The following is a 113,446-nucleotide window of genomic DNA, read 5'->3' as shown; positions in this document are numbered from 1 at the left end:
GAATTCACGTACGAAGGTGGCCCTCTTGCAGTATTGCAGGACAACTATAAGGACATCATGGACAACATCGATTCGAAAATCGAATACGAGACCACACGAATCGAAAAGTTGGAACGCAACATGAAGCTGAAGTATGCTCGACTGGACGCCTTACTCGGCCAGTACGAACTGCAACAAGGCCAGCTTGAAAGCTCGCTGGCTCAGCTCGAGTAGCAAAGACAGGAGGAAGACTGAATGGCCAACCCTGCACGGGCCTATCTTGCAACCCAGGTCGAAACGACCACGCAAGGCGAACTCTTGATCATGCTCTATGACGCCGCGATCAAGTTCCTCAAACGCGCCAAGCTTGAAATTGACAACAAGGATTTCGCCAAAAAAGGAATATATATTTCCAAGGCCATGGCGATTATTCATGAGCTGTCGGAAAGTCTGAATAAGGAAAAAGGTGGAGAAATAACGCCTCGCCTTGCTCAACTCTACATGTTCTGCACCTCGCAGCTCCTCAAGGCGAACATTCGCCTGGACAAAAAAATGATTGATGATGTCATCAAGATCCTAGACGGAATTCGTTCCGCCTATGTCCAGATTGTGCCTACGGAAGAAGGAAAGGCAGCTCCTGGTGATTCGCGGCAAATCTCGGCAAAAGGGACGGAGCCAATGGCTCCTTCTGTCCCGGTAGCCCCTCCGATTATGCCCCAATCGGCTTCCCCCGCTCAGCCGTCGGCACCACAGAAAACTCAGACTCAGCCGAAGCCAACAACTGGAGAACAACCAACACCGCCCCAAAACGAAGAACCAGCCAAACTCCGATCAGCTTTCAACGCTGCCAAATTCAGGGCTGCCAACGCATACAGCAATAACAACGGTTAATCAAAATCGGCCCTCTGGGGCCGATTTTCTTTTGGGTTCCAAGCACCTGCCATATTTACAAGCCCCACTGCATATGGCACCTTTCCACCATGTCTGATTCACGGATTCGAGTCCTCCATGTTGTCAAATCCCTGAACCTTGGCGGTACGGAAAAAGTTATGCGACTGCTCGTTGCAAACCTGGACCGCCAGCGGTTCAATCCTGTAGTATATGCCGCAGGAAATGGGGAAGTTGGCACACAACTCAGGGCACAGGGAATTACAACCCACATAGGTGGGGATATCCTGAAGCTCCTGCATTCATTTCAGCCGCATATTGTCCATATTCATCGCGCTGGCTGGCCCGAACCAGGACAGTTGACCCCCATGAAACTGGCAAAAATACCCGTTGTGGTCGAGACAAATGTTTTTGGGCATCATGACCCCAGCCCCGCAGCGCTTATTCTTGACAGGACTCTTTTTGTTTCGAAGTTTTGCCTTGATCGTTTTGCCCACGTCCATGGTATCAATGCCTGTCCTCCTCGATATTCATTTCTTTACAACCCGGTTGATACCGATTTTCTGGCCAAACATGCTCTCAAGAACAAAGATTTTTCTCTCCCTATCGCAGGAAGAATATCCCGAGCAGATCCGGGGAAATGGTCTTCGCTCGCACTGGAAATCCTTCCTCGCCTGGTTCAAGATATTCCCAACTTCCAGTACCATATTATAGGCGGAATTCCCGAAGCATACGATTATGTAAATACGCATAGGCTTGATCAGAATGTTGTCTTCCATGATCCGGTTCATACAGATGCAGAAGTCGCTGACTTCATGAATGAACTTTCATTGCTGGCCCATGCCAATGATACTGGAGAATCCTTTGGCCTCGTCATAGCTGAGGCCATGGCTTGTGGATTACCTGTGGTCACACATCCCTGTGAAGGACTTAAGGACAATGCACAGCTTGAACTGGTTGAACATGGTGTCACCGGACTGGTTGCACGAACTCTCGAGGACTATGTTGGAGCCGTCAAATATCTGCTGACTCACCCGGAAGAAGCGAAACGCATGGGACAGAACGGACAATCGAAAGCAGCGCAGCTCTATCGAATGCAGGACATTGCCGCACAGCTTGAAACCATTTACACAGAACTCCTGACTCTCAAAGGAATCACATCATGAGCATCAGCTTGATACAAGAATATACACATTCGGTCCTGACCTTCGACTTCAAGAAACCAGAGGCGATTCACAATGAAAAGCTATCGAAGAAACAAGACGAAATGGAGACCTTTATCCAAAGGACCGTCAATCTTCACGCAAAAAGTGGCGCATGCACTCTTATCCTGTTTGGACTTGGTTCCGGTTCCCACGCCTTGGCTCTTGCAGAGGCTCTCCCCCAAGAAATGAATCTTATTGTTTGTGAAACGGGGTTGACCACTGCTCGGGATTTCCTGAAGAATAATCCAGAATGGCATTCAAGCACGCGGAAGGCTGTTGCATGCGACACCTCCCCCTGGGCTCTCCTCTATTTACTTTTTACGATTGGTATAACTACAAAAAACGCTCATACAGCCCTGAACCCGGATCTTGACGAAAAGACGAAAAACAAATTTCAATCACTCCAACGTCTTTTTATCAGCGCCCGACCACATCAGGCGATCAACAGTTCCTACCTGAGCCATGTCGCTGTGCAGGCTCCAGACCTGAGTGTTGGAGTAATTCTCCACCCGGAGGAGCCGGATTTAGAGACTTTTTTCGCACAATTCCCGGATTGGATTAAAGAAATAGTGGTCATTTGGGACAGTCACGAAGTACCAGCAAAAGAATTTCGATGCGAGGCTAACATCAGACACTTTGCCCATCCCCTGGAGGATTTTGCAGATCAACGTAACCTGATGCTGGAAAAATGTGACGGTGAATGGATTCTTTACCTGGACGGCGATGAAATGTTCAGTGAAGACACTTGGGCACTTTTCACTGCCCTTCTGCTCATTAAACGCCTGGAAGCATGCTACTTTCCCCGCATGACATTGTACCCGGACTCAGAGAACAGCAAGATCGGATTCGGGTTATGGCCGGACCTGCAATTACGCCTTTTCAAAAATCTCCCGGGGATCACATTTGATCGCCCTGTGCATGAGCGTCTCCATGGCATAACAGGACGAACGGCCCTGGCTGTTGACGCGCCTATTGTACATTTCAGCCGCCTTCGAAAAGGGACCAAAGAATTGACTGCAAAGCTGGAACGCTTTGACAAAGCCGGTGGCGACCGTATACATCACATCCTCAATAATGAATACCCAAGCCTGAAACGCTCTCACTTCGCTGAAGCCTCTTTCATTGCAGGGACTCTCCAAGTCATGCTGCTTGAAGAGAATCCCGTATAGCATTTGACCATATTTGCACCAAACTTGATTCTTCCGTACAAAATAGCTACGAGCACACGATACTGACCGCAACGTCTTTCGAGGAATGACGATGGAAATAATTTGCCCTGAATGCCAATTTGGCAGAGAAGTTGACGAAACGAAGATTCCGGCACGTTCTGCTATGGCGACATGCCCCAAGTGCCGGACCAAATTTCAATTTCGGGACATCCCTGAGGATGATTTCGTCATTGAAGAACAGGAGGAGACTTCTACTCTCCCTACCACCCCTCCCGCGCAAACGACACATGAAGAGATTCCATCGGATCAAGCCGAGACAGTCTCTCCAACACCGAAAAACTCGGATAAAAAGCGTAAAATGGAAGAAGAGTCCGACCTTCCTTCCCTCACAGCCCCAGGCGAAAAAACAGAGGAAGGACTGTGGGAGAAGCTTGACAGTATGCGCCCCCCAGAGACCTCGCGGGAACAAAATCACACAGAAGAACCGCGCGAAAAATCATATCAACAAAAAAATCAAGAGCCTGTTCCCGGATGGACAGGTGAATTCAATGAAGATTTCCCAGATCCGATGCAGGAATCATTGAAATCTGAAGAGGAAGAACACAACTCCATTTTGGTCCCGCCTCCTTTTGAGCAATTGGATCGCTATGGTTTTTTTCCTGGCTTGTTCCTGACCATCAAACTGATTCTGACATCTCCAAAACTCTTTTTTTCAGTCATGCCGGTCGGCGGAGGGCTTTCCAAACCTCTGGCTTTTGCCATCTTACTCCCAATGATTCAGGAATTATTCCAATTTCTTTGGGGACTTGGAGGACTTTCTCCACTCACGGGAAACAATAATTCATTGACCAATGAAGTGTCATCAACAGCAATGCTTACTATCCTGCTTCTCATGCCTGCTGTCGTTACTGCCGGTCAATTTCTCATGGCCGGATTATACCATCTTCTCTTGAAGCTGACCCAAGAGGATCGGCAAGGTTTCGAAGGGACATTCCGCGTCTTGGCCTACTCCAACACACCGGTTATTCTGGGGCTTTTCCCTATGCCGACCATGAATATCCAGTTAGGGTGGATGTGTATCACCGTCATCCTGCGTCTTGCCCTGACGGTTGTGGGGCTTAAACAGGTACACAGTTCATCCTACTCGAAAATCATTCCTATTACCCTTATTCCTATCCTACTAGCCATGATTGCTGGCTTTTATTCAGCAAACAGTTCCGGACTGTTAATTTAGGGAGCATAGGTATGGGATGGTTCAGGGATAAGGTCGAGAGCTTTCGCGCACAGCGTCAACTGGCACGTCAGATACAGCCCCGGAACTTCAAGAAAATGGCACATGAAATTCGTGAACTCGCAGTCCTTGCCTCGCAACTCAGCCCGCGAGGCAAGGACATTCAAACTCTGATCCGAAACATACTCAATGAAATGGATCGCCTGAGCGACTTGGCAGACAGGCCTGAATTTCGCAAGCTTTCAACCGGGAAAAAAATACTCCTGCGCCAGGGATTGCTTGAATCCAAAGAACAACTTCTCGAATCCATTGAGTCTGCGCCCTCCCCCACCGAAAGACTTCAGTAGCTCTGCGGCACATATATTGCTTTTCATGTTCATTCTCTTCGGAGTGTCAGTACAGTGGCGCACTCCTCGGAATCATTGCAACATCAATCCGGTGGACGTTATGAAAAAGATACTACTTCTAGGCCTGTTATCTATACTCGCAGCATGTGGACACATCGATGCTTCCCTTTCGGAACCACCAACCATATACCACGATGTGCCTGTCAGGAAATCGTCACTTCAGGTTTCTATCCACCCAAAGGGGAAAGAGTACCGACCACTCACAGCCTATATTCCACCTTTTATCATCCAACAGCCAAACAGTGACTATAGACACCTCGCAAATACCTTTGCCGAAATTTTTCATTATGCCTGGACTGAAGAACGTCTATTCCCCACTCAAGAGCTGCGGCACGACACTCTGAACAAAGGAATGCAAGAAGCTCTGGCACAAGCGCGTTTTCGAGGAGCCGACCTGCTTGTTCTCGGGTATGTCCCTTATTTCTATGCGGGGCACACTTTGGATGATACAGCCATAACCATCGCCATAAAAATATACTCGACCGAGAGTGGGGAACTCCTCTGGGACATGATACAGTCAGGAAGAATCGCCAAACGAGAAACCGAAGACTACATAGTTTTCCAGCAGGCATACCGCATGTCAGAAGGTCCGTTCAATAAAATCATACGTGCCATAGCAAAAGACATGGCACTGCCGCTCAAAGGCTGGTTGCCCACTCCTGATTCCAACTATCCGTTTGCTGCCAATGTTCAGGAAGTCAAAGCCAATCTGACGGCAGAACCTCTTGCTCCTGCCCCACTGAAAACTTCTACAGATCAGCAAAAAATAGAAACGGACCTCCCTCCCGAGACCACTGCCAAACAGCCCTCGGCCAAAGAAGTTCCCTCCCAGCGCCCCCAGGTAAAAGGTGTGAATCTGGACATCCATTTCAAATTCGACAACGCAATTATTGATCAGGAATCATATACTCTGCTCGATTCAGTAGGCCAAGCCATGACATCTCCGGAACTGACAGGTAAATCAATTATCATTGCAGGACATACTGATGCCACTGGTTCAGAACTGTACAACCTGAATCTTTCCAAAAAACGTGCCCAGGCAGTCAAAGAATATCTTGTCTCAAAATGGAATATAGCACCGGAAACCATGCAAGCTGTGGGCTATGGTCAATCACGTCCCTTGACCACAGGAAAAACTGCTGCCGATTTGAAAAAGAATCGACGCGTTGAGATTAGACTGGCAGAATAATCTCCATTCACCTTGACTTTTTGATAACTACTACTATCGTTTGCTGAAGAAAAAGAATGAGGACCTTTTACGGGTCCTCATTTCGTCTTTTCACCTGCACTTTTGTATGCTACCTGAAACCTTCACTTCATAAGAGAGGTTTAAACCACATGATAGGCATTTCCAAACTTTACTGCGGTGCTGTCGAGCCTTCAGACGCTCTTCGTTACAACCGCGAATCAGGCCAACTGCCTTCCCATCTTCTGCAGTTCGCCAAAGACAAAAAACCGGTCGTTGTCTGGAACATGACCCAACGCTGCAACCTCAAGTGTGTTCATTGTTACGCACATGCGGTCGATCCAAGCAGCCAAAAAGACCCGATTTCGAACGAGAAAGCAAAAGAAATCATTGATGATCTTGCGCAATTTGGCGCACCCGTCATGCTTTTCTCCGGTGGCGAACCCCTAGTTCGTGAAGACCTGGTAGACTTGGCCAAATACGCGACCTCCAAAGGTATGCGCGCCGTCATTTCCACCAATGGCACGCTCATTACCAAAGCCAAGGCCAGAGAACTCAAAGAGGTCGGCCTTTCCTACGTCGGAATTTCTTTGGATGGGGCCGAAGAGGTCCATGACAAATTCCGTGGAGTCAAAGGCTCATACAAACAGGCCCTCAAGGGCGTGGAAAACTGTATGGCCGAGGGGCTCAAAGTCGGTTTGCGTTTCACCATAAACAAGCGCAATGCCGTTGAAGTTCCTCACCTCTTTAATCTGATTGAAACGATGGAAATCCCGCGCATCTGTTTCTACCATCTCGTCTACTCCGGCCGAGGTTCCGATCTTATGAAAGAGGATCTGAACCACCAGGAAACCCGTGAAGTCGTTGATGTGATCATGGACCGTACACGCGCACTGTTTGACAAAGGCATTCCCAAAGAAGTCCTGACTGTTGATAACCATGCTGACGGTCCTCACGTTTATCACAGATTGCTCAAGGAAGATCCCAAACGCGCTGCAGAAGTCCTCGAACTGCTCAAAATGAACGAGGGCAACTCCTCCGGGCGTGGCATCGGTTGCATTTCCTGGGATGGCAAGGTCCATGCTGACCAGTTCATGCGGCACATCACTTTCGGTAATGTACTAGAGCGTCCGTTCTCCGAAATCTGGACTGACCCCAAAATCGAACTTCTCCAGAAGCTCAAAGATAAACGACCACATGTCGGCGGACGATGTGCAACATGTCGCTTCCTGAACATTTGTGGCGGTAATTTCCGTGCTCGCGCAGAAGCTGTCTACGACGACTTCTGGGCGCAGGACCCTGCCTGTTATCTTACAGACGAAGAGATCAGCGGCGAAAAGCTGTAAAAGAAATGCACGGCGGCCGAGGAGCTTCACCTGAAGCTTCCCGGCCGCCTTTCCACTCTTTTGGTCCATGCCGCCAGGTATGACGAACTCCTCGTCGCTGCCCCTGAGCGGCCTTTTTTGTGCCGGAATGAAAAATCATGCACTTGATTGGCGAGATTCGCAAAAACAGGTACAGATGACTTCACAGTAAATCTCTTGAATGGAGCAACCATGATTCCTACTGATTTTTTCCGTGGTCGCAGACTTCGCAACAGCCTGACCCTGCGTCAGCTTGTCCGCGAAAATGAGATCACCGCCAATGATTTGATCATGCCTTACTTTGTTGCCGAAACAGATGACGTTTCTTTCATGAAAGAAATATCATCTATGCCCGGTCAATATCAGTTGTCACTCGAACAGCTGAAGAAGAAAGTCGGAGAAGCCGTAGAAAACGGCTTAAAATCCTGCATTCTTTTTGGCATACCAGCAGAAAAGGATGCAGTGGGTTCACAAGCATACGACGATGCCGGGATTGTTCAAAAAGCCATCCGTATGCTCAAGGATACCTGGCCGGAACTTGTCGTCTGTGCAGATACGTGCCTGTGTGAGTATACATCTCATGGCCATTGCGGCATTGTCAAAAATGACTATGTCGTTAATGATCCCACATTGAATCTTCTGGCCAAAACGGCTGTGGCCCAGGCTCGGGCCGGGGCAGACATCGTCGCTCCATCCGACATGATGGATGGCCGTGTGGCAGCAATACGTGCCGCTCTGGATGATGCTGGCTTTATCAATACCCCAATCATGTCTTACGCGGTGAAATATGCATCATCCTTCTATGGACCTTTTCGCGAAGCAGCTGAATCCTCACCCCAGTTCGGCGACCGCAAGACATATCAGATGGACCCGCCCAATAGCAGAGAAGCCATGCGTGAAGCCGTAGCAGACCTTGAAGAAGGCGCGGATATTCTCATGGTCAAACCCGGTATGCCGTACCTGGATATCCTCAGGCAGGTCCGTGACAACTTTGACACCCCAGTCGCGGCCTATCAGGTCAGTGGTGAATATTCCATGATCAAGGCCGCAGCCCAAAATGGTTGGATCGATGAAGAAGGCGTGGTTATGGAAGCTCTTGTTGCTTTCAAACGCGCTGGAGCCGATCTTATTCTTACCTATTTTACCGAAGACGTCTTGAAGACGCTGAAAAGATAATCATGAGTGAACACAAAGGACATCCTGGCGACGGTCATTCCGGTGGCTGCCCTCCAGAGGGACATCCCGGAGGCCATCCCGGTAGTCATCCACATGGTAAGACGCACCCTGGCGCAGAATCCGCACCCAAACGATTTCTGGACGACGGAACAACTCCCATATGCAGACTTGTTGCCTGGGAAGTCACCCGGTCCTGCAATCTGGCCTGCAAACACTGCCGGGCCGAGGCGCACCCGGAACCATACGACGGGGAGCTTTCCACCAAGGAAGCAAAAGCATTGATCGATACATTTCCAGATGTAGGCAACCCGATCATCATCTTCACCGGCGGCGAACCCATGATGCGTCATGATGTATACGAGCTGATCGAGTATGCCAAAACCAAGGGACTGCGCTGTGTCATGGCTCCCAATGGAACATTGATCACACCGGAGACTGCCCAAAAAATGAAAGCCGCCGGGATTGAACGATGCTCGATCTCAATCGACGCCCCTGAAGCAGTGCAACACGATGAATTTCGGGGTGAACTTGGCGCATTTGATGCTTCCATGCGCGGAATTCAATATTTGAAGGACGCAGGTATCGAGTTTCAGATCAACACGACTGTAACCAAAAACAATCTGCATCTCTTCAAAAATATCTTCAATTTATGCGAAGATCTCGGTGCTTCCGCTTGGCATATATTCCTCCTGGTTCCCACAGGAAGAGCGGTCGAACTCGGAACCGAGGTCATTACTGCGGGACAATATGAAGAAGTCCTCAACTGGTTCTATGATTTTCGCAAGACCACCAACATGCAACTCAAAGCAACATGTGCACCGCATTATCACCGGATTCTCCGGCAAAGGGCCAAGGAAGACGGAACCCCCGTGGACTTTCAGAATTTCGGGCTGGACGCGGTTAGCCGAGGCTGTCTCGGCGGCGTCGGTTTTTGCTTCATTTCACACAGAGGCCAGGTACAACCTTGTGGGTATCTGGAACTGGACTGTGGAAATGTCCGGGAAACGCCTTTCCCGGACATCTGGAAACAATCCCAGCAATTCAAGAACTTACGCAACCCCGATGTGTATGATGGAAAATGCGGTTACTGTGAATATGAAAAAGTCTGTGGCGGGTGCCGCGCTCGTGCGCAAACCATGAAAGGACACTACCTTAAAGAAGAGCCTCTCTGTTCCTATACACCGAAAAAAAAGCCAAAGAAGTAATATGGATAATTACGATAAGCAGATACTCGACATCATCCAGTCCCATTTTCCCCTTGCTTCTCGCCCCTATGAAGAGGTGGGGAAACAGGTTGGACTATCTGAGGAAGATGTCCTGAAACGAGTCAGAGATTTAAAAGAGGCAGGCATTATTCGACGCATGGGAGCCAATTTCACGTCCAAAACATTGGGCTGGCAATCGACCTTGTGCGCAGCTTCGGTTCCTCAGGAAAAAATTGAAGAGTTCATTGCTGAGGTCAACCAACATGATGGCGTGACGCACAACTACTTGCGCGAAAACGAATTCAACATCTGGTTCGCCCTCATCGCACCGAATATGGACGCGGTCGAATCCATCCTTAATGGCATCACCGAAAAAACCGGAGTCAAGATTCTGAATCTCCCCGCAGACAAGATGTTCAAGGTTAAAGTTGACTTCAAAATGAACAAGTAAGCACACTTTCGAAGATATATGGAGAAACTCGTCAAGGCACTCCTGCTTGGAACAGCAGCCGGAATTATTGATGTCATTCCTATGGCAATCCAGGGACTCTCATGGCAAACGACTATCTCGACCATGGTACACTGGCAGGCACTGGGTATCATCATAACATTTGCGCGATTACCAATGAACAGTTGGCTTTCAGGCATAACCCTCGCTCTGCTGACAGGTGCCCCTTTGGCGATTTTGACAACGGAACATGATCCTACGGCCTGGATTATACTCTTACTCTCATCCATTGTCCTCGGCAGTGTTCTGGGCCTTATGGCCGAAAAGCTCATAGGCACCAAGCGAAATTAAGAATAATAGGAAGACCCCGCATCTCTTTTTGATGGCGGGGTCTTTTCTCATGCATCTGGGTATTAGAGACACATCCGCTCTATATCTTTGGAAATAACAAGGCTCTTAAAAAAGTCACACGCGCCCTCCTTTCCAAAGAGTTCGTCGGTATTCGACTTATAACAAGCCAACTCTTGCTTACCGAAGCGGTCTCGGATACATACTTTCCAGCAATCAATTCTCTTAATCGGAGTTTCAAGCATGATACTTTCTCCTTCCATGCTCTCCTCGGACTTCGCTAATATGGAATCCGAGTTGAAGGCCTTGGAAAAGGCAGGACTCGAATGGGTCCATCTCGACATCATGGACGGTATGTTCGTCCCTAACATCACTTTCGGGCCACCCATCATCAAAGCCATGCGGGCCAAGTCGAATCTCTTCTTCGACTGTCACCTCATGGTCAATGATCCTGGCCGGTATGTCGAAAGTTTTACCGAAGCGGGAGCCGATCTCATCTGCGTCCATGCGGAAGCGTGTACCCACCTAGAGCGTGTATGCACCCAAATAGCTGAAACCGGTGCCAAACCGGCTGTCGCACTCAATCCACATACCTCTCTTGAAAGTATCCGCTACCTGCTTCCACAACTTTACATGGTTCTGATCATGTCTGTGAATCCCGGATTTGGAGGGCAAAAGTTCATTCCTTTCTGCCTGGACAAGGTCAAGGAACTCAAAGGAATGATCACAGAAGCTGGAGCCGACACTCTTATCCAGATCGATGGTGGAGTAACGGCTGAAAATGCCAGAGAGTTAACGGAAGCAGGCGTCGATGTCCTGGTTTCCGGCTCTGCATTTTTCGGTCATCCTCCTTATGCCGAGCGTCTCAAGACTTTTCAGAACGCCTGCAAGTAGCAACGAACACCAGATAACTTTTCAGAGGGCTGATCCTTCAGCCCTCTTTTTTTGAGGAATACCATGGCCGTAGTCAGCCTGCGCGATATCTCCATTAATTTCACCGGCACTCTCCTGCTGGATAGCGTTTCCATGCAGATCGAACCAGGGGAAAGAGCCTGCTTACTGGGCCGCAATGGTGAAGGAAAATCAACTCTCCTCGGCATCATAGACGGTTCAGTCTCTCCTGATGGCGGCAGCGTGGACTATGCACGAGGTGCTCGTGTGGCTCTTTTACCTCAGGAAGTTCCTCATGACCTCGGCGGAACAGTTTATGATGTCACAGCCCAAGGCCTGGGAGAAATTGGCAAAAATTTAAGCACCTATCACTCTGCCGCTCGCTCGCTTTCTTTGGAAAAGGGCGATCACGAAGCCCTCTTGACTCAAATGGAAAAGGCACAACACGCACTGGAAGAATCAGGAGGATGGCCGCACCACCAGACCATCGAAACTGTCCTCTCCCATCTGAAACTTGACGGTGAAGAAATTTTTGATTCCCTTTCCGGCGGAACCAAAAGGCGCACCTTACTCGCTCGGGCACTTGTCAGTAACCCAGACTTGTTGATCCTTGATGAACCCACCAATCATCTTGATATCGAATCAATTACTTGGCTCGAAGATTTTCTGCTTAGACAAAATGCAGCCCTTCTCTTCGTGACCCATGACCGGGCCTTTCTGAAACGTATAGCCACGCGTATTATCGAGTTGGACCGAAGCCGCCTCTTCAATTGGGATTGTGACTACGCAACCTACCTCAAACGTAAAGAGGCCGACCTTGAAGCCGAGGCAAAGCAAAATCATAATTTCGATCGCAAACTGGCGGAAGAGGAAACATGGATTCGACAAGGTATCAAAGCTCGTCGGACTCGAAACATGGGACGAGTCAGAGACCTGATCAAAATGCGAGAGGAGCACACAGCCCGTCGAGAGAGAACCGGATCAGTCAAAATGGTCATTCAGGATGCGGAGCGAACAGGAAAACTGGTTGTAGAAGCCAGTCATATTTGCTTCGGATATGAAGATAAAATACTGATAGATAATTTTTCCGCCTCAATCATGCGTGGTGACAAAGTCGGCCTGATCGGACCGAATGGAGTTGGGAAAACGACACTGCTCAATATTCTTCTCGGGTCCATAACTCCTCATTCCGGTTCCATCAGACAGGGAGTCAATCTCCAGATCAGCTATTTCGATCAACTTCGCGAACAGCTGGATGAGACAAAATCCGCACGGCACAATATTGCAGACGGCAACGATTTTGTGGATATCAATGGGCATCGACGACATGTCATGAGTCACCTCAAGGATTTCCTTTTCACCCCAGACCGAGCAAAAGTCCCCGTCTCTGTCCTTTCAGGGGGCGAACGAAACAGGCTCCTGCTGGCTCGCCTTTTTACCAGACCATCTAATGTTCTTGTCATGGATGAACCGACCAACGACCTAGACGTTGAGACTCTCGATTTGCTTGAGGAGCTTCTCATGGATTATCCGGGCACTCTTCTCCTCGTCAGCCATGACAGGGCTTTTCTCAATAATGTGGTCACGTCGACCATTGCTTTCGAGGGAAATGGACATGCCGCAGAATATGTCGGGGGGTATGATGATTGGCTCCGGCAACGCCCAGACAAGCCGTCTCCATCTTCTCGAACATGCAAGCCTCTGATGGAAGAAAGAAAAGAGCCAGACCAAAGACCCAAAAAACTCAGTTACAAAGAAAAATATGAGTTGGAGAAAAAACGGGATCAACTCAAGAAAATGCCCGCAAGGATTGAATCACTGGAGCAGGATATTCAGTCGATTCAAGACAAAATGTCTTCCCCGGACTATTTTAAACATTCGTCTGAAGAAATGGCGACAGATCAAGGTCGCCTTGAAGAGCTTGAAAGAGAATTGGAAACTGCTTACAGCACATGGGAAGACCTTGAAGAAGCCCTTGCAACCACCTCATTGGATTAAACCAACACAACAGGAACACCACAATGAGCGAATTCACTGTAAGAATGGTGGAACCAGACGACCTGACAGCATGTCACACTATTGAATCCCAATCTTTCCCTCCCTGTGAGGCAGCATTGACAACCTCACTGGAAGCACGAATCACCACCTATCCTGAAGGTTTTTTCGTTGCTGAATGTGCCGGAAAGGTTATCGGACAGATCAATAGTGGTTCCACCAGCAAGGATGATATTTCAGACGAAGAATTCAAGCAGCTAATCGGGCATGATCCCGAGGGCTGCAATATCGTCATCTTTTCCCTTTCGGTTTTACCGAAGTACAGAAAACGCGGCATAGGGAGCCTTCTGCTCGCCAGTTTTATTGCCCAGGCCAAGGAGCTTGGAAAATCCAAAGTACTCCTCTTATGCAAAGAGGCGCTCATTGCATATTATGTACGCCATGGTTTCAAGGATGCAGGGCTCTCCGCTTCCACCCATGGCGGAGTCAAGTGGCATGAAATGACCATGACACTTTAACCTCCCGTTTTTGCAATAATACATTGTGTCATTGGGTCTGGTAGGACGTGCTTATTTTCTTGAAAAGCCAGTGCCTGCACTGAATTATCACAGACTCAACAAAAGTCCCCGGCTCGCAGCCTGCGAACCGGGGACTTTTCATTCAAATCAGAAAGGGTCAACTCAACCAGTCATCGCCTTCTTCAATCGGAGCAAATCCCCGTCGGATGGTGTTTTCACACACCAGGCGAGGATCAAGAAACTGAAGCAGGTAATCCGGCCCACCGGACTTCGAACCGACACCAGACATTTTAAATCCACCAAAGGCATGGCGTTCGACCATGGCACCGACTGACGGTTTATTCAGGTAAAGATTCCCAACACGGAATTCATTGGCTGCCCGCTCCAAATGTGCCGGACTCCGAGTGTAGATGGCTCCAGTCAAAGCAAACCGCGTTGAATTGGCAATATCCAAAGCCTCATCCATATCCCCGGCACGCATGACAGCCAGAATGGGACCAAAAACTTCTTCTTGAGCAATTCGATGATCTTTGGCGATCTTTTCAACAATAGTCAGTGGCACATAGCATCCTCCTGTGGCCCTGAGATCTGCTGATGCCTCCAATTTGACGAGCAACTGCCCTTCCTCTTCAGCTATCTTGACATAGCGCAACACATTTTCCTGAGCAGCTCTATCAACAACAGGTCCCATGTAGTTAGCAGGATTCTCAGCCGGACCAAGCTTGACGGATTTGGCGGCCTCTGTCAGGCGTTCGACAAAACGATCATAAATGGCATCAAGGACAATCACTCGTGAACATGCCGAACACTTTTGTCCCTGGAAGCCGAATGCGGAATAGAGTACTCCCAGAACCGCTTCATCAAGATCAGCATCATCATCAATAATAGTGGCATTCTTGCCGCCCATTTCCGCGATCACCTTTTTGCATTGTTGTTGCCCTGGTTGCACCTTGGCAGCACGCTCCTGTATTCGCAGCCCCACCTCCATGGAACCGGTGAATGCAATAACCGCAACATCCGGGTGATCCACCAGATGATCCCCCACTACAGCCCCCCGTCCCGGACAATAGTTGAAAACACCATCAGGCAAACCGGCGGCCTTCCACATTTTGACAAGCCCATGTCCGACACACGATGATATCCCTGCTGGTTTATAGACAACAGGACACCCCGACACAATCGCAGCGGAAACCATGCCCACGGATATGGCCAGAGGAAAATTCCAGGGCGCGATGACGGCAGCGACTCCCTTGCCCTGATAAAAAAGATGACTCATTTCACCCGGAGCATGTCCCATTCGACGGGGTTTACCGAGTCGGATCATTTCACGGGCATAGTATTCCATGAAATCGATGGCTTCCCCAATGTCAGCCTGAGCCTGCTCCCATTGCTTCCCGACCTCGAGAATCTGTACAGCGCAAAGGTCATGTATATTATCCTTGAGATACTGGGCAGCCTTCAATAGGACCTCTGCACGCTCGGCAGGAGAAACATCACGCCATGTCAGATATGCCTTTGAAGCCGCTTCAACTGCATCATCAACTTCTCCAACTCCAGCCTGGCACACAGACCCGATAACTTCTTCCGGATTGGCCGGGTTGTAGGAATCGAGCATGTCTGAAGTCTCTACATCCTTCCCATTGATATAAAGTGGTATTTTTTTGCCAAGCGAACTCCGTAACCGGGCTATAGCCTCAGGGTAAGCTGCTCGCTCTTCTGCAATTGTGAAATCAACTATGGGATAATTCTGAAAACGCGCCAACCCTTCATTGGCTTCCGGAACGATGCATTTACCTTCAAGCTGGCGCCGCAGTGTGACCTCGGGATTTTCAAGCAGGCGATCCATGTCTGCTTCATCGGCAAAAGTCTGTTTCAAGAATGATTCATTTGCCGTATTTTCCAACAATCGACGGACAAGATATGCCATTCCGGGTAATAAATCACCATAGGGACAATAGAGACGCACTCGTTTGGCAACATTTTTCAAACCCTTGCGAACCGGTTCAGCCATGCCATAGAGCACTTGAAATTCGTATTTTTCCTCTGGAACGCCCATGGCTGTCGCCATCTCCAAAACGGCCGAAATAGTCCTGATATTATGGGATGCACAGGCAAAATGACAAATATCACTGTTTTCAAGAATCATCCGGGCGACGCGCTCATAAGCCATGTCTGACTCAGGTTTATGCGTCCAGACCGGCACTTCCCAACCGTTCTGCTTGGCCATGACGGTTTCGTAGTCCCAGTAAGCCCCTTTGACCAAACGAATGGAAGCGGGCAGGTTCTTTTCGCGCGACCAATTGAGCAGATCGCGTACATCGTTATCGACACTCTTGAGATACGCTTGAAAAACAATCCCGAGATGCGGATATTCCGGATACTTGGTGCGAAGTCGCTTGTACAATTCAACAGTGGCTTCCTTGTACTTGAGAGACTCCATGTCAATGCACATGAAACCGCCCATTTCCATAACCTTGCGATAAACAGGCTCGATACGCTCCAACATGCCCTCAGCCGTTCCTTCCATATCAACCGGTTTGGACTGAGAGTAAAAAGCGGAAGGCTTGACTGCGACATTCACTTTGGGAGCATGCCCCCAGTCAAGATCCCCAGAAGAAACTTCAAGGGGCTTCCACTTGTGCACTTCGCTTTGAATCGCTGTCAGCACTTCCAGATAACCATCCAGGTACGCTGCTGATTCCTTTTCACTCACCGTTGCTTCTCCAAGGAGATCAAGAACAAATGTAAAACCATCCTTACGAAGTTTCTTGATCCCTTTGACTGCTTCCTTGGAAACCTGACCGATTATGAACTGCCTCGCCATGGACTCAATATTGGATCGGATTGTCTTGTTCAGGACCTTGGCAACCAACCCACCACCGATTTTTGTTTTTGTCGCTCCCCACTTCAAGACATCCGGAATATTGGAATCCTCGGTTGCGAAATATTCTTCTATATGGCGAGAAAGCGATTCTGATGTGTTCAAGTATGGGAGGACATCAACAAATCTGAACATCTGGACCTTGAAATCTTCATTTTTCATAGCCCAATCCATCACCTTGCCGGTCCACCACCCCTTATTAAAAACAGAAGGAGATTCGCCGGAGATAGAATTAAAAAACTCCCTGCCCCGAGTAATTATTCTCGGATCCAGGGAGGAAAAATCAGTGGTCATCGGAGACTCCTTGAATTACAGTTTATTCGTTAGTTGATGGAAGCGGAATAACTCGTGACTCCTTGACCGTTGTCAAAACAATGGTGGAGTTGGTATCCCGTACAGCCATAATCGTGCCGAATTTAGCCAGTGTCGCTTGAAGAGCTTCAGTGTCCTGCACACGAACTTTGACAAGATAAGAGTCTCGTCCTGCCGTGTAATGGACTTCAAGGACTTCTGGAAATTCCGAAAGCCGTTGCCCGACCTCTGTCGCACCGACCCCTTCTTCCACACGGATTGAAGTGAAAGCGGTCAAGCCACTCCCGAGCCGTTTATGATCCACGATACATTCGTATCCCTTGATAATACCATGCCGACGCAGTTTGCGTACCCGCTCTAAAACGGCAGAAGGAGCTTTGCCTACCTTTCGAGCTATTTCAGCATTGGAAACCCTGCCGTCCTCCTGAAGTATATTCAGGATTTTTAGGTCTAAATCGTCAATCTTTCTATTATTCATAGTTAAAAGAAATATTATTCTTTTGTTTTGCTGTCAAGTCTATATTGAGCCATCGAAAAAAAAGATTCCACTCCGCTTTTCATTTTGACGCTCGTTCGGTATATTTAATGTCCAATTCAGAGAACATTCAAAATCATGGACCTCTCGTTGCAACAAAGCCCACTCCTTCCAGACCTTCCAGGTGCCAGATTCGAAAAGACAACTGACAACCGTGGATTAAAACTGAATCTCTATGGACTATTTGATGCGACAGGCACTGCTCATGTCTGGGAAAACATCATGGAGACAGCCAGGAAAACAACGCATCGATCAATAACAGCAGACTGCTCAGGCATAGTCAGCATGGATGGAGCAGGCATCGCTCTGCTACTCAAAATCAGGGAAGAAGCGATCTTGACAGGCAGGACATTCAACCTGCTGAACCTCAAGGACGAATATGTCAAACTCATCAATCTGACATGGGATTGTGGACTCCCACAGTGGGAACAAACGGAGAAAGAACGACGCGGATTTGTCCAGAGAGTGGGAGAAGCAGCCAATGCAATCCTTGCAGATATTCACGAAATGGTTGCTTTTGTCGGTGAATCTTCAATACTGCTAGGCAAGACTGCACTGCATCCGCAGAGAGTGCGCTGGAAAGACGTTGTCATTTCCTGCATCAATATTGGTGTGGACTCACTCTTCATTATTACTTTGATCGGTTTTTTAATGGGACTGATCATGTCCTTTCAGTCTGCTATCAGCCTACAGCAATTCGGAGGCGAAATATTTGTTCCGAACATGCTGGGGCTTGTCATGTTTCGAGAGATGGGGCCTCTCGTCACTTCCATTCTCCTTGCAGCCAGGTCCGGGTCCGCGTTTGCTGCGGAAATCGGAACCATGAAAATCAATGAGGAATTGGATGCCCTGACAACCATGGGCCTCTCCCCCATGCAATTCATGGTTCTTCCGAAGCTCATATCTGCGGTTGCCATGGTCCCGCTTATGACAATTTTTTTCAATCTCGCCAGCTTGGTAGGCGGCGCTCTGGTCATGCTCTCTCTCGGGTTCCCCCTGGTGACATTTTCATCACGTATCTTCGCAAATCTCGATTTTCTTGATTTCTGGGGCGGCATGCTCAAAGCGGTCGTCTTTGCAATGCTTGTCTCAGGAGTCGGATGCTTGCGAGGGTTGCAAACCCGAAGCGGGGCCAGTGCCGTTGGTCTATCCACGACCAGTGCAGTGGTTTCAGGAATAGTCCTTATAGCATTTGCAGACGGACTTTTCGCCGTTGCTTTCTACTACTTGGGATGGTGATCTGTTGAGCAACAAGCATACCCCCATCATCAGCGTCAAGAATCTCACCTGCGGATATGATGACACCGTCGTGCTGAAAGATATCAGCTTTGATATCATGCAAGGTGAAGTCTTCGTGATTCTGGGTGGCTCAGGCTGTGGGAAATCGACTTTGCTCAAAAACATGATTGGCCTTTACACCCCAATGAAAGGCCATGTTTTCTACGGAGAAAAAGATCTGGTCATTGCCAATGAAACAGACCGGGCAGACATCATTCGTCGTTTCGGAGTCATGTACCAAATGGGAGCCTTGTTCGGGTCCATGTCACTTCTTCAGAACGTCATGCTGCCTTTGGAAGAATTTACCTCCCTCCCTCATGAAGCGATGACGATGATAGCAAAATCGAAACTCGCCATGGTCAATTTGGAAAATGCATTCTACAAAATGCCGTCAGCCCTGAGCGGCGGCATGAAAAAACGCGCGGCCATAGCAAGAGCCATGGCTTTGGATCCCCAAATCCTTTTTCTGGATGAACCAGGAGCCGGGCTTGACCCGATCTCGTCAGCGGAACTGGATGAACTCATACTCAACCTGGCCCACACTCTCGGCATTACTTTTGTTATCGTCACCCATGAATTGGAATCAGTCTATAAAACGGCAGATAGGGTGATAATGCTCGACAAGGATCAAAAATCCATTGTGGCGCAAGGGGACCCTAAAGAACTACGAGACTCTTCGGAGACTCTTTTGGTCAAACGATTCTTTCATCGCATGCCTTCGCTTGGAAAAGCCACGGATGAAGCCAAATGCCTCCCGTTAAATGAAGGATAGAGAATGATACGAAAACAAGACTCTTTCAAACTTGGCGCTTTCATTATTGTCGGCACATGTCTGCTGGTAGCCATTGTCATCGTTCTGGGAGCTGGCAGATACTTTGAGACAAGCTATTCAGTGGAAAGTTACTTTAATGAGTCAGTCAACGGACTGGAAATAGGATCACCTGTCAAACTGAGAGGAGTGCGCATCGGCCGGGTTTCCGACATTGATTTCGTGACCAACATCTATCCACAGGCTAGCGAGCACGATATTCGATACGTGATGGTACGTTGCGATATCAACCCGGATTTATTCCGAGACATGAGCTTTGAAGAGTTCAAAAAATCCATACGCAAAGAAGAAAAGCAGGGCCTTCGAGTTCGTCCCACTTCCCTCGGATTGACGGGGCAGCTCTTCCTCAACTTCGTCTATGTGGACCCACTATCCAACCCTCCCCTCCAGGTATACTGGCAACCCAAAGAAGCCTATATTCCGGCAATTCCAAGTACCCTGAGTCGAATAGAAGGAGCAGTTACCACTATATCTAAGACACTGAAGGGGATTCGTCAGGAAGATATCACCAGTATTATCAGTGACGTCAAATCCATCGTCAATACTCTCGACCGTTTCATGCGCACCAAGGACGGCAAAAAAGCGGGCGACAGGATGCTGACAATTCTCGACCAGACACGTACCCTTCTTTCCAGAACAAATGAATTGCTGGCTTCCCCGGACGCAGATCATATCATCCCCCACGCGGCGAGCGCCATGGCCGGGGTGGATAGGATAATCAACGAATCTTCCGATGACTTGATAGCTGCGGGCGCAGAGGCGAACAAGGCCATGGCGAGCTTCAAACATGCTGCTGATGTCCTCGAAAGAACTCTCTCTGACCCACGTATGGACAAAGCTCTTTCCAACGCTGCCCCGACCCTGGAGAACATCACCATGGCATCGGCAGAACTTGGAGCTGCCGTCACCAAAATACATGCCTTGGTCAACAGACTCAATGGTGTCATGGCGGCAGAAGAGCCGAATATTCATGCAATCTTGCAGGATACTCGTGAAGTCATGCAAAACATCAAGGAGTTGAGTGGTGACGCAAAACGCTACCCTTCCGGTATATTCTTTGGTAAACCGCCAAGCAAATCCTCGCCAGAAAGCAAGTAGACAGGATTCAAGATTATGATGAAAAAATACACCACCCTCTTCTTTCTCATAGCGACCTTGAGCATGAGCGCCTGTGTCAAACTCGGCGGAGAACCGATCGAAAAACGCTATTACCGCATAACTCCGGCCCGTACAGAAACCCCACCTGAAGCGCAGTGCGGAAAAATATTGAAAATCCGTCGACTCTCAGTTTCCGATATCTACAATACTCGTGAATTGGTTTATCAGATGAGCGACGGACGTATTGAATCCGATTTCTACAACATGCTCTTTGTGGCACCTGGCAACATGTTGACCTCGGAACTCCGTAAATGGCTGGCGCAGAGTGGTCATTTTGCCAATGTGATAGAGCCTGGGAGTATGGTTATACCCGACCTGACCCTTGAAGGAGTCGTCAATTCCCTATACGGAGATTACTCAACCGAGCCCCCGAATGCGGTGATTGCCATGCAGTTTTTCCTGGTGGATGAATCAACACCCAACAATGAGATTGTCTTTTCATCAAGTTACAGGCAACGTATTCCGCTCGACAAGTCCGCCCCCGATGAATTGGTCCAGGGGATGACCAAAGGCATCCAGATCATTTTTACCGAACTTGAACTGGATCTGGCCAAAACCGTCCAAAACTGACAACCCAAGACCCTATGAAAAAGAAACAAAAACGCGACCTCTATGCCCCGGAAGAGTTCGATGAGGTGAACGATGCACCCAGTCGATCTCAGCTCAAACGGGATATGCATGAACTCCAGCAGCTGGGCGAAGACCTGGCCGCGCTGGGCGACCGTGTCGTCAAGGAATCCGACCTTCCCGGTGATGTTGAAAAGGCATTGCTGCTCATCAAGAAAATAACCAAACATGAAGCCCGCCGCAGGCATATGCAATATGTCGGCAAACTGATGAGAACATTCGACACCACACAAGTTCGTGAAATTGTCGAAGCTGCCAAGCAGGGGCACGATGTCAGGACCGCTGAATTTCATCGTATCGAAGTCATGCGAGACCGTCTCATCGGAGGAGATGACGATTTCTTGCAGGAGCTTTTCGACCAGCACCCAGAACAAGGACAAAGGATACGCCAGCTCGTCCTGAGCGCTCGCCGTGAGAAGCTCAAAGGCAAACCGCCCAAAGATGCGCGAGCCTTGTTCAAGCTGCTAAGACTCCTCCCTTCTTCTGAAGAAATATAGCCATCTTCCCTTGACGTTGGTGGTTCCGTATTTATCATCAGGTCAGAGCATGCATCAGTGCTGATCATTTTGAAAAAGGAGTGACTATGGTTATTCATGAATATGCCGGTATCGTTACCGAACTGGAGGACCACAAGTGTCCGCATTGCGGAACACTCATGTCCCCGTGGCTTCCTCCGCCGGAAACAGGATGGGATGTTATCCTGATCTGTGAAAGCAACAACTGTTCTTTCTATCTCGGCTCTGAAGAAGATATCGCACATAAACGCGAAGGCTCCCATCTTGGTTGCCGTTTCGCTCTTAATCCGCAAAATGGATACAAGCCGGTTAACGTGCTGGCTGTATGCCCACATTAAACACCAAGCCCATACGAGCGAACAAACCCCTGCACTCTGCGGGGGTTTGTCTTTTAATGAACAATCATCGTAAAATTCGATCAACTCCATGACAACAAATGATGCCCGGAATCATTTCCAAGACTTCCCAAGAATGATAGAACTCGCCAAACGACAACAACAGGGAGCATAGTGACGACATCACAAGGATCAGCCCGGGCCTTTCTCGCTCTTCTAGCCGGAGTAACCCTCTGGGCCAGCTCATTCGTGGCCTTGAAAATAGCTTTCAAGCATTTTGACCCAATGGTCGTGATTTTCGGAAGGATGTTCATCGCATCCCTCTGCTTTCTCACTGTTTTCAAATCCCTCAGACATATTGACTACCAGAAAGGAGACTGGAAACGCCTTTTGTTCATGGGAGTCTGCGAACCCGGATTCTATTTTGTTTTTGAAGCCATGGCCCTTTCACACACCGACGCTTCCCAGGCCGGAATGATTTGTGCGCTCCTCCCTCTCCTGGTTGCTGTCGCTGCCCGGTTTGTACTTGGAGAACGAATCTCACGCCGCACCCTCACCGGCTTTACTCTCGCAATTATAGGGGCATGCACCCTCTCCATGGCGGCCGAGACCACAAGCACAGCATCAAACCCCGCGTTGGGTAATTTCCTCGAGTTCATGGCCATGATTTGTGCGACTGGCTATATGATCACACTGAAGGGGTTAACCCCACGCTATAATCCCTGGTTCCTGACCATGATTCAAGCATTTATCGGATCGCTCTTCTACTTTCCGCTTCTGTTTATCCCCAGCACAACGCTCCCTACGGAGTTTGCAATCCCCGGTGTTCTCGCGATCTTCTATTTGGGTATTTTTGTCACTATCGCAGCTTATGGACTCTACAATTACGGTATGTCCAAAACCACGGCAAATCAGGCATCAGCCTTCATCAATCTCATCCCAGTCATCACACTCTTCTTCGGCTGGTTCTTCCTTGGTGAGAGACTCAATATGGTTCAGTACGCTGCCTCAGCTCTGGTCATAGCCGGTGTCTCTATCAGCCAGGGCCGACGAAGAAAAAGCTGAGAATTCCTTATTGTCAATTTACCGCCGCATCCCGTGATATGTACAAAGCAAGAGGCCGTCCCACTGGGACGGCCTCTTGCTTTGGCGGATACCTTCGCTTTAGACTGTGATGAATTCATTTCCTTGGGTCCACCCGGCTTCCTTGAGCAACCTTCGCACAGCAGACACTCCCGCATCACCGACATCAAGACTGTAATCGGTGACAAAAGTTGCGATATGTTCCTGAATGACCGCATCATCCATTTCTTGCGCATGAGCTTTTATATATGCTGCGGCCTTGTCTGGAAACTGGCTGGCTTCAAGAAGGCTTTGCCGAATCGCTTCATTCATGGCTCGCGCGGTTTCTTCTCCGAGCGACCGCCGGATAGCTATCGCTCCCAATGGGATAGGCAATCCAGTGTGCCGTTCCCACCACGCACCAAGGTCAAGAAGCTTGTTCAGCCCTTTATCACCAAATGTAAAACGCCCTTCATGAATGACGACACCGGCTTCGACCTCTCCCGCTGCTACCGCAGGCATCACTTCATCGAAGATCATTTCCCGGCACTCCACATTTATACCTGCATTGTGACAACACAAACCAAACAGCAAATGCGCAGTCGTTTTCCGGCCCGGAGTCGCAATGACCTTCCCATCCAATGAAGCAAGGTCACGCTCTCCCTTTGTGACGACAATTGGCCCGACTCCATATCCCATTGCTCCTCCGGCGCGAAGAAGAACATATTCATCCAAAATACCTGCTGCGGCGGCCACTGAGACCTTGATAACATCCAATTTTCCCGTAGCTGCCGAAGCATTCAACTCTTCCACATCAGCAAGAGTAATCTCGAGACCTCCGGGCCAAGCAACTGAACCGGACGCAAGACCATGAAAGATATATGTATCATTGGGACACGGCGAATATCCGAGAAGAAGCTTCTTTTTCATTACAACCACCTAATATTAAATACTAAAAAAACTACACTTGACAGGGTGTATGCCCATGGATAAAAAGAGTGACCACCCGGTCACATTTAACTGAACCCACTCCAAAGAGCAAGGGCACCAGCCATGAATCCTCAAAAGACATTTGAAAATCTACCCGATGAAAAACGCCAGCGGATTCTCTCGGAAGCGACCAGAGAATTTGCCGATCACGGCTATCATCAGGCCAGTATAAACACCATCGTCAATAAACTCGGGATTGCAAAAGGATCTCTCTTCAAATATTTCGGTAACAAGCAAGGACTTTTCGAATATCTTTTCGGCGACGCTATTTCACAGTTCAAGCAGCCTCTCAAAGCTATACGCGATACTGATTCCGGAGATTTCTTTCAAAGAATTGAAAAAAGTTTTCTGGCCAGTGGCGCATTCACCCAGTCTCATCCACATCTCTACCGCATCTATCTTAAAATGCTTTTCAATGAGAATTTTCCACTCAGGGAAAAATTTCTCACCGAAATAAGACGGGCACACGACAAATTCTTACGACAACTGGTTGAAGACGGTATAGCTTCAGGACAACTCCGAAAGGATCTGGATATCGATATTACTGTTTTCACCATCCATTCCATCTTTGACAGATTCCTTCAAAGCCACACAGTCCCAACTCTCGATCATGGAGTCGGACCAAGTGGACAATCATTGGAAGACCTTGCCCAAGCTATGACAGACCTTTTGAGACATGGCCTGACAGAGTCCCCCAACTAGGAGATATTTATGCAATTATTACAAAATGATTACTTCAAAAACCAAGATCTTGGCGATATTCACGCCAAGGTGTGCGCGGGTAAACGCCTGTCTTTTGAAGACGGGATGACACTTTTTGACTGTCCAGAACCCCTGGCCATCGGAGCCTTGGCCAATATGGTGCGCACACGCATGCACGGGGATAAGGCTTTCTATGTCATCAACCAGCATATTAATTACACCAATATTTGTATCAATGGATGTGTCTTTTGCGCCTATCAGCGAGAGGAGGGACAAAACGGCGCTTTTGTCCTGAACAAAGAAGAGGTTCTCGCCAAAATAGATTCGACTGCGCTCACTCCCCGCGAAATTCATATAGTAGGAGGATGCCATCCGAAACTGCCGTTAGCCTATTTTGAAGATATCTTGCAGGCAGTGAAAGAAAAAGCTCCGACAGCCATTCTGAAATGTTTTACAGCTGTTGAAATTGCCCACTTCGCAGAGTTGGAAGAAACTACGACAAAAGAGGTCTTGGCACGGCTTAAAGCGGCAGGCCTTGATATGCTTCCCGGCGGTGGAGCGGAAATTTTTGCTCCCGAGGTGCGAAAACAAATCTGCCCTCGTAAATCAACAGCCCAGGAGTGGCTTACCATCCACGAGGAAGCACACAAGCTCGGTATGAAAACGAACGGGACCATGCTCTTCGGGCATATCGAATCCCGTCAACACCGCATTGACCATCTTATGCAACTTCGCGAATCCCAGGACCGAGGCGGTGGCTATACCTGTTTTATCCCCCTGCCTTTTCTCACTGAAAACAGTCAACTTACCATCGAGCATCCGCTCACGGGCTTGGAAAAACTGCGCACAATAGCTATCAGCAGACTTATGCTCGATAACATCCCACACATCAAAGCCTACTGGGTCATGCTTGGCGTGAAGCAAGCCCAGGCTGCGCTCAAATTCGGAGCAGATGATTTTGACGGGACAGTCGTTGAAGAAAAAATCGGCCACGAAGCCGGTGCAACCAGTGAACAGGGGATGACTCGCTCGGAGTTGGAAGCCATGATTCGCGGATGTGGCTGTACTCCTGTCGAACGAGACGGCTTCTTTAATGAGGTATAAGCATGATTCTTGACTCACTCTATCAGAAAATACTCAATGGGAACCGCATCAATTTTGATGAAGCCACAACCCTCTACAAGGAGGCTGACTTCTTTGACCTAGGCTACCTTGCCAATGCGGTCCGATGGGCAAAACATCCGAACCCCATTGTAACTTATGTCGTGGACCGAAATATCAACTACTCCAATATTTGCGTCTGCTGTTGCAAATTCTGCGCATTTTACAAGGAACCTGATCAGGAAGGTGGGTACGTCCTGACCTTTGAAGAGATCGGCGAAAAAATTCAGGAAACGATCGACCTGGGTGGTACGCAGATTCTCATGCAAGGAGGCCATCATCCCGATATCCCTCTCTCATGGTATGAAGAGATGCTCCGATACATCAAAAAGCATTACACTGTGCACATACATGCATTTTCGCCACCCGAAGTCGTTTTTTGGAGTGAAAAAGAAAAAATCCCGATAGCCAAAGTTATTGAAAGGCTTCACAAGGCTGGATTAGATTCCATTCCAGGCGGCGGAGCGGAAATTCTTGTAGATGCTGTACGGGCTGAAGTGGCCCCGAACAAGTGCCCCGCAGACCAATGGCTAAGTGTTATGGAAGAAGCACACACCCAGGGCTTGCGTACAACAGCAACCATGATGTTCGGCCATGTCGAGACAGTTGAACAGCGCCTGCAACACCTCTTTGCCATCCGAGAGACTCAAGACCGCACATCCGGTTTTACAGCCTTTATCCCATGGACATTCCAACCGGACAATACAGAGCTTCCGAATTGCCGTAAGCTGACGAGTGTTGAGTATCTCAGAATGCTCGCAGTTAGCCGTATCGTTCTCGATAATATCGACAATATACAAGTCTCCTGGGTGACCATGGGACCCCAGATAGCCCAGCTTGCACTTTCTTTCGGGGGCAATGATTTTGGCTCCACCATGATAGAGGAAAATGTGGTCAAAGCGGCAGGGGTTTCCTTTCGTCTTACTCGGAAAGAGATACACGGGTTAGTCGAAGCCGCCGGTCTGACCGCACGACAACGAAGCATGGATTACACTCTTTTGGAGCAGAAATAATGACTATACAGTTGGGTAAAATAGGATATCTCAATGTCCTTCCGATATATCACCCGATCGAAAAGAATTTAATTGAGAACGACTTCAATATAGTCTCTGGCCCCCCATCCGCTTTGAATAAACTGATGGATGCAGGAAAGCTCGATCTTTCAGCCAATTCAAGTATCGAATATGCTCGACACTTTGAAAAATACTACCTTATTCCTCATATAGCCATCGGGAGTTGTGGCCCAGTGCAAAGTGTCCTTTTACTGAGTCGATACCCCAAAGAGGAACTTGAGGGAAAGACCATACTTGTCAGTTCCCAGACACACACTTCAGCGGCTCTTCTTCAGATTTTACTTTCGGAATTCTGGAAGATAAAAGTTAATTTTGTCTCCGGCGATGCAACAAAAGAGTTGGAGGAAGGGGAATTACCTGACGCAATCCTGGCAATTGGTGATGAAGCGCTGAACCTTCGCTATCATCCTGAGTATCAATCCCGTGTAGATCTCGGGGAAGAATGGAGAAACATGACAGGACTCCCCTTCATTTTCGGAGTGTGGATTGTCCGGCGCGAGAGTTACCATGCTTCACCGGAGAAGATCAGAATAGCTTGTGAAAAATTAATAGAAGGAAAAGATTGGGGAAACGAACACATTCACGATATGTGTGTTCTAGCAGCTGATGGCAGTTGCCTTAACGAAGAAGAAATGTGCTCATACTTTGATGGTCTTGTCTATGATCTGGGCAGTAAAGAAATACAGGGGCTTGAACTTTTTTACCAGCATCTCAAGAAGAACGACTTGATCTCAACCATCCCAGAGTTGGTTTTCATTCCTTAATACTATAAAAGCCACCCTCTCTTTTCGCAGGGGGTGGCTATTCAACAATCTTAAAGAGATTGCACAAAATCAACAAAAGTTTGCAGTGCTGGGAACATGTGTCTGTCTCTGTGGTAAATTAAATAGAATTTTCTTTTGCCGGCAAGTTGAGGCACATCAAGTTGTTTCATTGCCCCACTTTTAAGGTACTCTTCAGTTGCCAACCGGGATGTGACACTGACACCAACACCGCTCAAAGTATGAGCAATTGCTTCACATGTCCCTTCAACCCAACAGCGAACATTCAGACTCAATAACGACAGTCCTACAGTTTCGAGTGCAGACTCCAACACACGGCGTGTAGCAGAGCCTTTTTCACGCATAACCCATGGTAGGCTCGCTACATCTTCAATTGGTACTGAGCCATTTCCTTGAGGAAGCCACGAAGCATTGTTGGCGGCTACAACCACAATTTCATCACCCATGATTTCAAGAGCTTCAAGTCCCTCTTCTTCAGGCTTCTGCCCCACAAGACCGACAGGGTATTCTCCATTTGCGACACGTCTGATAATTTCTGAAGAATCACTTGTATGGACATGAAAACTGACTTGAGGATATTTCGCCGAAAATTTGGCTAAATATCCTGGCAAGATGTGATGCGAGGGAATAGTGCTGCACCCAATAGTCAGTTCACCAACAACCTTATCTCGCAACATTTCAATGGAAGCTTTAGCTTGATCAAGATTTTCAAAAACAGCTACAGCTCTTTCATACAACACATGTCCTGCTTGAGTAGGCAAAACTTTACGACCTAATCTATCAAAAAGCCTTACACCAAGCTCTTCCTCAAGATTCGCGACATGAGAGCTTATTGTCGGTTGCGAAAGGTACATGACCTCCCCAGCCTTAGAAAAATTTTGCAACTCATAGACTTTGCAAAAAGCATCAAGCTTGCGTACATCCATAGGAAACGATCCATTTCATTGATAATATCTATACTAAATTTGAAAAAAAGGGGCAGGCTTCATGCCTGCCCCTTTTTAATATTCGCTAATCTTCTTTAGATTCAGTCTTTTCCGCTTCAGGAGCGGTATCGACTGCTTTCTTGGTCAATTCGATAATGACCATAGGAGCGCAGTCGCCCTTACGGGGCTGAGAGAGTTTGATAATACGGGTATATCCACCTGTACCACCCTCAAAGCGAGGACCGATTACATCGAAAAGACGCTGCACCATCTGGTGACTTCCAAGAACCTTGTAAGCCTGACGGCGTGTATGAAGGTCATTGCGCAAGGCCAAAGTTATGAGCTTGTCAACAACTCGACGCAGTTCTTTAGCTTTAGCTTCAGTAGTGCGAATCTGTTCGTAGGTCAGGAGCGCACGGGCCATGTTTTTGAACATGGCAGTGCGGTGAGAATTCGACCGATTCAGTTTGCGACCGGACTTTCTATGCCTCATTTTTCTCTTTCCTCTTCATCCATTCCTGGTATTTCTTGTCAAAATCCTCAACGATCATACCAAACTTAAGAGTCATGCTGTCAAGGACTCGACGGATCTCATCGAGTGATTTCCTACCGAAGTTCTTGGTTTTGAGCATGCTCTGTTCAGTACGTTGAACCAGTTCACCAACAAGTTGAATATTGGCAGCCTTCAGACAATTGGTGGCACGAACGGAAAGTTCAAGTTCATCAATTGACTTGAAGAGGTTCGGGTTCAGATCAATGGCATCTTCCTCTTCCTCTGCAGCTTCAGAGGAAAGTTCATCAAAATTAATGAACACGGAAAGCTGATCTTTCAGGATTTTGGCGCTATATGCACAGGCATCCTCAGGAGAGACAGAACCGTCTGTCCACACTTCGAGGATCAATTTATCATAGTTTGTCATCTGACCGACACGAGCCTGTTCAACGGAGTATGCTACTTTTTTAACCGGAGAATAGCTCGCATCCAGAATGATGGAACCGATTTCATCGGCAAGGCCTTCATGCATATCAGCAGGGACATACCCTTTGCCCATACGCACCTCAAGCTCCATCTTCAGGGGACGGTTTTCTGTCAGGGTGGCGATAAGCTGGTCAGAATTCAGAACTTTGACATTCTGATTTTCCTGGATCATTCCGGCAGTGACCTGGCCCTTTTTATTCGCCTCGAGAAGGAGACGTTGGGGCTCATCTGTGGTCATAGCGATACGAACCTGCTTCAGGTTGAGCACCACCTCAGTCATGTCTTCCAAAACCCCAGGCATGGTCGTGAACTCGTGCTGCACGCCTTCTATGGAGGCGGCAACAATGGCACACCCCTGCATAGAGGACAGAAGGACCCTGCGCATGGCGTTGCCTATAGTAGTGGCATAGCCGCGCTCCAGGGGTTCACAGATGAACTTCCCGTAATTTTCGCCGGACTTTGGATCGCGAGCGAGCTTTTCGGGTTTAACCAGTTCACTCCAGTTGCGGGTGTTGATGAGTTTGTCGCCGTTCTCAATAAGCATGAAGTCCCCTATTTACTTGGAGTACAATTCGACAATGAGCTGCTCGTTGATCGGGAACTGAATGTCGTCCCTGCTCGGCATGGCCTTGACCGTGCCTTTGAAGTTAGCACCGTCGGACTCCAACCACTCGGGGCAGCCGCGGCGGGCGATGACTTCCTGAGCCTCGTTAATCACGGGGATCTTACGAGCTTCCTCACGGACCTCAATGACATCTTCAGGCTGGACCTGCATGGACGGAATGTTCACGCGACGTCCATTCATCTTAAAGATGCCATGACGCACCAACTGACGAGCCTGGTCACGGGAATTTGCATAACCGAGACGGAAGATGACGTTGTCCAATCGGCGTTCGAGGAGAATCAACAGGTTATGACCTGTAACTCCCTTCATGCCGTCAGCACGATGATAATAATCACGGAACTGGCCTTCAAGAATGCCATACATACGGCGAACTTTCTGTTTTTCACGCAACTGGATGGCGTAATCGCTCATCTTGTGGCGCATGCGGCCGGAGTGTCCCGGAGGGTATGGGCGCTTTTCGTATGCGCACTTATCAGTATAGCAGCGATCGCCCTTGAGGAACAACTTGGTTCCTTCGCGGCGGCACAGCTTGCATTTTGCTTGAGTATATCTTGCCACAGTGAATCTCCTTAATTAAACCCGGCGGCGTTTGGGCGGACGGCAACCATTATGCGGAATAGGTGTGATATCCCGGATAAACGTAACCTTGAAACCAGCGTTATTGATGGCGCGCATTGCAGCCTCACGTCCGGAGCCAGGGCCCTTGACGTAAATGCCGACAGTCCGCATACCGGAATCCTGCGCGCGTTTGGCGGCGGATTCGGCAGCCATCTGTGCCGCAAAAGGAGTGGACTTGCGGGAACCCTTGAAGTGAGCACCGGCAGAAGCCCAGCTAACAACATTGCCCTTGACATCTGTGAAGGTCACGATCGTGTTATTGAACGTGGCCTTGACGTGGGCGATGCCGACGGGGATGTTTTTCTTCTCTTTTTTCTTCCCAGCTCGACGAGGTCTAGCCATGCCATAATCTCCGTTGAATAAAAGTCTTATACAACGCATGTATACCAAAACGGTAACATGCGATAGTCGCTAAGCGAACTTATTTCTTCTTGCGGCCCATGACAGAACGACGGGGACCCTTGCGAGTACGAGCATTTGTCTTGGACTTTTGCCCACGAACAGGGAGACCACGACGATGGCGCAGGCCACGGTAGCAGCCGATATCCATCAGGCGCTTGATGTTGGTTGTGATTTCACGACGGAGATCACCCTCAACTTTATAGTTGTTTTCAATCTCGGTACGAATGAGGTTGACCTCATCAGCATTCAGGTTGTCGGAATTGGTTTTCCAGTCAACGTTGGTTGCATCGAGAATCTGCAGGGCCATGGTCCGGCCTATACCGTAGATGTAGGTCAGCGCAATATCCATGCGCTTGTTTCTCGGCAAATCTACACCAGCTATACGTGCCATAGTATTTTACCCTTTTTATCCTTGACGTTGCTTGTGTCTCGGGTTTTCGCAGATCACCCTGAGAACACCGTTGCGCCTGATTACTTTGCACTTGGAACACATTTTCTTAACAGAAGGTCTGACTTTCATGACCGTCTCCAAACGTTCTAAATAACAATAATGCCCATGCCCCCTTTCGGGGTTGGCCTTTTAAACGAAGCTGTGTCTTATACAGCGTTTCTAGACAAAGAGCAAGCCGAACAATTCATCTCCGTGAATTATTCGGAGGCGCTCAATATCGTCGGTCCATCGGAGGTTACAGCGATCGTGTGCTCAAAATGAGCAGACATTTTTCTGTCTTTCGTCACTGCAGTCCAATTATCGTCCAATATTTCCACTTCATAACTCCCAACCGTGACCATCGGCTCTATGGCAAGCACCATACCGGCTTTAAGAGGAACACCGGTCATGCCCTTGGGGACGAAGTTGGGGATCTCAGGCTTCTCATGAAGATGACTTCCGATCCCATGGCCGACAAATCGACGAACTATTCCAAAACCAAACCCTTCAACGTATGACTGTATTGCCGCGGAGATGTCATACAAGTTGTTTCCAGGCAAGGCTTGTTCGATACCTTTATGAAGAGACTCACGAGTTACGTCCATGAGTTTTTTTGTTTCAGGATCAACAGCCCCCACACCAAAGGTGCGAGCTGAATCGCCGTAAAAACCATTGAATACGACTCCCATATCAAAGCTGACAATATCGCCTTCCTGAAGGATGCGTTTGTCAGAGGGAAATCCATGAACAATCTCTTCGTTTACAGAACAACAAAGGGCAAAAGGAAAACCCTGATACCCCAGAAATGCAGGACGCACATTGTACTCAGCGCACCGTGTCCGGCAAATCTCCTCAAAGAGAATTGTGGGAACGCCAGGTTTGACGTTTTCACCAAGCTCATCGAGTATTCTTGAAACAATACGATTGGCCTCACGCATGAGGCCAATCTCTTTTTCGTTTTTGAGGAACACGCCCCTGAATTTCTTCAAGGTTAACGTCCTTTTCCAGCTTTGCCCATCAAACCCTCATACTGACGCGAAATCAGGTAGGATTCGATCTGGCCCATGAAGTCCATGGCTACACCCACAACGATCAAGAGGGAAGTTCCACCAAAATAAAACGGAACTCCAAAGTTCGAGATCAAAAACATGGGTACAACACACACAAACGCGACGTAAAAAGCACCCCACAAAGTGATTCTAGCCAGCACCTTATCGATATACTCTCGGGTGCGGTTACCCGGACGAATGCCCGGTATAAAGCCACCTTGCTTTTGAATATTCTCTGCTATTCCTTTTGGGTCAAACATGATTGCCGTGTAGAAGTAACAGAAGAAGATGACAATTCCAACAAATAAAATGTTATAAATGATGGAACTCGGGGTCATAAACGACGCGATGTCCTTCAACCACTGCACATTCGAAAACTGTGCAACAGTCGCTGGAAACATCAGAATGGAAGAAGCGAAGATTGGCGGAATAACACCAGCAGTGTTAATCTTAAGGGGCAAATGTGTCGTCTGCCCACCAAACATACGTCTTCCCTGCTGACGCTTAGCATAGTGAATCGGAATCCTGCGTTGTCCCCGTTCCATAAAGACAATGAACGCCAAAATAGCGGCCATGAAGAGTCCTATGAACAAGAGAACAAACAGAGAGATTTCTCCAACTGTCATCAACTGCACGGTTTTTGAAATAGCACCAGGTAGCCCTGCCACAATACCTGCATAGATGATCAGGGAAATACCGTTTCCGATTCCCTTTTCAGTCATTTGTTCACCCAGCCACATCAGGAACACGGTACCGGAGGTGAGGGTCAAGATAGTTATCAACTTGAACCCCCAGCCTGGATCGATGACCATAGGTGCCCCGGTGGGACTGGCAGCGGACTCAAGACCGGATGCAATGGCAAAGCCCTGCACCACGGTAATGAGAACGGTACCATATCTGGTGTACTGGGTTATTTTTTTCCGCCCGGCTTCCCCTTCCTCCTTTTGGAGGCGCTTCAACTCGGGCGACACGACTGTCAGGAGTTGAAGAATAATGGAAGCCGAGATGTAGGGCATGATGCCCAAGGCAAAGATGGACATTTTGGAAAGCCCACCGCCCGAGAACATATCGAATATCCCGAAGAGAGTGTTCTGCGCCTGCGCGAAAAATTCGGCAAGCGCTGCGCTGTCGACGCCTGGAATAGGGATATGGATGCCCATCCGGTAGACAGCAAGCAATGCGAACGTCCAGAGCAATTTATTTTTCAACTCTGGCACTCGGGCAAGATTCTCAACTCCTGACATCGACACAATAACCCTTCCGATACTCTAGAGAGTTAGCCTTCAACGGCCTTGGCGTTACCGCCGGCCTTGGCGATCTTGTCGGCAGCAGAAGCACTGAAACGATGAGCTTCAATGGTCACAGCCTGAGTCACTTCTCCATTGCCGAGCACCTTCACGGGAGCGCCATCTTTGACAACGCCGCGTTCATACATGTCAGCGAGAGTGATCTCGTCCTTGCCTTCGAAGAGGGCAATCAGACGGCCCACATTGACGGCTTCATATTCAACACGGAAGGGATTTTTGAAACCGCGCTTGGGCAGACGACGAGCCAAAGGCATTTGGCCGCCTTCAAACCCAGGACGGACGCCCCCACCTGCGCGGGAGTTCTGTCCTTTGTGTCCTTTGCCGGAAGTCTTGCCCGAGCCGGAGCCTGAGCCACGACCTATACGACGGCGCTGTTTGTATTCTTCCGGGAATGCATACAGTTCATGAAGTCTCATGACTCAGTTACCTCCACCAGATGTCTCACCTTATAGATCATTCCCCTGATGACAGGATTGTCATCATGAGTCTTCTCCTGGCGAATCTTGCGCAGGCCCAGAGCTTCCAGAGTTCTTACCTGGTCAGGCTTGCACGCAATCTTGCTTTTGATCATTTTAACTTTCAACACGGCGAATCTCCTTTACTTTCTCGGCGTAGAGACCGGGACACCACGCAAAGCGGCAACTTCCTCGGCACTACGCAGGGATTCGAGACCGGCGATAGTGGCACGCAACACATTGTGCGGATTATTGGTGCCAATTGCCTTGGTCAGGATGTCATGGACACCAACGGCCTCCATGATCGCACGAACAGGACCACCGGCAATGATACCAGTACCACGCGAAGCAGGCTTCAGCATAACGCGTCCTGCTCCATAACGGCCCAAGACCTCGTACGGCAGAGTGCCGTCAAGCAGAGGAACCTGAATCATGTTCTTCTTAGCACGTTCACTCGCCTTACGGATAGCCTCAGGCACTTCATTCGCCTTCCCCAGTCCGTATCCAACACCACCTTCACCGTCACCGACGACCACCAGGCAGCTGAAGCTGAAACGGCGGCCACCTTTCACAACCTTGGCGACGCGATTGAGGTAGACGATTTTTTCTATCAGTCCACTTTCATTTTGTTCCATTGTACTTTCCTAGCTACCTAGAATTTCAGCCCGCCTTCGCGGGCGCCGTCGGCAAGAGCTTTGACCTTGCCGTGATAGATATATCCATTCCGGTCGAAGACGACAGATTCAATCTTCTTTTCCAGAGCCTTGGTGGCAATATCCTTGCCTACCAGAGCAGCGGAATCCTTGTTGGCCTTAAGGGCCTCGCCTTCCTTGCCAAGCACCTGAGTGCTGGAAGCGGCCAAGGTCACGCCGTTCACGTCATCCACCAACTGAGCATAGAGATGCTGGTTGGAGCGGAAGACGACCAAGCGCGGTCGCACTTCGGTACCGGAGATCTTCTTTCTAATGCGGGGCTTCCGAAGAAGCCGCTGTGCATTTTTGCTTTTACTCATGGCTATTACCCCTACTTCGAGCCGGACTTACCGGCTTTGCGGCGGATGATTTCGTCAACGTACTTGATGCCCTTGCCCTTATAGGGTTCCGGCGGACGTACGCGGCGGATCTGTGCCGCAACTTCACCGACAAGTTGCTTATCGATACCTTCGATGGTCAGCTTGGCGCCTTCCACTTTTGCATCGATACCTGCTGGGAGATCAAACTCAACCGGATGTGAAAATCCGACATTGAGAATAATCTTTTGGCCTTGCACGGACACCTTGTAACCGACACCGATGACTTCCAAGGCTTTCGAGAAGCCTTTAGAAACACCTTCAACGCAATTGGCAAGCAATGAACGACGAAGTCCGTGCTGTCCACGTGCGCTGCGAGAATCATTGATGCGGGAAACAAACACCTTGCCATCTTCGACCTTGTACTCAACGGTTTCATGAACCGGAGTCTGCAAGGTTCCCTTGGGCCCCTTGACTTGGATCTCGGAGGCTCCAACTGACACCTCGACACCGGAAGGGATGTCGATGGGATTCTTTCCTATACGAGACATTTGGAACCTCTCTACCAGATTTCAGCCAGCAGCTCGCCGCCGACGTTGGCCGCTTTGGCCTTGGCGCCTTCCATGAGCCCCTTGGAGGTGGACACGATACAAATACCGATACCATTCTGCACGCGGGGGATATCAGATGCACCAACATATACGCGACGACCGGGCTTGCTGATCTTCTTGAGACCAGTCACCAGCGGTTTGCCTTCAGCGTATTTGAGGGTAATACTGATGTCCCTGTCCTCGACAGCGTAGTCGGTGATATAACCTTCTTCTTTCAAAATACCCGCGATAGACGCTTTGATCTTGGAAGTGGGTACGGCGAGGTCCTTATGGTACGCGCCATACGCATTCCGGATGCGGGTCAACATATCGGCTACAGGATCAACAACAGCCATTTCTTTTCTCCTTAATTACCAGCTCGCCTTGCGGACGCCAGGAAGTTCCCCGGCGAGAGCCTTGTTACGGAAGCAGATACGGCAGATGCCGTAACGCCTCAGAAAAGCACGAGGACGGCCACAGATCGGACAACGATTGTAAGCACGAACCTTGAACTTGGGTGTGCGGCGTGCCTTAACGCGAATGCTTGTTTTGGCCACTTTCCGTCCTCCTACTTTTTAAAGGGCATGCCAAGGAGGTCAAGCAGCATCTTGCCCTCTTTGTCAGTTTTAGCAGACGTGCACACAGTCACGTTCATACCCTTAACTAACTCAACCTTATCAATATCAAGCTCAGGGAATATAGTGTGTTCCTTGATGCCCATCGTGAAGTTTCCACGACCGTCAAAACCACGGTCGGGGATTCCGCGAAAGTCGCGGACACGGGGCAGAGCGAAGCTCACGAGCCTGTCATAGAAATCCCACATGTTATCACTACGCAGCGTAACGCGCGTACCGATAGGCATGCCCTCGCGCAGTTTAAACTGCGCGATGGACTTCTTGGCCTTGGTAACGACGGCCTTTTGGCCGGCAATGGCAGTCAGCTCTGCAACAGCGGGTTCAATGAGCTTGCTGTTCTGGCTAGCTGCACCAAGTCCGATGTTCAAGGAGATCTTTGTCAATTTCGGGATCTCCATGGAGGAACTGTAACCGAACTCTTTTTGAAGCTCGGGGACCACCTTTTCAATATATACTTTTTCGAGACGTGTCATACTGATACCTATTTGAAGATTTCGTTGCACTTCTTGCAGAAGCGAACTTTCTTCCCATCTTCAGTCTTCTTGTACCCGACCCGCGTGGGCTTGGTGCATGCATCGCATACAATAGCCACATTGGATACATGGATCGGGGCTTCCTTCTCGATAATTCCGCCAGGCTGCTGGGCATAGGGATTGGCTTTGGTGTGACGCTGGACCATGTTGACTTTCTCAACCAGGACTTTGTCCTTCTTGACCAGAATCTTGAGCACCTTGCCGATCTTTCCCTTGTCCTTCCCGGCGATGACCATGACTTTGTCGTCTTTACGAATCTTCGTCTTCATCATTATATCCTTTTACAGGACCTCGGGGGCGAGGGAAACGATCTTCATGAAACCGGCTGCACGCAATTCACGAGCTACGGGACCGAAAATACGGGTCCCGACAGGCTCCATGTTGGCATTGAGCAGCACGGCGGAATTGTTGTCGAACTTTATATAGGAACCATCGGGACGACCGAGTTCCTTTTTGGTGCGAACGACAACTGCCTTCATAACCGAGCCTTTCTTCACTTTGGAATGAGGCATGGCTTCTTTGATAGACACAACAATAATATCACCGACGCTGGCATAACGACGCTTGGAACCACCAAGCACCTTGATGCAGGAGACCTTCTTGGCTCCGGAGTTGTCAGCCACGTCGAGTTTGGATTCAACCTGAATCATGGTATTTCCTCCTAACCCTTAGATGGCCTTTTCGAGGATCTGAACCAGGTGCCAGCGCTTACGCCGGGACATGGGCCTCGATTCAACGATCTGCACCTTATCGCCAATACCGCAGTCATTAGCCGGATCATGGGCCATGAACTTTTTACGGCGACGAATATACTTCTTCAGCAGAGGATGCTTCACCAGGGTCTCGACACGAACAACAATTGTCTTGTCCGCCTTGTCAGAGATAACCAGGCCGGTAAGCACACGCCTGTTGCCTTTGTATTTGAACTCAGCCATTTCTTTACGCTCCCTGTCGTTCCCGCTGAATAGTCAGGATACGGGCGATGGTCTTTTTGACGTCGCTCAACTGACGGGTGTTCTCAAGCTGTGCAGTAGCGTGTTTGAAACGCATGCTGAACAGATCATGACGAGACTCTGTCAGTTTTTCGATGAGCTTTGCGTCATCCAGTTCACGAAGTTCCTTGGAAGTCAGCATTTACATACCCTCCTTCACAACGATAGCAGTCTTGATAGGCAACTTGTAGGAAGCGCGCTTGAGAGCTTCCTTGGCAAGTTCGATATCAACACCTTTCACTTCGTACATGATACGACCCGGTTTCACCGGTGCAACCCAACCTTCGGGAGCACCTTTACCCTTACCCATGCGGACTTCCGCGGGCTTGGAGGTGACGGGGAAATCAGGGAAGATGCGAATCCAGACCTGACCGCCGCGCTTGATGTGACGCATGATAGCGACACGAGCGGACTCAATCTGCTGGCTGGTGATCTTTCCGTGCTCCAATGCCTTCAGGCCGATTTCGCCGAAGGACACACTGTTACCCCGTTGGGCCTTGCCTCTGAGGCGGCCTTTCTGCCGCTTTCTGAATTTAACTCTTTTTGGAGCAAGCATTACTGTTCTACCTCTTTGTCCAGAATCTCACCTTTGAAGATCCAGACCTTGACTCCGATAACGCCGTAGGTGGTAGCAGCTTCGGCAAAACCGTAGTCGATGTCGGCACGAAGAGTGTGCAAGGGCACACGCCCGTCACGATACCATTCGCCACGAGCAATCTCAGCACCGGCAAGCCGGCCTGCGCACGCAACTTTGATACCCTCTGCGCCGAATTTCCTGGCAAGGCCCACCGTACGCTTCATGGCACGGCGGAAAGCAATTCGACGTTCGAGTTGTTGGGCAATGTTCTCAGCTACGAGCTGAGCTTCAACCTCCGGTCGACGGATCTCGTTGACCTCAATGGTGAATTCAGTTTGAAACTTGCTACGCAACTCTTCGCGCAGCTTTTCTATCTCAACACCTTTGCGACCGATAACAATACCAGGACGCGCTGTGTGGATGATCAGGCGAATCTTACCTCCTGCACGCTCGATCTCGAGACGAGCGATACCGGCTTGGTAAAGTTTCTTTTTAACGAACTTGCGGATCTGGTCGTCCTGAAGGACGAACGCAGGGTAATCCTTCTTGCTGTACCAGCGGGACACCCAATTCTTGTTATACCCCAGACGAAAACCGTAAGGATGTACTTTCTGTCCCATACTACTGTTCCTTCACTACGATGGTGATATGGCTGGTACGCTTGCGGATACGATAGGCACGGCCCATGGCACGTGGCTGAATGCGTTTCCAGGTCGGACCTTCGTTGACCATGATCGAATCAACAATCAGAGAATCAACATCCACTCCGGGCATCTGCTCTGCATTCGAAATAGCAGAGAACAGAACCTTGCTGAGTATCTTGGCAGATTTCTTCGGAGTAAACCGGAGAATGTTGAGAGCGTCTTCGACGCCCTTGCCTTTGATGTTGTCAGCAACAAGACGAGTCTTTCGCGGAGATACGCGAATATATTTTGCGACTGCTTTAGCTTCCATTGTGTCCTCCCCCTACTTTTTCTTGTCGGCAGCGTGGCCGAAATAGGTTCGGGTGGGTGAAAACTCACCGAGTTTGTGACCAACCATATTTTCGGTCACAAAAACCGGAATGAACTTGCGACCGTTATGAACGGCGAAGGTCATACCGACCATCTCGGGGAAAATCGTGGAACGGCGAGACCAAGTCTTGATCACGCGACGATCCTGATTTTCGGCAGCGGCTTCTACTTTCTTCATAAGGTGGCCGTCAATGAACGGGCCTTTCTTAAGAGATCTGGGCATGAGGTATACTCCTACTTCTGGCCGCGGCGTTTGACGATAAGCTTCGAGGAAGCTTTCTTCTTGTTGCGGGTCTTGTAGCCCTTGGCAGGAACGCCCCACGGAGAAACCGGGTGACGACCACCTGAGCTACGGCCCTCACCACCACCCAGCGGGTGATCGATCGGGTTCATTGCAACACCACGGACCTTCGGGCGACGACCGAGCCAACGGGCACGACCGGCCTTACCGATCTTGATATTCTCGTGATGTATGTTCCCAACCTGACCGACAGTTGCACAGCATGTAGCGAGGACCTTGCGGACTTCACCGGAAGGCATACGCAACAAGGCGTATTTGCCCTCTTTTGCAATCAACTGAGCATAAGTCCCCGCAGCACGGCAGAACTGTCCACCTTTGCCGGGGTGCAACTCAATATTGTGCACATTGGTACCTGTAGGGACTTGAGACAACAACATGGCATTGCCAGGTTTGATGTCAGCGCCCTCGCCTGCCAGGATGGTGTCACCCTGATTCAGGCCAACAGGAGCCAGGATATAACGCTTTTCACCGTCTGCGTAATGCAACAGAGCGATACGAGCGCTACGGTTGGGATCATATTCGATTTCGGCAACTTTGGCTGGTACGCCAAGTTTGTTGCGTTTGAAATCAATGATACGGTACAGGGTTTTGTGCCCGCCACCGCGACGACGCATGGTCACACGACCATTGTTATTACGACCGGCCTTTTTGGTCAGACCTTTGGTCAGCGACTTCTCGGGAGTGGTCCGGGTGATCTCTGCAAAATCAGAGATCGTCTGGAACCGGCGGCCCGGGGAAGTAGGCTTCAGCTTACGGGTTGCCATGGTTTACACTCCTTCGAAGATTTCGATCTTATCGCCAGCGGCAAGCTTGACGTAGGCCTTTTTGAAACCGGGGATACGCCCGGTGACACGACCAAACTTCTTGCGCGGCATGGCTTTTTTCCTGACAATATTCACAGACTCGACTTTGACGTCAAAGGCTGCCTCGACGGCCTTTTTCACCTCGACCTTATTAGAATCGGGATGGACGTAAAAAGAGACGTGATTGGATTGCTCTTTCGCATCGTTGGCCTTTTCGGAGACAACGGGCTTGAGCAGGACTTTTGAATAATCCATTACTTCAACCTCTCTTGAACGTCTTGGGCGGCGCTCTCGAGCATGACCAGCTCGGGATACAGCAGCACGTCGTAAACATTCAGCTTGTCGGCTTCGATGACCTTGATGTGAGGCATGTTCCGTGCGGACATGATCAACTTCTCGTCTGCGTCCTTTGCGACGATCAGGGTCTTGCCGAGGCCGAGCTTGTCAGCAACAGCAGCAAATGCTTTGGTTTTGATCTCAGTGAGATCAATGGTGTTCACCACTGTCAGTTTCGCTTCGGAAACACGGGATGACAAAGCCATTTGCAAGGCCAATTTGCGAACTTTTTTATTCACCTTAAAAGAGTAGTCGCGTGGCTGGGGACCAAAGGTCGTCGCACCACCGCGCCACAAAGGCGAACGGGAAGAACCTGCACGTGCGCGACCGGTGCCTTTCTGGCGCCAAGGTTTGCGTCCGCCGCCTGTTTTCAGAGCGCGGTTCTTTGTTGCATGGGTACCCTGACGCTTTGCAGCGCGCTGGGCACGAACGACCATATTGAGGATTTCAGGCTGGATCTCAACCTCGAAGACCTCTGGGGACAGTTCGATATCGCCCACTTTCGTATTATTCTGATCTACAACTTGTATTTTTGCCATGATGTATACCTCTAACCGTTCTTGCGGATCATCACGAGGCCATTGTTGGGTCCAGGGATCTGGCCCTTGACCATAAGGACATTATCCTCAGGCCTGACATCGACGATTTCCACGTTGCTGACGGTCACGCGGGCGTTACCCATTTGGCCGGGCATCTTTTTGCCCTTCCAGACGCGGCCCGGGAAGGTGGCGTTACCGACTGAACCGGGAACGCGGTGAACTTTTTCTGCACCATGAGAGGCACGGGAGCCTGCGAAGTTGTGACGCTTCATGACACCCTGGAAACCTTTACCCTTCGAGGTACCGGTAACCTTAACCTTCTCGCCAGCGGAGAAAATTTCTACAGTGATATCCTGGCCAAGCTCGTACTCTTCAACAGCATCAAGGGGAAATTCCTTGAGCGTACGGTACATATCTTTGCCAGCTTTGGCCTGATGGCCTTTCATGGGCTTGTTCACCTTGCGTTCGGCGATGGTATCATAACCGAGTTGCAAAGCGTTGTAGCCTTCCTTGTCCAGGGTCTTAATCTGCATAACAGGACAAGGACCAGCCTCAATCACAGTTACGGGGCAGATTGTACCGTCATCCTTGAAGATGCGGGTCATACCCAGCTTCTTACCGAGAATTCCAAGAGTCTTAGCCATAACTACAACTCCTAGAGTTTGATCTCGACGTCCACGCCTGCGGGCAAGGAAAGCTTGCCAAGTGCGTCAACAGTCTGCTGAGTGGGTTCAAGGATGTCCAGAAGGCGCTTATGAATGCGCATTTCAAACTGCTCACGAGACTTCTTGTCTACGTGAACAGACTTCTGAATGGTGGTACGATGAATGCGGGTGGGCAACGGCACAGGGCCGGCAATAGCCGCACCTGTATTCCGGGCGGTGTCAACGATCTCGGTGACAGCCTTGTCCAGAATACGGTAATCGTATGATCTCAGTTTAATTCTGATGCGATCGCTCGCCATCGAAGCAGCCATAGTGCTTTCTCCTCGAAGGATTTATCTTTGCTCGCGCCTGTAACAAAACAGACACGTAATGTTGCAGCGGACGGGTTGTATAGACCCGACTCGCTGCACATGTCAAGCAGAGGGAAAATCCCGGCTCGTCGTTATACTTTCTCAGTCATCAACTCTTCGGCCAAGCTGTTCGGTACTTTCTCGTAGTGATCGAACTGCATGGTGAAGGTGGCGCGGCCCTGGGTCTTCGAACGAAGATCCGTTGCATATCCAAACATTTCGGACAGAGGCACAAATGAACGCACAACCTGCACACCGGGCCGGGCTTCCATCTCACCCACACGTCCACGACGACCATTCAGGTCTCCCATGACGTCACCGAGGTAATCCTCGGGGGTGACAACTTCAACCGACATAATAGGTTCAAGCAGCACTGGCTTGGCCTTTCTGCAGGCTTCCTTGATAGCCATGGAACCGGCAATATAGAAAGCCTGCTCACTTGAGTCCACTTCATGGAAGGAACCAAAAGTCAGCTTAACTTTCACATCAACAACCGGGAAACCGGCGATGATACCGTTCTTCATGGCATCAACGATGCCTTTATCAACAGCAGGAATGTATTCCTTGGGAATGACTCCGCCCTTGATTTCGTCCGCGAATTCGTAGCCCTTCTCAGGATTGGGTTCGACTTCGAGAACAACGTGACCATACTGACCACGTCCACCAGACTGTTTGGCGTGTTTGACATCAACCTTGGTCGACGCGGAAATGGTTTCTCTGTATGCAACACGGGGAGCACCCACATTTGCATTCACGTTGAATTCCCTGAGAAGGCGATCAACAATGATTTCGAGATGCAACTCTCCCATTCCGGCAATCAGGCACTGTCCGGTCTCATCATCTGTATGCACACGGAAGGAAGGATCCTCCTTGGCGAGCTTGACGAGCGCGTTGGACAGGTTATCGCGGTCAGCCTTAGTCTTGGGTTCAATAGCCACCTCGATAACCGGATCAGGAATATCCAGTGACTCAAGTACCACAGAGGACTTGAGGTCGCACAGGGTATCTCCGGTGGCAAGATTTTTGAGACCAACGGCAGCGACAATATCGCCTGCGTAAGCCTCTTTTATTTCTTCACGCTTGTTAGCGTGCATTTTCAAAAGTCGACCGATGCGTTCCTTCTTTCCGGTAGCGCCATTCATGAATGTAGCACCGGATTCAATCTTCCCTGAGTAGAGGCGCAGGAAAGTCAAATGACCGACAAAAGGATCAGTCATCAGTTTGAAGGACAAAGCGGCCAAAGGTTTATCATCATCACAGGGGCATTCCACTTCTTCGCCGGAGGAAGGGTCAATACCCTTCATGACTTCGATGTCGAGCGGGGAAGGCATGTAATCAATAACAGCATCAAGCAAAGGCTGAACACCTTTATTGCGGAATGCAGTACCGCACAGGACCGGGCAGATAGTCAGATTGTTTGTTGCCTTGCGAACACCCTCACGAAGTTCATCGGGAGTAATTGGTTCATCGGCCATGTACTTTTCGAGAAGCGTTTCGTCTTCCTCTGCAATGGCTTCGATCATCTCGCTCCGCATCAGTTCATACTGATCCTGAAGCTCTGCAGGCACCTCTACAGTCGAGAAGCTGGCTCCGTGATCTTTATGATCATAGATGTAGGCTTTCCCTTCAATGAGGTCGACTACGCCCTCAAATTCATCCTCAGCACCGATTGGCAGCTGAAGAGGAACAGCCTTGGCACCAAGACGGGTTTTCATCATCTCGACGCACCGGAAAAAATCTGCGCCGATACGATCCATCTTGTTAACAAAGGCCATGCGGGGAACGCGATAGCGATCCGCCTGACGCCAGACAGTCTCAGACTGGGGTTCAACACCGGCAACGGAGTCAAAAACGGCTATGGCACCATCGAGAACGCGCAATGCACGTTCAACTTCCATGGTGAAATCCACGTGTCCGGGAGTATCAATGATATTAATACGATGGTCACGCCAAAAGCATGTCGTCGCAGCAGACGTAATGGTGATACCACGCTCCTGCTCCTGAACCATCCAGTCCATGGTAGCTTCACCGTCATGGACTTCACCAATCTTGTGAGACACACCTGTGTAGAACAGAATGCGTTCAGTGGTGGTTGTCTTACCCGCATCAATGTGGGCCATGATACCAATATTACGCTGTTGGTCTCTTGGAACTTTTCTCGACACTATACTTCTCCGTGCCTACCAGCGGTAGTGGGCGAAAGCCTTGTTGGCTTCAGCCATCTTGTGGGTATCTTCGCGCTTCTTGACAGCGCCGCCACGGTTGTTGAAAGCATCGAGCAGTTCGCCGGACAGACGCGCTACCATACCCTTTTCACCACGACCGCGTGCGTAGGAAATCATCCAGCGAATAGCCAGAGCGGTCTGGCGATCAGGACGAACTTCCAAGGGAACCTGATAGGTAGCCCCACCGACACGGCGAGATTTGACTTCGAGAGCCGGACGAATGTTATCCAGGCACTTTTCAAAAGCGCGCAGAGCATCTTCGTTGGTTTTGTCAGCCAGGATTTCAATTGCCTGGTAGAAAATTCTTTCCGCGGTGCTTTTCTTACCGTCAAGCATCAGACGGTTGATAAAGCGAGTTATCAATTTGCTGCCGTATACTGGATCGGGCAGAATCTGTCGTTTCGTGACAGGACCTTTACGAGGCATTTTTTTCTCCTTGAAGTTCAGCCGGGGGGACATTATTTCGGGCAGCCTCCGCCCTACTTTGTCATCCCATCCCGAGCATTACGAAAAAAGCAACAACCTATTTAGGACGTTTGGTGCCGTACTTGGAACGACCGCGACGACGATCATCAACACCGGAGGTATCGAGAGAGCCGCGAACGATGTGGTAACGAACACCGGGCAAATCCTTGACACGACCGCCACGGATCAGAACCACGGAGTGTTCCTGCAGGTTGTGGCCTTCACCACCGATATAAGCGGTGACTTCGATGCCATTGGTCAGGCGCACACGAGCAACCTTACGAAGCGCGGAGTTCGGCTTCTTCGGAGTCGTTGTGTACACTCTGGTGCAAACACCACGACGCTGAGGGCATTCCAACAGAGCCGGGGTTTTTTTCCGCTTGGGCTGCGCTTTGCGGCTTTTGCGAATAAGCTGGTTAATGGTAGGCATTAATCCTCCAATCAATAGTTAATACAATACCAAGCGCACTACTGCGCAAAGAGGACCGCAAGTACTCCAAAAAAACAGAGCTTGTCAAGCGATTTGCCCGATTCTTTTGCTTTGCGGGGTCCGCAATTTATCCAAAAAGATTGGAGAGGACACGCCTCTCCAATCGATTCAGTCTCTTATACACTCGTTTCCGAGTATTATTATATTATTCAGTTTCAACCAAAAGCGGATTGTCCTCAAGTTCTTCAAGGAACTTTCCAGGACGTTCAGCCTGGTCAGGAACAATGATATCCGAATCCGTGTATCTGCGGAAACCGGTTCCAGCAGGAACCAGACGGCCGACGATAACATTTTCCTTGAGCCCTCGCAGGTGATCGCATTTCCCCTTAAGCGAGGCCTCTGTAAGTACTTTAGTTGTCTCCTGGAAGGATGCGGCAGATATGAAAGAATCCGTGGACAAAGACGCCTGTGTGATACCGAGAACCAATGTCTCGGCCACAGCCGGTTTGCCTCCCTCTTCCATAACCTTGGCATTTTCCAGTGTGAACCGAATCTTATCCACCTGCTCGCCGATGAGGAAGCTGGTAGAACCCGGTTCCAGAATGGAAACCTTCTTGAGCATCTGGCGCACAATAATTTCTATGTGCTTATCGTTGATATTAACGCCCTGGAAGCGATAAACATCCTGAATTTCTTCAACAAGGTAGCGGGCAAGGTGTTTTTCACCCTTAATACGCAGGATGTCGTGCAATTCAGGATTACCTTCGGTCAGAAGGTCTCCGGCTTCGACAAAATCAGATTCCTGAACAGTAATATGCTTACCTTTGGGAATCAGGAATTCCTTTGTATCACCGACTTCCGGGGTAACAACGACTTTGCGTTTGCCTTTGGTTTCAGCACCAAAGGTAACAATTCCATCGATAGAAGAGACAACCCCGAGATCCTTGGGCTTGCGAACCTCAAAGAGTTCAGCAACACGAGGAAGACCACCAACAATATCCTTGGTCTTCGAGGATTCACGAGGCTTACGAGCGATAACGGAACCAGCTGTAACCTTATCGCCATCCTTGACCATCATAATGGCACCCACGGGCATGGCAAAATTGGCATCAATATCGGTGCCAGGCCTATGCACAGGTTCACCGTCTTCACCAAGGATTCCCACAGATGGGCGATAGTTGGTCGTACGGTATTCCATAATGGTAAAGGATGCTTTGGAAGTACGATCTTCCTGAACGGTCTTTCCTTCAATGATATCTTTGAACTTAATCGTTCCGGAGACATCAACAATGAAGGGTTCCATGTATGGGTCCCAATCTGCCAGAGGGGTTCCCTTTTTAATATCCTGTCCATCCTCGACAAGCAGACGAGCTCCAGAAGGCAGAACGTATTTTTCACGTTCACGCCCCTGCTCATCAACAATGCCGACCTGACAACTCTTTCCGAGCACCATCTTGTACCCTTCGGAGTTAACAACAGTCCGCATACGGGAAGTGATGACACGCCCGTTGTGCTGAGACTCAATGGAAGAAGATTCAATCTCTTTGGATGCTGTTCCACCGATATGGAAGGTACGCATGGTCAACTGAGTGCCTGGCTCACCAATAGACTGCGCAGCGATAATACCGACAGTCTCACCAACATTGACCAGATGGCCACGAGCCAGGTCTCGTCCGTAACACATAGCGCAAATGCCCTGCTTGGACTTACAGGTCAGCCCAGAACGAATGGCAATCGAGTTGATTCCGGATTGATCCAGTTTCTTGGCATACGCAGAATCAATAATGGTGTTCCCTGGGACGATCAATTCACCAGTATCTTCATTGTGAATATCAAACATGGTCACTCGGCCGAGCACTCGTTCGTGCAAACGCTGCTTGATCTCTCCACCCTTGATGAGGTGAGTCAATTCCAGCCCGTCGACAGTTCCGCAGTCATGCTCGGAAATGGTAACATCCTGAACGACATCGACGAGACGACGAGTCAGGTACCCTGAGTTGGCTGTTTTCAGCGCAGTATCGGCAAGTCCCTTACGAGCTCCATGAGTCGAAATGAAGTACTGAAGGACTGAAAGGCCTTCACGGAAAGAAGCGGTAATCGGCGTTTCAATAATTTCACCGGATGGTTTTGCCATCAAACCACGCATACCGGCAAGCTGGCGCATCTGATCCTGGTTACCACGGGCTCCAGACGTCGCCATCATGTAGATGGGGTTGAAGCTGGAGTTCACTTCTGTGTTGCCGGTCTTTGGATCGGTCAGCACATCAGTGGACATTTCCTGCATCATTTCGTTGGAGATATCGTTTGTAACCTTAGTCCAAACATCCACGACCTTGTTATATTTCTCTGTCCGGGTGATGATACCGTCCTGGAACTGGTTTTCGATCTCGTCAACTTCTTTGTTGGCGGTCGAAAGCATTCCGGCCTTGGCGTCAGGTATCTTGAGATCCTTGACACCAATAGTCACACCGGCGCGGGTAGCGAACTCGTACCCGAGATCCTTGATCCTATCGCAAAGAATGACGGTCGCTTTGGTTCCGGCTGTACGGTAAGCGCCAGTGACCAAGGCTGCGATATTCTTTTTATTCAAAACGCAGTTCACCATATCAAAGGAAACTTCATCAGGGATCAACTCACTGACGATAACACGTCCGGTGGTTGTCTCTTCCAATTTCCCATTGATGCGAACTTTGACACGCGCATGCAGTCCGACGGCACCATGATCATAAGCGGAGATGACTTCTGCCGGATCGGAGAAGATCATTCCCTCTCCCTTCTCAAAAGAGCGAGGCGTGGTCAGATAGTACAGACCAAGAACAATATCCTGAGAGGGATTAATGATGGGAGTTCCATTCGAGGGGCTGAGGATGTTGTTAGTGGACATCATCAGGACACGGCACTCAATCTGAGCCTCAACGGACAATGGAACGTGAACAGCCATCTGATCACCGTCAAAGTCAGCGTTATATGCGGAACAGACGAGAGGGTGTAACTGAATGGCCTTCCCCTCAACAAGTGTTGGCTCAAAAGCCTGGATTCCCAGTCTGTGCAGAGTCGGAGCACGGTTGAGCATGATAGGATATTCGCGAACAACGTCTTCCAGGATATCCCAGACGACGAGGTCTTCACGCTCGACCATTTTCTTTGCAGACTTGATGGTCGTGGCGATATCGCGTTTTTCCAGTTCTGCGTAGATAAAAGGCTTGAAAAGCTCAAGAGCCATTTTCTTTGGCAGTCCGCACTGGTGCAGTTTCAATTTCGGCCCGACAACAATAACTGAACGCCCGGAATAATCGACACGTTTACCAAGCAGGTTCTGACGAAAACGTCCTTGTTTACCCTTGATCATATCTGACAGGGATTTCAGAGGACGGCCGTTGGTACCCGTAATTGCACGCCCCCGGCGGCCATTATCAAAGAGAGCATCAACAGCTTCCTGCAACATCCTTTTTTCATTTCGGATGATAATCTCGGGAGCACCGAGTTCCAACAATCGTTTAAGACGATTGTTGCGGTTGATAACGCGGCGATAGAGATCATTGAGGTCAGATGTGGCAAAACGTCCACCATCAAGAGGAACCAAGGGACGAAGCTCAGGCGGAATGATGGGAATTACTTCCATGATCATCCATTCAGGCTTGTTACCTGATTCGAGGAAAGCCTCGACGATCTTCAGACGTTTCGTGATCTTCTTTTTCTTGGTCTGCGACCGTGTGGTCTGAGACTCTTCACGCAGGTCGGCCCGCAAAGTCGGCAAATCAAGCGCTTCAAGCATAGTACGGACGGTTTCAGCTCCCATACCAACTTCAAGAGCGTCTTCACCGAAATGGTCGATAACCTGAAAATATTGATCTTCAGAAACAACCTGATGTTTCTTAAGCGGAGTTTCCCCCGGATCAAGAACGATGAAGGAATCGAAGTACAGCACCTTCTCGAGATCAGCCATCGTGATATCGAGCAATGTACCAATTTTGGATGGCAGGGTTTTCAGAAACCAGATATGCGCAACCGGTGCAGCCAACTCGATGTGCCCCATACGTTCGCGACGAACCTTGGAGGCAATAACCTCGACTCCGCACTTTTCGCAAACAATACCGCGGTGCTTCATGCGCTTGTACTTGCCGCAGTTGCACTCATAGTCTTTCACTGGGCCGAAAATTTTGGCGCAAAAGAGGCCATCACGTTCAGGCTTGAAAGTACGGTAATTGATGGTTTCCGGTTTTTTAACCTCGCCAAAGGACCATTCGCGAATGGTCTCAGGCGCGGCAATGGATATCTGGATAGCCTTCAGGTTGCGGCCCTGAGCCGCGGCATTCGGCGCTCCACGCAAGGTGAACAGATCGTCCAACGTCATGGATATCCCCTATCGTAAAAAGTTATATGATGCCCGACCAGCCATTCGACTGGCCGGGCTATTTCACCTTAAATCAACCTGGCTCTATGGATGCAGCGGCTTAGGCCCGTTATAAACGGGAGTTGCAGGCCGCTTCCGGTCCTCATAATGCAGAGTCACATCAAGACCCAGCGACATGAGTTCCTTAACCAGAACGTTGAAGGATTCCGGCAATCCGGCTTCCAGGAAGTTGTCGCCTTTGACGATTTTCTCATACATTTTCACACGACCCTGCACATCATCGGATTTGACTGTGAGGAATTCCTGCAAAAGGTAGGCGGCGCCATAGGCCTCCAGGGCCCAGACTTCCATCTCACCCAAACGCTGACCACCAAACTGAGCCTTACCACCCAGCGGCTGCTGAGTAACAAGGGAGTAGGGACCAGTGGAACGGGCATGGATTTTTTCATCAACCAGATGGTGGAGCTTCAGGATATACATGATACCCACTGTGACTCTGCTGTGGAACGGCTCGCCGGTGCGGCCATCATACAAGATGAATTTACCATCATCAGCACAACCGGCCTTGGTCAGCCAGCCCCAGATCTCTTCTTCGCTTGCACCATCGAAAACCGGTGTCTTGGCAACGATGCCCCGGCTGGCTTTCTTGACACAAGTAACAAGCTCATCATCACTCAATGTATCGATAAAATCAGCCATGTCCGGCGTCTCAAAGACTTCCTTCGCATGCTCGCGCAAGTTCTGGATGGAACCATCCAATTGCTCTGCCAACTGCATACCAAGCTTACGACCAGCCATACCCAAATGTGTTTCCATGATCTGCCCGATGTTCATACGGGACGGGACACCGAGAGGATTCAAAACGATATCCATCGGGGTTCCATCATCGAAGAACGGCATATCCTCTTCAGGAAGAATGCAGGAAACAACACCTTTATTACCGTGACGGCCAGCCATTTTATCACCAACGCTCAATTTACGTTTCACGGCGACGTAGACTTTGACCATCTTGATGACTCCCGGAGGCAGATCATCACCTTCGGTGACCTTCTCGCGTTTGACATCATATATATTATTAATGAACTGAATCTGGGATTCATAATCCGCGATAATCAGTTTCACTTGATCATTTGCTTCTCGGTCAAAGACACCGATGAGCTTCTTAACCGGGACACCATCAATGGCTTCACGCTCAACAACTTCACCAGATTTACCAAGAACAGTTTTCTTGGAACCAACCAGGTCTTTCTTGAGCCTTCCGCCTTCGCAAACTGCCCAGATCCGATCCCGAGTTTTATCTGTCAATGCTGCGATGTGCTTCACTTCCTTGGCATCGAATGCTGCAAGTTCTGCATCCTCGATTGCCTTGGTCCGATCATCCTTGTCCGAAGAACGACGGTTGAAGACTTTGACATCAACAATAGTCCCTGAGATTCCCGGCGGCACTTTCAACGAGGTGTTCTTCACATCACGGGCTTTATCGCCGAAAATGGCGCGAAGCAATTTCTCTTCAGGAGTCAGCTGGGTCTCACCTTTGGGGGTAATCTTACCAACCATGATATCATCAGGCTTGATGCGGGCACCAATCCGAATAATACCGCAGTCATCCAGATTTCTCAGCATCTCTTCAGAGACGTTTGAGATATCACGCGTGACTTCTTCGGGTCCTAATTTGGTATCGCGGGCAACCAGTTCAAATTCCTCAATATGAATCGAGGTGAACACGTCTTCCTTGACCATACGTTCGGAAATGAGAATGGAATCCTCGAAGTTAAACCCGCACCAAGGCATGAACGCGACAAGCAGGTTCTTACCAAGAGCAAGTTCTCCATCGTCAATTCCAGGACCATCAGCGAGGACAGCTCCTTTCTTGACAACCTGACCAACCTGGACTTTCGGGCGTTGCCCGAAACAGGAGTTCTGGTTGGACTTGTGCCATTTCTGGAACTCATAGTGCTTGGAACCACCGGATTTCCCGTAGATGCCACCCTCGTAGTTGACAACAACTCTTTCGGAGTCAACGTAATGAACAACTCCATCTTCCTCGGCAAGCACGCAGGCTCCGGAATCGCGAGCGACCGGGCCTTCCATGCCGGTTCCGACCAGAGGCTGTTCAGCCTGTAACAACGGGACAGCCTGCCGCATCATGTTCGATCCCATGAGTGCGCGGTTGGCATCATCATGTTCCAGGAACGGAATCAGCGCCGCAGAGATCGAAACCGTCTGACTTGGGCTGATATCCATGCAGGTGACATCTTCAGCTGCGGTCAGCTGAACATCACCCGCTATGCGCGCATTGACACGCGGATTGACGAAAACTCCATTAGCATCGAGAGGGGCGTTGGCCTGAGCCACGGTCTCCTTAGCTTCCTTGGAGGCGTCCATGTAGTATATTTCGTTTGTCGTCTGCTTGTCTTTGACCATACGATACGGTGTTTCGATGAATCCGTAATCGTTGACTTTGGCATAGGTGGTCAAAGAGACGATCAGACCAATATTCGGTCCTTCAGGAGTCTCAATCGGGCAGATACGGCCATAGTGAGAAGTATGAACATCTCGAACCTCAAAGCCTGCACGTTCGCGAGTCAAACCACCGGGTCCCAAAGCCGAAAGGCGACGTTTGTGTGTCACTTCGGAAAGAGGGTTGGTTTGATCCATGAACTGGCTCAGCTGTGAAGTTCCGAAGAACTCTTTCAACACAGCGGCTACCGGCTTTGGATTGATGAGGTCATGAGGCATGAGCGTGGCCACTTCCTGCAGGCTCATACGCTCCTTGATGGCCCGTTCCATGCGAACAAGTCCAATACGATACTGGTTTTCGACCAGTTCGCCCACCGGACGAACTCGACGGTTACCAAGATGATCAATATCATCAGCAGGTCCGTGAGTGTCCTTGAGTCGCATCAACTCCTTGACAGCCAGCAGAATGTCCTCGTTGTTCAGGGTGCGGGTATTGAGGTCCACTTCCTGATTCAAACGGGAATTCAATTTATAACGGCCAACACTGGAGAGATCATAATAGTCCGAGCTACGGAACAAGTTCTCAAAGAAGTTGGAAGCAATCTCGGGAGTCGGAGGAGAACTGGGACGCAGACGTCGATAAATCTCGATCTGAGCAGTCTCCATATCAGTGGTCTTGTCAAGCAAGAGCGTATTGCGAAGAGCGTCGGAAACTTCCATGCCGCGGGTATGGAGAACATTAAGCTCCTTGACCTTGGCGTCACGTATTTTTTCGACCAACTCAAGCGTCAATTCTTCTGCGGCTTCGGCTATAACCTCACCGTGCTTGTCTACCATATCGGCAGCCAGATAAAGACCATAAAGTGATGTGGGATCCACTTCAATGGATGTCACATCATTCTTAATGAGCTTCTTCCAGGCACCACGGGTGATGCTGGCTCCTTCCTTGACCACAACCTTGTCACCGATTTTAATATCAGTGAAGGCAACTTCTTTTCTGTACTGGTCATCTACGACGGAACGCATCACTTTGTTTTTAAGCAAAGTGTAACTTTCTGTATCGTAAAAGTACTCCAAGATGTCTGCGCGAGAGAGGCCCATGGCCTTAAGAAGAATGGTTGCAGGCATCTTGCGACGACGGTCAATACGAACATACAAGATGTCCTTATGATCGAAGTCGAAATCAAGCCAGGACCCTCTCATGGGGATGATCCGGCTTGAGTACAAGACCTTTCTACTGGAATGTGACTTACCGGAATCATGTTCGAAAATGATACCGGGGGAGCGTTGTAACTGGTTGACAATGACACGCTCGGTTCCATTGATGACGTACGTTCCCTTTTCAGTCATCAACGGGATAGTCCCGAAGTATATGTCCTGTTCCTTGATGTCACGAATGGTGCGGTTGCCTGTCTCTTCATCCACGTCGAAAACTACGAGACGGACAGTTATACGAATGGGCGCTTCGTAGGTCAGACCTTTCGAAATGCACTCATCGACGTCGTATTTTGGTTCACCAATGTCATAACTGACAAAATCAAGGCTAGCGGTCTTGTTGAAATCTTCAATGGGAAACACGGACCGATACACGCCCTCAAGACCGAAGTCTCCTCGGCTGGCAGGTAAAGTGCCCTCTTGCAAGAAGCGCTTGTAAGAGTCGACCTGCAATTCGAGCAGATGCGGGATAGGAAGCGTGTTGACGATGCTACCGAATGTTTTTCTGAAATGACCCATTGTACCCTCATGTATGAGTGGTTGATGGTTGGGACGTGGGGTTTACGTGGCAACCCTTGCCCTCAGTCGGCACAGCGACTCGTGGATGATGCCGCTGCGAGAAAACGGGGTGCTAAGCCATGGCCGATACATGCTTTTTCGGCACATGTTTCAACGAGGAGCAGACGCTTTCGCGCCTTCGTAAGCTTAAACCCAGAATGTAAGGCTATTTATCCAGTATATACATAGACAGAGCAAAGAGCGCAACACCCATTTTTCAGGGTGAGCGCTCTCTGCTATGAATAGCTTAAATGGCTGAAGTTATTTAACTTCAACTTCGGCGCCAGCTTCCTCAAGCTGCTTAGCAGCCTCGTCAGCCTCGTCCTTGGAAACGCCTTCCTTGAGAGCCTTGGGAGCTTCATCAACGATTGCCTTGGCTTCTTTCAAGCCCAGACCGGTGATAGCGCGAACGGCTTTAATGACGGCGATTTTGTTGCCGCCAGCACCCTTCAGGATAACGTCGAATTCAGTCTGCTCTTCAGCAGCGGCAGCTTCACCAGCAACCGGAGCAGCCATGACAGCAGCAGCGGGAGCAGCAGCTTCAACGCCGAAGACATCTTCGAGCTCTTTAATGAATTCGGACAGTTCCAGGACAGTCATGTTGCCGATGAACTCGACAACTTGTTCTTTAGTGATATCAGCCATGATAAATTCTCCTTAAGAAATCGATTCGCTTTGAACCTTGTTTACGCAGCTTCCTTCTGTTCCTTGATGGCAGTCAAGGCATACAGGAATTTGCGTTCGATGTTTGCGAACAAGCAAACGAAATTGCGCGGTACGGCCTGCATGGTGCCGAGTACGGAACTCAGAAGCTCAGGCTTGCTGGGCATCTTGGCGAGTTCCTTCACGCCGTCGTTATCAAGAAACTTCCCTTCAAGAGAACCGAAACGAATGGAAAACTTTTTGTTCTCCTTATCGAAATCGGCCAGCACTTTTGCAAGAGCAACAGGATCTTCGTAACCCAATGCAACAGCGCAGTTCTCTTTAAAGTGTTCGCTCAGGCCACCGTGATCGGTGTCCTTGAGAGCCAACCGGGCCAGGGTGTTCTTGACGACTTGGTAGTCTACACCGGCTTCAAAGCACTTGGAACGGAGCACAGTCAGCTCCTCAACACTCAAGCTCTTGAAGTCAGTGACGACGGCAATGCTCGCCCGCGCAGCCTTTTCGTTCAGCTGCTCGATGATCTGGGCTTTTTCTTGCCTGTTCATCTACCACTCCTCGTCTAGGCCCGGAAAGCAGGTCAAAGCGTTGTCTGAGCAGGATTTTAAGGGGACACAGGCCCCACCTGCCGTCTCTGACTCAACTTCCCGTGCGTTATCTACAGGGCACCCCGGGAAAGAGGTGCCCGGCATACCATTTAGTTTATATCCAGAAATTTCCGGACAGTCACAGGATCGATTTTGACACCGGGTCCCATGGTCGTGGCAACAGCCACAGACTTCATGTACGTTCCCTTGGCAGAAGAAGGCTTCATGCTGACAACCTTGGACAAAAGAGTCCTCAGGTTTTCACACAATTTCTCAGCGCCAAAGGAAACTTTCCCGATCGGGGCGTGCAGAATACCGGCCTTGTCGACCTTGAACTCGACCTTACCGGCCTTGAGTTCAGTAACGGCTGTGGCAACATCCATTGTCACAGTTCCTGTCTTGGCATTCGGCATCAACCCGCGGGGTCCCAGAACTCGACCAATCTTACCAACCACGGCCATCATGTCCGGGGTTGCAACAGCTTTGTCGAAATCCAACCAACCACCCTGAATCTTCTCGACCAGCTCATCAGAACCAGCAAAGTCGGCCCCGGCTTCCTTGGCTTCAGCTTCCTTCTCAGGCTTGCAAAAAACGACCACACGGACGTCTTTGCCCAGCCCGTTAGGCAGGCTGACTGCACCACGGATCATCTGGTCAGAGTATTTGGGATCAACACCGAGGTTGATGGCGACATCGACGGTCTCGTCGAATTTGGCGAAGGCGCTTTCTACAGCGGTCTTAACACCGTCTTCAACAGAGACACGAGCGACTATGTCGCGATCACCGACAGCATTGCGGTAATTTTTTCCATGCTTAGGCATTTCTTATTTCCTCACTAGCCTTTGATATCGATACCCATGCTGCGGGCGGTGCCCTCAATCTGCAGCATCGCATTCTCGATGTCATTGGCGTTCAAATCCACCATCTTCAACTCGGCGATCTCCTGAACCTGGGCTCGGGTGACTTTACCGACCTTTTCCTTGTTCGGCTCACCAGAACCTTTCTCCAGGCCTGCGGCCTTGAGAAGCAGCACTGCTGCAGGTGGGGTCTTGGTGATGAAGTCAAAGGAACGGTCTGCATAAACCGTGATGACGACAGGGATGATGAGTCCCTTCTGGTCCTGTGTCTTGGCATTAAATGCCTTACAGAATTCCATAATGTTGACACCATGTTGTCCCAGAGCCGGACCGACCGGCGGGGAAGGATTGGCGCCACCTGCAGGTATCTGCAGTTTGATCTTTCCTAATTCTTTCTTGGCCATTGTATTCCTCGATGAGAAATTTCGCAGTTAGCGAGAATATGCGGGCTACCCTTTGTCCACTTGGACAAAGTCAAGCTCCACTGGAGTTTGACGCCCGAAAATGGAGACGGAAACCTTGAGTTTTCCCTTGTCGTAATTGACTTCTTCCACAACACCGTTAAAACCGCTGAACGGACCATCAATGACCCGGACCTCATCACTGCGCTCAAAGTTGAACTTGGGACGAGGTTTTTCCTGACGGCTTTCCATCATGTTGAGAATGTTCTCCGCCTCGCTATCACGCATTGGAGTCGGTCGATTTTTACCACCGACAAACCCGGTGACACGCGGGATGGACTGAATCAGATGCCAGGTATCATCGGTCAAAATCATTTTGATCATGATATACCCGGGGTAAAACTTCCTGGTGGACGTTTTACGCTCACCCTTAACCATCTCGACGATCTTTTCGGTGGGCATGACGACCTCTTCAATGAGACCCTTGTCTTGCCCTGTCCGCATCATCTCCTTGACGGTCAACTCGACACGCTGTTCAAAACCTGAATAGGTATGAACAATGTACCAACGTGCGCGGGGAGAAGCTTGTTCCAATATGGCATCCATAGTGTGATCCAGCCTTTGCTCGTAAAAGGGACTTAGGACAGTATGGCCTCGACGAACTTAGAGAACGCAAGATCGACAAGCCCAAGATACAGGGCTATGACAATACTCACGACAAGCACGGCGACACTCGTGGTTACGATTTCCTTTCGAGTCGGCCAGACAACCTTTTTGATCTCGACCTTGGATTCCTCAAAGAACTCTACGAATTCTTTGACCTTTCCGACGGGACCGGTAGCAGTTGCCTGCGCGGCCTGCTTCTCTGTGGCTTTTTTGCCTTTTCTCTTGGCCATAACTTTCTTCTTCCCAAATTATTGAGCGGGTCGCAGAGCCTTGCCTTCATTGACAAGGCCCCGAAACGCCCGCTTTCAAAGACTTAATTGGCAGGGGTAGAGGGATTCGAACCCCCAGCATCCGGTTTTGGAGACCGGCGTTCTAGCCGTTGGAACTATACCCCTGCTCTATCGAATCTACTTGGACTCTTTGTGGAGAGTGTGCTTCTTGTCCCATGGACAATACTTGCTCACTTCCAGACGACCTGTAGTATTCTTCTTGTTCTTCTGCGTTGCGTAGTTCTTACGCTTGCACTCTGTGCACTGCAGTTGAATATTGATGCGCATGTGTTACTCCACGATCTCGGTGACAACACCTGCACCAACGGTACGTCCACCTTCGCGAATAGCGAAGCGCAGTCCGATTTCCATGGCGATAGGTGCAATCATCTCGACATTGAAAGTGGCGTTATCGCCGGGCATAACCATCTCGATACCATCTTCCAGAGTAACGACACCAGTGATGTCAGTTGTACGGAAGTAGAACTGAGGACGGTAACCGGAGAAAAACGGGGTGTGGCGTCCACCTTCGTCTTTGGAGAGGACGTAGACCTCAGCCTTGAACTTGGTGTGCGGGTTGATGGAACCGGGCTTGGCAGCAACCTGACCACGCTCGACTTCTTCACGCTTAACTCCACGAATCAGCAGACCGACGTTGTCACCGGCCTGACCCTGATCAAGCAGCTTACGGAACATCTCGACACCTGTGCAGGTGGTCTTGATGGTGTCCTTGATACCAACGATTTCGACTTCTTCACCAACGGTGATAACACCGCGCTCTACACGGCCGGTGATAACAGTACCACGACCGGAGATGGAGAAAACATCCTCAACAGGCATCAGGAACGGCATATCAATGTCGCGCTCTGGCTCAGGGATGTAGGAATCACAGGCTTCGAGCAGCTCATAAATGGGCTTGGCAGCTTCGTCATCAACGGAATCGCATTCCAGAGCTTTCAAAGCGGAACCCAGGATGACTGGAATATCGTCACCGGGGAATTCGTACTTGTCGAGCAGCTCACGAACTTCCATCTCGACCAGCTCAAGCAACTCCTCGTCATCAACCATGTCGCATTTATTCAGGAAGACGACCATTGCGGGCACACCAACCTGACGAGCGAGCAGGATGTGCTCACGAGTCTGAGGCATGGGACCATCAGTGGCTGCGCAGACCAGAATAGCGCCATCCATCTGGGCAGCACCTGTGATCATGTTCTTGATGTAATCGGCGTGACCGGGGCAGTCCACGTGAGCATAGTGACGATTTGCAGTCTCGTACTCGACGTGAGCTGTAGCGATGGTAATGCCGCGCTCTTTTTCTTCAGGAGCCTTATCGATCTCATCGAAAGCAACGTATTCGCCGTGACCAGCCATGGCGGCCAGTTTGGTGATAGCAGCAGTCAGAGTAGTCTTACCATGGTCAATGTGACCAATGGTTCCGACGTTAACGTGAGGCTTGCTACGTTCAAATTTAGCTTTACCCATTGTGATCCCCCTAACGTAAAAGTTGTATAGTTTTTATTACTCTAAAATAAACAAAGTCATGGACAAGCCTGTCCATGACCGGGCTAGTACCGGTATTCACGTCTTTTATCAAGACATGACCGCCTGCTTTCCGGGCTGAGCCCGATTCTATTAAGGAGAATATGTGACTTGAGAGATAGAACGTGGAGCGGGAAACGGGACTCGAACCCGCAACCCTCAGCTTGGAAGGCTGATGCTCTACCAATTGAGCTATTCCCGCTCACTCTCCGTAGTCACCAACACCCCTCTTGGGGGCATCTCCTACAGCGCGGCTATGAAATTCGTGGTGGTGGGGGGAGGATTTGAACCTCCGAAGGCGAACGCCGACAGATTTACAGTCTGTTCCCTTTGGCCACTCGGGAACCCCACCATTGTCTTTGGAGCTGGCGATGGGACTTGAACCCGCAACCTGCTGATTACAAATCAGCTGCTCTACCAATTGAGCTACGCCAGCACCGGGAACGAAGTCTTATCCATCAATATTTCAAAAAGCAAGAGTTTTTTTGGTTTTTCTTCACAATCTGCATTTACATGCTGTTTCGTGAAACCTTTCGCTCGAAGACGGGCGTGTTTAAGTTGGAAAGAGCCTTTTTGTCAACCCTCTTCTTGTATTTTTTCGAAATAATTTCAAGATACAGACCACCAAAACGTTTACATATTTAGCCTTAATCCCTATAAAAGCGCCCTATGACGCGGTTTCACCGTTTCCACTCCTTTTTTCATCGTCTCATGGGTGCCTTCACCCTTTCTCTTTGACTGATCTGAAAACTCCCATTATGAGCTTCTCACCATGAGTGAAATTATTATACAAAAAGATTCTCCTTGGCTTGCCCCCTTAGCAGGATATTCCGATCTTCCCTTTCGACTGCTCTCCAAAAAATTTGGGTGTAGTGTCTGCTGTTCAGAAATGGTCAGCGTGAAAGGCATGGCATTTGCCAATGTCGGAACGCAACGTTTGATAGCGACCTGCCCTGAGGATGACCCCATGGTCCTCCAATTATTCGGGGCTGATCCGCACTATTTCAAACCCGTCATGGAAGAGCTTGTCGGACTCGGATATCGCAACTTTGACCTGAATGCAGGATGCCCGGTTCGCAAAGTCCTCAAATCCGGCAGCGGCGTCAAACTCATGGACGACATAGACAAACTCGTCCAATTGGCTTCAATAATGGTAAGAAGCGCCGAAGTACACCCAGAAGGCGGCCGTGTTGGTATAAAATTTCGCCTCGGGTTCAAAAACGGCGAAGACATATATATAGAATTAGGTAAACGTCTTCAGGACGTCGGCGTCGATTGGGTGACTATGCATCCACGTTATGGCAAGCAGATGTTTTCCGGCTCTGCAGATTGGACCAAACTCAAACTGTTGAAAGACGCAGTTTCTATCCCGGTGATTGGCTCTGGCGATCTGTTTACGGCTGAAGACGGTGTCCGATGTATTCAGGAAACCGGAATAGACACCGTGATGTTCGCTCGCGGTGCGCTTTATGACCCAGCTATTTTTTCTCGTTTCACGGCATTGCAGAACGGGGAAATCCCCACCCTCCGCACAGGAACAGCCCTGGCTGAAGTTGTCCGTGAACATATCAGGCTGACTCGCACCTATGAGGGAGATGACCGATCATTCAGAAAGATACGTTCAATAATTCCTCGTTATGCAAAGGGCTTAAGAGGGATACGGTCCTTGCGAGCCTCTCTTCTGCAATGCCAGGACTGGGACGAACTCGAAAAGGCGACATCTATAATGGCAACCTTGGAAGCCGCAGAACCAGCCACTCCGGAAACTCTCATTGACGAGATTCCGCAATAACGGTTAAATAAGAGTCTAACGCACAGAACTCTTTCGAACTCTTGAAAAAGGAAACGGTGCTTTCATGTCCACCGGAACAACCGAGATATTGCTTGAAGCAGGCACAAACGAGCTTGAGATCGTCGAATTCTACCTTGAGGAAGAACCCAAGGGAGAAAGTGATGGCGAGCTTAATCAGGAAATAATCGAGCACAATAACGGCGAAGGGAAAAAGATTAGCCGTAAAAGCTACTACGGCGTTAACGTTGCGAAGGTTCTGGAAATCATCAGAATGCCGGAAGTTACCGAGATGCCGGAAGTTTCACATAAATCGGTGCTGGGGGCGTTCAATCTTCGCTCCCGCATCATTCCGCTGCTCGATTTGTCTGTCTGGCTCAAGAAAAAACGCATTGAAAATGAACCTCCCAAAGTCATTGTGACAGAATTCAACCAGATAACGTCGGCTTTCATGGTCTCCGGTGTCACTCGCATCCATCGTATCAGTTGGGAAGATGTCGAAGCTCCTAACCGCTATGTCTCCGCCCTGTCCGGAGACTCCATCACAGGAGTTGTCAAATTCGATAACCGTATCGTTTTCATCCTTGATCTGGAACGTATTGTTTCTGAATTGAATCCGACCATGCGCCTCAAGCTGGATGACACCTTCGAGAACATCGCGCATACAGGGTATAAAGCGCTTATTGCCGATGACTCCCCTCTCATCCGAGAAATGATTCACGACATGCTGGGCCAGGCAGGGTTTCGGGTGGAAAAGACCAACAATGGCAGAGAGTGTTGGGATCGCCTGAAGGAAATAAGACAGATGGCGGTGGAAGAAAATCGTCCAATCACTGATTTTGTTCAAGTTATTGTTTCCGACATTGAAATGCCTATGATGGATGGACATCACTTGACCAAACGCATCAAGGAAGATCCGATCATGAAGGATTTGCCCGTCATTCTCTTCTCTTCTTTGATAACCGAAAAACTTCGTCACCGGGGCTTGACGGTTGGCGCTGATGATCAGATTTCCAAACCGGAAATCACACAGCTTGCCCGCCGCGCAGCGGCACTCATTGTAGAAAGAGAACAGGCGGAACGACTGGGAACTCGCTGATCCTCATTCACTGGATTGAATACAAGAAGGCCCCGGAGATCGACTCTCCGGGGCCTTCTTGTATTGAAAATGCAGACAATAACCGTCGTCAAGATGCTCCATCCTAACAAATCCGAGGCAACTGTTCACCTTCGAGCATGTTCAACAACCGCTTGCCGCCGAGTTTGGTAATCAAAACAACTTTGCCGGGATTGGCATCTGTAATCGAACCAATCTGGCATGCACCGTGCCCAAGGGGATCAGCGCGCATGATTTCCAGAGCCTTTTCCGCATGAGCCTGAGGCAGGATGCAAAGGAATTTGCCTTCATTGGCCAGGTACAAAGGATCAAGTCCGAGAATGGAACACCCCCCCTGAACCTCGGCCCGGATTGGTAACTCCTTCTCGACAAGTTCACAACAAACATTGGAGCTGAGGGTGATTTCGTTCATCGTGGTCGCTAACCCTCCCCGCGTCGGATCACGCAGGACATGAACTTCCGGTAGTTCGCGGACCAACTTGACAAGAAGATGGTTTAAGGATGCGCAATCTGACTCCACTTTGGCCTCAAAATCCAAGCCTTCGCGAGTACCAAGGATTGTTAAACCATGATCTCCAAGCGTCCCGGAAAGCAGGACTGCGTCACCGACTTGCGCAGCATCCCCACTTGGAACTGGATCCACGATAATATCACCAATTCCAGTGGTATTGATAAATATTTTGTCAACCGCTCCCTTCGGAACGACCTTTGTATCGCCACTGACTACCGTAACCCCAGCTTCACGCGCTGCCTGCCCCATGCTTGTGACGATCTTTTCCAGATCATCCATGGGTAAACCTTCTTCCAAAATATATGCACAGGTAATGTGCCGAGGGATAGCTCCCATCATGGCGACATCATTCACAGTTCCATGAACTGCTAAGGAACCGATATTGCCACCCGGGAAAAAAATTGGGTCCACAACGAATGAATCCGTGGACATGGCAACTTTGCCGGAAAGGGTTAATTCAGCGGCATCATTCAGCCGATTCAACTCATCATTGCCAAGATGCTTGAGAAAAAGTTCCGAAATGAGACGCTGAGAAGCACGCCCGCCGCTGCCGTAATCGAGGAGAACCTTGTCACTCATTTCTAATCCACTTTGTATTTGTAATAGGCTGCACAACTGCCTTCTGTTGAGACCATGCACGGTCCGACAGGATTGGCGGGAGTACACGCTTTTTTGAAGAGCGGACATTCATCAGGTTGTTTGATACCCTTGAGGATGTCCCCACACTTGCATCCGGCCAAGGCCGGACCTTCCTTGATGACAATTCCAAATTCTTTCTTGGCATCAAAGAGTTCCCATTCCTGACGAATTTCGAGACCGGATCCCGCGATATTCCCGATTCCACGCCACAAAGCATCGGTCGGCTCAAAGACTTCGTACATGATTTCGAGCGCTTTGGTATTCCCTGTATCACTGACAATACGTGTATAGTTATTGGTCACATGCGATTCGCCCCGGTTTCGCCAATCAATCATCTGGGTCAGGGATTGCAGGATATCAAGGGGTTCAAACCCAGTGACAATCGCCGACTTTCCATACTTTTCAGCGATAAAACGGTATGGCTCCAATCCTATTATGGCGGAAACATGCCCTGGCAAAATAAACCCGTCGATACTGGTCAGGGCATCTGTCAACAGAGCCTCCAGCGCGGAAGGCACAGTTTTGTGGAAACAAAGCACTCGAAGATTGGTAATCCCCTGCTCCCGAGCCATCTTCATGGTTGCTGCGATAGTCGGGGCAGTCGTTTCAAATCCGACACCGATGAAAACGACCAACTCATCAGGATTATCTTTTGCGAGTTTCAATGTATCAAAAGGGGAATACACCACTTTGACACGCGCACCATCAGCCGTCGCCTTTTTCAGATTCCGCCCTTTATCACCTGGCACTCGCATCAGATCCCCGAAGGTTGCCAGAATAACGGTTTCCTTTTCAGCCAAATCCAGAAAAGCATTCACCTCGGATTCGTGAGTCACACAGACGGGACACCCCGGTCCACTCAAGTGAACAATTTTCTCCGGCAATAAGGAACGAAGTCCACTCTGAAAGATGGCAACTGTATGCGTGCCACAAACTTCCATGAACCGAAGTTCTCTTCCTAATTCAGCCTGCATTTTATCGAGTATCTTGCGACAGAGTTCCGGGTCGCGAAACTTCTCCAATAATTCAAAGCTCAAATCAAACCCCTCATCTTCAAGTGAATACCCATAATCCCAAAAGATCAGCACCTTCCATATACCGATTGAACACGGTGAGCAAACAAAAACCGGATTCTGATGACAATGGAAAAGAGAGGCCTCTCCCTACGCAGAAGGAATAACAAAAGACACACAAGCACGAACGTCGAAAGACAGTGTATTTTAGGCAACTAAAAATTAGTTAATAATAACAGAATATTAAAAATTACACACACAATTATTTTGAACATATGTTCATTTTAAGCTTGACTTTGCTTTCACTGAGAATATCGTCATATGTGCATGTGTTCATAAGAATGAGGGAAAAATGGGACGAAAAAAAAGAAACGGTTTGTCCAGGGAATGCCAGACGCGGTTTTCTTCAAACCACAGGGTATTCCTTTGAAAGAACTGACGCGCCAGCCTCTCTCTCTGGAGGGATTTGAAGCAATTCGGTTGGTTGATGGCGGTGGCCTCATGCAACAGGAGGCTGCGGACCAAATGGGTGTCTCCCGCCCCACTCTGAGTCGCATCCTGTCCAAGGCCAGAAATGATGTAGCCATGGCTCTGACCAATGGCTGGGCCATTGAAATCGATGGTGGAGCCTACATGCTTGCCAACGATGAGCGGGAGCAACTCTCGACACAAGGAGATGCAATAATGCGAGGAAGAAACAGAGGCGGTGCCATGGGTGCCGGACAAGGAATGGGACGAGGACAGGGAAGAGGTGCCGGGCAAGGACAATGCCGTAATGCCGGACAAGGCATGGGGCAGGGACAAGGGCAAGGCATGGGACAAGGCAATCGCCAACGCAACAGAACTCCTGGCTCCGGTTTCACACAAGGAACTCCAAATGGCCCCATTAAGACGGTTGCAGTCTCCAGTGAAGGACCGAGCCTTGATGACCAGGTCGATCCCCGCTTTGGGCGGGCCGGAGGGTTTGTAATCGTCGACCTCTCAACCATGGAAAGTACTTATATGGATAATGGTGCATCCCAAGTCATGAATCAAGGGGCAGGCATCCAGGCTGCGGAAAGTGTCGCCAACTCCAATGCCGATGCAGTTCTGACCGGGTATGTCGGTCCCAAAGCGTTTGCAGCCCTTTCAGCTGCAGGCATCCATGTCGGACAAGACGTTGAAAACATGACCGTACGTCAAGCTGTGGACAAGTTCATGGCAGGAGAAGTGAATATGGCAAGTGAACCAAACGGACGAGAGGGCGCGAACAAGTGATCTACGCCATAGCCAGCGGCAAGGGAGGCACCGGAAAGACAACCATGACCGCCTCCCTTGCGACCCTTTGGGAGAGTCCTCTCACCACGGTGGACCTTGATGTAGAAGAGCCGAATCTCCACCTGTTTCTCAAACCGCGAGAACTCCAGACGGCATCAGCTTACATTGAGGTCCCAGAGGCAGATGACGACAAATGCACTGGATGCCGTTCTTGCGCTGACCTGTGTCAATTCAAGGCGATTACCGTCATGGCGGGAACCTTGCTCATTTTTCCGGAGATGTGTCACGGGTGCGGTGGATGTCTGGCTATATGCCCGGAAAATGCCCTGACACCTGGCCGCAGGGAACTGGGTGAGATCATAAGTGGAAAAACAGAACACTCGGATTTCGTCATGGGTCGCCTCAGAATAGGGGAAGCCATGAGTCCTCCACTCATGCGCAAAGTCATGTCAGGGATAGATATTTCTGACGAACGGGATATTCTGATCGACTCTCCTCCCGGTGTCAGCTGCCCCGCTGTCAGTGCGGTCATGAATGCCGATTGCATAGTACTAGTGACTGAACCGACGCCCTTCGGCTTCCATGATTTCAAGCTCGCCTGGGAAGCATTCTCTCCTTTGGAGAAGCCCATAGGCGCAGTGATCAATAGATCCGGGATCGGAGACAGACAAGTCCAAACATTTTGCCTGGAAAAGAATATCCCGATTTGGGCAGAAATCCCCTACAACCGAGACATTGCCGAAGCGTATTCACGCGGAGAAGTCCCGGTGACGAGCGTCACGGCCCTGGAGCCGACCTTTCGGGATCTAATCCGCCAGATGAAACAGGCTGCCATCGAGGTGAAACATGCATGAAGTTGTGGTCATCAGCGGCAAGGGAGGGGCTGGCAAGACCTCCATCACCGGAGCATTCGCAGGGTTGGCCCGTAATGCGATTCTGTGTGACCTGGATGTGGATGCTCCAGACCTGCACCTGCTACTTTCCCCAATGATTGATAAAAGCGAAGAATTTCATTCCGGCAATGAAGCCGTCATTGATGCGTTTTCTTGCGAGTCCTGCGGAACCTGCCAATCCATGTGCCGATTCAATGCCATTGAACAGACTGAAAACGGATATAGAGTCGATCCGCTTCGCTGTGAAGGATGCAAGGTCTGTGTCACTTTCTGTCCGGCAAATGCCATTGCTTTCCCAGTCAAACATTGTGGCACATGGTACGAATCACGAACCCGCTTCGGTTCCATGATCCACGCCCAACTTTTTCCGGGTGAAGAAAACTCAGGTAGGCTGGTAACACTGCTCAAACAGCATGCCAGGGAAATCGCCGCGACAGAAGGCCTTGACCTCGTCCTCAGCGATGGCGCTCCGGGCATCGGCTGCCCTGTCATCAGCTCCCTGGCAGGAACCAATTTGGCTGTCATCGTGACAGAGCCGACTCAATCAGGGCTGCACGACCTGAAACGAGTCGCGGAACTCTGTGCGCGATTCAAGACAAAAACAACCGTGCTTATCAATAAATTCGACCTCAACCCGGAACAATCCATGGCTATTGAGACATTCTGCAACAATCATGGCTATCCCATACTATGCCGTTTTCCCCATGACCACACAGTCACTGAAGCCATGGTTCAGAAAAAAACACTGACCGAAACAGGAAACAGCGCGGCCTGCCATCTGCTGGAGACCGCCTGGGGCAACATGCTCAACCTGCTTTACGAATAACCAAAACCTAGGAGTACTGTCATGAATACGCTTATCGCCGTCCCCTCGGCTACCCCCGGTGGCCTTGATGCCGCAGTCGATGCCCACTTTGGCCATTGTGCCTTGTACACGCTGGTCGCCATTGAAAATGGAGAAATAAAAGATGTCTCGACTCTCCCCAATGTCCCCCATGAATCAGGAGGCTGCATGGCCCCGGTGAACCATCTCGCCTCCAATAACGTCAAGGCTCTCATCTCGGGCGGCATGGGTTTTCGCCCGCTTCAAGGATTCAATCAGGTCGGCATTGACGTCTTTCACGGCAATGGCGCCCCAACGGTAAATGCAGCAGTTCAGGCTTTCATGCATGAAAGTTTGCCCAAATTCTCTCCGGAGCACACCTGCGGCGGTGGCACAGACCACGGCGAAGGACACTGCGGAAATCACGCCTGATCGGCTTGAGGCAAAAGACCGACCGCCTCTGTGACGGTCGGTCTGACCACATGAAATCCTGCCGTTGCAATGCTTTATTTTTCCACCGCGTGCTGATAGGTATGAAGAGCAGGAGGCAATGACGCTTCCTGAGAGAAGACAGCTTGCACCCTATGCCATGAGCACCAACGAAACACCTGAAATAGTTGAAGAGCAGCATCTCTCTACGCTGCCCCCTCCTCCCCCCGTCGTTATTGACAAGGCCTTGTCTGTTCCCAATGAGAGTCAGTGCAGAGAATACTGGACACATTATTCTATGTTCGACAATGTCGCGGAACACAGCCTTGAAGTTGCGCGCGTAGCCACGTTTGTGGCCCGGCGAGCCTCTGCTCTCGGCATGAATATAGATGTCCCCACAGTCCGAGCTTCAGCCCTGATGCATGACATTGCCAAGAGTTACAGTATACTCCACGGAGGCAATCACAGCCAACTGGGTGGTTCGTGGACCATGGAAATGACGCGGAATCCAGCCATTGCAAGTGGAGTCAGCCACCATGTCTACTGGCCTTTTGACATGGATATGGCAAAGTACTTTATCCCCTTGACTGTCATCTATGCGGACAAACGGGTCCGCCACAACTCCATCGTGACCATCGAATCCCGCTTTAAGGATCTCGTTGAGCGATACGGTGTCAATGACTATATTCGCAAGCGAATCGAAATAACCAGGGCACAGGCCGTGGAGTTGGAAAGTTTGCTGGGCGAAACCATAGAGGTAGATTTGAATGCATGTGATTTTGATAGCGGGCGGCTGGTCTGACGAAAGAGAGGTCTCTCTCTCTGGAGCCAGGCAAATTCGTACTGCCCTTGAAGATCTCGGACACGAGGTAATTTTCTTCGACCCGGCAGAAGATTTTAAAAACCTTCTGCCCAAAGCCAAACAGGCTGACTTCGCCTTCATCAATCTCCACGGTACTCCAGGAGAAGACGGCCTTATCCAGGCAGTTCTGGACAAGGCGAACTGTCCATATCAGGGAACCGGAGCAGCGGCGTCCTATCTCGCCCTGAACAAGGCTGCAGCCAAGGAAGTTTTCGAGGCCAGAGGAATCAGAACACCAGAGTGGCAACTGATCACTCCCCCACAGGGAACCGAAGCACCTTTGGAATTGAACCTGCCGGTTTTTGTCAAGCCGGATAAGGGCGGTTCAAGCCTTGGCATGTCACTGGTGGAAAAAAACGAAGATTTTCCGGCTGCCTTGGCCAAAGTCTTTGCCATGTGCCAATCCGCTCTTGTTGAAGAATATATACCGGGAGTGGAACTGACATGCGGCATCCTGGACGGCGCACCATTGCCGCTGATCATGATCAGGCCCAAGGATGGCGCATCATTCTTTGATTATGAAAATAAATATGCTGAAGACGGCGCTGAAGAAATTTGCCCTGCCCCTGTCAGTGAAGCGATCACGGCTGCCATCCAGGCACAAATGATCGTTGCACACCACGCTCTCGGACTAAATGGATATAGCCGCGGTGACTTTATATTAACGGAAGAAGGCAATGCCTACCTTCTTGAAATCAACACCCTCCCCGGCATGACTCCAACCAGCCTGCTGCCCAGGGCAGCCGGAGCCATTGGCATGTCTTTCAAGGAACTCATCGCGAAACTCATCGAAGTCGGCCTTCGAGACAAGGCTGAATAAAATGGGGAAAGCTCTGATTGACGCAACCCTTTCGGCCTATGGTGTTGTCTGGAAGGCGGCACTCCCCCTGCTCAAACTCAACCACCGGCTCAAGGAAGGATGGGACCAACGGACGCTCAATGGTGGAGTTCCGGCTCCCGCTCATATATGGATACAAGCTGCAAGCGGTGGTGAGGCCTACCTAGCATGGGAAGTCCTCAAAGAACTCCGCTCCCCTTTCACCCATTCACTCCGAGTACTGGTCACGACCAATACACTCCAGGGGTACGAGACTCTCTGCCGGGCCGCACAGGAAATCAATGCGTCCCAGTCCGGGCTGGCAATCCAGCCATGGTATTTCCCTTTTGACTCGCCAGCCATAATGCGGCGAATGGTCGGGCATGTCCGGCCTCAAGCCGCCTTGATTCTTGAAACTGAAATCTGGCCTGGCTTTCTCAATGCATGCAAGGAATACGGTGTTCGCATCCTCCTTGCAAATGGACGGATGAGTCCTAAAAGTCTCGGCGGCTATATGGCTTGGCCTACTTTCTTTCGTACACTTGGCCCAGACAGGATAATGGCTGTGTCCCAAGAAGACGGGCGCAGATTCGGAACGATTTTTGGCCGAGACAAGGTTTGGGTCATGCCCAACATTAAATTTGACCGAATGGCAGAGGCTGGTCCCATGAGCAATGAGAAGAACCCTCTTCGGGACGTAATTCCTGTTGATGCCGATTTTGTTGTCTTCGGCTCTGTCCGCAAACAGGAACTGGCAGCGGTCTCTCACTTGGCCGCAGGCCTGATGCGACAAAGGCCCACGACCATACTGGGACTTTTCCCACGCCATCTCCACCATGTTTCTTTATGGAAAAAGGCCCTGAATGACAAAGGAATTCACTGGGTACTCCGCTCGGAATCCGAAGGAAAAGCACGCCCTGGGACAGTCATCCTCTGGGATACATTTGGGGAACTTTTCCCGGCATATGGGCTAGCCAAGGCCGCCTTCGTCGGCGGCAGTCTCGCTCCCCTTGGCGGACAGAATTTTCTTGAACCGTTAACATGTGGCGTGACCCCAGTGACCGGTCCTCATTGGAAAAACTTCGCATGGGTCGGTCGCGAAATCATTGAGAACGGTCTTGCCTTGGAGGCCGCTGATGGAGCAGAAGCTTTGGATTCGTTGATCACCACACTTGACAACCCTCTGATGCGGACCGAAGTTGTGAAGAGAGCAAAAGCGTATATACATGACCGACTGGGCGGCGCGGCAGCCGTAGCCAAACAGGTTGCCGATTTTCTCAATAAAGACTAACAAGCCACAGCGCAGGAAACAATGAGCAGCTTTCCCGAATGTCACGGAATAATCCCGGCGAGGTATGCTTCCTCGAGATTTCCCGGCAAACCCTTGGTCAAAATCCATGGTAAGCCGATGTTTTGGCACGTCTATGAACGGGCGTCCCGGTGCCCCCAGATGAGCAGTGTTACTCTTGCTACGGATGATCAACGCATCTATGACGCAGCTCAAGGGCTTGAAGTTCCGGTTGTCATGACATCGGCAACGCACCAGAGTGGTACTGACCGAGTCCTGGAAGCAGCCCGTCTGCTCGCTCTCGACACCGAGTCCGTCGTTGTGAACATCCAGGGAGACGAACCATGCCTGGAACCGGACATGCTAAGTGAACTGGTATGCCCATTTTCATCCGACCATGTCCGGGTGGCAACGCTCGCGACATCTGTTGGATACGAGGAGGCCGTGTCCCCGGACCGGGTCAAGATTGTTCGGGCAAAAAATGGAAGGGCACTCTATTTCTCCCGATCCATGGTGCCTTTTGACAGGGATGAGAAAATCCATGGATTCCTGCTCCACATCGGTCTCTACGCCTTTCGGATGGATGCCCTGGCTCGATTTGGAGAGTTGGCTCCCAGCCCTTTGGAACGAAGAGAAAAACTGGAGCAACTGCGTTTGCTCGAAGACGGTATCGATATTTACGTGACAGAAACGAGACACACCTGCCATGGGGTAGACAGCCCACAGGACCTCGAAAAAGCCAAAGATATTCTGGAGAGAGAGTAATGAAAGCGATATTGGCCCTCGAAGACGGCACCTTATTCCACGGCACAAGTTTCACAGGAGACGGCGAAGCCAGTGGAGAAGTCATCTTTAATACCGGCATGACCGGCTATCAGGAAATCCTCACTGACCCTTCCTATACCGGACAGATGGTCACCATGACCTACCCTCTTATCGGAAACTATGGAGTCAATCCCGAGGATGTCGAATCTCGAAAAGTACAGGCCGGAGGATTCATCGTCAAAGAATGTTGCAAGAAACCCAGCAACTGGCGTTCCACCATGCCTCTCCCTGAATATCTCAAGGAAGTCGGAGTCATGGGTATTGAGGGGATTGACACTCGCGCCCTGACCAGACATCTGCGCATCCATGGTGCCCAACGTGGTTTCATGGCGACCGGAGACCACGACCCTGCAGAACTGGTCAAGAAAGCTCAATCCATCGAGAATATGGAAGGCCTGAATCTGGCTGACAGGGTGACATGTGACAAACCCTATACATGGAATGGCACGGCTCCTGTCTTCATAGACAACATCGACGATTTTTCATGGAAAGGAACAGGCCCCAGACTTGCCGTCTATGATTTCGGCATCAAGTGGAATATCCTGCGCCTTCTCGATGCACAAGGCTTTGACATGATCATCCTGCCCTCTGGTTTTTCTGCCGCACAAGTGCGGCACCTCAACCCGGACGCAGTCTTCCTGTCGAATGGTCCCGGTGACCCTGCTGCGGTTACGACCGCTGTGACAGCCACCAAAGACCTTTGTGAGGACTACCCTGTCGCTGGCATCTGTCTAGGGCACCAAATTCTTGGTCTTGCCCTTGGCGGCACCACTTATAAACTCAAGTTCGGCCACCACGGATGCAATCACCCTGTCATGGATCTCCAAACTGAGAAAATCGAAATATCTTCCCAAAATCATGGATTTTGTGTCGATATCGAGGGATTGAACTTCCTGGAGACCACACACATGAACCTCAACGACAAAACTCTGGAAGGATTTCGGCACAAAGACAAGCCGATCCTGGCCATCCAGCATCACCCTGAAGCAGGTCCAGGCCCACACGACAGCCGCTATTTCTTTTCGAGATTCCGTGATATGGTTCAGGAAAGTACAGGGAAATAACCCCGCATTACTTGAGAAAGAACGTCCACAAGAGCAGGAAGATATGTCCGAATTAGTCAATGCACGAAAGAAACTGAATTCCGTCACGACCATGCTTAAAAAGGGCAAATACATGGCTGCGGTGCAAAGCATCCATGATGGTCTCATCCTGTTTCTGAAAAACTCTGTCATGAAAGGCGAAAGGGATGAATTTGAAGAAATCATCTTCAAGGTTACCCAAAGCCTGAACAATGACAAAAAGATTCGAGAAGTCTACCCTCTGGTCATCAGCTACACACCGGGACAGGAGCGCGCTCTTTTGGATGAAATGCGCTCCCTTTTGCAAGAGCTGCAAAGCGCGCTCAATGATCAGGTTCAGGGCGACATGCAGGCTATGCTGGCAAAAAAAGCCTCCGAAGTCGCCAAGGGTCAGGAGCAACTCGACAATCAGAACTGGGATGAAGCCAAGGGAACCTTTGATCAGTTGGTCAAGGACTTTGGCGGAGATACTGATCTCAAGGCCGACATAGCAGATCGCTACCTCAACGCAGGGCGCTACAAAGAAGCCTTCCACATGCTGGAAGATGCTTTGCGAGATGACCCCAATGCGATTCATTTATATAATCGGATCGGAATGGTTCTTCGCAAAATGAAAGATTACGAGACTGCAGAGAAATACTACCTCAAGGCATTAACGCTGAGTTCTGAAGATGAATACCTTCACTACAACCTGGGACGACTGTATTACGATTGGAAAAAATGGCCACAAATGGCACAATCGGCACAAAATGCAGTCATGATCAATTCCGGGTTTGATGAAGCAGCCAAAATGCTCAAATTCGCGAGAAAAAAGCTCTCCCAATAAGCTCTTTTAAAATGAAGTGTTCCTTCAGCATTCTTCACCTTTAGAAGGGAAGCTTTACACGAATCACTACCAATGTTAGACACCTTCTTTCACATTCAGTGGAAGGAGGCACCCATGAACTATTGGACGGAATTGGGGTGGTTGGTCTTCCCCATGGCTGGAATCGAGATAAGCTTCAGCTTGCTGATGTGTGTTGGGACACACTTTCTTGATAAACAGTCAAAATAGCGTTTTTATGGCGCAAAAAAAACCGGTTTCCATTTGGAATCCGGCTTTTTCTTCTTTCAAGTAAATTTCGCTACTTTCTTTCCGACTGAGCTATCTTCTGCACTCTTTCCCCAGCCTCAACGAGATCATTCACTATATAATCTGCAAGTCCCCGACAGCGATCTTCATGAGAGGCTCCCTTCCCTGTTCGCACAAGAATACTCACTGCCCCGGAGTGCCGCCCTACACCGATGTCAGCTTCTTTATCTCCGATCATAACCGCATCTCGAGGATCGAACCCCAAGGACTTCGCAGCCTGACGCATCAAACCGGGAGCCGGTTTTCGACAATCACACCCATCCTCGGGAGTGTGTGGACAATAAAAAAAGCCCTGAATCATCACACCCTCAGCTTGCAGGATGTCTTGAAGACGCTCATTACATGCCAGGACTGACGATTCATCGAAATACCCACGCCCAATGCCGCTCTGGTTGGTGAGGACAGCCAAGCCAAAGCCGCTGGCTTGCATCATTTTAAGCCCTTGCAAGGCACCTGGCAATAATTCCACTAAATCCGGATCACTCAAATAGTGTTTGTCCTTGATAATCGTGCCATCTCTATCCAGCAGGACAAAGCGTTTCTTCATGCTGTCTCCTGTGAACGCATCAAGCGGTGAAGCATATCATAAGCAGCGCGGAAGCTTTTCACTGAAGCTTTACCGGTCCCCACCAGATCATACCCTGTCCCATGGTCCGGCGAAGTTCTCGGATATGGCAAACCAAGAGTCACATTCACAGCCTCGCTGAAATGCAAGAGCTTGAGCGGTCCCAATCCCTGATCGTGGTACATGGCCAGCACGGCCGGATACTGCCCTTTCGCTGCAAAATGAAAAACGGTGTCTGCGGGGAATGGCCCTGCAACGTCCAAACCGTGTGCACGAGCCTTCTCCATGGCCGGAAGAATGATATCGGCTTCTTCCGACCCGATATGACCGGCCTCTCCGGCATGTGGATTGAGGCCACAGACGGCAACCGCGCCAGACAACCCCAATGCTCTGGTAAATTCACTTGTTAGACGGAGACAAAGCACAAGCCGTTCCTCATTCACAAGACCCGGAACATCCTTTAATGCAGGATGGGTAGTCACCAGACTCACCCTCAACTTAGGGTCTGGACCATCTTCCGGGTCATGCCCACACAAATGCATGCAAACCTTGTCCCTACCAACACCGAGTTTTTCGGACAGGAATTCGGTGTGTCCGGGGAATTCAAATCCGGCCTGCTGAAGCATCGCCTTATTCAAAGGACATGTCAGCAATCCGCCGACAAGACCATGTTTCAAAAAATCGACCGCTGCTTCCAGGCTGATCCCGGCGGCCATTCCACCAGCCACGACAGCTTTACCTGGAGGGAATTCCAAGTCGGCAATCCCGAAAGGTTCATAGAGGTACACTCCGGTCGGCCTGTCACCAAGGGTCTCTGGCTGAGTCACTCTCTCATAAAATGGCTCAACAGTGTATCGCTCCATCTCCCGGACCAAGGCGGATTCCGGCCCGATCAACAGAATTCGTTCATTTTCAGGAATGTTTTCCGTGGAAAACAGACGAACGGCTAATTCGGGGCCAAGGCCACAAGGGTCACCAAGAGTGACGCAAAGAGTATGCATGGTCATAAAGAAAAAATCCCTTGAACGAAGTTAACAGACAGCGCGCAGAAAGTAAGCCTGCCAGCTCTCTGTGTCAACGCGTCACCCTCCGTTCATCCGACCATGGCGAGCCATGAAATCAGCCAGGATTCGCTCGTGGTCAAAGGCCAAATTCGGCCATTCCCCCAACGGATAGACTCGAACAGCCCCGGCATCGTCGCCTGCGCAAAGTTGTTTCAAATCTCGAGCCACGCCTGTGTAGACAACGCTCATTGTATGCTGACGAGGGTCCCGATCCGGCGCTGAATAAACTCCAAGCATGCCGGTAAGCATGACATCCAATCCTGTCTCCTCTTTCATTTCACGCACGGCTGCCTGCTCACAGGTTTCACCGACATCGACAAAACCGCCGGGCAAAGCCCAGCCTGGAGGTGGATTCGTCCGCTCTATGAGAACAACGCCATCATCTTCGGAAGTTGCTCCAGGCACCAGGACAACCACGTCCACGGTTGGAGTCGGATTTTGATATGATACTATGACGCCACCACAATGAGGGCACGGTTTTCGCTGCTCCACAAATCAATCCTCCACACGGTTTTCTCCGGGAAGAACTTCCCACAAGAATCATTAATCTGTACCTGAAGTTGCAGCAAAGGCCAAACTCGTCAATGAGAGAATTGCGCTGCAAAGTTCTTCAAATGGATCGAAGAGAACTGCTCAATTATTTCGAACTGGAAGAGAGAAACAGAACGTTGCCCCCTGCTCGTATTCGCTTTCAACCCAAACAGTCCCACCGTGGGCCTCGACGATTTTCTTGACGATGGGCAACCCCAGGCCGGTGCTGGATTCACCTGCGGTTGGCGAAACACTGGTTTTCTGAAAACTTTGAAACAGCAGCTTTTCTTCCCCGGCAGGGACTCCCTTGCCATAGTCCCGCACACACACCCGGACATCATTATTCTCTCGGGTCACATAGACTTCTACCTGAGAGCGATGGGGTGAGAATTTGATCGCATTAGTCATAAGATTATCAATCACCTGACCAACCCGCCTCTGATCAAAGACAAAAGGCTCGATTCCCTGAAAATAATGTTTGATCGAAATGGTTTTTTTGGTGGCTGCAAAGCTGTGAATACGCAGGTGTTGCGCTATCATTTCCTCAAGATTGCCTTCAGCTTTGAGTAAGTGGAGTTTCCCTGATTCTATAACCGAAATATCCAAAAGATCGTTGACCAAATGATTCATGTGCGTATTAGCTTCATGAATAAAATCAAGCATTTCTCGTTGTTCTTTATTCAATGGGCCAAAGACGTCTGCCAGCAGCATTTCTGACATTCCCTGAATACCGTTGATCGGACTTCTCAAATCATGAGCCGCCATCCCGAGGAACTGATTCTTGACCTTATCCGCCTTTCGAAAAGCTCTCATAATGTCCATCATTTCGACATCATGATTAACCCGGCAGTAAAACTCTTCGATTTCAAATGGCTTGGCTATAAAATCGTTCGCCCCATTCTTGATGAATTGGACAGACAGCATGGGGTCATCTATTGACGACAGCCCCATGATGGTCATTTCTTTCTTGGTGTACGTCTCTCGAATGGCCTTGGTCAGTTCAAGCCCATCCATCCCAGGCAACGCATAGTCAATAATGACCATAGCGAAGTCATTGGGTTGTACAAGCAATTCCTTGGCAGTAAGCCCATCGCCAACTCCCGTGACTTGAAACATCTGTTTCTCAAGCAGACCACAAAGGAATTTGCAAAAAGAATCCGAATCCTCGACCACGAGGACCTGAATGGCCTGGTTCCGGCCCAGTCGACTGATATATTCGACAATATTTTTTGGAGCTTGGGAATCTTTGACAATATAATCAATAATTCCTTTAGACTGCATCCTCTCACGTGTTTCAGATGAGATATCGGAAGTGAAGACGAGAACCGGGACCCCCTCTTTCCGAACCCGATCAACGATCTCTCCATTGGGCGACCCTGGAAGATGCAGATCGACTATGGCCAAAAAAATATCATGCTCTCCATGACGAAAGTATTCTTCGGCCTCGTCAAAGGTTGTGACGATATCAACAGAATACGCCAACTCCGATTCAATAAACTGCTTGAGCTCTCCGTAAATGGCCCTGCTATCCTCCACTATCAAAATAGTAGGAGCTAGAGATGCTGCTTCAATATGGGGCACACGTACTCTCCCTGTTTCTTCAGAAAATAGCACAGCCCAGAAGGAGTTGAAAGCGAATGGGCGTTATTTTGTTGCGTGGATGATGGAAAATCCCTTGTCACACAGCATTTTGACAGTCACAGCGCCCTCCCGAATGATCTCAAGCCTGTTGAAGCTGAGCGGCCTGATAACTGTGGAGGGTTTTCCCCCCTTGGGCCAGGGCGGATCAAAGTAGGTAACCCCGACCTGAGAGAGCAGATCTGGGTCCATATCTTCTGGCATGGCGACCGGAGGTTGACCACTCAGATTGGCACTGGTGGCGACAAGCGGTTTTCGAAGCCGCCGGGAGAGTTCAGCGGCGAAAGGATGGCCGCTCCACCGGACTGAAGTGTAGCCATCTTTATCGGACAGGGCATCAGGAAGCGTCGGCAGAGCTTTCAAAAGAATCGAAAGTGGCCCGGGCCAGAAGGAGCTTGCCAGCTCCTGCAACACCGCAGGGCGTTCATCAGTCACCAGCCCGAGCATGTCCACGCCACCGACGATGAGCGGCAATGGTTTTGTTTCAGGCCTCGCTTTGAGAGCAATAACCTTGTCACAGGCTGCGGCATTCGTGGCATCACAACCAAGGGCGTAAAGAGTTTCGGTCGGATAAATGACCGCATCCCCTTCATTCATCGCTTTGATCAAATTCTGCAAGACGTCCTCCACTCGTATCGGATACCGTTTTCGGCTTGAACAATTCCAGATTTGGTTGATTATGTATCCTTGAACCCGGCGTATTTCAATAAAAAAATGCGAGTTCCGAAACTATCGTTCATACCATTCTTTTCTGATGCCTTCTATTTCATCGACGCTCAATGTCGGCGAGTCATACATCCCTGCCTTCCGTCTCTGCGTCGAAGCTTCGTACAAGATTATAGCCGCAGCGACTGAAACGTTGAAGCTCTGGACCATGCCATGCATGGGAATATAAATTTCATCCTGCACAAGCTCCGCGATTTCCGGAGCAGTCCCATTGTGTTCGTTGCTGAGAATAATCGAGGTAGGGCGAGTGAAGTCGAAATCCATGACAGGTCGTGCCGTAGAGGAAAAACCAGTCCGAAGAACCTGTCCGCCATCCTGCCTGAGTTGGGAGATCATGGACTCGGCATCAATATGACGAACCCTCCGTATCCACTTTTTAGCAGAGGCGGAACTCTTCTTGCCCAGATCCGGCCATTGTGATGTGGTGTAATAGAGATGAACATCAAAGACGCCAAAGGCATCACAACTCCGCAGCACAGCGGAAACATTATGTGGATCCCATATGTTGTCCATCACGAGAGTCAGATCTTTCTGCCTCTGGGACAGGACTTTATCAATCTTCTGCTTTCTTTTTTCTGTAATTTTACGAGACATGCCGAGCTTGGTACCCGATTCACCCCCGGTTTAGCAAGTCTCCACCCTCCAACCAGCACAGGAAAGCAACTCATATGACAAAATTTGAAGACGCTTTTCCGAAAGAGTTGCCTCTTTACAGAAAAATAAACTAGTCTATCGAAACCCCCATAGTAACTGGAAGCGGACTGGACATGAGAGGAAAAATCGGAATGGGTCAAACTGCAACAAACAAGTTCGTTATATTTTTTAATCACCATATTGACAAATTTTTCGATTACATACGAAAAGAGATGTTGAAGCGTACGTATCATGCTGCATACGGGAGAACGAGATGAGAGCGCTCATAGTGGAAGATGAGTTTTTGAGTCGAAAAGTTTTGAGGTCATTTCTGATGACACTCTTCGATGTTGATATTGTCGTCAATGGGCGAGAAGCAGTAGAGGCATTTAAACTCGCACATGTCGAAAAAAATCCATATGAGCTGATTCTCATGGATATCATGATGCCGGAAGTCGATGGGATAGAAGCACTTAACCGAATTCGCACCATGGAAGAAAAAGAGCACCTCACCCCAAAGGCCAAAGTCATCATGACAACGGCCCTGGATGATCCGCAAACAGTTATCAGAACTTTTTACGATGGCGAAGCCTCTGCCTACATCGTCAAACCTGTTGCCAAGGAAAAACTGTACAGGGAGCTAGAAAAACTCGGACTTTTGAACAAATAACACAGGAACGATTCTATGAGTGATGACCCAATGGTCGAGGAGTTCTTCTCCGAGGTCAATGACAAGTATTACCCCCAGGTAATGGAGGGATTGGAGATGTTGGAAGGCTCCAATATAAGCGAAGGAATTGAAATCCTCGCCCGCCCTCTGCATACCATTAAAGGGGTCACCGGCTTCATGGCTGGTTTTGAACCCGCGTCACACTTCACCCACAAAATCGAAGACTTCCTGAAAAAGGTTCAGGCAGGTGAGGTCGTCAGTTCTCCCGAGAACGTCACGCTGCTCTCGCGTGGGGTCAACATGATATTCCAGGTTCTTGAACAACTCAGAGACAACGATGTCGATGAAGAGGAACAGGAAGAGGTACTTGGTCTGATCACGGCAGCCTCCAGCAGCGGGCAGACAGAGACGGAAACAGTCGGAGCCGGGGTTTCCGTGGAGATACAAGAAGACGTCACCATCGTGCATGTCAAGGACCCACGAGTCCACCTTGAACTCCAGTACAAGCCTATCCTGTCTGCCATCATGGGAGTTGAACCGGGAGACCGTATTCTTCTCGATCTTTCGGAAGTCCTCACTTTCGGCTCAACAGCATGGGGGGCAGTGGCAAGTATGGGCACGACTTTCAAGATAGCCACATGTTGCCTGACTGCCGATGCAAAACAAACGCTCTATGGCTGGGGTTTTGATTCGACCATCGCGGTCTACCCGGACCGAGACACTTATTTTACAACTCAATAGTCTGCGGGAGAATCTATGCAGGACAGCATTATTCAGTGCATTGAAGATATCGAGAAACAAATTCTCGACGTGGCGGCGACCGGGCAAAATGCCGATGGGGCCGTTGATGCACTGGGGCTGTCTAATATGAAGCTTTCCAGTGCTGGCGTCATAGCCCTGCTTGATATGCTTGTTGATGGGATTACCCCAATCAATGACGATATAATCACCGCCATGCTCGGAATTTGTGAAGCACAGAAACGATTTCTCTTCGCCATGGGAGGGTATCTTCAGGATGGCTCTCCCGCATTGGGAATAACCGAGAGAAGCCCCTCAGCACCCAAAGAATTTCGTGAAGAATCTGAAGAAGAGGCAGCCAAGGCGTTTGAAGAAGAACCTGCCGAAACGGAAATGCCGACCGCAGCCTCTCCCTCCCCTCCCGCAGAAACGGAAGCAAACGAGCCGGCAAAAGGGAAAACACGCCAGGAAAAGGCTTCGTCATCCCAGGCCATCTCTTCCATCCGCGTCCCGACTGACCGCCTGGACAGAGTTATAGAACTGGTCGGCAAACTCATGGTCACTTACGCTGTCATAGCTCAAGGCGGAACCATGAATCTTGACAGAGTCAGTTCTTCATTGCGTGAACTGGACAATGTCATCGGCCTGCTGCAACAGGAAGTGGATGCCATCCGCCTTGTGCCGCTAAAGCAAATATTCATGCCTATGCATCGACTGGTAAAAAGTCTAAGCCAAAAAATCGGCAAAAAGCTCGACTTTACCGTGCATGGCGATGACCTTCATCTGGATAAAACTATCGTGGAAAGCCTTAATGAACCTTTGGTTCACCTCTTGCGAAACGCAGTGGATCACGGACTTGAAACGACTGAAGGGCGTCTCGAAGCAGGCAAGAATGAAGTCGGGCGTGTGACGCTCACCGCCTGGAGGAAAGGAGATAACGCCTTCATTGAGGTTCGTGATGACGGGCGTGGTCTCGACCCGGACCGTATCCTGAATAAAGCCATTGAAAAAGGCCTCGCTGAACCGGATACAGAATACAAGACCGACGAAATCCTCCAGTTTGTCCTCCAGTCCGGCTTCTCCACAGCTGAAAAAATCACGGATGTCTCAGGACGTGGCGTTGGCATGGACGCAGTGGTCAACTCCATTCGCAACACCCTTGATGGAGATGTGCTCATCGAAAGTGAATTGGGAAAAGGAGCTGCCTTCATCATTTCCATCCCATTGGATCGTTCAGCCAATGAAGGAATTGTCGATGCTTTGGTCTGTAAGGTTGGTGGCGACACATTCATCGTTCCCAGCCGCGATGTTGTTGAAATTTACATGCCACGAAACCACGAAGTCGTGCATCTGCCCGATGGCAGGGAGACCGTCGATGTCCGTGGCGAAATTCATTCTTTACTCCGGCTGGCCGACCTACTTGATCTGGAACCAGAGATCACCGATATTCAAATGGCGCAAGCCATCGTGGTACGAGTCGGGGATTACAAAGCGGCCATATTGGTAGACGAAGTGCTCAAACAGCAACAAGTCGTGATAACAGGATTTACCGTCCCAATAGAAGAAATATTCCATGTTCCCATTCTCGGCTTTGGCATGATGGGAGAATCCGATGCCTTGGTTATCAATACTGAAGAGATGCTCCAGAACTTCCAGGACAGACTGCATACCGAGAACCAACAGACCTTGACGTGACTCCACTAAAAGGCATAGTAGACAGTCCTTCAGGTGTCCGAATGGACTTGATAGGGAATCCCGTGTGAATCGGGAGCGGACCCGCCGCCGTGACGCTCTGCCGAACTGTTTTCTTGACATGCCACTGGTCCAAGTACTGGGAAGGCGAAAACAGGAGGAGCCAGCCGGAAGACCTGCCTGAAAACGATATTGGTTTGCCTCGGTGGTACGTGGGCTTGCCGCCACAGGTATTCTGAAGGGAAAAAACGGTTCCCCTTCCTCAAAAGATATTGAGGGAGGGGTTTCTTTATTTCCCCCTAACAGCCCTTCCTTTCCAGGGAGGAAACATGATCTTTTCCAGGCACCGTTCTATCCCGCTTTCATTGCTTCTGGCTTGCCTCCTGCTTTTTCCAAATGCAGCTATAGCAGGGCACCATAAAGAGGGACCAACAAAAAAAGCAATTGTCCTTGCGGCTTTTGGAACATCCTATCCTCAAGCTCTTGGTTCGATCCTGAATATTAAATCAACCATTGAAAAAGCGCACCCGGATATTCCTGTCCGATTGGCTTTCACTTCCAGTATCATCCGTTCCATCTGGCATGGACGTCAAAATGATTTGGAATGGCAAAAAGCCCATACGAGTATTCCCCAAGAAATGCTCACAGTGAAAAGCCCACTGGCAACGATAGCGGAACTCCAGAATGACGGTTTCAAAGATATTACAGTTCAATCCCTGCATGTCTTCGCAGGTGAGGAATTTCAGGACCTCAAAAACCTGATGACCAGCCTGCGCTCCATCAGGACAGTCAAAGCAAAATCCCAACCTTTCAAAAAGCTGGCTCTGGGAAGACCGGCCCTCGGCATGCCCGGCGACCAACATCCCTATACCGAAGATATTGCCGTTGCTGTCCAAGCACTCAAGGGCGATGTTGACGAAGCCCGGAAGCTTGATGCCGCATTGGTGTATATGGGCCACGGCAACGATTTCTTCTCCACCGGTATTTACGCTGAATTTCAACGCGAAATGCGGGCCACCCATGAATACCCTGTATTTGTCGCCTGCGTGGAAGGATTTCCCGACTTCAACGACATGCTGGCCGACCTTAAAAAATCAGGAAAACGGACAATCCTTCTGCAACCTTTCATGATTGTCGCCGGAGATCATGCAACCAATGATATGGCTGGTAGTGAAGACGATTCATGGAAAACAATGCTTACTCAGGCAGGTTTTACCGTCACAACACGCTTGCGTGGTCTTGGCTCCGTGGACTCCTGGGCCGCTATCTATGCCGCGCATCTCAACGATGCCATGTCTCAAAAGCATCTCCTGCGGTAGCTGAATACATGTTCGCCGCTTTTCGTATCCATGCCCCACGGGGGCTGGTCCTTATCGGAATGACCCTGGTTCTGGGCCTTCTGATGATCATGTCCATCGGCATGGGATTCATCCCCATTACTCCGGGTGAGGTCTTCCGAATCCTCTGTGGGGAAATACGGGAAGCGGCGATACCGATTGATCCTCTGCATATCAGCATTGTCATGGATGTTCGTCTGCCTCGGATCATGACTGCGGTTGCGGTCGGTTTCGGGCTGGCTCTCTCCGGAACGGTCTTTCAAGGATTACTTCTCAATCCGCTTGCTGATCCGTTTACCCTTGGAGTCTCCTCAGGAGCCGCCTTCGGAGCTGCACTGTCATTGCTTCTCGGCCTGAATTTCTGTGGTCCGGCAACGCTCTGCCTCATGGCTTTCATTGGCGCCGCTGCAACTCTCTTCGCCGTCTTTGCCATGTCCGGCAGGGACGGAGATCTCACTCCATCTAACCTTATCCTATCCGGTGTTATTGTTTCCGCCATTCTCTCTGCCGGAATAAGCTTCATCAAATACATGGCTGATGAACGCGTGGCGTCCATCGTCTTCTGGCTGATGGGGAGCCTGACATCCCGAACATGGATCGATGCCACTCTGACTATGGGGACGACGCTGACAGGATGTGCCCTGTGCCTCTTTTTTTCACGAGATCTGAATATCATGAGTCTCGGATCACGTTCCGCCAGGAGCCTTGGCGTCAATACCCGGCAAACACGGTTGATTCTTCTGCTGACCGCCTCCTTAATCAGCGCAGTCTGCGTTTCGGTCTCCGGCATTATCGGTTTTGTAGGGCTCATTGTCCCCCATCTCATGCGCCTGCTCGTTGGTTCTGACAACCGATGGCTGATCCCAGCTTCCGGACTCGGTGGAGCACTGCTGCTGCTCGGGGCCGACACCCTGACTCGTACCATCCTGCCCCATGAAGTTCCCATTGGAGTCTTGACCGCGCTCATCGGCGGGCCAATTTTCTGCTGGATTTTCAGCAGGGCAGGAAAAGAGCGCCGATATGAATAAGGTCACCTATACCCTTGAGGGTATCGACTTCGGATATGACTCTTCCACTGTCCTGCATAACCTGAATGTCACTTTCGAACCGGGATATTTCCATGCCATTGTCGGGCCAAACGGCAGTGGTAAATCCACGCTGCTTGACCTTGTTGCCGGGCACCTCTCACCCCAAAACGGGCGTATCCTGATAAACGATTCACCCATGGAAACCTTTTCTTCAGAAGAGCTGGCACGCTTGACCGCCACTGTGCCACAGGAATTCAATTTCAATTTTCCATTCACGGTCGAAGAGATCGTTTTCATGGGTCGCCACCCATATATTCCCCGGTTCTCCCGACCTACGAAAGGTGATCGAGAAGCCGTTGAAGCAGCCATGAACACAATGGATATAACCCTTCTGGGAAATCGTGCTCTTTTCCATCTTTCAGGTGGGGAAAGGCAGCGGACGATCTTTGCACGAGCCCTGGCACAGAGCACACCGGGCCTCTTGCTCGATGAACCCACTTCGAGTATGGACATTCGGCATACTTTGGCATCCATGGCCGAACTCAAACGACTGGCCCATACGGAAAACCATACGATCGTCGCAGTCCTGCACGATCTCAACATGGCTTCAGCCCATTGTGACAGGATCATGGTTCTGAACGACGGGACGCTCCACTCCTTCGGCACTCCCTCCGAAGCCCTGACCACCGAAACCATACAAGAAGTCTTCGGAGTCACCGCCCATGTGTGGGAATCTGAATTGAACACCCACGTCATAATTTATGAATACAAGGAATAACCGTTGAAACGCTTTCTCTTCACTCTCTTTTTTCTCCTTCTGTACTGTACCTCTGCTCACGCAGGACAAATGCGTGATGATGTGGGAACTCGTTTCTTTTTCGAAAAACCTTTTACCCGTATCATCTCCCTCTATGCCGCACACACGGAAAACCTCTTCAACCTCGGCCTCGAAGACGAAATCATCGGTGTAACACAAAATGAGGACTATCCCTCCATCGCCCTGAGCAAAGAGCAATTCAGCACCCACGACGGTGTCGAAAAGTTTCTCGCGGCCAAACCGGACCTCGTCCTCATCCGCCCTATGCAGTCCCGAGGCTACCCAGCTCTCTGGAGTGCTCTGAAAAGACACGGTATTCAGGTATTGGCCCTGCAACCGAATACCATTGATGCCATGTACACATACTGGCGCACCCTCGGACGACTGACAGGCAGAGAACTCCAGGCCGAAAGAATGGTAAGCAATTTCAAAGAGGGATTGGAGATGGATATGCAGCGGATTAATCGTATCCCCAAGGAAGAACGCCCCCACGTCTTCTTCGAATCCATCCATAGAAAATATTCAACATTCTCTCCCAGTTCCATGCCAATTTTTGTTGTTGAAATGGCCGGAGGCATCAATATCGCCTATGACGCCAGGCCTCGGCATGGAACCAATATCGCATCATACGGCATGGAAAGGATGTTGATGAAATCAGCCAATATTGATGTTTATCTTGCCCAATTCGGCCCCATGAATGAAGTCAGCGTCCGTGATATCGCTTCCGGTCCCGCTTCATCACGTATCAAGGCTGTCCGAGATCGCAACGTATTCCTCGTTGATGAACATATTGTTTCCCGGCCAACCATGCGATTGCTCAAAGGCATTGATACCGTCTATCGCCTGCTCCATCCAACAGGCAATCATTAGAAAATCCCCCTTCGGCAAGCCCGAAAACAGTAACAGAAAAGGATAACGAATTGACCATGAAAGGCACTCTTTACGGTATAGGCGTCGGCCCCGGCGACCCGGAACTACTGACCCTCAAAGCAGTACGCGCCCTAGGCGAAGTCGATGTCATTTTTGCCGCCGCCTCCACTAAAAATGATTATTCCACTGCATATTCCATTGCCAAACCACATCTGAAGGCTGACGTTCAGGTCATCCACCTTGGCTTCCCCATGACCAAGGATGAGAGAGAACTCAAAGCAGCCTGGGAAAAAAATGCACAGGAAGTTGCCACTGTTCTCGACAGCGGAAAAAATGCGGCATTCATCACCTTGGGCGATCCTCTGACATACTCGACCTACGGATATCTTCAGAGAACGCTTCTAGCGACAAATCCTGACACACGCCTCCAGGCTATACCGGGAATCACATCTTTCCATGCCGCAGCGGCCAAGGTTGGCCTTGTCCTTGCCGAATCCAAGGAATCCCTGCTCATCACATCTGGAGTCGCTGATGCGGCAAAACTGGAAGCCCAACTTGACGTGGCTGATAATGCAGTTATCCTCAAAACGTACAAAAACTTCGATGAGATTCGCAGCACTTTGGAGCGATTGCGTCTGGATGACAAAACAGTCCTCGTTTCCCAACTCGGTATGAATGGTGAGTCTATTCTCATGGATATCAAGGATGCGCCCAAAAGACCCCACTATTTCTCACTCGCGCTGATAAAGAAGAACCGCAAATAATGAAAACAGCCATTGTCCTAGCCGCATTCGGTTCCCGTCATAAGCGTGCCACCGCCTCGCTTGACCATATCACGGAACGCGTTCGCCAGACCTACCCTGAGTTGCCTGTTATGCTGGCATACACGTCAAAGACTATCAGGGGACATATGGAAAAGGCCGGTGAAGCGGTTGACTCCGTCCCCATGGCCTTGAAAAAACTGTTGGCGGAAGGAATCACTCATGTGGCTATCCAATCCCTGCACTTGATCCCCGGCACAGAATTCCACGAATTATTGGAACTTGCCAATGATCAGATGCTCCGGGATGACGGGTTCAATCGAGTTGAAGTCGGATTTCCACTGGTGGCTGGAGAAGCGGGCGTGGAAAGGGTGGCCGATGCCATTCTTTCCATAGGTCTGGAGGGCAAAGGTGAAAACCACGCAGTCCTTTTCATGGGGCATGGAACCAAACATGATGGCAATATTTACTACGAGGCTCTCCACCGCGCATTTCAGAAGAGAGATACGTCCGTCCACATGGGAGCCATGGAAGCAGAACCGGGGATTGACTGCATCATTAAGCGCTTCAAGGAAGATGGCGTCAGCAAGGCCTATCTCCTTCCCTTTCTTTTTGGAGCAGGCTGGCATGCCTCGCGTGACATGGTCGGAGAACGGGAAAGCAGTTGGATGTCCAGGCTGGAAAATGCTGGCATTCAATGTGAAGCGGTCCTCAAGGGAGCCGGAGAATATGACCGCCTGGTCAATATCTGGCTCAAACACCTTGATGATGCTCTCCGCCGATTATCCAGATGCTAACCGACTCAAGTCATGGGACCGAGTCTCCGCCCCTTCAGACATCCCCTTTTTCCCATGATTCTTGAATCCCCGGCAAAAACTCCATGCCCCTTCTTTACCTCTCCAGTTCCGGGTTGCTCATTTACAGTCACGCAAGCTTCGGCTAACCTCCCGAACCAACGGAGATCATTGTGAGCATACTTGTCCATACCCATGACGGAGGTCGGTTCGCGCTCGAACCCAAAGAAGGAGACACCCTGGCGAAAACCCTTTTTCTCAGCCGCCTCTGGCACGGGGTCGCCCTGTGTTCAGGCCTTGGGAAATGTGGTTTATGCAGGGTCCGCTACACGAGCGATGCACCGGAAGCAAATCGAGATGAATTGCGCAAACTCGGGCAAGAAGCCGTGAGCACGGGGTGGAGGCTTTCCTGCTTGCACCCCTCTGAATCCTGTGAAATCGAAATCCCGGTACCGGCCCGAACCCAAAGGGCTCTCAAGTCATATAGCCAAACGACAGGTGATTTTTCTCTGGCAGTTGATCTAGGCACCACCTCGATCCACTGGTCCGTCCTTGCCGGAAAAGAACGCGTTGCATCCGGTCATGAACTGAACCCCCAGACGGGCCTTGGCAGCGAAGTCATGACCCGGCTTGCTGCTGCTGCAACTGCGGAAGGTCGATTTGTCCTGCGAGCGCTCATAACAGATCGCATGACGGAACTCGCCATGATTGCGGCTCGGAATATGGGAGGCGAATGTACCGGTCTGACAATATCCGGCAATTCCGCAATGACCTATATCCTTTTGGGTAAAAAACCGGACGATCTGGCCGCAGCCCCTTACACACTCTCTTATACAGGCGGTAATGAAAAGAAGATCGGAGCGGGGCTCCCACCCGCCTATATCCCTCCCCTGCTGGCCCCGTTTGTCGGCGCTGATATCAGTGCGGGATTAACAGCCCTCGAACACGAAGAGACCGTTTCCTACCCATTTCTCCTCGCTGATCTGGGCACCAATGGCGAATTCGTCCTGGCTCTTTCACCGAAAAAACGCTTCTGCGCAAGCGTTCCCATGGGACCGGCTCTCGAAGGCGTTGGCCTCTCCTATGGCCGAACCGCCGGACCAGGAGCAATCACCGGATTTTCCCTCACTCCGACTGGTCTCACCATGCAAATTTTTGATGACACGATACCACCACTCGGTTTGACCGGAACCGGCTACCTCTCCCTCACAGCCCTTCTTGTCAGACATGGTGTTCTTGACGAATCCGGCCGCTTCGGGCAAGGAAACACTCCACTTGCTGCCAAGCTCGCTCAATGCGTGACGACGATCTCAGGTGAACCGGCATTTCGTCTTGAGCATAACCTCTTCCTTCCTGCCTCTGATATTGAGGAGATACTGAAAGTCAAAGCCGCCTTCAATCTGGCTCTATCCAAATTGTTGAAAGAAACAAAACTCACCCCGGCAAAACTGGCGACCATATATATTGCAGGAGCGTTGGGTGAACACGTGAACCTGGAGGATCTGGAAACGCTTGGTTTTCTGCCTCCAGGGAGCAAGGGGAAAGCAGTCAAGGCTGGCAACACCTCACTCAAAGGGAGTGAAAAAATCCTAACAGACCCCACTGCAAGAGAATTTGCCGAGCGGTTACCGAAAACAATAATCTCCCTGGACCTCACCACTGATGAGGCTTTCGGAGAACACTATTTCCAAAGGATGTGTTTTACTTATGTCGATTGATAGGCTTTTCCCCAACTTGACACCGGAAAATGAAGCGGAGCTTGATCGTTTCGGCGACATACTCAAGCAGGTCTGGCCTCTCAAGGCAAAACACCGTGAACAGTTGAAATACGACATCAGGGACATGTCCCGTGGGCTGACCAGCGAGCGTTCCGAGCGAAAGATAGATTATATGAGTGAAGCGAAATTTCTCTCACCGTATCTGACCTATTTTCTGCCGTGGAATCTGTACCGGATGTCCCGCCTTTTCTCAGGGTTGGAATTGGATATCCCGGATGGAGCGGAAGTGACTGATATCGGTTCAGGCCCACTCACCGCCATTCTCGCACTCTGGATGTCTCGCCCCCATTTGCGTGAACGAAAATTAAATTTCACTTGCATGGACCGTGCCCCGAAATCATTGCAGGCAGGCCTCAAGCTCTTTCAGGCAGTCGCAGGAAAAGAGACACCGTGGCGCATCAAGACAGTCAAAGCCAATTTTACGGATCGCATCAACCGTAAATCGGACCTGATCATTGTTGCCAACGCATTGAATGAACTCGATTGGTCCGGGCGAGTTGCACGCCCACAGGCTGAGCAACTCACCAAACATCTCACCAAATCCACCAAGGAATCAGGGCGAATCCTTCTCATTGAAACCGGAGTCCGGCTCACAGGGCGCCTTCTGGCTGAGATGCGTGAACAAATGATGCTCAATGACTTCAACCCACTGGCACCATGCCCACACACAAAAGCCTGCCCGATGCCTGCCACAGGGCAGGGAGCGCCTTGGTGTCACTTCAATTTTTCCGTCAAAGGTGCTCCCAAGTGGCTTGAACTGCTCTCAGGTGAAGCCCGACTGGAAAAAAACGGCGTTTCCCTCAATTTCCTCTACCTTTCGCGCAAAGGGGCAAAAGATTGGGGTGCAGTCAGAACAATTTCAGAACCATTCCGCCTGCATGGGGGGATGGGGCAATACGCATGCTCTGACAAAGGGCTTACCCTTGTCGAATATGACGCCAAGACCAGACCGCTTTATCCAGGGCAAATTATTGTTCCCAACTGGCCAAAGACACCCAAAACCGACCTTAAATCCAAAGCGGTCCTCCTCCCCTACAAAAAAAAGGCAACACAATAACCATGAATATTGTTGACCTTGGGCTTATCGGATACGCGGAAGCGGAAGCGGTGCAGATGCAGACTCTGAAATCGGTGACTACCGAAGAACAGGAGAATACAGTCTATCTGCTGGAGCACCCAAGGGTCATCACCCTCGGACGACAGGGGGGAGCTGAAAATCTCCATGTTGATGAGCAGTTTCTGCAATCCCAATCAATCGATCTGGTCAAAACCAACCGAGGCGGAAACATTACCTGCCACTTTCCGGGTCAATTGGTCGCATATCCCATCTGGCGGGTGGAGAAGCGCCCCGGTGGCATGAAAAAATTCTTCCATGACATGGAAGAGGCCGTCATACAGACATGTGCCCACTTTGGCGTTGCAACTCGCCGCCGTCCAGGTCACCCCGGAGTCTGGGTGGACGAAGCCAGAAAAATATGCTCAATGGGCATCGGCGTGAAACGATGGGTCACATACCACGGCCTTGCACTCAATGTGGGGCGTGACGTCAGCCTGTTCAACATGATTACCTTATGCGGTATTCAAGGGGCGACTCCGACGTCGCTCAGTGCGGAATCCGGACACGATATAGCCATGAAGGAAGCCAAGCATGTCTTTGCCGACGAATTCAGAAAAGCCTTTGCGGATTCCGCCCTGGCTTCGAGTAAAACTGCCTAAATCAGAAAATTTTTCCTGCACTTCCGGGCTGATTGACGACCTTGATCTCAATACGGTCTGTCAAAGTGCCAAATGCCCAAATAAATGGGAATGTTTCTCAAAGAATGTGGCAACGTTCCTCATCATGGGCTGTATCTGTACGCGAAACTGCGCTTTCTGCAACATCACTCCCGGCACTCTGGCCCCTCTGGATCCAGGAGAACCGGCGCGCGTAGCTGAAGCTGCACAACGGCTCGAACTCAAGCATGTCGTGATTACTTCTGTCACTCGCGATGACCTGCCTGATGGTGGAGCAAGCCACTTCGCAGCCACTATACAAGCAGTCAGACAGATCTTGCCAGACTGTACCATTGAAGTTCTCATCCCTGACTTTCAAGGCGATGAAAATGCGCTTGGAATCGTTCTGAAAGCCTGCCCCGACGTGCTCAACCACAATCTTGAAACGGTTCCGGCCCTCTATACGTCAATCCGTCCTCAGGCCAACTATCAACAGAGTCTGACCCTCCTTGCCCGTGCCAAGGAATTGGCCCCGAGTATCCCGACAAAAAGTGGAATCATGGTTGGTTTGGGCGAAGACGATACTCAGATCATGCCGGTCCTGGATGATCTTGCCGCCATCAACTGTGACATTGTCACCATCGGTCAATATATGCAGCCCACCCGGAATCATCCACTGGTCAAACGGTATGTAGAACCGGCCGTATTTGAAGAGTACGCCAGACAAGGCAAAAAAAGAGGTATCCGAAACATGTTCAGCGCCCCGCTTGTCCGATCAAGTTACAACGCGGAAAAATTCGTCTAGAAATTCCAATCCCGAATCCGCAAGTCAATTTTCGGGATTCCGCGAAAACGGTCAATTTTGGGTGTAAATGCAAACCGCATGACCCTGCCCTGAATGTCTCGAGTCAGCTTGTCAGCCATGCGCCATGCCTTGCCAGGAAGCTTGGCTCCGGTCTTATCATCGGCCAGTACCAGCTTGACGTGCTCCCGCTCCCGGCCAAAAGTCCGGTGCTCCGCCACGGTCACCGGAGCAGAGGCAAAAACCGGTTCCGGATTCCCCATGCCAAACGGCTGCAACATTTCCAATTCATTCAACAGAGTATTGGTAATATTGATGAACGGCAGTTCCCGGTCCAATTTCAGCGTCGGCGTCAAAGGCACGGAACCGAGTTCCTTGATCACCTGCTCATTGAACTGCTCACGAAGAGTATCGAGATTCTGCGGCTCTATGGAAAGCCCTGCGGCTTGCTTGTGCCCTCCAAAACCTTTGAGGATGGGACTGATGGCTTTCAGGCTTTCGTGCAAATCGAACTCGGAAATACTTCGAGCCGATCCCTTGAGCAATTCTCCATCTTCTGCTGCGCAGAGAATCAATGTCGGGCGGTAATATTTTTCCACCACACGGGAAGCAACAATGCCAATAATTCCAGGATGCCAATCTTCGCCATAAAGAACCAGCCCAGCCCTGTCTTTCATGGCTTCAGCCTGTGCGAATGCCTGCTCCGAAATCTCCTGTTCCTGCCTGCGTCGCTCCATATTGATGGCATTGAGTTCTTCAGCAATAGGCATACCGGCTTCAAAACTCCTACACAGCAAAAGATCAAGAGCTTTACCGGGGTCTCCCATACGTCCAGCCGCATTGATACGCGGAGCAAGGTTAAATCCGATCTGGCCTGCTCCAAGTTCCGCACCGCGTTCATAATCACTGACAACTTTAAGAGCTGCCATACCAGGGCGTTTGGCTTCCTTGATGACAAGTAGTCCATTCTTCACAAGAATTCGATTCATACCGGTCAGGCGGACCACATCTGCAACCGTCCCCAATGCCACGAGATCAAGGAGAGTTCGCATTTCGGCAGGCGTGCCGGGTAACAACTTATTCAGTGCGGCCATGAGCATGAAGGCCACACCAACCCCGGCGAGATCATCATAGGGCCCACCTTCTTTCAACCGAGGATTGCACACAGCGTGGGCATCCGGTAAAGAATCTCCAGGTAAATGATGATCCGAGACAACAACAACCATACCCAGCTCCCTCGCCCGGGCAACTGGTTCGATATCCGAAATTCCACAATCCACGGACAAAAGCATGGTCGCTCCATCCCGAGCGAGTTGTTCGATCCCCTCGCAATTCATCCCATAGCCTTCTTCCATCCGATTCGGCAGATGGGAAAGGACTTCGATCCCTCGAGCGGCCATGAACTCAATAACAAGAGTAGTCGATGTAATACCATCCACATCGTAATCCCCCCAAACGGCCAGTTTACGCCCTTGGGTCAATCCTTCAGCTAATAACTCGACAGCCTGGGTCAATCCCGGAACTTCATCCGGACTCGCAAGATGACGTAAACCAGGACTCAAAAATTGGTCCATCTCCTCAAGAGAGGTCAAACCTCGATTCCAGAGAATATCGATAATAAGTGGGGAGACCGAAAGATCTTCCGCCATGGCAGCAACAGCAGGTGGCGTGGCACTCTCGTTGCGAGCTTTCCATATGCAAGGCAAATTGAATTCCTGTTAGGCTTATAGTCAAAGGGGCAATGTCGAATGACAAATTCATACCAACTGAGAATGGCAGACATTTGTCTAGCAGAAAGAATGGCGGAGACAAAGGGAACCGTCAAGACCTAGACAAGCAATCGGACAAACTGCTCCACTTCATCGGACTCATTGAGTTCCTCAGCAATCTCAAGAACTTCACCTGTGTCGATATCCATTTCTGGACACAGAGCGTTCAATCGTCCGGAGAAAGCGCTTTCCGGGTCTTCCACGGCATGAGCTGCGTAATCCGCCAAACAGATAATCATGGATTGATTCGAGTGTTCGGGAGCTAATTCCGGGGCGTGGTGCCAGTTGACCGGCTCCACGAGATCAGCGGGCAAATCCCAGGATTTCAACACAAGAGCGCCAATGACAGCATGATCCAATCCCCAGTATTCATCCTCGGCTTCAGCTGCCAGCATATCTTCATCTTCAGCCAGATCATGAATGGCCTGCCAGTCATCAGGACGACGCATGGCAGTGATCAGCTTACCGATATCATGTAACAACCCCACGGTGAACATATTATCCGTCGCCCCAACATCCGTCATCCGCGAAAGTTCCTTGGCAATCATGGCCACAAGAAACTGATGCTTCCAGTACTCATCAAGATCAAAATCTTCGGGCATTTCATACTTCGAAGTCAATCCATTGACCCCGAGCACAAGAACAATATTCCTGATCTCGCCCATACCAAGAACAGCCGCAGCTCGTTTCACTGACTGGACTTCTGCCTGGAGGCCGTAATAAGCGGAATTTGCCAAACTCAGTATACGAGTGGTCAACCCCTGATCCTTGCTCAGGGTTTCTCCCACTTCTTCCAAAGATGCCATGGAGTTGTTCCCGGTCTGAACAAAAAGCTGTTTGAGGACTTCCGGTGAAAAGGGGAGGTCTTCACGCATGCGGGGCAATTCACGCAAAAAATTTTGTATTTTTTCCTGATTCATCGGAACTCCGTTCACCAAAGGTGGTTGGCATCAGGGGCGCAGAAAAAGCACCTATTCTCGTTTTCAAATCACGAATCTAAATCCGTATCAGCAGGAACTTTCACAGAATCGGCGGACTGAGTTTTTTCTTTGGAGATATCGAGTCCAGGGACAGGATTTTCATCCTTGGCAACAAGCCCATGACTCTTAAGAAATGCCCAGAACATCCTACTTTCCTTGAGGTCCGGATTTATCTTCAGGCTCTTGACCAGATACTCCTTACATCCTTCTACATCGCCCTTTTCATAGTAGCAACGCGCAATGTTATGAAAAAGATGTTCATCGTCTTTCACCAGTTGTTCAGCTCGCAGATAATACTGCAATGCCTGATCAAACATCTTGTTTTTTCGCATGTTAATGCCAAAATCATTGAACAGATGTTTGTGCTCTTCAGCAAACGCCGCTTCAAGATCAACAATTCGCTCGAAAATATCGTGCGCCTTGACCTGATCACCGCGGTCAAGATATGTCAGCCCCAATCCGAAATTGGCACGAACATTTTCTTCATCCACAGCTTGAACCTGTTTGAATTCAAATTCGGCAGAATAGACAGCCCCTCGCTCACGATGTTTCTCGCCGCGAACGATTGCCTCATCAACCTGCTTGATGGCCGGATAGACTGTTGACATGTAGAACTCAGGTTCAGGGCTGTATTTATTCAGAAAATCATCACGACTAAGAGTGCGTTTAGGGCCAGATGGGATGTAATTTCGATTGAGTGGTTGAACTTGAATCTGTCCGTCATCAAGTTCTTCCCCACTCCAGTATGTCTTTTGGATAGTTCGTCTTTGAGTCGTCCCAGTGCCGACCTTGGCGACAGACTGAGTGGAAAAGACCCCTTTGATCTTTTCCGCACCGTCACGAACGATCTCCTGACCGCTCTGTCCATTGTCGCCTTGTTCAGTCATCAGAACCCCTCATTCAGAGTGACAGCATCTCCTCACAGACGGCTTGGGCCACGTCTCTGGGCGATGCCGCATTGGTGATAGGACGCCCCATCACCAGAAAATCCGATCCGTTCAAAACAGCCTGCGCCGGGGTGACAACCCTTCTCTGGTCATCGCTTGAACTCCCGGACGGACGGATACCCGGAGTCAGGCAGAGAAAGTCCTTCCCACAGGCTTTCTTGATCCGTTCGGCTTCCAGACCGGAACAGACCACTCCATTTAGGCCATATTGCTCGGCTTTCACAGCCAGGTCAAGGGCCATCTGCGACGGCTCCGGCGCACCGTCGACCGGGAGGTCTCCGGCTGCCATGCTGGTCAGCATGGTGATAGCCAGGACACGAGGAGGATCACCCGGTCCATTTGACCGCAAAGAAGCTCCTTCTCGACTTCCCTCCATGGCAGCTTGAGCCATCCGTTCACCCCCAAGTGCGTGAATACTCACTATATCCACCCCGAGACGGGCTGCGGAACGAACTGCCCCACGAACAGTGTTGGGGATATCAAAAAATTTCAAATCAAGAAAAACCTTGAAGTCCATTCCCTTGAGTCCCCGCACAACCGACGGCCCTTCAGCAGTGAACAGCTCTAGCCCGACTTTCATCCATTTCGCTGTTCCCCTCAATTGCCGAGCCATGTTCAGTGCGGCTTCAGAATCCTTAAAATCAAGGGCGACGACGAGTTCAGCCATTTCAATTCCACTCCTTGAGGATATCTTCAACGTCCGTGCGAAGCTCCGGCTTACATCGACCAGCCATATAAACAGCACGGAGTTCCTCATAAGCCTTGTCAAGATCATCATTGACTATCCAGTAGTCAAAGAATTCAGCCTGAGCCATTTCCCCATCCGCATTGGCAAGACGTTTGGCAATGGACTCTTCTGAATCTGTACCGCGCCCGGTCAGCCGTTGCATCAATTCTTTTCGAGACGGAGGCATCAAAAAAATAAACGTGCCCTTGTAAAAGGTTTTCCGGAGCTGCTTGGCACCCTGCACGTCTATATCAAAAAGAACATCCATGCCCTGATCCAGCATTTTTGTCACAGGCTTGGTTGCCGTGCCATAAAAGTTCTCATGCACTTCAGCCCATTCACAAAATTCACCTCTGCTCCGCATGGCGACAAAGGTTTCCCGACTGATGAAATGATACTCGACCCCATCCTTCTCATTTCCCCGAGGAGCTCGGGTGGTATACGAGACAGAAAAACCGAAGGTCGGAAACTCGGCGCGCAACTTATTGATCAGTGTACTTTTTCCTGTGCCGCTGGGCGCGCAGACCACAAGGACCTGCCCCAGGCGTGTCGAGGCTTCTGACAATTACTCTCCCTCCTCCGCACTAAACCTCTGGCCAATGGTCTCGGCCTGGATGGCGGACAAAATAACGTGATTGGAATCGGTAACAATAATGGCGCGGGTTTTGCGCCCCTGAGTTGCATCGATCAGGCGTCCTTCCTGCCGTGCGTCCTCCCTGAGACGACGCATGGGAGCGCTGGAAGGCAGGGCAATGGTAATCACCCTGCTCAGCACGACAAAGTTACCGAAACCGACGTTAAGCAATCCCTGTTTTTGCATAACAACCTACTCGATGTTCTGAACCTGTTCCCTGCATCGTTCAAGCTCGGCCTTGAAATCAACAACCAACCGACTGACAGCTGTATCCTGAGCTTTGTTACCGCACGTATTAATCTCGCGAAAAGTCTCCTGGAGTAGAAAATCGAGTTTCTTCCCCGCGTCTTCCTTGGCAGTCAGCACTTCACGCAACCGATCAAGGTGAGCGGCCAATCGAGTTAATTCTTCCGAAACATCCAATTTATCTGTAAGATGGGCAACTTCCTGAAGCATACGATCTTCTGAATATTCCGCACCGACAGAAGCGAGCATATCCAGAATCCGTTGGCGCAAACCGGCTTTTTTCTCTTCCAGAATATTGGGGATGCGTTCAGCGATCTTCGCGCTGGTGTCACGAAGTACATCCAGTCTGGCCAACAAATCGGCAACCATGACATCCCCTTCCAGTGTCCGGGCACCCACCCAGTCTTTCAGGGCATTTTCCAAACCGGCTGTCAGGCTTTTTGCCAATCCCGGATCAGGCTCACTGCCGTTATCTCTCCACAGCGAAGCCATGGTGAGCACTTTATTGTAGTCAGGTGTAAACAGTTCCCCCCGACTTTCTGCCAATTGCTCCATCTGCTTGAACATGGCTTGAGCCATCGTCTGATTGAAGGAAACACCAAGAATACCGGCATCCAGAACTTCAAGGTTCAGGGAAATATCCACCCGTCCGCGAGAAGCGTAAGTTCGAACGATCTTTTCCCATCCATTTTCCAAGCCCCGCAAAGAGCTGGGCATGCGCCATTTGACATCCAGAAAACGCCCATTGACACTCTTGATCTCCCAAACGTGAGTCCAAGCGTCATCATTTGTTTCACAGCGTCCGAAACCGGTCATGCTTACAGGCATAAATACTATCCTTTTTTCAACCGCATCGTGTTCAACGATTTGACGTGTGCGGATTGTTGAGCTTGTTTTTATACGACCGACGCAATTTTGTCAGCCGCGATTTCATGTCGTCACCGGCGTAATCCGGGAAGGTCCAGGGAAAATCAACCCAGTGCTTTTTTTGCCAGACCAAAGTAAGGTCACCCCATATTCCGGCCTTCAAATAAAGACGATGTGTAAAGGGTTTTCCTGTCGCCAGCACCAGATTTTGCAGGGTGATGAAACCAGGATCCAGATTGAAAAGCCGCTTCCCCTGCTGAGCGTACATTTCTTCCAGCCTATTGGTGCTGATCTTGATATCAGCCAATGCATCCAAAGGTTTCAAATCTTCAAAACTGATCAAACGCCGTGTTATGGGAGTGCCCAATTCCTTATCATAATAATCGGTCTGATCAAATGTAAACGCATCGCAGACTTCATCCGTCGGACCAAAGAGGTCTTCAAGATCATTAAGCAATGCAGGCCAACAGGACTCCCACCGCGAACACAGTATTGAAATAATGAGTAATCCCGGATCAGGAATAACCGGAATACTCATGACTCTCGCTCCATGGCCTGCACCACGAGAACCCCTTTCTCCAGAGAAAGAGGTTTGGCACGGGCAAGCTTTCTCGGGCCGAGTCCTTGAGGCATATCCATAAAACGACATGCTGTATAAAATTCACTCACCCCTCGCCCAGAGTCATCCTGCACCAAGATATTGAGCTGTTTGAGGGTCAACAGATGCGAAAGGAATGCTTTTTTCTTCGCATTGACCAACGCCCGGAGCCGGGCTGCCCGTTCCTTACGCACCGGAACCGGGACACTGCCATCCAGGTCGATGGCCCGTGTTCCTGGTCGCTCAGAGTAAGGGAAAACATGCCCATAGGTTAAGGGCAGATGACGGCACAATTCCATAGTATTTTCAAACTGAGCTTCCGTTTCTCCGGGAAATCCTGTTATCAGGTCCGCTCCCAGTCCTCTTTCCGGCCAGGCAGTGCTAAGGCGTTCCATGAAGCGTATGGCACTTTCCGGTGAATAATGCCCCCGCCCCATTCTTTTGAGGACTTCAGGGTCGCCACTTTGCAAAGAAAGGTGCAGTTGCGGACAAACCATTCGCGATTGAGAAAGCACATCAAAGGCTTTATTATCAAGTTGCCCAGGTTCCACGGACGAAATACGAAAACGCGCACGCCCGGTCCAATCCAGTCCGAATTCGGATTCAAGCCGAATGACAAGATCCCAAAAGTCTGTTTTTTCCGGGAGCCCTCTGCCATAATGACGCAGATTAATGCCACTCAGAATGAATTCCCGGAACCCTCCGGCCAGCAACCGACCAACCTCATCCACGACCTCACCGATGGGACGGCTCACCGATTTTCCTCGTGCCAGCGGGACAATGCAATACGTGCAATGATGCGAACACCCATCCTGCACTTTGACCACAGCACGAGCCCGACCATACCCGGAGATGGAAAACGGAGCAAACCGAGAGTCTGGCTCTCGATGGTCTCCTGCCCTTTTCGGGCCTGCGAGAAGTCTGGCCTTCTCCTGTTGCGGAACAACACTCACAACACCAGGCAACTTGGAAAGTTCTTCGGGCATGACCTGTGCTGCACATCCAGTGATAATGATTTCCGCTTCGGGGTTTTGCCTGTGAAACCGACGAACCGTCTGCCGAAGATCAGCGACGGCATTTGCTGTCACAGCACAGGAATTAACCAATATAAGATTGGCACTCTCAGCTGATTCAACCTCGAGAGCCTGCTCGCCGGACAAATCCCTGACCCAGGCTTCGCCTATGGCGCGGGTTTCGTATTGGTTGATCTTACAACCGAGGGTGGCAGTATAAAATGTAATCATGTAGTGTCAGTCAGGTGGATTGATGAATACTCACAGTATAAATAAAAAAGGGCATGATGACAAAATCTTCACGCTTGATGGAACCTACTCGACAAAGTGACGATAAGAGGTTGCACCAGCGGCCTAATGCAAATGCCGTCGCGGGTCAATCTTTCCCCCTTTTTTGGGTTATCTTTCCCCTTCTGCTGTTCATCTGCGGCGGGTGTCAGACTTTTGGGACAACCATCGGTGCTGTCGTCGGTTCCGGGCATGGAATTTCGATCAGTGCCAACCAGGATTTCCTCTATTCCGGTAACGGCGAAGCACACTCGAATAACAGAAGAGGTCTTGATGCTCTTCTGAAGAAAAACTACTTTGCAGCCCATCAATTCTTCCAATCCACACTCGACCTTTATCCGAACAACCCCGATGCCACCTATTATCTGGGTCTCACCATGATCTATGAAGGCAAACGAGACGCTGGCTTTGATCTTCTCATGCAATACAAAGACGCATTGAACATACGAATCCAACAGGAAGTTCGCTGGTGGGCAAACTATTGTCGAAAGCAGACGGCATTCACACCTGAAAAAATCCACACGGTCATGAACAATGCCCGATATGAAGGATATCAACGAGAGAGGGAAGACGAATGGGATCGACGAAATTCCCTCTTTGATTAACTCTCACCCCGAGTCGAGGCCTCGATAACACCTCCGCCAAGAACAACGCCATCTTCAGTATACGCTACCGCAACCTGACCAGGAGTCGGCCTGCCATGCGCCTCTATGAAATGGAATATGAGCTTTCCGTCCTCCAAATCAACCCGGCTCGGTTTGGCTTTTTGACGATACCGGGTTTGCGCCATAACAACTTTCGGCCACTGAGAAAAAGGCACCATCATATTGACCTGACCGGCGATGCACCCAGGTGCTTCCAACTCCTCACGCGTACCAACGATAAGAGTATTGGTGGCTATATCCTTGTCAAGCACATAGAGAGCCTCTGTCCAGGCAATCCCTAATCCTCGACGTTGTCCCTGCGTATGACGCCATAATCCTTTATGACTCCCGACCACAGTTCCATCACTCAGAAGCGCCTGCCCACCACCTGGCATCTTCCCCCTCCGGCACAAGAATGATTGATAATCATCATCTGGAACAAAACAAATTTCCTGGCTTTCACTCGGTATGGGAGGAGTCAGCCCGTGGCTGTCGAGAATATCAAGCACATCTCGTTTATACGTCTCTGCCAAAGGGAAATAAGCTAAACGGAGTTTTTCAATAGGAACCAACGACAGGAAGTAACTTTGATCCTTGGAAAGATCAGTTCCTCGCGTCAGCACCACCCCTAGCCCGGCTCGCTTTTCCAGTCTGACATAGTGTCCCGTAGCAAAGCGATCTGCCCCCATGTTTTGAGCAGCCGTGAAAAGTGTGCCGAATTTCATGCACGGATTGCACATGGCGCAGGGGTTAGGAGTCAATCCAGCTCTGTAGGCCGCAACAAAAGGAGCAACCACACGCTGGTCAAACTCACTATGCAGATCAAGGGCATGAAAGGACACTCCAAGCGTCTCACATGCCTTGGTCAGCCCATCAACAACTCGTTGCCAATCCGGGTTCGGAGGAAGAAAATGTCCATGTACAGCCATAACATCCTCCCCCTGCTCCTTGAGGAGAACCAAGGACAAGAGGCTATCCATCCCCCCACTTACAGCGACTGCAACCGTCATTGACGACACTCCTTTGCTTGCAGAAAAAATATGAAAAAAGAAACTTTTCTCATGAGAAACGGCCGGTTGCAAACATCTGTTTGCAACCGGCCGAAAAGAAAACGTGTAAAATCACCTTACAACTCAGGCATGCCCATCGGCTCTATATTCCGCTCCAGGCATTCGGCAACCGAAAGCATCTCGGCCTCACTAAAAGCCGGCCCCATGAGCTGAAGCCCGACCGGCATGGCAGAGGTCTTGCCCAATCCGACAGGCAGGCTCATGCCCGGGAGTCCGGCAAGATTGGCTGAAATCGTGAAGATATCAATGAGATACATCTGAAGAGGGTCCACCTTGTCCCCCACTTTGAAAGCTGTCGTTGGTAAGACAGGACCGGCGATGAGGTCACACTGTTCAAATGCCTTTTCAAAATCTTCGCGCAGGAGACGGCGAACCTTGGCCGCCTTGTTGTAGTAGGCATCATAATACCCAGAGGAAAGGACATACGTTCCCATGATTATGCGACGTTGAACTTCGTCACCGAACCCTTCTGTCCGACTAGAGGTATACATATCAATGAGTTCTTCTGCCTCGGTGTTGCGATGGCCAAACCGAACCCCATCAAAGCGGGACAGGTTCGAAGAAGCTTCAGCCATGGCAATAATATAATAAGTAGCAATGGCATAATCCGTCAGCCCCAGTGAAACAGGGACTGTTTTTGCCCCCAGAGCTTCCATCTTTGCCACGGCAGCCTTGAGGGAAACTTCGACTTCTTCATCCAGCCCTTCGCCCCAATACTCTTTAGGCAGACCAATAGTCACCCCTTCAAGGTTTTCACGTCCCAATGCAGCGAGATAGTCCGGGACCTCAATTTCAACCGACGTAGAATCTTTGGGGTCGTGTCCAGCCATGACCTGCAAGACCCGCGCGGCATCCTCCACACTCCGAGTCATAGGTCCGATTTGATCAAGGGAGGAGCCATACGCTATGAGTCCGAACCGGGAAATACGACCATATGTCGGTTTGAGTCCGACAATCCCGCAAAAAGAGGCCGGGGTCCTAATAGAACCGCCGGTATCAGTGCCAAGGGCTGCAAAGCACTGCCCTGCGGCCACGGTCGCAGCGGAACCACCGGAAGAACCACCGGGCACCCTGTCGGTATCCCATGGATTACGGGTCTGGAAATAGGCAGAATTTTCAGTGGAAGACCCCATGGCAAATTCATCCATGTTGGCTTTGCCTATGATGATCGCCCCAGCGTCACGCAATTTGCTCACAGCGGTTGCATCGTAAAACGGCACAAAATCATCAAGAATCTTGGAAGCACATGTTGTTCTGGTTCCCTTGGCCGCCAGCAGATCCTTGAGAACAAGGGGAACACCCCATAACGGCTTATCAGCTCTTGGTCCGGCTTCGTCCATAGCTTCAGCCTGCTTCAAAGCCTCCTCACCGAGCACTGTGATCAATGCTTTAACCTGCGGCTCGGTAGCCTTGATGCGATCCAGACACGCGGTGACGGCATCAACCGCCTTCACTTCACCAGTCTGGAGCATGGCAGCGACTTCAGACAACGTCTTCTTACAGATGTCAGACATAATCAATCCTGAATATATTAAACGAGTTAAACAATACGGGGAACAATGAAAAACTGACCGTCCTGCTTCGGCGCATTGGAAAGCACCTCTTCGCGGGCGTAGTCTTTTCGAACCTCATCCTTGCGGAGCACCGTGGAATGAGCCACTGGACTGTACATGGGTTCGACATCGTCCGTATTCAACTCACCAAGCTTATCCATATAATCGAGAATATCGCCAAGCTGTCCAGCAAACAACTCCAGCTTGTCCTGCGGCAAATCAAGGCGCGACAAACGTGCAACCTTGGCCACTTCTTCGGGACTGATTTTCATTGTATAACTCCTTGATATGCAGATGCCATCCATCGGCTAAAATATAGTCTGTTCCTGTTTCTTCTTTTCTTCTTCAATGCGCTGTTCATACGCTTCCATACGCTTCTCACGACGCGCCCTGGCCCGCGCTATGCGCGCAGCCAATTTACCCTCATCCACCAGTTGCTTGCCATTATGAACCGGACTGAACAAATAAAGGTCCTGACTGGCAACCCCCTCATCGGTCCAGTTCATCCGAGCCATACTGAAATCCATGTCCTGGGCTGCGGCGATACGCCTATTCACATCCTTCGCCTCCCAATTGGAAGGCAGAGAACCGAGCTTGCCTGCAAAACGCAGAAAATCATACCCGAGGGCAACCCAGAAGTCCGCACGACCAAGCCCCTCCTCTGTCAGAATGGTTTGCAGGGTACGTCCACCGTCGCTTTGCTCCCACCAAGCTCCGGGGCACACAGCCAAGCGATAGTAATGTTCATCAATATCCCTGACACCATCCAAGGCTCGACTCCAGAGACCTGGTCCCAGGAAGACGAGTTGATCGCCTTCATAAAAAAAGAAATTCGGAAGCAAGGTCTGGGCCTGTCCCCATCCATCCGGGACAAAAACCGCTCCAAAATCAGGCATTTCCAAAGGTGCATCCTTGTTGTCACTAAAATCAGCAGGAACTTTCAACAGTTTTCCAACTCGCTTTCCCCACTGTTTCAACTCATGCGATGGATAGGATTGCATTCCTTTAATCCGTCCGCCAAGAGGGTACGCTTCCCGGTAGAAAGTTTCAGCCATGGTCCTGCCGAATTTTTCCTCGGGATAAAAAACAGCGAGGTCCTTGATACCGAGTTTATCGACAGTCATCTTGACCAAGCTGCGTACTTCATCATTACGACTCGTAAAAAACCGCCATGCATCCTTACCCTCTTCAAGATCACCAAGGGTGGCTAGAAAAGTAAAATATGCCCGTTTATCAAGCTGACGCTTTCCTTCGTCCATCCCCTCATAGAGTTGCTTGAAGGCCTTAACGCGCAAGGGGCCACCAACCACAGAGTAGTGTGCAGGAAGGGCGGCAAGCCGTTTTTCCCAATCAGGAGCTTCAGTGTTGATAACACGCAGATCAATATCAACACCCTGCTGTGCCAGCCGCCACTGGGCAAGCCCGGCACCACGCAAGACTTTGACCCCGACCTTCCCATACGGCCCGGTCAAGGGGAGTGCCAATGCCAAGCCTATCCGAGGAATTCCATAATCTTCCTCCAATTCCGCCAGTTTTTCTTCAAGCGGCACAAGATTGGCAAGATCAGCGTTTGCTGTCAGATTACGCAGATTGCGCCATGCCGCTGACCAGGCATCTTTATCGGAAGCCTTGCGTACCTCATGTTCAAACCCCACCAACGCATAGGGAAAACGCCATAAATTGCTGGAACTGACTTCGTGTGCCAGAAGAGCGACATCAGAGTCATCAAGGGACTGCAGTTGAGTCAGATACGAATTTTCAAACACCCTTCTGGTCGCAGTATCCGGGGCCAATTTGTAAAACCCGTCAAGGACATCAAGTGACCGGGGGATGTCATCACGTGCATAAAAATAATCACTATACCATTGAGCTACCGCAGCCCGAGTGGCCCAGGGAACAGTCCCATTCTGCAAGACCCATTTGAGGTGGTTCTTCAACCGTTCCGTCTTCCCCAGTGCATTCATAGTATTCAGATACGTCCGCTCCCAGGCGATATCGTAAAGAACATCCGTGTCAAGATTTGCCCAATTTTCAAGAGCGATACGAGCCTGATGATAATGCTCGTCAGCATAGGCTGACTGAGCAAGGCGGTTGTAGATAATCGGCAGTTCGCCCTGGTCGAGGTCAGCCCGTTCCAACGCCTTTGAATAATATAACTCCGCAGCTTCAAACTGTTTTTCATTCCAGGCGGAATCGGCTTCAATCAGAAGATTGGGGGTGGAAAGCATGTCCGTGCTCAAGGGAAGCCGTTTCGGAGCACACCCCCAGACAAACAGGGAAACCATGACAAGTGAGGTCAAAACTCTCAGAATATTGGAATATTGAATTCGGCGCATTGTGTGTTCCATATATGCAGGATTAAGCGGCCAGGCAAATAAGTCGTATCAACGTAGGCAAGACGGCTAATCCTATACTTCGCTTACGCTTTGAAGGCAAGCAGTCTACCAGAGACGACATGCAGCCATAAATCGGTTGCCCTGCGCCAATACCATATTCACATTTGAGATACATGATAATAATAGTCACTCTCTTGAATGTATTTCCAACGAGGTTCGCCCCTTCAACCATAGAGACCGATATCAAGAGGAATGTATGTTTTCATGGAAAACATCCCAGTGAAAGGAAGATTTTTTCATCGATTTTGGCAGTACTCTTCTCCTGCTCGCTGTCATTGTCGTATTGTGCACCCTGCAATTCAAGGACGTCGAAGTTAAGGTTCATGAAAACACCATACGAAACATGCTGAGACAACAACTTGTCGAGCATTTGTCCTGACCAATCTCATTGGCCGATTTCCTGTCTTCCCCAAACAAAACCGAGCTTGGAATTGAAACAGACTCCCATCAGTGCGGTTTTGGCAAATGGTACTATGAACCACAGCGCTTGAGCATCGAAAAAAAATCCCGGAAATGAAACCACTCCTGGCTCGAATTGAAAGGTTCCATGGTCAACTGCATACATCTGCAAAGAGCATTCAAAAGAATAAACGATTGATTACACCAAGGTTTGACGATGAAATTCATAAACGAAAAGAGGAACGTTTGGCCTGGATGGAATCGATTGCAGCCGCGCTCGCCAACAGGACGAATCGCAGTCTAACTGATGGAAATGCAACGATCGGCACAACGCAAGAATGAGAATGCCTTGGCAACGGAAGATATCTCCGCAACGACGAGTGAAATATCAGGAAAATTAGTATGATCGAGAAGATAATTAGCCAGACGACCCTGCTAGCTCTTAATGCAGCGATTGAAGCGGCCAGAGCCGGGGAAAACGGAAAAGAATTTGCTGTTGTCGCCACAGAGATCAGAACATTGGCAGAGAATTCCGGCAAAGTGTCAGCAGAAATAAATGCTATGGCGAACAAAAGTGTCATGGTCGCCGAACAGGCTGGACTCAAGATTGATCAATTGATCCCCAACATCCAGAAAACCTCCAACCTCGTTCAGAGCATCATGACGGCCAGTCAGGAACAAAATTCCGGCATGGCAACTATCAACACGGCTATGGGAAAAATGGAGCAGGCCATACTGCAAACCGCATTAAATTCAGAAAAAAGGCTCATGCAGAAGAGTCGCTCGCCTACCGAGGAAAAGAAATGAAGGATGTCATGTCATACTTTAAAACACACAACGCACTCCCTTTCAATCGCCTTCAACAGCCGAGGCTCCCCAACGGCCACTCCACATAATAACAAACAACGGAAAAGATCTGATTCCCGACACAGATACGCCCCATAAAGACGAATCAGATTTTGATCATTTCTAAATATTAAATACGAAAAGGCCACCGGGAAAGTCCCGGTGGCCTAAAATCAATTCAAAGCAAGTCTGACTATTTGACTTCGGTGTAGTCGGCATCGACCACATCATCGTCATCCTTGGATGGAGCACCAGCTCCATCAGCAGCGCCTGCGGCACCCGCTCCCATGTCAGGGCCAGCGCCTTCAGCAGACTGCTGAGCGTACAGTTGTTCTGCCAGCTTATGGGAAGCCTGAGCCAATTCTTCAGTCTTGGCCTTGATGTCTTCCACATCTTCGGTTTCAAGAATACCCTTCAGAGCTTCAATTTTGCCTTCAATGTCAGCCTTCAACTCTGCATCTACCTTGTCGCCCAGATCACGCATGGACTTTTCAGATGTGTAGATGAGTGTATCGGCCTGGTTTCTGGTCTCAATAAGCTCTTGCTTCTTCTTATCATCTTCAGCATGAGACTCGGCATCCTTGACCATCTGCTCAATTTCATCGTCGCTCAATCCAGAAGAGGCGGTGATCTGAATAGACTGCTCCCGTCCGGTCCCCATATCCTTGGCGTGGACATGAACAATACCGTTGGCATCAATGTCAAATGCGACTTCGATCTGGGGCACACCACGCGGTGCCGGCGGAATACCACTCAACTCAAAGTTACCGAGCAGTTTGTTATCCGCAGACATGGGACGTTCTCCCTGGAAGACTCGGATGGACACGGAAGGCTGATTGTCAGCAGCCGTGGTAAAGACCTGAGACTTCTTGGTCGGGATCGTGGTGTTGCGCTCGATGAGGTGAGTCATCACGCCACCCATAGTTTCAATACCCAGGGAAAGCGGAGTAACATCAAGGAGCAGCACGTCCTTCACATCACCAGCCAGGATACCGCCCTGAATGGCAGCACCCATGGAAACAACTTCATCCGGGTTCACAGAACGATTAGGTTCCTTGCCGAAGAAGGATTTGACCTTCTCCTGAACCAGCGGCATACGGGTCATACCACCGACAAGCACGACTTCATCAATGTCTGATGCGGACAAACCTGCATCCTTAAGAGCCTTTTTACATGGCTCGACAGTACGATCGACAAGGTCATCGACGAGCTTTTCAAGCTTGCCACGACTGATCTTGACCATCATATGCTTGGGGCCATTCTGATCGGCAGTGATGAACGGCAGGTTGACCTCGGACTCCATGGAGCTGGAAAGCTCATGCTTGGCTTTTTCCGCTGCTTCTTTGAGACGCTGCAAAGCCATGCGATCCTGGGACAGGTCAATCCCGCTTTCCTTCTTGAATTCGTCTACAAGGTATTCGATGATTCGATGGTCGAAATCTTCGCCACCCAGGAACGTGTCACCGTTGGTGGCGCGAACTTCAACGACATTGTCACCGACTTCCAGAATGGAGATATCGAATGTACCACCACCGAGGTCGAAGACGGCAATCTTTTCATTTGCCTTCTTGTCAAAGCCATAAGCCAGAGAAGCGGCCGTCGGCTCGTTGATGATACGCTTCACCTCAAGACCGGCGATCTTGCCTGCGTCCTTGGTGGCCTGACGTTGTGAATCATTAAAATATGCAGGAACCGTGATAACCGCTTCAGTGACGGTTTCACCCAGGTAGGTTTCAGCATCCTTCTTCAGTTTCTGCAAAATCATTGCAGAGACTTCCGGCGGGCTGTATTTTTTACCATCAATCTCAACCCATGCGTCATTACCGTTTCCGGCAACAATCTCATACGGGCAGTGAGCCTGCCATTTCTTGACCTCCGGAGCGTCAACTTTACGTCCCATCAGACGTTTGATGGCAAAGACGGTTTTATCCGGGTTTGTCACAGCCTGACGTTTTGCGATATCGCCGACCAGGCGCTCCTTGCTGGTAAAAGCCACGACAGACGGAGTTGTTCTTCCGCCCTCGGGGTTGGTAACGCATTTCGGGTCTTTACCCTCCATGACGTAAACACAGGAGTTGGTGGTTCCAAGGTCGATCCCTATGATCTTACCCATGTGTATTCCTCCTCATTGTCTATTGAAATTTTCGCTTACAGCGTTTGGTTTTCCGTTACTTTCTTCAATAATCACGCAGACAGACTTGTAAAGCCCTCAAGCGCAAAAAAACGCATTAGGCCTTATTGACCATAACCTTGGCAGGACGAAGTAAACGCCCTTTGAGAAAATATCCGGCTTGCACGACCTGTGCGATCTGATTATCCCCCAGACCTTCTTCCTCTGATGTCCCGAGAGCTTCATGAACCTCGGGATTAAATTCCACACCGCGAGCAGCATCCACTACTTCCAATCCATGGGATTTGACAGCATCCAGGAATAATTTTCGGGTCATATCCACCCCAATAACAAAATTCTTGCAGGCCGCATCCAGATTTTCCGTATGGCCCAGAGCGAGATCAAGGTTGTCGAGTATCGGGAGCAGATCGGACAAGACAGATTCTCCCGCATACTTCTTCATCTCTTCGGCTTCCCGAACCAACCGTTTCTTGACATTTTCCGTATCGGCAAGAGCACGAAGTCGAATCGATTCGGCCTCTTTGTGAACATCACATCCGGGGCATACAGATTCCTTGCACAGTGCCTCAAGCTCTTCCTGGCTGAGAGTCACTTCCGCTTCAGTCTCCACATTTTCCTCCGCGACAGATGTTTCGGTCATTTCTTCGGAAGCCACATCGGACAGCGTCCCTTCTTCATCATACAACCCGTTGATGGGGACTTCCGTATTCTTGTTCTTCACCATTGGATTTATTTCCTTCGCTCCACAATTTTTCTGTAAAAAAACCCGCTTCAAAGGCGGCCTGCTGGTCAAATAAGCATGGCTTAAACGTTGTCAACAAGAAGAGTGTAAAGAAATGCACGAAAAGAAACTGCCCAAGAGCATCATCCATACCTTTTTTTCGCCTCTTGAGCAGTCTTTTTTGCAGAAGAGAAGAGCAAAGGACAGACTCTCGCCCGGATCAAAATGCAATAATTGAATAATAGCCAGCCGTTAAAGACAAAATTGCCCGTTTTCATAGATAAGTTGAGGACGCCCATTCCTGAGAATGGCCGTGACTCGTTTGGGCTGTGTATTAACCAAATCCCAGTGCATATCCGAAGCATTGAAGCCTAATTCGTATTCAATTTCCGGGGTCAACATTTCCATGGGGCCGGAAAAACTTTCCAACACGGACCCTCCAAGCGCGATATGACAGTTGCCGTGCGCTCCTCCGTAGTTTTCATCAAGCATGGTGTGGGCCATAAAACGATCGATGCGGGAAAACCGTTTGTCTGTCAGCGAAAATTCTCCAACCCGGTGGCAGCCAGCATCAGAGGACATCTGGTTTTGCAAAAAGACCTCTCCCCTCGCTGATTCCGCGCGAGCTGCAATACCATCGGAAAAATCCAGTGAGGCACCTCTAACCAGACGCCCATAGCGGAGAGTCGCCTGGTCTGCGTAATAGGTTCCATTGACCCCTCGGGCATCTGGCGCAAAGTAAATTTCATAGCTGGGAATATTGGCTCCGTTGACACCGATAAAACGACGGTGTTTCCCCACAGGGACATGGAGATTGATATTCTCTGATTCCACCCGAAGGCTCTTGATATCAAGCCCTGTCAACCAATCGCAGACTTCACCGATCTCCCGTTTGAGCCGCCGCCACTCTCTGACAGGATCAGGCATATTCAGCCAGCAGGCACGCACTAGCGCATGGGTATACTCTTCCAGACTCATGCCGGAAGCCTGAGCCAATGCTTCCGTAGGATAAATGCATGTGGTCCACCCAAGCATTCCTGATTTTTTTCGTCGCTGAAGGATCTGCCTGTTCGGGGCATCTGCTTTCCGGGCCTCGGCAATGGTACGAGGGTCCACAGCCTGTAAATGGGTCAGATCTTTCGGAGCAAGGATATTGATCCCCCCGGCAGCATGAGAATACAGTTCGGCCTGACCGGGCTGCTGGAAAAGAAGCTGACTGTAACTGGCATTGATATATCGTTCCATTTCCATGGCCGGCGTCGGCATGGCAAGAGGGACCGGCATGAGGTGGGCATCTATGAGCTTTGAGTATACGGCTTCAGCCAAGGCTAACCCTGGAATATCATATCGAATGAGGACAACATCCCGATTCTTTAACGGAGTTTGCCTGCTTTCATTGAGCGCCCAGAACAAGACGTCAGCGTAATTTTGTAGATCAATAACTTCGAACAACGACACACACTCCTTTTATTCACTCGGAACCATACCGCAAACACTCAAAGGCTATACCTGTCATTCCCTGATAGGCAACCTTATTGCCAGGTCTTATCGCCCCACACGCCATGCTTTGACATCTCCCCTTGTCCGCCGTAAGGACATGAGATGCCAGTTCTCCCCACCCCCACCTCTCTTCCCCCTTTTCTTTTCCGAAGCGGTAATTTCGCCACAATCTATCCGCCTCTCTTCAGACCCACGCCAGCGACATCACCACTCTCTGAACGGATAGAAACGCCAGATGGAGATTTTCTGGATATAGATTACCATGCGGTACAAGAGCATCCTTCAAAAAAGCTGATCATCATCAGTCACGGATTAGAGGGACACGCCCGGAAAAAATATATTCTTGGCATGGCTAAAATGGCCAATCGAAATGGATATGACGCGGCCTGTTGGACTCAACGAGGATGCAGCAAGGACCCAAACCGCATGGTCCGGTGCTATCATTCCGGACTGACGGAAGACCTGCATACCGTTGTGAATCATTGCATTGACCGAGGTAATTATCGTGAGATTGTCTTGATTGGGTTCTCCATGGGAGGCAACCAAATACTGAAATATCTCGGAGAAGCCCCTGAACGGGTCCCTTCAAACGTGGTCAAAGGGATCGCCTTTTCCGTCCCCTGCGACCTGTCTGCAACGGAGCGGGCCATAGCCATGCCGTCCAGACGAATCTATTTCGAATACTTCATGCGCGGTCTCAGGAAAAAAATTCTTACCAAAGCAGCCCTTTTCCCCAATGAAGTTGATCCCGGCCCACTCAAAAGCATCAAGACACTCCGTCAGTTTGACGGGTTATATACCGCACCGGTCAACGGATACTCTGATGCCGAGGATTATTATAGCCACGCCAGTTGCAAGCAATTTCTTGCGAAGATTCGCATTCCCACACTGCTTGTCAACGCTCAGGATGATCCGTTCCTTCCAAAGGAATGCTACCCCACAACCGAGGCCACAGCCAACCCGAATCTCTGGTTGGAAATGCCTCGACATGGTGGACACGTCGGTTTTGTCCAAAAGAACTCGGACAATATTTACTGGTCGGAAGAAAGAGCTGAAATTTTCCTTACCCAGACCGCCTTCACTTCTGAAATCGGCCATAGATGAAGGGTACCATCAGCGCTATGAGCAGGCTCAAAGTACAAAGAAGTGCGGTAGGAACAATCCAATCCGTCGTACTGGCTCCCTCATCAATAATCCACCTTCCCATAATGGTCTGACGCTCCCCTTCATCGATACGGGCAAGCCCACTCCTGATAACATGAAGCAGATCACTGTTTCCCAGGCCAACAGCCGCCCTGAACCTTTGAGGTCCAAAATACTGCAAGACTCTGAAATCCTTCTTTTTCCCTTGCGAACAAATTTGATACATTAATGGAGGATAATCGCCGATAAAGGCGTAAATCTCCCCAC

Annotated in this window: 126 protein-coding genes, 4 tRNA genes, 1 pseudogene and 1 riboswitch (2 of these 132 cut by a window edge); of the genes and pseudogenes, 55 read left to right on the top strand and 76 right to left on the bottom strand. The window is 50.0% G+C overall.

The annotated features are described in order from the left end of the window. The 15 genes from fliD to BN4_RS16800 form a co-directional block, all read left to right on the top strand. Nucleotides 1-213 carry the 3' end of a flagellar filament capping protein FliD gene (gene fliD, locus BN4_RS16875; protein WP_015416628.1) on the top strand. The gene continues 1,482 nt to the left of window position 1, outside the view, so only the last 213 of its 1,695 coding nucleotides appear in the window; its start codon lies beyond the left edge, outside the window; the stop codon is at nt 211-213. A 21-nt stretch (nt 214-234) separates the two neighbouring features. After that, nucleotides 235-870, top strand: a complete 636-nt coding sequence (gene fliS, locus BN4_RS16870) for a flagellar export chaperone FliS (RefSeq protein ID WP_015416627.1) — start codon at nt 235-237, stop codon at nt 868-870. Nucleotides 871-959: 89 nt separating this feature from the next. Beyond that, the gene (locus tag BN4_RS16865; protein ID WP_015416626.1) at nt 960-2,033 is read left to right on the top strand and encodes a glycosyltransferase family 4 protein; all 1,074 of its coding nucleotides are present in this window, start codon (nt 960-962) and stop codon (nt 2,031-2,033) included. Next, nucleotides 2,030-3,241, top strand: a complete 1,212-nt coding sequence (locus BN4_RS16860) for a glycosyltransferase family protein (protein WP_015416625.1) — start codon at nt 2,030-2,032, stop codon at nt 3,239-3,241. The genes BN4_RS16865 and BN4_RS16860 overlap by 4 nt, the downstream gene beginning before the upstream one ends. A gap of 91 nt (nt 3,242-3,332) precedes the next feature. Then, nucleotides 3,333-4,475: a YIP1 family protein gene (locus BN4_RS16855; protein WP_015416624.1), complete on the top strand. Its 1,143-nt coding sequence runs from the start codon at nt 3,333-3,335 to the stop codon at nt 4,473-4,475. Nucleotides 4,476-4,486: 11 nt separating this feature from the next. Then, the gene (locus BN4_RS16850) at nt 4,487-4,819 is read left to right on the top strand and encodes a hypothetical protein (protein ID WP_015416623.1); all 333 of its coding nucleotides are present in this window, start codon (nt 4,487-4,489) and stop codon (nt 4,817-4,819) included. A 100-nt stretch (nt 4,820-4,919) separates the two neighbouring features. Continuing rightward, nucleotides 4,920-6,068, top strand: coding sequence for an OmpA family protein (locus tag BN4_RS16845; RefSeq protein WP_015416622.1), 1,149 nt, complete (start codon nt 4,920-4,922; stop codon nt 6,066-6,068). Nucleotides 6,069-6,217: 149 nt separating this feature from the next. Continuing rightward, nucleotides 6,218-7,411 (top strand): 12,18-didecarboxysiroheme deacetylase, encoded by a 1,194-nt coding sequence (gene ahbC, locus BN4_RS16840; protein ID WP_015416621.1) that lies wholly within the window; start codon nt 6,218-6,220, stop codon nt 7,409-7,411. Between the two features lie 210 nt (nt 7,412-7,621). Further along, complete coding sequence (hemB, locus tag BN4_RS16835; RefSeq protein WP_015416620.1) at nt 7,622-8,605, top strand: porphobilinogen synthase; 984 nt, start codon at nt 7,622-7,624, stop codon at nt 8,603-8,605. Between the two features lie 2 nt (nt 8,606-8,607). Continuing rightward, nucleotides 8,608-9,810, top strand: coding sequence for a heme b synthase (ahbD, locus tag BN4_RS16830; RefSeq protein ID WP_015416619.1), 1,203 nt, complete (start codon nt 8,608-8,610; stop codon nt 9,808-9,810). A gap of 1 nt (nt 9,811) precedes the next feature. After that, nucleotides 9,812-10,261 carry a siroheme decarboxylase subunit alpha gene (ahbA, locus tag BN4_RS16825; RefSeq protein WP_015416618.1) on the top strand — a complete coding sequence of 150 codons (450 nt, stop codon included), beginning with the start codon at nt 9,812-9,814 and terminating at the stop codon, nt 10,259-10,261. A gap of 18 nt (nt 10,262-10,279) precedes the next feature. Continuing rightward, nucleotides 10,280-10,609 (top strand): hypothetical protein, encoded by a 330-nt coding sequence (locus tag BN4_RS16820; protein ID WP_015416617.1) that lies wholly within the window; start codon nt 10,280-10,282, stop codon nt 10,607-10,609. Nucleotides 10,610-10,849: 240 nt separating this feature from the next. Next, nucleotides 10,850-11,500, top strand: a complete 651-nt coding sequence (gene rpe, locus BN4_RS16810) for a ribulose-phosphate 3-epimerase (RefSeq protein ID WP_015416616.1) — start codon at nt 10,850-10,852, stop codon at nt 11,498-11,500. Between the two features lie 63 nt (nt 11,501-11,563). Next, a complete protein-coding gene (locus BN4_RS16805; RefSeq protein WP_015416615.1) occupies nt 11,564-13,495 on the top strand; it encodes an ATP-binding cassette domain-containing protein in 1,932 nt (643 codons plus the stop codon). 23 nt (nt 13,496-13,518) lie between these two features. Continuing rightward, nucleotides 13,519-14,010, top strand: coding sequence for a GNAT family N-acetyltransferase (locus tag BN4_RS16800; RefSeq protein ID WP_015416614.1), 492 nt, complete (start codon nt 13,519-13,521; stop codon nt 14,008-14,010). 157 nt (nt 14,011-14,167) lie between these two features. Here BN4_RS16800 and BN4_RS16795 read toward each other — a convergent pair whose 3' ends face one another. Both BN4_RS16795 and BN4_RS16790 read right to left on the bottom strand, forming a co-directional pair. Beyond that, the gene (locus BN4_RS16795; protein WP_015416613.1) at nt 14,168-17,185 is read right to left on the bottom strand and encodes a proline dehydrogenase family protein; all 3,018 of its coding nucleotides are present in this window, start codon (nt 17,183-17,185) and stop codon (nt 14,168-14,170) included. Nucleotides 17,186-17,207: 22 nt separating this feature from the next. Beyond that, the gene (locus BN4_RS16790; protein ID WP_015416612.1) at nt 17,208-17,681 is read right to left on the bottom strand and encodes an Lrp/AsnC family transcriptional regulator; all 474 of its coding nucleotides are present in this window, start codon (nt 17,679-17,681) and stop codon (nt 17,208-17,210) included. Nucleotides 17,682-17,816: 135 nt separating this feature from the next. Between BN4_RS16790 and BN4_RS16785 the strand changes: the two genes are divergently transcribed. The 7 genes from BN4_RS16785 to BN4_RS16755 all read left to right on the top strand — a co-directional run bounded on the left by BN4_RS16785 (nt 17,817) and on the right by BN4_RS16755 (nt 23,545). After that, complete coding sequence (locus BN4_RS16785; protein WP_015416611.1) at nt 17,817-18,977, top strand: ABC transporter permease; 1,161 nt, start codon at nt 17,817-17,819, stop codon at nt 18,975-18,977. A gap of 4 nt (nt 18,978-18,981) precedes the next feature. Further along, a complete protein-coding gene (locus BN4_RS16780; RefSeq protein ID WP_041720499.1) occupies nt 18,982-19,788 on the top strand; it encodes an ABC transporter ATP-binding protein in 807 nt (268 codons plus the stop codon). 3 nt (nt 19,789-19,791) lie between these two features. After that, nucleotides 19,792-20,943 (top strand): MlaD family protein, encoded by a 1,152-nt coding sequence (locus BN4_RS16775; protein ID WP_015416609.1) that lies wholly within the window; start codon nt 19,792-19,794, stop codon nt 20,941-20,943. 15 nt (nt 20,944-20,958) lie between these two features. Then, nucleotides 20,959-21,573: an ABC-type transport auxiliary lipoprotein family protein gene (locus tag BN4_RS16770; RefSeq protein ID WP_015416608.1), complete on the top strand. Its 615-nt coding sequence runs from the start codon at nt 20,959-20,961 to the stop codon at nt 21,571-21,573. A gap of 14 nt (nt 21,574-21,587) precedes the next feature. Then, nucleotides 21,588-22,127 carry a ribosome biogenesis factor YjgA gene (yjgA, locus tag BN4_RS16765; RefSeq protein ID WP_015416607.1) on the top strand — a complete coding sequence of 180 codons (540 nt, stop codon included), beginning with the start codon at nt 21,588-21,590 and terminating at the stop codon, nt 22,125-22,127. Nucleotides 22,128-22,213: 86 nt separating this feature from the next. Further along, nucleotides 22,214-22,483, top strand: coding sequence for a hypothetical protein (locus BN4_RS16760; protein ID WP_015416606.1), 270 nt, complete (start codon nt 22,214-22,216; stop codon nt 22,481-22,483). A gap of 171 nt (nt 22,484-22,654) precedes the next feature. Next, complete coding sequence (locus BN4_RS16755; RefSeq protein ID WP_015416605.1) at nt 22,655-23,545, top strand: DMT family transporter; 891 nt, start codon at nt 22,655-22,657, stop codon at nt 23,543-23,545. Between the two features lie 99 nt (nt 23,546-23,644). Here BN4_RS16755 and BN4_RS16750 read toward each other — a convergent pair whose 3' ends face one another. Continuing rightward, nucleotides 23,645-24,472, bottom strand: coding sequence for a 1,4-dihydroxy-6-naphthoate synthase (locus BN4_RS16750; protein ID WP_015416604.1), 828 nt, complete (start codon nt 24,470-24,472; stop codon nt 23,645-23,647). A 123-nt stretch (nt 24,473-24,595) separates the two neighbouring features. On the opposite strand from BN4_RS16750, the gene BN4_RS16745 reads away from it, so the two are divergent. The 4 genes from BN4_RS16745 to BN4_RS16730 are packed head-to-tail and all read left to right on the top strand — an operon-like array spanning nt 24,596 to nt 28,232. Next, the gene (locus BN4_RS16745) at nt 24,596-25,234 is read left to right on the top strand and encodes a TetR/AcrR family transcriptional regulator (RefSeq protein WP_015416603.1); all 639 of its coding nucleotides are present in this window, start codon (nt 24,596-24,598) and stop codon (nt 25,232-25,234) included. A gap of 9 nt (nt 25,235-25,243) precedes the next feature. Further along, on the top strand, nt 25,244-26,338 hold the full coding sequence (gene mqnE, locus BN4_RS16740) for an aminofutalosine synthase MqnE (protein ID WP_015416602.1): 1,095 nt from the start codon (nt 25,244-25,246) through the stop codon (nt 26,336-26,338). A 2-nt stretch (nt 26,339-26,340) separates the two neighbouring features. Then, nucleotides 26,341-27,408 carry a cyclic dehypoxanthinyl futalosine synthase gene (mqnC, locus tag BN4_RS16735; RefSeq protein ID WP_015416601.1) on the top strand — a complete coding sequence of 356 codons (1,068 nt, stop codon included), beginning with the start codon at nt 26,341-26,343 and terminating at the stop codon, nt 27,406-27,408. Further along, nucleotides 27,408-28,232, top strand: a complete 825-nt coding sequence (locus tag BN4_RS16730) for a menaquinone biosynthetic enzyme MqnA/MqnD family protein (RefSeq protein ID WP_015416600.1) — start codon at nt 27,408-27,410, stop codon at nt 28,230-28,232. Before mqnC ends, BN4_RS16730 begins: the two co-directional genes overlap by 1 nt. A gap of 50 nt (nt 28,233-28,282) precedes the next feature. Here the strand turns inward: BN4_RS16730 and BN4_RS16725 are convergent, their stop codons facing one another. From BN4_RS16725 to BN4_RS16500, 47 genes are all read right to left on the bottom strand, one after another. Continuing rightward, the gene (locus BN4_RS16725; protein ID WP_015416599.1) at nt 28,283-29,176 is read right to left on the bottom strand and encodes a selenium metabolism-associated LysR family transcriptional regulator; all 894 of its coding nucleotides are present in this window, start codon (nt 29,174-29,176) and stop codon (nt 28,283-28,285) included. Between the two features lie 85 nt (nt 29,177-29,261). Further along, nucleotides 29,262-29,669 (bottom strand): 50S ribosomal protein L17, encoded by a 408-nt coding sequence (rplQ, locus tag BN4_RS16720; protein ID WP_015416598.1) that lies wholly within the window; start codon nt 29,667-29,669, stop codon nt 29,262-29,264. After that, entirely contained in the window at nt 29,659-30,699 is a 1,041-nt protein-coding gene (locus BN4_RS16715; RefSeq protein ID WP_015416597.1) for a DNA-directed RNA polymerase subunit alpha, read from the bottom strand. The genes rplQ and BN4_RS16715 overlap by 11 nt, the downstream gene beginning before the upstream one ends. A 12-nt stretch (nt 30,700-30,711) precedes the next feature. Further along, entirely contained in the window at nt 30,712-31,338 is a 627-nt protein-coding gene (gene rpsD, locus BN4_RS16710; RefSeq protein WP_015416596.1) for a 30S ribosomal protein S4, read from the bottom strand. A gap of 15 nt (nt 31,339-31,353) precedes the next feature. Then, entirely contained in the window at nt 31,354-31,740 is a 387-nt protein-coding gene (gene rpsK, locus BN4_RS16705) for a 30S ribosomal protein S11 (protein ID WP_015416595.1), read from the bottom strand. A 79-nt stretch (nt 31,741-31,819) separates the two neighbouring features. Continuing rightward, nucleotides 31,820-32,191 (bottom strand): 30S ribosomal protein S13, encoded by a 372-nt coding sequence (rpsM, locus tag BN4_RS16700; RefSeq protein ID WP_015416594.1) that lies wholly within the window; start codon nt 32,189-32,191, stop codon nt 31,820-31,822. Between the two features lie 15 nt (nt 32,192-32,206). Continuing rightward, nucleotides 32,207-32,320 (bottom strand): 50S ribosomal protein L36, encoded by a 114-nt coding sequence (rpmJ, locus tag BN4_RS17595; RefSeq protein WP_014324049.1) that lies wholly within the window; start codon nt 32,318-32,320, stop codon nt 32,207-32,209. Between the two features lie 128 nt (nt 32,321-32,448). After that, complete coding sequence (gene map / locus BN4_RS16695; RefSeq protein ID WP_015416593.1) at nt 32,449-33,219, bottom strand: type I methionyl aminopeptidase; 771 nt, start codon at nt 33,217-33,219, stop codon at nt 32,449-32,451. Nucleotides 33,220-33,221: 2 nt separating this feature from the next. Beyond that, a complete protein-coding gene (gene secY, locus BN4_RS16690) occupies nt 33,222-34,529 on the bottom strand; it encodes a preprotein translocase subunit SecY (protein WP_173399605.1) in 1,308 nt (435 codons plus the stop codon). Between the two features lie 26 nt (nt 34,530-34,555). Then, on the bottom strand, nt 34,556-35,002 hold the full coding sequence (gene rplO, locus BN4_RS16685) for a 50S ribosomal protein L15 (protein WP_015416591.1): 447 nt from the start codon (nt 35,000-35,002) through the stop codon (nt 34,556-34,558). Beyond that, nucleotides 34,999-35,172, bottom strand: a complete 174-nt coding sequence (gene rpmD, locus BN4_RS16680) for a 50S ribosomal protein L30 (protein ID WP_015416590.1) — start codon at nt 35,170-35,172, stop codon at nt 34,999-35,001. Before rpmD ends, rplO begins: the two co-directional genes overlap by 4 nt. A 12-nt stretch (nt 35,173-35,184) precedes the next feature. Next, nucleotides 35,185-35,676 (bottom strand): 30S ribosomal protein S5, encoded by a 492-nt coding sequence (gene rpsE, locus BN4_RS16675; protein WP_015416589.1) that lies wholly within the window; start codon nt 35,674-35,676, stop codon nt 35,185-35,187. A 17-nt stretch (nt 35,677-35,693) separates the two neighbouring features. Further along, complete coding sequence (rplR, locus tag BN4_RS16670) at nt 35,694-36,053, bottom strand: 50S ribosomal protein L18 (protein WP_015416588.1); 360 nt, start codon at nt 36,051-36,053, stop codon at nt 35,694-35,696. 11 nt (nt 36,054-36,064) lie between these two features. Next, nucleotides 36,065-36,601 carry a 50S ribosomal protein L6 gene (rplF, locus tag BN4_RS16665; RefSeq protein WP_015416587.1) on the bottom strand — a complete coding sequence of 179 codons (537 nt, stop codon included), beginning with the start codon at nt 36,599-36,601 and terminating at the stop codon, nt 36,065-36,067. Nucleotides 36,602-36,612: 11 nt separating this feature from the next. Beyond that, entirely contained in the window at nt 36,613-36,996 is a 384-nt protein-coding gene (gene rpsH, locus BN4_RS16660; protein ID WP_015416586.1) for a 30S ribosomal protein S8, read from the bottom strand. A 15-nt stretch (nt 36,997-37,011) separates the two neighbouring features. Next, on the bottom strand, nt 37,012-37,197 hold the full coding sequence (locus BN4_RS16655; RefSeq protein WP_015416585.1) for a type Z 30S ribosomal protein S14: 186 nt from the start codon (nt 37,195-37,197) through the stop codon (nt 37,012-37,014). Between the two features lie 11 nt (nt 37,198-37,208). Then, on the bottom strand, nt 37,209-37,748 hold the full coding sequence (gene rplE, locus BN4_RS16650) for a 50S ribosomal protein L5 (RefSeq protein ID WP_015416584.1): 540 nt from the start codon (nt 37,746-37,748) through the stop codon (nt 37,209-37,211). Nucleotides 37,749-37,756: 8 nt separating this feature from the next. After that, nucleotides 37,757-38,080 (bottom strand): 50S ribosomal protein L24, encoded by a 324-nt coding sequence (rplX, locus tag BN4_RS16645; protein ID WP_015416583.1) that lies wholly within the window; start codon nt 38,078-38,080, stop codon nt 37,757-37,759. Nucleotides 38,081-38,089: 9 nt separating this feature from the next. Continuing rightward, nucleotides 38,090-38,458 carry a 50S ribosomal protein L14 gene (gene rplN / locus BN4_RS16640; protein WP_015416582.1) on the bottom strand — a complete coding sequence of 123 codons (369 nt, stop codon included), beginning with the start codon at nt 38,456-38,458 and terminating at the stop codon, nt 38,090-38,092. An 18-nt stretch (nt 38,459-38,476) separates the two neighbouring features. After that, a complete protein-coding gene (rpsQ, locus tag BN4_RS16635; RefSeq protein WP_015416581.1) occupies nt 38,477-38,743 on the bottom strand; it encodes a 30S ribosomal protein S17 in 267 nt (88 codons plus the stop codon). Nucleotides 38,744-38,747: 4 nt separating this feature from the next. Next, entirely contained in the window at nt 38,748-38,939 is a 192-nt protein-coding gene (rpmC, locus tag BN4_RS16630; protein WP_083863143.1) for a 50S ribosomal protein L29, read from the bottom strand. Between the two features lie 3 nt (nt 38,940-38,942). Continuing rightward, nucleotides 38,943-39,356 carry a 50S ribosomal protein L16 gene (rplP, locus tag BN4_RS16625; protein ID WP_015416579.1) on the bottom strand — a complete coding sequence of 138 codons (414 nt, stop codon included), beginning with the start codon at nt 39,354-39,356 and terminating at the stop codon, nt 38,943-38,945. Beyond that, nucleotides 39,356-39,997 (bottom strand): 30S ribosomal protein S3, encoded by a 642-nt coding sequence (gene rpsC / locus BN4_RS16620; protein WP_015416578.1) that lies wholly within the window; start codon nt 39,995-39,997, stop codon nt 39,356-39,358. The genes rplP and rpsC overlap by 1 nt, the downstream gene beginning before the upstream one ends. Before the next feature lies 1 nt (nt 39,998). Continuing rightward, on the bottom strand, nt 39,999-40,331 hold the full coding sequence (gene rplV, locus BN4_RS16615; protein ID WP_015416577.1) for a 50S ribosomal protein L22: 333 nt from the start codon (nt 40,329-40,331) through the stop codon (nt 39,999-40,001). Nucleotides 40,332-40,343: 12 nt separating this feature from the next. Beyond that, the gene (gene rpsS, locus BN4_RS16610) at nt 40,344-40,613 is read right to left on the bottom strand and encodes a 30S ribosomal protein S19 (protein WP_015416576.1); all 270 of its coding nucleotides are present in this window, start codon (nt 40,611-40,613) and stop codon (nt 40,344-40,346) included. 11 nt (nt 40,614-40,624) lie between these two features. After that, on the bottom strand, nt 40,625-41,455 hold the full coding sequence (rplB, locus tag BN4_RS16605) for a 50S ribosomal protein L2 (RefSeq protein ID WP_015416575.1): 831 nt from the start codon (nt 41,453-41,455) through the stop codon (nt 40,625-40,627). A gap of 3 nt (nt 41,456-41,458) precedes the next feature. Further along, nucleotides 41,459-41,749 (bottom strand): 50S ribosomal protein L23, encoded by a 291-nt coding sequence (rplW, locus tag BN4_RS16600; protein WP_015416574.1) that lies wholly within the window; start codon nt 41,747-41,749, stop codon nt 41,459-41,461. Then, the gene (gene rplD / locus BN4_RS16595; RefSeq protein WP_015416573.1) at nt 41,749-42,369 is read right to left on the bottom strand and encodes a 50S ribosomal protein L4; all 621 of its coding nucleotides are present in this window, start codon (nt 42,367-42,369) and stop codon (nt 41,749-41,751) included. The genes rplW and rplD overlap by 1 nt, the downstream gene beginning before the upstream one ends. Before the next feature lie 11 nt (nt 42,370-42,380). Next, nucleotides 42,381-43,013, bottom strand: coding sequence for a 50S ribosomal protein L3 (gene rplC, locus BN4_RS16590; RefSeq protein WP_015416572.1), 633 nt, complete (start codon nt 43,011-43,013; stop codon nt 42,381-42,383). A gap of 11 nt (nt 43,014-43,024) precedes the next feature. Then, complete coding sequence (gene rpsJ, locus BN4_RS16585; RefSeq protein WP_015416571.1) at nt 43,025-43,345, bottom strand: 30S ribosomal protein S10; 321 nt, start codon at nt 43,343-43,345, stop codon at nt 43,025-43,027. Between the two features lie 131 nt (nt 43,346-43,476). After that, nucleotides 43,477-45,549 carry an elongation factor G gene (fusA, locus tag BN4_RS16580; RefSeq protein ID WP_015416570.1) on the bottom strand — a complete coding sequence of 691 codons (2,073 nt, stop codon included), beginning with the start codon at nt 45,547-45,549 and terminating at the stop codon, nt 43,477-43,479. Nucleotides 45,550-45,564: 15 nt separating this feature from the next. Continuing rightward, entirely contained in the window at nt 45,565-46,035 is a 471-nt protein-coding gene (gene rpsG / locus BN4_RS16575) for a 30S ribosomal protein S7 (protein WP_015416569.1), read from the bottom strand. A gap of 97 nt (nt 46,036-46,132) precedes the next feature. After that, a complete protein-coding gene (rpsL, locus tag BN4_RS16570) occupies nt 46,133-46,504 on the bottom strand; it encodes a 30S ribosomal protein S12 (RefSeq protein ID WP_015416568.1) in 372 nt (123 codons plus the stop codon). A gap of 205 nt (nt 46,505-46,709) precedes the next feature. Continuing rightward, nucleotides 46,710-50,858 carry a DNA-directed RNA polymerase subunit beta' gene (gene rpoC, locus BN4_RS16565; RefSeq protein WP_015416567.1) on the bottom strand — a complete coding sequence of 1,383 codons (4,149 nt, stop codon included), beginning with the start codon at nt 50,856-50,858 and terminating at the stop codon, nt 46,710-46,712. 84 nt (nt 50,859-50,942) lie between these two features. Then, nucleotides 50,943-55,052 (bottom strand): DNA-directed RNA polymerase subunit beta, encoded by a 4,110-nt coding sequence (rpoB, locus tag BN4_RS16560; RefSeq protein WP_015416566.1) that lies wholly within the window; start codon nt 55,050-55,052, stop codon nt 50,943-50,945. 300 nt (nt 55,053-55,352) lie between these two features. Continuing rightward, complete coding sequence (gene rplL / locus BN4_RS16555; RefSeq protein WP_015416565.1) at nt 55,353-55,736, bottom strand: 50S ribosomal protein L7/L12; 384 nt, start codon at nt 55,734-55,736, stop codon at nt 55,353-55,355. A 41-nt stretch (nt 55,737-55,777) separates the two neighbouring features. Beyond that, complete coding sequence (rplJ, locus tag BN4_RS16550) at nt 55,778-56,299, bottom strand: 50S ribosomal protein L10 (RefSeq protein ID WP_015416564.1); 522 nt, start codon at nt 56,297-56,299, stop codon at nt 55,778-55,780. Nucleotides 56,300-56,448: 149 nt separating this feature from the next. Then, a complete protein-coding gene (gene rplA / locus BN4_RS16545; RefSeq protein ID WP_015416563.1) occupies nt 56,449-57,159 on the bottom strand; it encodes a 50S ribosomal protein L1 in 711 nt (236 codons plus the stop codon). Between the two features lie 14 nt (nt 57,160-57,173). Beyond that, the gene (rplK, locus tag BN4_RS16540) at nt 57,174-57,599 is read right to left on the bottom strand and encodes a 50S ribosomal protein L11 (protein ID WP_015416562.1); all 426 of its coding nucleotides are present in this window, start codon (nt 57,597-57,599) and stop codon (nt 57,174-57,176) included. Between the two features lie 45 nt (nt 57,600-57,644). Continuing rightward, entirely contained in the window at nt 57,645-58,202 is a 558-nt protein-coding gene (gene nusG / locus BN4_RS16535) for a transcription termination/antitermination protein NusG (protein ID WP_015416561.1), read from the bottom strand. Nucleotides 58,203-58,234: 32 nt separating this feature from the next. Beyond that, complete coding sequence (gene secE / locus BN4_RS16530; RefSeq protein ID WP_015416560.1) at nt 58,235-58,492, bottom strand: preprotein translocase subunit SecE; 258 nt, start codon at nt 58,490-58,492, stop codon at nt 58,235-58,237. An 88-nt stretch (nt 58,493-58,580) separates the two neighbouring features. Continuing rightward, a tRNA-Trp gene (locus BN4_RS16525) sits at nt 58,581-58,657 on the bottom strand. Nucleotides 58,658-58,669: 12 nt separating this feature from the next. Further along, nucleotides 58,670-58,819, bottom strand: a complete 150-nt coding sequence (gene rpmG, locus BN4_RS16520; protein WP_015416559.1) for a 50S ribosomal protein L33 — start codon at nt 58,817-58,819, stop codon at nt 58,670-58,672. Between the two features lie 3 nt (nt 58,820-58,822). Then, nucleotides 58,823-60,016 (bottom strand): elongation factor Tu, encoded by a 1,194-nt coding sequence (gene tuf, locus BN4_RS16515; protein ID WP_015416558.1) that lies wholly within the window; start codon nt 60,014-60,016, stop codon nt 58,823-58,825. Between the two features lie 183 nt (nt 60,017-60,199). Next, nucleotides 60,200-60,275 (bottom strand) — tRNA-Gly (locus tag BN4_RS16510). 64 nt (nt 60,276-60,339) lie between these two features. Then, a tRNA-Tyr gene (locus tag BN4_RS16505) sits at nt 60,340-60,425 on the bottom strand. Between the two features lie 8 nt (nt 60,426-60,433). Further along, nucleotides 60,434-60,509: transfer RNA gene (locus BN4_RS16500), tRNA-Thr, on the bottom strand. Nucleotides 60,510-60,845: 336 nt separating this feature from the next. Here BN4_RS16500 and BN4_RS16495 point away from each other — a divergent pair. After that, the gene (locus tag BN4_RS16495) at nt 60,846-61,865 is read left to right on the top strand and encodes a tRNA dihydrouridine synthase (protein ID WP_015416556.1); all 1,020 of its coding nucleotides are present in this window, start codon (nt 60,846-60,848) and stop codon (nt 61,863-61,865) included. Nucleotides 61,866-61,929: 64 nt separating this feature from the next. Then, nucleotides 61,930-62,961, top strand: a complete 1,032-nt coding sequence (locus BN4_RS16490; RefSeq protein WP_015416555.1) for a chemotaxis protein — start codon at nt 61,930-61,932, stop codon at nt 62,959-62,961. A gap of 103 nt (nt 62,962-63,064) precedes the next feature. Here the strand turns inward: BN4_RS16490 and hypE are convergent, their stop codons facing one another. Both hypE and hypD read right to left on the bottom strand, forming a co-directional pair. Further along, on the bottom strand, nt 63,065-64,069 hold the full coding sequence (hypE, locus tag BN4_RS16485; protein ID WP_015416554.1) for a hydrogenase expression/formation protein HypE: 1,005 nt from the start codon (nt 64,067-64,069) through the stop codon (nt 63,065-63,067). 2 nt (nt 64,070-64,071) lie between these two features. Beyond that, entirely contained in the window at nt 64,072-65,166 is a 1,095-nt protein-coding gene (hypD, locus tag BN4_RS16480; protein WP_041721229.1) for a hydrogenase formation protein HypD, read from the bottom strand. A 342-nt stretch (nt 65,167-65,508) separates the two neighbouring features. Here hypD and BN4_RS18255 point away from each other — a divergent pair. From BN4_RS18255 to BN4_RS16425, 11 genes and pseudogenes are all read left to right on the top strand, one after another. After that, nucleotides 65,509-65,766, top strand: a pseudogene (locus BN4_RS18255) (DUF134 domain-containing protein); the annotation flags it as partial. 9 nt (nt 65,767-65,775) lie between these two features. Next, nucleotides 65,776-66,399 carry a NifB/NifX family molybdenum-iron cluster-binding protein gene (locus tag BN4_RS18250; RefSeq protein WP_322785982.1) on the top strand — a complete coding sequence of 208 codons (624 nt, stop codon included), beginning with the start codon at nt 65,776-65,778 and terminating at the stop codon, nt 66,397-66,399. Continuing rightward, nucleotides 66,396-67,253, top strand: coding sequence for a nucleotide-binding protein (locus BN4_RS16465; RefSeq protein ID WP_015416550.1), 858 nt, complete (start codon nt 66,396-66,398; stop codon nt 67,251-67,253). Before BN4_RS18250 ends, BN4_RS16465 begins: the two co-directional genes overlap by 4 nt. Further along, nucleotides 67,246-68,118 (top strand): ATP-binding protein, encoded by an 873-nt coding sequence (locus BN4_RS16460; protein WP_015416549.1) that lies wholly within the window; start codon nt 67,246-67,248, stop codon nt 68,116-68,118. The genes BN4_RS16465 and BN4_RS16460 overlap by 8 nt, the downstream gene beginning before the upstream one ends. Nucleotides 68,119-68,139: 21 nt before the next feature. Next, a complete protein-coding gene (locus tag BN4_RS16455; RefSeq protein ID WP_015416548.1) occupies nt 68,140-68,547 on the top strand; it encodes a NifB/NifX family molybdenum-iron cluster-binding protein in 408 nt (135 codons plus the stop codon). A gap of 118 nt (nt 68,548-68,665) precedes the next feature. After that, nucleotides 68,666-69,346 (top strand): HDIG domain-containing metalloprotein, encoded by a 681-nt coding sequence (locus BN4_RS16450; protein WP_015416547.1) that lies wholly within the window; start codon nt 68,666-68,668, stop codon nt 69,344-69,346. After that, entirely contained in the window at nt 69,312-70,226 is a 915-nt protein-coding gene (locus tag BN4_RS16445) for a D-alanine--D-alanine ligase family protein (protein ID WP_015416546.1), read from the top strand. Before BN4_RS16450 ends, BN4_RS16445 begins: the two co-directional genes overlap by 35 nt. Nucleotide 70,227: 1 nt before the next feature. Then, entirely contained in the window at nt 70,228-71,514 is a 1,287-nt protein-coding gene (locus tag BN4_RS16440) for a 3-deoxy-D-manno-octulosonic acid transferase (RefSeq protein WP_015416545.1), read from the top strand. A gap of 21 nt (nt 71,515-71,535) precedes the next feature. Then, nucleotides 71,536-72,276, top strand: a complete 741-nt coding sequence (gene kdsB / locus BN4_RS16435; protein ID WP_015416544.1) for a 3-deoxy-manno-octulosonate cytidylyltransferase — start codon at nt 71,536-71,538, stop codon at nt 72,274-72,276. Then, nucleotides 72,276-73,400, top strand: a complete 1,125-nt coding sequence (gene carA / locus BN4_RS16430) for a glutamine-hydrolyzing carbamoyl-phosphate synthase small subunit (RefSeq protein ID WP_015416543.1) — start codon at nt 72,276-72,278, stop codon at nt 73,398-73,400. The genes kdsB and carA overlap by 1 nt, the downstream gene beginning before the upstream one ends. A 43-nt stretch (nt 73,401-73,443) precedes the next feature. Then, the gene (locus BN4_RS16425; protein ID WP_015416542.1) at nt 73,444-74,244 is read left to right on the top strand and encodes a tetratricopeptide repeat protein; all 801 of its coding nucleotides are present in this window, start codon (nt 73,444-73,446) and stop codon (nt 74,242-74,244) included. 298 nt (nt 74,245-74,542) lie between these two features. Here BN4_RS16425 and BN4_RS16420 read toward each other — a convergent pair whose 3' ends face one another. From BN4_RS16420 to BN4_RS16395, 6 genes are all read right to left on the bottom strand, one after another. Further along, nucleotides 74,543-75,097 carry a D-glycero-alpha-D-manno-heptose-1,7-bisphosphate 7-phosphatase gene (locus tag BN4_RS16420; protein ID WP_015416541.1) on the bottom strand — a complete coding sequence of 185 codons (555 nt, stop codon included), beginning with the start codon at nt 75,095-75,097 and terminating at the stop codon, nt 74,543-74,545. Further along, nucleotides 75,094-76,122 (bottom strand): 4-hydroxythreonine-4-phosphate dehydrogenase PdxA, encoded by a 1,029-nt coding sequence (gene pdxA / locus BN4_RS16415; protein WP_015416540.1) that lies wholly within the window; start codon nt 76,120-76,122, stop codon nt 75,094-75,096. The genes BN4_RS16420 and pdxA overlap by 4 nt, the downstream gene beginning before the upstream one ends. A gap of 75 nt (nt 76,123-76,197) precedes the next feature. Further along, on the bottom strand, nt 76,198-76,671 hold the full coding sequence (locus tag BN4_RS16410; protein WP_015416539.1) for an NUDIX domain-containing protein: 474 nt from the start codon (nt 76,669-76,671) through the stop codon (nt 76,198-76,200). 141 nt (nt 76,672-76,812) lie between these two features. Beyond that, on the bottom strand, nt 76,813-78,291 hold the full coding sequence (locus tag BN4_RS16405; RefSeq protein WP_015416538.1) for a hybrid sensor histidine kinase/response regulator: 1,479 nt from the start codon (nt 78,289-78,291) through the stop codon (nt 76,813-76,815). A gap of 63 nt (nt 78,292-78,354) precedes the next feature. Then, entirely contained in the window at nt 78,355-78,966 is a 612-nt protein-coding gene (locus tag BN4_RS16400; protein WP_015416537.1) for an L-threonylcarbamoyladenylate synthase, read from the bottom strand. Between the two features lie 111 nt (nt 78,967-79,077). Continuing rightward, the gene (locus tag BN4_RS16395) at nt 79,078-79,668 is read right to left on the bottom strand and encodes a TrmH family RNA methyltransferase (protein WP_015416536.1); all 591 of its coding nucleotides are present in this window, start codon (nt 79,666-79,668) and stop codon (nt 79,078-79,080) included. Between the two features lie 313 nt (nt 79,669-79,981). Here BN4_RS16395 and BN4_RS16390 point away from each other — a divergent pair, with 313 nt between their 5' ends. The 13 genes from BN4_RS16390 to lipA all read left to right on the top strand — a co-directional run bounded on the left by BN4_RS16390 (nt 79,982) and on the right by lipA (nt 92,710). Then, nucleotides 79,982-80,377 (top strand): response regulator, encoded by a 396-nt coding sequence (locus BN4_RS16390; protein ID WP_015416535.1) that lies wholly within the window; start codon nt 79,982-79,984, stop codon nt 80,375-80,377. 15 nt (nt 80,378-80,392) lie between these two features. Continuing rightward, a complete protein-coding gene (locus BN4_RS16385; RefSeq protein ID WP_015416534.1) occupies nt 80,393-81,118 on the top strand; it encodes an Hpt domain-containing protein in 726 nt (241 codons plus the stop codon). Nucleotides 81,119-81,133: 15 nt separating this feature from the next. Beyond that, complete coding sequence (locus tag BN4_RS16380; RefSeq protein WP_015416533.1) at nt 81,134-82,810, top strand: chemotaxis protein CheA; 1,677 nt, start codon at nt 81,134-81,136, stop codon at nt 82,808-82,810. 14 nt (nt 82,811-82,824) lie between these two features. After that, a riboswitch (cobalamin riboswitch) is annotated at nt 82,825-83,005 on the top strand. 131 nt (nt 83,006-83,136) lie between these two features. Next, nucleotides 83,137-84,126, top strand: a complete 990-nt coding sequence (locus BN4_RS16375; protein ID WP_015416532.1) for a sirohydrochlorin cobaltochelatase — start codon at nt 83,137-83,139, stop codon at nt 84,124-84,126. An 8-nt stretch (nt 84,127-84,134) separates the two neighbouring features. Then, nucleotides 84,135-85,172: a FecCD family ABC transporter permease gene (locus tag BN4_RS16370; protein WP_015416531.1), complete on the top strand. Its 1,038-nt coding sequence runs from the start codon at nt 84,135-84,137 to the stop codon at nt 85,170-85,172. Beyond that, complete coding sequence (locus BN4_RS16365) at nt 85,165-85,950, top strand: ABC transporter ATP-binding protein (protein ID WP_015416530.1); 786 nt, start codon at nt 85,165-85,167, stop codon at nt 85,948-85,950. Before BN4_RS16370 ends, BN4_RS16365 begins: the two co-directional genes overlap by 8 nt. Before the next feature lie 3 nt (nt 85,951-85,953). Next, the gene (locus tag BN4_RS16360) at nt 85,954-86,859 is read left to right on the top strand and encodes an ABC transporter substrate-binding protein (protein WP_015416529.1); all 906 of its coding nucleotides are present in this window, start codon (nt 85,954-85,956) and stop codon (nt 86,857-86,859) included. Nucleotides 86,860-86,915: 56 nt separating this feature from the next. Next, nucleotides 86,916-87,623: a precorrin-2 C(20)-methyltransferase gene (gene cobI / locus BN4_RS16355; RefSeq protein ID WP_015416528.1), complete on the top strand. Its 708-nt coding sequence runs from the start codon at nt 86,916-86,918 to the stop codon at nt 87,621-87,623. Continuing rightward, entirely contained in the window at nt 87,623-88,417 is a 795-nt protein-coding gene (locus BN4_RS16350; protein WP_015416527.1) for a sirohydrochlorin cobaltochelatase, read from the top strand. Before cobI ends, BN4_RS16350 begins: the two co-directional genes overlap by 1 nt. Before the next feature lie 170 nt (nt 88,418-88,587). Beyond that, entirely contained in the window at nt 88,588-90,132 is a 1,545-nt protein-coding gene (locus BN4_RS16345; RefSeq protein WP_015416526.1) for an ASKHA domain-containing protein, read from the top strand. Next, nucleotides 90,122-91,249, top strand: coding sequence for a small ribosomal subunit Rsm22 family protein (locus tag BN4_RS16340; protein WP_015416525.1), 1,128 nt, complete (start codon nt 90,122-90,124; stop codon nt 91,247-91,249). The genes BN4_RS16345 and BN4_RS16340 overlap by 11 nt, the downstream gene beginning before the upstream one ends. Nucleotides 91,250-91,251: 2 nt before the next feature. Next, the gene (gene lipB / locus BN4_RS16335) at nt 91,252-91,908 is read left to right on the top strand and encodes a lipoyl(octanoyl) transferase LipB (protein WP_015416524.1); all 657 of its coding nucleotides are present in this window, start codon (nt 91,252-91,254) and stop codon (nt 91,906-91,908) included. Continuing rightward, the gene (gene lipA / locus BN4_RS16330; protein ID WP_041720492.1) at nt 91,841-92,710 is read left to right on the top strand and encodes a lipoyl synthase; all 870 of its coding nucleotides are present in this window, start codon (nt 91,841-91,843) and stop codon (nt 92,708-92,710) included. The genes lipB and lipA overlap by 68 nt, the downstream gene beginning before the upstream one ends. Here the strand turns inward: lipA and recJ are convergent. The 9 genes from recJ to BN4_RS16285 form a co-directional block, all read right to left on the bottom strand. Further along, entirely contained in the window at nt 92,707-94,413 is a 1,707-nt protein-coding gene (gene recJ / locus BN4_RS16325) for a single-stranded-DNA-specific exonuclease RecJ (RefSeq protein WP_015416522.1), read from the bottom strand. The two genes, lipA and recJ, sit on opposite strands and share 4 nt — an antisense overlap. Nucleotides 94,414-94,535: 122 nt before the next feature. Further along, on the bottom strand, nt 94,536-95,396 hold the full coding sequence (locus tag BN4_RS16320) for an HDOD domain-containing protein (RefSeq protein ID WP_015416521.1): 861 nt from the start codon (nt 95,394-95,396) through the stop codon (nt 94,536-94,538). Nucleotides 95,397-95,464: 68 nt separating this feature from the next. After that, nucleotides 95,465-96,343, bottom strand: a complete 879-nt coding sequence (locus BN4_RS16315) for a tetratricopeptide repeat protein (protein ID WP_015416520.1) — start codon at nt 96,341-96,343, stop codon at nt 95,465-95,467. A gap of 13 nt (nt 96,344-96,356) precedes the next feature. After that, nucleotides 96,357-97,070: an orotidine-5'-phosphate decarboxylase gene (gene pyrF, locus BN4_RS16310; RefSeq protein WP_015416519.1), complete on the bottom strand. Its 714-nt coding sequence runs from the start codon at nt 97,068-97,070 to the stop codon at nt 96,357-96,359. A 1-nt stretch (nt 97,071) separates the two neighbouring features. Continuing rightward, nucleotides 97,072-97,695, bottom strand: a complete 624-nt coding sequence (gene gmk, locus BN4_RS16305) for a guanylate kinase (protein ID WP_015416518.1) — start codon at nt 97,693-97,695, stop codon at nt 97,072-97,074. Next, nucleotides 97,696-97,950 (bottom strand): DUF370 domain-containing protein, encoded by a 255-nt coding sequence (locus BN4_RS16300; RefSeq protein ID WP_015416517.1) that lies wholly within the window; start codon nt 97,948-97,950, stop codon nt 97,696-97,698. It abuts the gene before it with no gap. 6 nt (nt 97,951-97,956) lie between these two features. Next, entirely contained in the window at nt 97,957-98,838 is an 882-nt protein-coding gene (locus BN4_RS16295) for a YicC/YloC family endoribonuclease (RefSeq protein WP_015416516.1), read from the bottom strand. 31 nt (nt 98,839-98,869) lie between these two features. Further along, a complete protein-coding gene (locus BN4_RS16290) occupies nt 98,870-99,415 on the bottom strand; it encodes a DUF4416 family protein (RefSeq protein ID WP_015416515.1) in 546 nt (181 codons plus the stop codon). After that, nucleotides 99,412-100,719, bottom strand: a complete 1,308-nt coding sequence (locus tag BN4_RS16285; RefSeq protein ID WP_015416514.1) for a MiaB/RimO family radical SAM methylthiotransferase — start codon at nt 100,717-100,719, stop codon at nt 99,412-99,414. Before BN4_RS16285 ends, BN4_RS16290 begins: the two co-directional genes overlap by 4 nt. 53 nt (nt 100,720-100,772) lie before the next feature. Here BN4_RS16285 and BN4_RS16280 point away from each other — a divergent pair, with 53 nt between their 5' ends. Beyond that, nucleotides 100,773-101,381, top strand: a complete 609-nt coding sequence (locus BN4_RS16280; protein ID WP_041720489.1) for a tetratricopeptide repeat protein — start codon at nt 100,773-100,775, stop codon at nt 101,379-101,381. On the opposite strand, the gene mnmA is transcribed toward BN4_RS16280, so the two are convergent. The 4 genes from mnmA to BN4_RS16260 all read right to left on the bottom strand — a co-directional run bounded on the left by mnmA (nt 101,378) and on the right by BN4_RS16260 (nt 106,379). Then, on the bottom strand, nt 101,378-102,430 hold the full coding sequence (mnmA, locus tag BN4_RS16275; protein WP_015416512.1) for a tRNA 2-thiouridine(34) synthase MnmA: 1,053 nt from the start codon (nt 102,428-102,430) through the stop codon (nt 101,378-101,380). The genes BN4_RS16280 and mnmA overlap by 4 nt on opposite strands. A gap of 116 nt (nt 102,431-102,546) precedes the next feature. Further along, complete coding sequence (gene gatA, locus BN4_RS16270) at nt 102,547-104,004, bottom strand: Asp-tRNA(Asn)/Glu-tRNA(Gln) amidotransferase subunit GatA (protein WP_015416511.1); 1,458 nt, start codon at nt 104,002-104,004, stop codon at nt 102,547-102,549. 26 nt (nt 104,005-104,030) lie between these two features. Next, nucleotides 104,031-104,315, bottom strand: a complete 285-nt coding sequence (gene gatC, locus BN4_RS16265) for an Asp-tRNA(Asn)/Glu-tRNA(Gln) amidotransferase subunit GatC (protein ID WP_015416510.1) — start codon at nt 104,313-104,315, stop codon at nt 104,031-104,033. Between the two features lie 36 nt (nt 104,316-104,351). Continuing rightward, a complete protein-coding gene (locus BN4_RS16260; protein ID WP_015416509.1) occupies nt 104,352-106,379 on the bottom strand; it encodes a type 1 periplasmic-binding domain-containing protein in 2,028 nt (675 codons plus the stop codon). 861 nt (nt 106,380-107,240) lie between these two features. Here BN4_RS16260 and BN4_RS16250 point away from each other — a divergent pair. Beyond that, the gene (locus tag BN4_RS16250) at nt 107,241-107,645 is read left to right on the top strand and encodes a methyl-accepting chemotaxis protein (protein ID WP_015416505.1); all 405 of its coding nucleotides are present in this window, start codon (nt 107,241-107,243) and stop codon (nt 107,643-107,645) included. Nucleotides 107,646-107,877: 232 nt separating this feature from the next. Here BN4_RS16250 and dnaK read toward each other — a convergent pair whose 3' ends face one another. From dnaK to BN4_RS16235, 4 genes are all read right to left on the bottom strand, one after another. Next, nucleotides 107,878-109,797 carry a molecular chaperone DnaK gene (dnaK, locus tag BN4_RS16245; protein WP_015416504.1) on the bottom strand — a complete coding sequence of 640 codons (1,920 nt, stop codon included), beginning with the start codon at nt 109,795-109,797 and terminating at the stop codon, nt 107,878-107,880. A 115-nt stretch (nt 109,798-109,912) separates the two neighbouring features. Then, nucleotides 109,913-110,539 carry a nucleotide exchange factor GrpE gene (gene grpE / locus BN4_RS16240; protein WP_015416503.1) on the bottom strand — a complete coding sequence of 209 codons (627 nt, stop codon included), beginning with the start codon at nt 110,537-110,539 and terminating at the stop codon, nt 109,913-109,915. Beyond that, on the bottom strand, nt 110,493-110,687 hold the full coding sequence (locus tag BN4_RS17860; RefSeq protein WP_015416502.1) for a hypothetical protein: 195 nt from the start codon (nt 110,685-110,687) through the stop codon (nt 110,493-110,495). Before BN4_RS17860 ends, grpE begins: the two co-directional genes overlap by 47 nt. A gap of 101 nt (nt 110,688-110,788) precedes the next feature. Next, nucleotides 110,789-111,988 carry an aminopeptidase gene (locus BN4_RS16235; protein ID WP_015416501.1) on the bottom strand — a complete coding sequence of 400 codons (1,200 nt, stop codon included), beginning with the start codon at nt 111,986-111,988 and terminating at the stop codon, nt 110,789-110,791. A 150-nt stretch (nt 111,989-112,138) separates the two neighbouring features. Between BN4_RS16235 and BN4_RS16230 the strand changes: the two genes are divergently transcribed. Further along, nucleotides 112,139-113,140 (top strand): YheT family hydrolase, encoded by a 1,002-nt coding sequence (locus BN4_RS16230; RefSeq protein ID WP_015416500.1) that lies wholly within the window; start codon nt 112,139-112,141, stop codon nt 113,138-113,140. Here the strand turns inward: BN4_RS16230 and BN4_RS16225 are convergent. Beyond that, nucleotides 113,115-113,446 carry the end of a transporter substrate-binding domain-containing protein gene (locus BN4_RS16225; RefSeq protein ID WP_015416499.1) on the bottom strand. The gene runs 538 nt beyond the window's last position, so the window shows 332 of its 870 coding nt (coding positions 539-870); its start codon lies off the right edge, out of view; its stop codon occupies nt 113,115-113,117. The two genes, BN4_RS16230 and BN4_RS16225, sit on opposite strands and share 26 nt — an antisense overlap.

The organism is Pseudodesulfovibrio piezophilus C1TLV30, from assembly GCF_000341895.1.
Lineage (GTDB): Bacteria > Desulfobacterota > Desulfovibrionia > Desulfovibrionales > Desulfovibrionaceae > Pseudodesulfovibrio > Pseudodesulfovibrio piezophilus.
The sequence above is the reverse complement of the archived record's forward strand: the minus strand, read 5'-3'. Positions and strand labels throughout refer to the sequence as shown.

What these genes read in the sequence shown, in the direction of transcription:
- fliS (WP_015416627.1), top strand. Translation starts at nt 235, where the DNA reads ATGGCCAACCCTGCACGGGCCTATCTTGCAACCCAGGTCGAAACGACC.
- BN4_RS16865 (WP_015416626.1), top strand. Translation starts at nt 960, where the DNA reads ATGTCTGATTCACGGATTCGAGTCCTCCATGTTGTCAAATCCCTGAAC.
- BN4_RS16860 (WP_015416625.1), top strand. Translation starts at nt 2,030, where the DNA reads ATGAGCATCAGCTTGATACAAGAATATACACATTCGGTCCTGACCTTC.
- BN4_RS16855 (WP_015416624.1), top strand. Translation starts at nt 3,333, where the DNA reads ATGGAAATAATTTGCCCTGAATGCCAATTTGGCAGAGAAGTTGACGAA.
- BN4_RS16850 (WP_015416623.1), top strand. Translation starts at nt 4,487, where the DNA reads ATGGGATGGTTCAGGGATAAGGTCGAGAGCTTTCGCGCACAGCGTCAA.
- BN4_RS16845 (WP_015416622.1), top strand. Translation starts at nt 4,920, where the DNA reads ATGAAAAAGATACTACTTCTAGGCCTGTTATCTATACTCGCAGCATGT.
- ahbC (WP_015416621.1), top strand. Translation starts at nt 6,218, where the DNA reads ATGATAGGCATTTCCAAACTTTACTGCGGTGCTGTCGAGCCTTCAGAC.
- hemB (WP_015416620.1), top strand. Translation starts at nt 7,622, where the DNA reads ATGATTCCTACTGATTTTTTCCGTGGTCGCAGACTTCGCAACAGCCTG.
- ahbD (WP_015416619.1), top strand. Translation starts at nt 8,608, where the DNA reads ATGAGTGAACACAAAGGACATCCTGGCGACGGTCATTCCGGTGGCTGC.
- ahbA (WP_015416618.1), top strand. Translation starts at nt 9,812, where the DNA reads ATGGATAATTACGATAAGCAGATACTCGACATCATCCAGTCCCATTTT.
- BN4_RS16820 (WP_015416617.1), top strand. Translation starts at nt 10,280, where the DNA reads ATGGAGAAACTCGTCAAGGCACTCCTGCTTGGAACAGCAGCCGGAATT.
- rpe (WP_015416616.1), top strand. Translation starts at nt 10,850, where the DNA reads ATGATACTTTCTCCTTCCATGCTCTCCTCGGACTTCGCTAATATGGAA.
- BN4_RS16805 (WP_015416615.1), top strand. Translation starts at nt 11,564, where the DNA reads ATGGCCGTAGTCAGCCTGCGCGATATCTCCATTAATTTCACCGGCACT.
- BN4_RS16800 (WP_015416614.1), top strand. Translation starts at nt 13,519, where the DNA reads ATGAGCGAATTCACTGTAAGAATGGTGGAACCAGACGACCTGACAGCA.
- BN4_RS16795 (WP_015416613.1), bottom strand. Translation starts at nt 17,185, where the DNA reads ATGACCACTGATTTTTCCTCCCTGGATCCGAGAATAATTACTCGGGGC.
- BN4_RS16790 (WP_015416612.1), bottom strand. Translation starts at nt 17,681, where the DNA reads ATGAATAATAGAAAGATTGACGATTTAGACCTAAAAATCCTGAATATA.
- BN4_RS16785 (WP_015416611.1), top strand. Translation starts at nt 17,817, where the DNA reads ATGGACCTCTCGTTGCAACAAAGCCCACTCCTTCCAGACCTTCCAGGT.
- BN4_RS16775 (WP_015416609.1), top strand. Translation starts at nt 19,792, where the DNA reads ATGATACGAAAACAAGACTCTTTCAAACTTGGCGCTTTCATTATTGTC.
- BN4_RS16770 (WP_015416608.1), top strand. Translation starts at nt 20,959, where the DNA reads ATGATGAAAAAATACACCACCCTCTTCTTTCTCATAGCGACCTTGAGC.
- yjgA (WP_015416607.1), top strand. Translation starts at nt 21,588, where the DNA reads ATGAAAAAGAAACAAAAACGCGACCTCTATGCCCCGGAAGAGTTCGAT.
- BN4_RS16760 (WP_015416606.1), top strand. Translation starts at nt 22,214, where the DNA reads ATGGTTATTCATGAATATGCCGGTATCGTTACCGAACTGGAGGACCAC.
- BN4_RS16750 (WP_015416604.1), bottom strand. Translation starts at nt 24,472, where the DNA reads ATGAAAAAGAAGCTTCTTCTCGGATATTCGCCGTGTCCCAATGATACA.
- BN4_RS16745 (WP_015416603.1), top strand. Translation starts at nt 24,596, where the DNA reads ATGAATCCTCAAAAGACATTTGAAAATCTACCCGATGAAAAACGCCAG.
- mqnE (WP_015416602.1), top strand. Translation starts at nt 25,244, where the DNA reads ATGCAATTATTACAAAATGATTACTTCAAAAACCAAGATCTTGGCGAT.
- mqnC (WP_015416601.1), top strand. Translation starts at nt 26,341, where the DNA reads ATGATTCTTGACTCACTCTATCAGAAAATACTCAATGGGAACCGCATC.
- BN4_RS16730 (WP_015416600.1), top strand. Translation starts at nt 27,408, where the DNA reads ATGACTATACAGTTGGGTAAAATAGGATATCTCAATGTCCTTCCGATA.
- BN4_RS16725 (WP_015416599.1), bottom strand. Translation starts at nt 29,176, where the DNA reads ATGGATGTACGCAAGCTTGATGCTTTTTGCAAAGTCTATGAGTTGCAA.
- rplQ (WP_015416598.1), bottom strand. Translation starts at nt 29,669, where the DNA reads ATGAGGCATAGAAAGTCCGGTCGCAAACTGAATCGGTCGAATTCTCAC.
- BN4_RS16715 (WP_015416597.1), bottom strand. Translation starts at nt 30,699, where the DNA reads ATGCTTATTGAGAACGGCGACAAACTCATCAACACCCGCAACTGGAGT.
- rpsK (WP_015416595.1), bottom strand. Translation starts at nt 31,740, where the DNA reads ATGGCTAGACCTCGTCGAGCTGGGAAGAAAAAAGAGAAGAAAAACATC.
- rpsM (WP_015416594.1), bottom strand. Translation starts at nt 32,191, where the DNA reads ATGGCACGTATAGCTGGTGTAGATTTGCCGAGAAACAAGCGCATGGAT.
- rpmJ (WP_014324049.1), bottom strand. Translation starts at nt 32,320, where the DNA reads ATGAAAGTCAGACCTTCTGTTAAGAAAATGTGTTCCAAGTGCAAAGTA.
- rplO (WP_015416591.1), bottom strand. Translation starts at nt 35,002, where the DNA reads ATGAGACTTCATGAACTGTATGCATTCCCGGAAGAATACAAACAGCGC.
- rpsE (WP_015416589.1), bottom strand. Translation starts at nt 35,676, where the DNA reads ATGGAACAAAATGAAAGTGGACTGATAGAAAAAATCGTCTACCTCAAT.
- rplR (WP_015416588.1), bottom strand. Translation starts at nt 36,053, where the DNA reads ATGAGTAAAAGCAAAAATGCACAGCGGCTTCTTCGGAAGCCCCGCATT.
- rplF (WP_015416587.1), bottom strand. Translation starts at nt 36,601, where the DNA reads ATGTCTCGTATAGGAAAGAATCCCATCGACATCCCTTCCGGTGTCGAG.
- rpsH (WP_015416586.1), bottom strand. Translation starts at nt 36,996, where the DNA reads ATGGCTGTTGTTGATCCTGTAGCCGATATGTTGACCCGCATCCGGAAT.
- rplE (WP_015416584.1), bottom strand. Translation starts at nt 37,748, where the DNA reads ATGACACGTCTCGAAAAAGTATATATTGAAAAGGTGGTCCCCGAGCTT.
- rplX (WP_015416583.1), bottom strand. Translation starts at nt 38,080, where the DNA reads ATGATGAAGACGAAGATTCGTAAAGACGACAAAGTCATGGTCATCGCC.
- rplN (WP_015416582.1), bottom strand. Translation starts at nt 38,458, where the DNA reads ATGATTCAGGTTGAATCCAAACTCGACGTGGCTGACAACTCCGGAGCC.
- rpsQ (WP_015416581.1), bottom strand. Translation starts at nt 38,743, where the DNA reads ATGGCTGAGTTCAAATACAAAGGCAACAGGCGTGTGCTTACCGGCCTG.
- rplP (WP_015416579.1), bottom strand. Translation starts at nt 39,356, where the DNA reads ATGCTTGCTCCAAAAAGAGTTAAATTCAGAAAGCGGCAGAAAGGCCGC.
- rpsC (WP_015416578.1), bottom strand. Translation starts at nt 39,997, where the DNA reads ATGGGACAGAAAGTACATCCTTACGGTTTTCGTCTGGGGTATAACAAG.
- rplV (WP_015416577.1), bottom strand. Translation starts at nt 40,331, where the DNA reads ATGGAAGCTAAAGCAGTCGCAAAATATATTCGCGTATCTCCGCGAAAG.
- rpsS (WP_015416576.1), bottom strand. Translation starts at nt 40,613, where the DNA reads ATGCCCAGATCTCTTAAGAAAGGCCCGTTCATTGACGGCCACCTTATG.
- rplB (WP_015416575.1), bottom strand. Translation starts at nt 41,455, where the DNA reads ATGGCAACCCGTAAGCTGAAGCCTACTTCCCCGGGCCGCCGGTTCCAG.
- rplW (WP_015416574.1), bottom strand. Translation starts at nt 41,749, where the DNA reads ATGGATTATTCAAAAGTCCTGCTCAAGCCCGTTGTCTCCGAAAAGGCC.
- rplD (WP_015416573.1), bottom strand. Translation starts at nt 42,369, where the DNA reads ATGGCAAAAATACAAGTTGTAGATCAGAATAATACGAAAGTGGGCGAT.
- rplC (WP_015416572.1), bottom strand. Translation starts at nt 43,013, where the DNA reads ATGGCTAAGACTCTTGGAATTCTCGGTAAGAAGCTGGGTATGACCCGC.
- rpsJ (WP_015416571.1), bottom strand. Translation starts at nt 43,345, where the DNA reads ATGGCTGCTTCGATGGCGAGCGATCGCATCAGAATTAAACTGAGATCA.
- rpsG (WP_015416569.1), bottom strand. Translation starts at nt 46,035, where the DNA reads ATGCCTCGTAAAGGTCCTGTCACGAAACGACAGATTCTGCCCGATCCA.
- rpsL (WP_015416568.1), bottom strand. Translation starts at nt 46,504, where the DNA reads ATGCCTACCATTAACCAGCTTATTCGCAAAAGCCGCAAAGCGCAGCCC.
- rpoC (WP_015416567.1), bottom strand. Translation starts at nt 50,858, where the DNA reads ATGACGTTGGACGATCTGTTCACCTTGCGTGGAGCGCCGAATGCCGCG.
- rpoB (WP_015416566.1), bottom strand. Translation starts at nt 55,052, where the DNA reads ATGGGTCATTTCAGAAAAACATTCGGTAGCATCGTCAACACGCTTCCT.
- rplL (WP_015416565.1), bottom strand. Translation starts at nt 55,736, where the DNA reads ATGGCTGATATCACTAAAGAACAAGTTGTCGAGTTCATCGGCAACATG.
- rplJ (WP_015416564.1), bottom strand. Translation starts at nt 56,299, where the DNA reads ATGAACAGGCAAGAAAAAGCCCAGATCATCGAGCAGCTGAACGAAAAG.
- rplA (WP_015416563.1), bottom strand. Translation starts at nt 57,159, where the DNA reads ATGCCTAAGCATGGAAAAAATTACCGCAATGCTGTCGGTGATCGCGAC.
- rplK (WP_015416562.1), bottom strand. Translation starts at nt 57,599, where the DNA reads ATGGCCAAGAAAGAATTAGGAAAGATCAAACTGCAGATACCTGCAGGT.
- nusG (WP_015416561.1), bottom strand. Translation starts at nt 58,202, where the DNA reads ATGGATGCCATATTGGAACAAGCTTCTCCCCGCGCACGTTGGTACATT.
- secE (WP_015416560.1), bottom strand. Translation starts at nt 58,492, where the DNA reads ATGGCCAAGAGAAAAGGCAAAAAAGCCACAGAGAAGCAGGCCGCGCAG.
- rpmG (WP_015416559.1), bottom strand. Translation starts at nt 58,819, where the DNA reads ATGCGCATCAATATTCAACTGCAGTGCACAGAGTGCAAGCGTAAGAAC.
- tuf (WP_015416558.1), bottom strand. Translation starts at nt 60,016, where the DNA reads ATGGGTAAAGCTAAATTTGAACGTAGCAAGCCTCACGTTAACGTCGGA.
- BN4_RS16495 (WP_015416556.1), top strand. Translation starts at nt 60,846, where the DNA reads ATGAGTGAAATTATTATACAAAAAGATTCTCCTTGGCTTGCCCCCTTA.
- BN4_RS16490 (WP_015416555.1), top strand. Translation starts at nt 61,930, where the DNA reads ATGTCCACCGGAACAACCGAGATATTGCTTGAAGCAGGCACAAACGAG.
- hypE (WP_015416554.1), bottom strand. Translation starts at nt 64,069, where the DNA reads ATGAGTGACAAGGTTCTCCTCGATTACGGCAGCGGCGGGCGTGCTTCT.
- BN4_RS18250 (WP_322785982.1), top strand. Translation starts at nt 65,776, where the DNA reads ATGCTTGCCAACGATGAGCGGGAGCAACTCTCGACACAAGGAGATGCA.
- BN4_RS16460 (WP_015416549.1), top strand. Translation starts at nt 67,246, where the DNA reads ATGCATGAAGTTGTGGTCATCAGCGGCAAGGGAGGGGCTGGCAAGACC.
- BN4_RS16455 (WP_015416548.1), top strand. Translation starts at nt 68,140, where the DNA reads ATGAATACGCTTATCGCCGTCCCCTCGGCTACCCCCGGTGGCCTTGAT.
- BN4_RS16450 (WP_015416547.1), top strand. Translation starts at nt 68,666, where the DNA reads ATGACGCTTCCTGAGAGAAGACAGCTTGCACCCTATGCCATGAGCACC.
- BN4_RS16445 (WP_015416546.1), top strand. Translation starts at nt 69,312, where the DNA reads ATGCATGTGATTTTGATAGCGGGCGGCTGGTCTGACGAAAGAGAGGTC.
- BN4_RS16440 (WP_015416545.1), top strand. Translation starts at nt 70,228, where the DNA reads ATGGGGAAAGCTCTGATTGACGCAACCCTTTCGGCCTATGGTGTTGTC.
- kdsB (WP_015416544.1), top strand. Translation starts at nt 71,536, where the DNA reads ATGAGCAGCTTTCCCGAATGTCACGGAATAATCCCGGCGAGGTATGCT.
- carA (WP_015416543.1), top strand. Translation starts at nt 72,276, where the DNA reads ATGAAAGCGATATTGGCCCTCGAAGACGGCACCTTATTCCACGGCACA.
- BN4_RS16425 (WP_015416542.1), top strand. Translation starts at nt 73,444, where the DNA reads ATGTCCGAATTAGTCAATGCACGAAAGAAACTGAATTCCGTCACGACC.
- BN4_RS16420 (WP_015416541.1), bottom strand. Translation starts at nt 75,097, where the DNA reads ATGAAGAAACGCTTTGTCCTGCTGGATAGAGATGGCACGATTATCAAG.
- pdxA (WP_015416540.1), bottom strand. Translation starts at nt 76,122, where the DNA reads ATGACCATGCATACTCTTTGCGTCACTCTTGGTGACCCTTGTGGCCTT.
- BN4_RS16395 (WP_015416536.1), bottom strand. Translation starts at nt 79,668, where the DNA reads ATGTCTCGTAAAATTACAGAAAAAAGAAAGCAGAAGATTGATAAAGTC.
- BN4_RS16390 (WP_015416535.1), top strand. Translation starts at nt 79,982, where the DNA reads ATGAGAGCGCTCATAGTGGAAGATGAGTTTTTGAGTCGAAAAGTTTTG.
- BN4_RS16385 (WP_015416534.1), top strand. Translation starts at nt 80,393, where the DNA reads ATGAGTGATGACCCAATGGTCGAGGAGTTCTTCTCCGAGGTCAATGAC.
- BN4_RS16380 (WP_015416533.1), top strand. Translation starts at nt 81,134, where the DNA reads ATGCAGGACAGCATTATTCAGTGCATTGAAGATATCGAGAAACAAATT.
- BN4_RS16375 (WP_015416532.1), top strand. Translation starts at nt 83,137, where the DNA reads ATGATCTTTTCCAGGCACCGTTCTATCCCGCTTTCATTGCTTCTGGCT.
- BN4_RS16370 (WP_015416531.1), top strand. Translation starts at nt 84,135, where the DNA reads ATGTTCGCCGCTTTTCGTATCCATGCCCCACGGGGGCTGGTCCTTATC.
- BN4_RS16365 (WP_015416530.1), top strand. Translation starts at nt 85,165, where the DNA reads ATGAATAAGGTCACCTATACCCTTGAGGGTATCGACTTCGGATATGAC.
- cobI (WP_015416528.1), top strand. Translation starts at nt 86,916, where the DNA reads ATGAAAGGCACTCTTTACGGTATAGGCGTCGGCCCCGGCGACCCGGAA.
- BN4_RS16350 (WP_015416527.1), top strand. Translation starts at nt 87,623, where the DNA reads ATGAAAACAGCCATTGTCCTAGCCGCATTCGGTTCCCGTCATAAGCGT.
- BN4_RS16340 (WP_015416525.1), top strand. Translation starts at nt 90,122, where the DNA reads ATGTCGATTGATAGGCTTTTCCCCAACTTGACACCGGAAAATGAAGCG.
- lipB (WP_015416524.1), top strand. Translation starts at nt 91,252, where the DNA reads ATGAATATTGTTGACCTTGGGCTTATCGGATACGCGGAAGCGGAAGCG.
- lipA (WP_041720492.1), top strand. Translation starts at nt 91,841, where the DNA reads ATGTCTTTGCCGACGAATTCAGAAAAGCCTTTGCGGATTCCGCCCTGG.
- BN4_RS16320 (WP_015416521.1), bottom strand. Translation starts at nt 95,396, where the DNA reads ATGAATCAGGAAAAAATACAAAATTTTTTGCGTGAATTGCCCCGCATG.
- BN4_RS16315 (WP_015416520.1), bottom strand. Translation starts at nt 96,343, where the DNA reads ATGACTGAACAAGGCGACAATGGACAGAGCGGTCAGGAGATCGTTCGT.
- pyrF (WP_015416519.1), bottom strand. Translation starts at nt 97,070, where the DNA reads ATGGCTGAACTCGTCGTCGCCCTTGATTTTAAGGATTCTGAAGCCGCA.
- BN4_RS16300 (WP_015416517.1), bottom strand. Translation starts at nt 97,950, where the DNA reads ATGCAAAAACAGGGATTGCTTAACGTCGGTTTCGGTAACTTTGTCGTG.
- BN4_RS16295 (WP_015416516.1), bottom strand. Translation starts at nt 98,838, where the DNA reads ATGCCTGTAAGCATGACCGGTTTCGGACGCTGTGAAACAAATGATGAC.
- BN4_RS16290 (WP_015416515.1), bottom strand. Translation starts at nt 99,415, where the DNA reads ATGAGTATTCCGGTTATTCCTGATCCGGGATTACTCATTATTTCAATA.
- BN4_RS16285 (WP_015416514.1), bottom strand. Translation starts at nt 100,719, where the DNA reads ATGATTACATTTTATACTGCCACCCTCGGTTGTAAGATCAACCAATAC.
- BN4_RS16280 (WP_041720489.1), top strand. Translation starts at nt 100,773, where the DNA reads ATGATGACAAAATCTTCACGCTTGATGGAACCTACTCGACAAAGTGAC.
- mnmA (WP_015416512.1), bottom strand. Translation starts at nt 102,430, where the DNA reads ATGACGGTTGCAGTCGCTGTAAGTGGGGGGATGGATAGCCTCTTGTCC.
- gatA (WP_015416511.1), bottom strand. Translation starts at nt 104,004, where the DNA reads ATGTCTGACATCTGTAAGAAGACGTTGTCTGAAGTCGCTGCCATGCTC.
- gatC (WP_015416510.1), bottom strand. Translation starts at nt 104,315, where the DNA reads ATGAAAATCAGTCCCGAAGAAGTGGCCAAGGTTGCACGTTTGTCGCGC.
- BN4_RS16260 (WP_015416509.1), bottom strand. Translation starts at nt 106,379, where the DNA reads ATGCGCCGAATTCAATATTCCAATATTCTGAGAGTTTTGACCTCACTT.
- BN4_RS16250 (WP_015416505.1), top strand. Translation starts at nt 107,241, where the DNA reads ATGATCGAGAAGATAATTAGCCAGACGACCCTGCTAGCTCTTAATGCA.
- dnaK (WP_015416504.1), bottom strand. Translation starts at nt 109,797, where the DNA reads ATGGGTAAGATCATAGGGATCGACCTTGGAACCACCAACTCCTGTGTT.
- grpE (WP_015416503.1), bottom strand. Translation starts at nt 110,539, where the DNA reads ATGGTGAAGAACAAGAATACGGAAGTCCCCATCAACGGGTTGTATGAT.
- BN4_RS17860 (WP_015416502.1), bottom strand. Translation starts at nt 110,687, where the DNA reads ATGGATGATGCTCTTGGGCAGTTTCTTTTCGTGCATTTCTTTACACTC.
- BN4_RS16230 (WP_015416500.1), top strand. Translation starts at nt 112,139, where the DNA reads ATGCCAGTTCTCCCCACCCCCACCTCTCTTCCCCCTTTTCTTTTCCGA.